Source organism: Pseudoalteromonas sp. APM04, from assembly GCF_022809815.1.
Taxonomy (GTDB): Bacteria; Pseudomonadota; Gammaproteobacteria; order Enterobacterales; family Alteromonadaceae; genus Pseudoalteromonas; species Pseudoalteromonas marina.
The window spans coordinates 3,343,435-3,457,294 of sequence record NZ_CP094441.1; the positions used below are offsets into that span (position 1 = coordinate 3,343,435).

General features: G+C 40.7%; 96 protein-coding genes, 3 rRNA genes and 1 pseudogene (1 of these 100 cut by a window edge). 36 read left to right on the forward strand and 64 right to left on the reverse strand.

Features of this window, described 5'->3' with window-relative positions; genetic code table 11:
- The 3 genes from MTP24_RS15460 to MTP24_RS15470 form a co-directional block, all read left to right on the forward strand.
- Positions 1-556, forward strand: the 3' portion of a protein-coding gene (locus MTP24_RS15460; RefSeq protein ID WP_243532053.1) for a pseudouridine synthase. The gene continues 137 nt to the left of window position 1, outside the view; 556 of the gene's 693 nt are visible here — the last part of the coding sequence; its start codon lies beyond the left edge, outside the window; the stop codon is at positions 554-556.
- A 102-nt stretch (positions 557-658) separates the two neighbouring features.
- Positions 659-1,033 (forward strand): BlaI/MecI/CopY family transcriptional regulator, encoded by a 375-nt coding sequence (locus tag MTP24_RS15465; protein ID WP_004588989.1) that lies wholly within the window; start codon positions 659-661, stop codon positions 1,031-1,033.
- 9 nt (positions 1,034-1,042) lie between these two features.
- Positions 1,043-2,254, forward strand: coding sequence for a M56 family metallopeptidase (locus tag MTP24_RS15470; protein WP_243532056.1), 1,212 nt, complete (start codon positions 1,043-1,045; stop codon positions 2,252-2,254).
- 72 nt (positions 2,255-2,326) lie between these two features.
- Here MTP24_RS15470 and MTP24_RS15475 read toward each other — a convergent pair whose 3' ends face one another.
- Complete coding sequence (locus MTP24_RS15475) at positions 2,327-2,710, reverse strand: MAPEG family protein (protein ID WP_243532058.1); 384 nt, start codon at positions 2,708-2,710, stop codon at positions 2,327-2,329.
- A gap of 255 nt (positions 2,711-2,965) precedes the next feature.
- Here MTP24_RS15475 and MTP24_RS15480 point away from each other — a divergent pair, with 255 nt between their 5' ends.
- Positions 2,966-3,844 carry a DMT family transporter gene (locus MTP24_RS15480; RefSeq protein ID WP_243532060.1) on the forward strand — a complete coding sequence of 293 codons (879 nt, stop codon included), beginning with the start codon at positions 2,966-2,968 and terminating at the stop codon, positions 3,842-3,844.
- Between the two features lie 69 nt (positions 3,845-3,913).
- Here the strand turns inward: MTP24_RS15480 and MTP24_RS15485 are convergent, their stop codons facing one another.
- The 4 genes from MTP24_RS15485 to MTP24_RS15500 form a co-directional block, all read right to left on the reverse strand.
- Positions 3,914-4,231, reverse strand: a complete 318-nt coding sequence (locus MTP24_RS15485; RefSeq protein ID WP_243532062.1) for a multidrug efflux SMR transporter — start codon at positions 4,229-4,231, stop codon at positions 3,914-3,916.
- Positions 4,231-5,763, reverse strand: a complete 1,533-nt coding sequence (locus MTP24_RS15490; RefSeq protein WP_243532064.1) for a bifunctional GNAT family N-acetyltransferase/carbon-nitrogen hydrolase family protein — start codon at positions 5,761-5,763, stop codon at positions 4,231-4,233. The genes MTP24_RS15485 and MTP24_RS15490 overlap by 1 nt, the downstream gene beginning before the upstream one ends.
- 88 nt (positions 5,764-5,851) lie before the next feature.
- Complete coding sequence (locus tag MTP24_RS15495; protein ID WP_006792482.1) at positions 5,852-6,700, reverse strand: MBL fold metallo-hydrolase; 849 nt, start codon at positions 6,698-6,700, stop codon at positions 5,852-5,854.
- A 57-nt stretch (positions 6,701-6,757) separates the two neighbouring features.
- Positions 6,758-9,040 carry a penicillin acylase family protein gene (locus tag MTP24_RS15500; RefSeq protein ID WP_243532066.1) on the reverse strand — a complete coding sequence of 761 codons (2,283 nt, stop codon included), beginning with the start codon at positions 9,038-9,040 and terminating at the stop codon, positions 6,758-6,760.
- Between the two features lie 147 nt (positions 9,041-9,187).
- Here MTP24_RS15500 and ycaO point away from each other — a divergent pair, with 147 nt between their 5' ends.
- From ycaO to folX, 7 genes are all read left to right on the forward strand, one after another.
- A complete protein-coding gene (ycaO, locus tag MTP24_RS15505; RefSeq protein WP_243532068.1) occupies positions 9,188-10,948 on the forward strand; it encodes a 30S ribosomal protein S12 methylthiotransferase accessory factor YcaO in 1,761 nt (586 codons plus the stop codon).
- 112 nt (positions 10,949-11,060) lie between these two features.
- Entirely contained in the window at positions 11,061-14,417 is a 3,357-nt protein-coding gene (locus MTP24_RS15510) for an ATP-binding protein (protein WP_243532070.1), read from the forward strand.
- A 51-nt stretch (positions 14,418-14,468) separates the two neighbouring features.
- Positions 14,469-15,098: a YceH family protein gene (locus MTP24_RS15515; RefSeq protein ID WP_138740659.1), complete on the forward strand. Its 630-nt coding sequence runs from the start codon at positions 14,469-14,471 to the stop codon at positions 15,096-15,098.
- A gap of 68 nt (positions 15,099-15,166) precedes the next feature.
- Positions 15,167-15,997, forward strand: coding sequence for an ammonia-dependent NAD(+) synthetase (gene nadE / locus MTP24_RS15520; RefSeq protein WP_138740660.1), 831 nt, complete (start codon positions 15,167-15,169; stop codon positions 15,995-15,997).
- Between the two features lie 135 nt (positions 15,998-16,132).
- On the forward strand, positions 16,133-16,852 hold the full coding sequence (folM, locus tag MTP24_RS15525) for a dihydromonapterin reductase (RefSeq protein ID WP_058430067.1): 720 nt from the start codon (positions 16,133-16,135) through the stop codon (positions 16,850-16,852).
- Positions 16,853-16,869: 17 nt separating this feature from the next.
- Positions 16,870-17,424 carry a GTP cyclohydrolase I FolE gene (gene folE, locus MTP24_RS15530; RefSeq protein WP_010557916.1) on the forward strand — a complete coding sequence of 185 codons (555 nt, stop codon included), beginning with the start codon at positions 16,870-16,872 and terminating at the stop codon, positions 17,422-17,424.
- A 3-nt stretch (positions 17,425-17,427) separates the two neighbouring features.
- Positions 17,428-17,784 (forward strand): dihydroneopterin triphosphate 2'-epimerase, encoded by a 357-nt coding sequence (gene folX, locus MTP24_RS15535; protein ID WP_008129424.1) that lies wholly within the window; start codon positions 17,428-17,430, stop codon positions 17,782-17,784.
- Positions 17,785-17,796: 12 nt separating this feature from the next.
- On the opposite strand, the gene MTP24_RS15540 is transcribed toward folX, so the two are convergent.
- Together MTP24_RS15540 and MTP24_RS15545 are read right to left on the reverse strand one after the other, a co-directional pair.
- Positions 17,797-18,231, reverse strand: a complete 435-nt coding sequence (locus MTP24_RS15540; protein ID WP_138740661.1) for a YqaA family protein — start codon at positions 18,229-18,231, stop codon at positions 17,797-17,799.
- Positions 18,232-18,300: 69 nt separating this feature from the next.
- Positions 18,301-18,666 carry a DUF4870 domain-containing protein gene (locus MTP24_RS15545; protein WP_039038192.1) on the reverse strand — a complete coding sequence of 122 codons (366 nt, stop codon included), beginning with the start codon at positions 18,664-18,666 and terminating at the stop codon, positions 18,301-18,303.
- 182 nt (positions 18,667-18,848) lie between these two features.
- On the opposite strand from MTP24_RS15545, the gene MTP24_RS15550 reads away from it, so the two are divergent.
- The 4 genes from MTP24_RS15550 to MTP24_RS15565 all read left to right on the forward strand — a co-directional run bounded on the left by MTP24_RS15550 (position 18,849) and on the right by MTP24_RS15565 (position 22,590).
- Entirely contained in the window at positions 18,849-19,550 is a 702-nt protein-coding gene (locus MTP24_RS15550) for a spondin domain-containing protein (RefSeq protein ID WP_006792493.1), read from the forward strand.
- Between the two features lie 10 nt (positions 19,551-19,560).
- Positions 19,561-20,283, forward strand: a complete 723-nt coding sequence (locus tag MTP24_RS15555; protein ID WP_138740662.1) for a spondin domain-containing protein — start codon at positions 19,561-19,563, stop codon at positions 20,281-20,283.
- 89 nt (positions 20,284-20,372) lie between these two features.
- Complete coding sequence (locus tag MTP24_RS15560; protein ID WP_243532073.1) at positions 20,373-21,098, forward strand: response regulator transcription factor; 726 nt, start codon at positions 20,373-20,375, stop codon at positions 21,096-21,098.
- 10 nt (positions 21,099-21,108) lie between these two features.
- Positions 21,109-22,590 (forward strand): HAMP domain-containing sensor histidine kinase, encoded by a 1,482-nt coding sequence (locus MTP24_RS15565; protein WP_243532075.1) that lies wholly within the window; start codon positions 21,109-21,111, stop codon positions 22,588-22,590.
- A gap of 85 nt (positions 22,591-22,675) precedes the next feature.
- Here MTP24_RS15565 and MTP24_RS15570 read toward each other — a convergent pair whose 3' ends face one another.
- The gene (locus MTP24_RS15570) at positions 22,676-24,850 is read right to left on the reverse strand and encodes a S9 family peptidase (protein WP_243532077.1); all 2,175 of its coding nucleotides are present in this window, start codon (positions 24,848-24,850) and stop codon (positions 22,676-22,678) included.
- A gap of 172 nt (positions 24,851-25,022) precedes the next feature.
- Between MTP24_RS15570 and MTP24_RS15575 the strand changes: the two genes are divergently transcribed.
- Entirely contained in the window at positions 25,023-25,493 is a 471-nt protein-coding gene (locus tag MTP24_RS15575; protein ID WP_006792500.1) for a DUF2721 domain-containing protein, read from the forward strand.
- 58 nt (positions 25,494-25,551) lie between these two features.
- Here MTP24_RS15575 and MTP24_RS15580 read toward each other — a convergent pair whose 3' ends face one another.
- Positions 25,552-26,085: a hypothetical protein gene (locus MTP24_RS15580; protein ID WP_203985450.1), complete on the reverse strand. Its 534-nt coding sequence runs from the start codon at positions 26,083-26,085 to the stop codon at positions 25,552-25,554.
- Positions 26,086-26,096: 11 nt separating this feature from the next.
- Entirely contained in the window at positions 26,097-28,427 is a 2,331-nt protein-coding gene (locus MTP24_RS15585; protein WP_243532079.1) for a S8 family serine peptidase, read from the reverse strand.
- 225 nt (positions 28,428-28,652) lie between these two features.
- Between MTP24_RS15585 and MTP24_RS15590 the strand changes: the two genes are divergently transcribed.
- Positions 28,653-29,105, forward strand: a complete 453-nt coding sequence (locus tag MTP24_RS15590) for a cytochrome c (RefSeq protein WP_203985464.1) — start codon at positions 28,653-28,655, stop codon at positions 29,103-29,105.
- 70 nt (positions 29,106-29,175) lie between these two features.
- Here the strand turns inward: MTP24_RS15590 and MTP24_RS15595 are convergent, their stop codons facing one another.
- Entirely contained in the window at positions 29,176-32,319 is a 3,144-nt protein-coding gene (locus MTP24_RS15595) for an efflux RND transporter permease subunit (RefSeq protein ID WP_243532081.1), read from the reverse strand.
- Between the two features lie 12 nt (positions 32,320-32,331).
- Positions 32,332-33,510, reverse strand: coding sequence for an efflux RND transporter periplasmic adaptor subunit (locus MTP24_RS15600; RefSeq protein WP_243532083.1), 1,179 nt, complete (start codon positions 33,508-33,510; stop codon positions 32,332-32,334).
- A 288-nt stretch (positions 33,511-33,798) separates the two neighbouring features.
- Between MTP24_RS15600 and MTP24_RS15605 the strand changes: the two genes are divergently transcribed.
- The gene (locus tag MTP24_RS15605) at positions 33,799-36,306 is read left to right on the forward strand and encodes a zinc-dependent metalloprotease (RefSeq protein WP_243532085.1); all 2,508 of its coding nucleotides are present in this window, start codon (positions 33,799-33,801) and stop codon (positions 36,304-36,306) included.
- Positions 36,307-36,371: 65 nt separating this feature from the next.
- Here MTP24_RS15605 and MTP24_RS15610 read toward each other — a convergent pair whose 3' ends face one another.
- The 4 genes from MTP24_RS15610 to MTP24_RS15625 all read right to left on the reverse strand — a co-directional run bounded on the left by MTP24_RS15610 (position 36,372) and on the right by MTP24_RS15625 (position 39,147).
- Positions 36,372-37,160, reverse strand: coding sequence for a PhzF family phenazine biosynthesis protein (locus MTP24_RS15610; protein WP_243532087.1), 789 nt, complete (start codon positions 37,158-37,160; stop codon positions 36,372-36,374).
- A gap of 16 nt (positions 37,161-37,176) precedes the next feature.
- Positions 37,177-37,650: a pilin gene (locus MTP24_RS15615; RefSeq protein ID WP_006792506.1), complete on the reverse strand. Its 474-nt coding sequence runs from the start codon at positions 37,648-37,650 to the stop codon at positions 37,177-37,179.
- A complete protein-coding gene (locus tag MTP24_RS15620; RefSeq protein ID WP_010557906.1) occupies positions 37,647-38,468 on the reverse strand; it encodes a hypothetical protein in 822 nt (273 codons plus the stop codon). Before MTP24_RS15620 ends, MTP24_RS15615 begins: the two co-directional genes overlap by 4 nt.
- Before the next feature lie 64 nt (positions 38,469-38,532).
- The gene (locus MTP24_RS15625) at positions 38,533-39,147 is read right to left on the reverse strand and encodes a SemiSWEET family transporter (protein WP_006792508.1); all 615 of its coding nucleotides are present in this window, start codon (positions 39,145-39,147) and stop codon (positions 38,533-38,535) included.
- A 284-nt stretch (positions 39,148-39,431) separates the two neighbouring features.
- Here MTP24_RS15625 and MTP24_RS15630 point away from each other — a divergent pair, with 284 nt between their 5' ends.
- Together MTP24_RS15630 and MTP24_RS15635 are read left to right on the forward strand one after the other, a co-directional pair.
- Positions 39,432-40,565, forward strand: coding sequence for a PepSY-associated TM helix domain-containing protein (locus MTP24_RS15630; protein WP_243532088.1), 1,134 nt, complete (start codon positions 39,432-39,434; stop codon positions 40,563-40,565).
- 48 nt (positions 40,566-40,613) lie between these two features.
- Positions 40,614-41,768, forward strand: a complete 1,155-nt coding sequence (locus MTP24_RS15635) for a hypothetical protein (RefSeq protein WP_243532090.1) — start codon at positions 40,614-40,616, stop codon at positions 41,766-41,768.
- A gap of 63 nt (positions 41,769-41,831) precedes the next feature.
- On the opposite strand, the gene MTP24_RS15640 is transcribed toward MTP24_RS15635, so the two are convergent.
- From MTP24_RS15640 to MTP24_RS15655, 4 genes are all read right to left on the reverse strand, one after another.
- Entirely contained in the window at positions 41,832-44,657 is a 2,826-nt protein-coding gene (locus tag MTP24_RS15640) for a hypothetical protein (RefSeq protein WP_243532092.1), read from the reverse strand.
- Between the two features lie 126 nt (positions 44,658-44,783).
- Positions 44,784-46,343, reverse strand: a complete 1,560-nt coding sequence (locus tag MTP24_RS15645) for a PH domain-containing protein (RefSeq protein ID WP_243532094.1) — start codon at positions 46,341-46,343, stop codon at positions 44,784-44,786.
- On the reverse strand, positions 46,336-46,869 hold the full coding sequence (locus MTP24_RS15650; protein WP_243532096.1) for a PH domain-containing protein: 534 nt from the start codon (positions 46,867-46,869) through the stop codon (positions 46,336-46,338). Before MTP24_RS15650 ends, MTP24_RS15645 begins: the two co-directional genes overlap by 8 nt.
- A 62-nt stretch (positions 46,870-46,931) precedes the next feature.
- Complete coding sequence (locus MTP24_RS15655; protein ID WP_243532098.1) at positions 46,932-47,783, reverse strand: D-hexose-6-phosphate mutarotase; 852 nt, start codon at positions 47,781-47,783, stop codon at positions 46,932-46,934.
- Positions 47,784-48,211: 428 nt separating this feature from the next.
- Here MTP24_RS15655 and MTP24_RS15660 point away from each other — a divergent pair, with 428 nt between their 5' ends.
- The 8 genes from MTP24_RS15660 (at position 48,212) to MTP24_RS15695 (ending at position 56,733) form a co-directional block, all read left to right on the forward strand.
- Positions 48,212-48,694, forward strand: coding sequence for a MarR family transcriptional regulator (locus MTP24_RS15660; protein ID WP_008131907.1), 483 nt, complete (start codon positions 48,212-48,214; stop codon positions 48,692-48,694).
- 106 nt (positions 48,695-48,800) lie between these two features.
- Complete coding sequence (locus MTP24_RS15665; protein WP_010557898.1) at positions 48,801-50,114, forward strand: porin; 1,314 nt, start codon at positions 48,801-48,803, stop codon at positions 50,112-50,114.
- Between the two features lie 132 nt (positions 50,115-50,246).
- On the forward strand, positions 50,247-50,642 hold the full coding sequence (locus MTP24_RS15670; RefSeq protein WP_243532100.1) for a YbaN family protein: 396 nt from the start codon (positions 50,247-50,249) through the stop codon (positions 50,640-50,642).
- A 146-nt stretch (positions 50,643-50,788) separates the two neighbouring features.
- Positions 50,789-51,421, forward strand: coding sequence for a PepSY-associated TM helix domain-containing protein (locus MTP24_RS15675; protein ID WP_243532103.1), 633 nt, complete (start codon positions 50,789-50,791; stop codon positions 51,419-51,421).
- Complete coding sequence (locus MTP24_RS15680) at positions 51,421-51,930, forward strand: DUF2271 domain-containing protein (protein ID WP_006792520.1); 510 nt, start codon at positions 51,421-51,423, stop codon at positions 51,928-51,930. The genes MTP24_RS15675 and MTP24_RS15680 overlap by 1 nt, the downstream gene beginning before the upstream one ends.
- 35 nt (positions 51,931-51,965) lie before the next feature.
- Positions 51,966-52,811, forward strand: coding sequence for a DUF4198 domain-containing protein (locus tag MTP24_RS15685; protein WP_243532105.1), 846 nt, complete (start codon positions 51,966-51,968; stop codon positions 52,809-52,811).
- Positions 52,812-53,102: 291 nt separating this feature from the next.
- Positions 53,103-55,634 carry a TonB-dependent receptor gene (locus MTP24_RS15690; protein WP_243532107.1) on the forward strand — a complete coding sequence of 844 codons (2,532 nt, stop codon included), beginning with the start codon at positions 53,103-53,105 and terminating at the stop codon, positions 55,632-55,634.
- A gap of 205 nt (positions 55,635-55,839) precedes the next feature.
- The gene (locus MTP24_RS15695) at positions 55,840-56,733 is read left to right on the forward strand and encodes a DUF4097 domain-containing protein (RefSeq protein ID WP_243532109.1); all 894 of its coding nucleotides are present in this window, start codon (positions 55,840-55,842) and stop codon (positions 56,731-56,733) included.
- 82 nt (positions 56,734-56,815) lie between these two features.
- On the opposite strand, the gene MTP24_RS15700 is transcribed toward MTP24_RS15695, so the two are convergent.
- From MTP24_RS15700 to MTP24_RS15710, 3 genes are read right to left on the reverse strand one after another with little or no spacing between them, the layout of a single operon-like run.
- Positions 56,816-57,925, reverse strand: a complete 1,110-nt coding sequence (locus MTP24_RS15700) for a lipocalin-like domain-containing protein (RefSeq protein ID WP_243532111.1) — start codon at positions 57,923-57,925, stop codon at positions 56,816-56,818.
- A 7-nt stretch (positions 57,926-57,932) separates the two neighbouring features.
- Positions 57,933-60,368: an FtsX-like permease family protein gene (locus MTP24_RS15705; protein WP_243532113.1), complete on the reverse strand. Its 2,436-nt coding sequence runs from the start codon at positions 60,366-60,368 to the stop codon at positions 57,933-57,935.
- Positions 60,361-61,017: an ABC transporter ATP-binding protein gene (locus MTP24_RS15710; RefSeq protein ID WP_243532114.1), complete on the reverse strand. Its 657-nt coding sequence runs from the start codon at positions 61,015-61,017 to the stop codon at positions 60,361-60,363. Before MTP24_RS15710 ends, MTP24_RS15705 begins: the two co-directional genes overlap by 8 nt.
- A gap of 200 nt (positions 61,018-61,217) precedes the next feature.
- Between MTP24_RS15710 and MTP24_RS15715 the strand changes: the two genes are divergently transcribed.
- Positions 61,218-63,107: a monovalent cation:proton antiporter-2 (CPA2) family protein gene (locus tag MTP24_RS15715; RefSeq protein ID WP_243532116.1), complete on the forward strand. Its 1,890-nt coding sequence runs from the start codon at positions 61,218-61,220 to the stop codon at positions 63,105-63,107.
- A 97-nt stretch (positions 63,108-63,204) separates the two neighbouring features.
- Here MTP24_RS15715 and MTP24_RS15720 read toward each other — a convergent pair whose 3' ends face one another.
- The 9 genes and pseudogenes from MTP24_RS15720 to MTP24_RS15760 all read right to left on the reverse strand — a co-directional run bounded on the left by MTP24_RS15720 (position 63,205) and on the right by MTP24_RS15760 (position 71,595).
- A complete protein-coding gene (locus MTP24_RS15720; protein ID WP_243532118.1) occupies positions 63,205-63,576 on the reverse strand; it encodes a hypothetical protein in 372 nt (123 codons plus the stop codon).
- Between the two features lie 14 nt (positions 63,577-63,590).
- Positions 63,591-64,112, reverse strand: a complete 522-nt coding sequence (locus MTP24_RS15725) for a YcxB family protein (protein ID WP_203985528.1) — start codon at positions 64,110-64,112, stop codon at positions 63,591-63,593.
- A 64-nt stretch (positions 64,113-64,176) separates the two neighbouring features.
- The gene (locus MTP24_RS15730; protein ID WP_243532120.1) at positions 64,177-64,917 is read right to left on the reverse strand and encodes a hypothetical protein; all 741 of its coding nucleotides are present in this window, start codon (positions 64,915-64,917) and stop codon (positions 64,177-64,179) included.
- Positions 64,902-65,252: a hypothetical protein gene (locus MTP24_RS15735; protein ID WP_243532122.1), complete on the reverse strand. Its 351-nt coding sequence runs from the start codon at positions 65,250-65,252 to the stop codon at positions 64,902-64,904. The genes MTP24_RS15730 and MTP24_RS15735 overlap by 16 nt, the downstream gene beginning before the upstream one ends.
- A gap of 112 nt (positions 65,253-65,364) precedes the next feature.
- Complete coding sequence (locus tag MTP24_RS15740; RefSeq protein WP_243532124.1) at positions 65,365-65,796, reverse strand: hypothetical protein; 432 nt, start codon at positions 65,794-65,796, stop codon at positions 65,365-65,367.
- A gap of 293 nt (positions 65,797-66,089) precedes the next feature.
- On the reverse strand, positions 66,090-66,818 hold the full coding sequence (locus MTP24_RS15745) for a hypothetical protein (protein WP_243532126.1): 729 nt from the start codon (positions 66,816-66,818) through the stop codon (positions 66,090-66,092).
- A gap of 112 nt (positions 66,819-66,930) precedes the next feature.
- Positions 66,931-68,721: an alkaline phosphatase gene (locus tag MTP24_RS15750; RefSeq protein WP_243532129.1), complete on the reverse strand. Its 1,791-nt coding sequence runs from the start codon at positions 68,719-68,721 to the stop codon at positions 66,931-66,933.
- Positions 68,722-68,732: 11 nt separating this feature from the next.
- Positions 68,733-70,316, reverse strand: coding sequence for an alkaline phosphatase (locus MTP24_RS15755; protein WP_058430036.1), 1,584 nt, complete (start codon positions 70,314-70,316; stop codon positions 68,733-68,735).
- Between the two features lie 521 nt (positions 70,317-70,837).
- Positions 70,838-71,595: pseudogene (locus tag MTP24_RS15760) on the reverse strand (TSUP family transporter).
- A 170-nt stretch (positions 71,596-71,765) separates the two neighbouring features.
- Here MTP24_RS15760 and MTP24_RS15765 point away from each other — a divergent pair.
- The 5 genes from MTP24_RS15765 (at position 71,766) to MTP24_RS15785 (ending at position 75,002) form a co-directional block, all read left to right on the forward strand.
- Positions 71,766-72,515: a GntR family transcriptional regulator gene (locus MTP24_RS15765; protein ID WP_008131874.1), complete on the forward strand. Its 750-nt coding sequence runs from the start codon at positions 71,766-71,768 to the stop codon at positions 72,513-72,515.
- 404 nt (positions 72,516-72,919) lie between these two features.
- Positions 72,920-73,129: a cold-shock protein gene (locus tag MTP24_RS15770; protein ID WP_006792548.1), complete on the forward strand. Its 210-nt coding sequence runs from the start codon at positions 72,920-72,922 to the stop codon at positions 73,127-73,129.
- 187 nt (positions 73,130-73,316) lie between these two features.
- Positions 73,317-73,526 carry a cold-shock protein gene (locus MTP24_RS15775; protein ID WP_006792549.1) on the forward strand — a complete coding sequence of 70 codons (210 nt, stop codon included), beginning with the start codon at positions 73,317-73,319 and terminating at the stop codon, positions 73,524-73,526.
- A gap of 161 nt (positions 73,527-73,687) precedes the next feature.
- Complete coding sequence (locus MTP24_RS15780; protein ID WP_006792550.1) at positions 73,688-73,933, forward strand: DUF3297 family protein; 246 nt, start codon at positions 73,688-73,690, stop codon at positions 73,931-73,933.
- Between the two features lie 166 nt (positions 73,934-74,099).
- Positions 74,100-75,002, forward strand: coding sequence for a homocysteine S-methyltransferase family protein (locus MTP24_RS15785; RefSeq protein ID WP_243532131.1), 903 nt, complete (start codon positions 74,100-74,102; stop codon positions 75,000-75,002).
- Positions 75,003-75,170: 168 nt separating this feature from the next.
- Here the strand turns inward: MTP24_RS15785 and MTP24_RS15790 are convergent, their stop codons facing one another.
- The 7 genes from MTP24_RS15790 to MTP24_RS15820 all read right to left on the reverse strand — a co-directional run bounded on the left by MTP24_RS15790 (position 75,171) and on the right by MTP24_RS15820 (position 83,528).
- Positions 75,171-76,028 (reverse strand): alpha/beta hydrolase-fold protein, encoded by an 858-nt coding sequence (locus tag MTP24_RS15790; protein ID WP_243532133.1) that lies wholly within the window; start codon positions 76,026-76,028, stop codon positions 75,171-75,173.
- Positions 76,018-76,926 carry an acyl-CoA desaturase gene (locus MTP24_RS15795; RefSeq protein WP_243532135.1) on the reverse strand — a complete coding sequence of 303 codons (909 nt, stop codon included), beginning with the start codon at positions 76,924-76,926 and terminating at the stop codon, positions 76,018-76,020. The genes MTP24_RS15790 and MTP24_RS15795 overlap by 11 nt, the downstream gene beginning before the upstream one ends.
- 7 nt (positions 76,927-76,933) lie before the next feature.
- Positions 76,934-77,782: a hypothetical protein gene (locus MTP24_RS15800; protein WP_243532137.1), complete on the reverse strand. Its 849-nt coding sequence runs from the start codon at positions 77,780-77,782 to the stop codon at positions 76,934-76,936.
- 344 nt (positions 77,783-78,126) lie between these two features.
- Positions 78,127-79,434 carry a DEAD/DEAH box helicase gene (locus MTP24_RS15805; RefSeq protein WP_243532139.1) on the reverse strand — a complete coding sequence of 436 codons (1,308 nt, stop codon included), beginning with the start codon at positions 79,432-79,434 and terminating at the stop codon, positions 78,127-78,129.
- A 159-nt stretch (positions 79,435-79,593) separates the two neighbouring features.
- Positions 79,594-80,784 carry an alpha/beta hydrolase-fold protein gene (locus tag MTP24_RS15810; protein ID WP_243532141.1) on the reverse strand — a complete coding sequence of 397 codons (1,191 nt, stop codon included), beginning with the start codon at positions 80,782-80,784 and terminating at the stop codon, positions 79,594-79,596.
- A 112-nt stretch (positions 80,785-80,896) separates the two neighbouring features.
- Positions 80,897-82,717: a glutamine--fructose-6-phosphate transaminase (isomerizing) gene (gene glmS / locus MTP24_RS15815; protein ID WP_243532143.1), complete on the reverse strand. Its 1,821-nt coding sequence runs from the start codon at positions 82,715-82,717 to the stop codon at positions 80,897-80,899.
- A gap of 46 nt (positions 82,718-82,763) precedes the next feature.
- Positions 82,764-83,528 carry a DeoR family transcriptional regulator gene (locus tag MTP24_RS15820; RefSeq protein WP_243532145.1) on the reverse strand — a complete coding sequence of 255 codons (765 nt, stop codon included), beginning with the start codon at positions 83,526-83,528 and terminating at the stop codon, positions 82,764-82,766.
- A gap of 154 nt (positions 83,529-83,682) precedes the next feature.
- On the opposite strand from MTP24_RS15820, the gene MTP24_RS15825 reads away from it, so the two are divergent.
- Positions 83,683-84,210 carry a sugar O-acetyltransferase gene (locus MTP24_RS15825; protein ID WP_243532147.1) on the forward strand — a complete coding sequence of 176 codons (528 nt, stop codon included), beginning with the start codon at positions 83,683-83,685 and terminating at the stop codon, positions 84,208-84,210.
- A 481-nt stretch (positions 84,211-84,691) separates the two neighbouring features.
- Here the strand turns inward: MTP24_RS15825 and rrf are convergent.
- From rrf to MTP24_RS15850, 5 genes are all read right to left on the reverse strand, one after another.
- A 5S ribosomal RNA gene (gene rrf / locus MTP24_RS15830) occupies positions 84,692-84,806 on the reverse strand.
- Between the two features lie 145 nt (positions 84,807-84,951).
- A 23S ribosomal RNA gene (locus tag MTP24_RS15835) occupies positions 84,952-87,838 on the reverse strand.
- 294 nt (positions 87,839-88,132) lie between these two features.
- Positions 88,133-89,668: ribosomal RNA gene (locus MTP24_RS15840) — 16S ribosomal RNA — on the reverse strand.
- The 16S, 23S and 5S rRNA genes sit together here, the layout of an rRNA operon.
- Before the next feature lie 610 nt (positions 89,669-90,278).
- Positions 90,279-92,072, reverse strand: coding sequence for a choice-of-anchor I family protein (locus tag MTP24_RS15845; RefSeq protein WP_243532149.1), 1,794 nt, complete (start codon positions 92,070-92,072; stop codon positions 90,279-90,281).
- Between the two features lie 85 nt (positions 92,073-92,157).
- The gene (locus MTP24_RS15850) at positions 92,158-93,387 is read right to left on the reverse strand and encodes an acyltransferase family protein (RefSeq protein ID WP_243532151.1); all 1,230 of its coding nucleotides are present in this window, start codon (positions 93,385-93,387) and stop codon (positions 92,158-92,160) included.
- Between the two features lie 142 nt (positions 93,388-93,529).
- Between MTP24_RS15850 and MTP24_RS15855 the strand changes: the two genes are divergently transcribed.
- Positions 93,530-94,372, forward strand: coding sequence for a LytTR family DNA-binding domain-containing protein (locus MTP24_RS15855; RefSeq protein ID WP_243532153.1), 843 nt, complete (start codon positions 93,530-93,532; stop codon positions 94,370-94,372).
- 28 nt (positions 94,373-94,400) lie between these two features.
- Here the strand turns inward: MTP24_RS15855 and glmU are convergent, their stop codons facing one another.
- The 20 genes from glmU to rpmH all read right to left on the reverse strand — a co-directional run bounded on the left by glmU (position 94,401) and on the right by rpmH (position 113,384).
- Positions 94,401-95,759, reverse strand: coding sequence for a bifunctional UDP-N-acetylglucosamine diphosphorylase/glucosamine-1-phosphate N-acetyltransferase GlmU (glmU, locus tag MTP24_RS15860; protein ID WP_243532155.1), 1,359 nt, complete (start codon positions 95,757-95,759; stop codon positions 94,401-94,403).
- A 291-nt stretch (positions 95,760-96,050) separates the two neighbouring features.
- Positions 96,051-96,473 (reverse strand): F0F1 ATP synthase subunit epsilon, encoded by a 423-nt coding sequence (locus tag MTP24_RS15865; protein ID WP_006793948.1) that lies wholly within the window; start codon positions 96,471-96,473, stop codon positions 96,051-96,053.
- A gap of 13 nt (positions 96,474-96,486) precedes the next feature.
- Entirely contained in the window at positions 96,487-97,872 is a 1,386-nt protein-coding gene (gene atpD / locus MTP24_RS15870; RefSeq protein WP_006793949.1) for a F0F1 ATP synthase subunit beta, read from the reverse strand.
- A gap of 33 nt (positions 97,873-97,905) precedes the next feature.
- Entirely contained in the window at positions 97,906-98,766 is an 861-nt protein-coding gene (gene atpG / locus MTP24_RS15875) for a F0F1 ATP synthase subunit gamma (RefSeq protein WP_010558110.1), read from the reverse strand.
- A gap of 60 nt (positions 98,767-98,826) precedes the next feature.
- Positions 98,827-100,368, reverse strand: coding sequence for a F0F1 ATP synthase subunit alpha (gene atpA / locus MTP24_RS15880; protein WP_006793951.1), 1,542 nt, complete (start codon positions 100,366-100,368; stop codon positions 98,827-98,829).
- A gap of 14 nt (positions 100,369-100,382) precedes the next feature.
- Complete coding sequence (gene atpH / locus MTP24_RS15885; RefSeq protein WP_006793952.1) at positions 100,383-100,916, reverse strand: F0F1 ATP synthase subunit delta; 534 nt, start codon at positions 100,914-100,916, stop codon at positions 100,383-100,385.
- A gap of 16 nt (positions 100,917-100,932) precedes the next feature.
- Positions 100,933-101,403, reverse strand: coding sequence for a F0F1 ATP synthase subunit B (gene atpF / locus MTP24_RS15890; RefSeq protein WP_006793953.1), 471 nt, complete (start codon positions 101,401-101,403; stop codon positions 100,933-100,935).
- 41 nt (positions 101,404-101,444) lie between these two features.
- The gene (gene atpE / locus MTP24_RS15895) at positions 101,445-101,687 is read right to left on the reverse strand and encodes a F0F1 ATP synthase subunit C (RefSeq protein ID WP_008112128.1); all 243 of its coding nucleotides are present in this window, start codon (positions 101,685-101,687) and stop codon (positions 101,445-101,447) included.
- A 58-nt stretch (positions 101,688-101,745) separates the two neighbouring features.
- Positions 101,746-102,603, reverse strand: a complete 858-nt coding sequence (gene atpB / locus MTP24_RS15900; RefSeq protein ID WP_006793955.1) for a F0F1 ATP synthase subunit A — start codon at positions 102,601-102,603, stop codon at positions 101,746-101,748.
- A gap of 15 nt (positions 102,604-102,618) precedes the next feature.
- Positions 102,619-102,999: an ATP synthase subunit I gene (locus tag MTP24_RS15905; protein ID WP_006793956.1), complete on the reverse strand. Its 381-nt coding sequence runs from the start codon at positions 102,997-102,999 to the stop codon at positions 102,619-102,621.
- A 142-nt stretch (positions 103,000-103,141) separates the two neighbouring features.
- The gene (locus tag MTP24_RS15910) at positions 103,142-104,068 is read right to left on the reverse strand and encodes a ParB/RepB/Spo0J family partition protein (protein WP_243532157.1); all 927 of its coding nucleotides are present in this window, start codon (positions 104,066-104,068) and stop codon (positions 103,142-103,144) included.
- A gap of 19 nt (positions 104,069-104,087) precedes the next feature.
- Positions 104,088-104,873 carry a ParA family protein gene (locus MTP24_RS15915; RefSeq protein ID WP_006793958.1) on the reverse strand — a complete coding sequence of 262 codons (786 nt, stop codon included), beginning with the start codon at positions 104,871-104,873 and terminating at the stop codon, positions 104,088-104,090.
- Positions 104,874-104,887: 14 nt separating this feature from the next.
- Entirely contained in the window at positions 104,888-105,508 is a 621-nt protein-coding gene (gene rsmG / locus MTP24_RS15920; protein WP_010558112.1) for a 16S rRNA (guanine(527)-N(7))-methyltransferase RsmG, read from the reverse strand.
- 15 nt (positions 105,509-105,523) lie between these two features.
- Positions 105,524-107,413, reverse strand: a complete 1,890-nt coding sequence (gene mnmG / locus MTP24_RS15925) for a tRNA uridine-5-carboxymethylaminomethyl(34) synthesis enzyme MnmG (protein WP_243532159.1) — start codon at positions 107,411-107,413, stop codon at positions 105,524-105,526.
- A gap of 426 nt (positions 107,414-107,839) precedes the next feature.
- Complete coding sequence (gene mioC, locus MTP24_RS15930; RefSeq protein ID WP_006793961.1) at positions 107,840-108,289, reverse strand: FMN-binding protein MioC; 450 nt, start codon at positions 108,287-108,289, stop codon at positions 107,840-107,842.
- A 941-nt stretch (positions 108,290-109,230) separates the two neighbouring features.
- The gene (mnmE, locus tag MTP24_RS15935) at positions 109,231-110,595 is read right to left on the reverse strand and encodes a tRNA uridine-5-carboxymethylaminomethyl(34) synthesis GTPase MnmE (RefSeq protein ID WP_010558113.1); all 1,365 of its coding nucleotides are present in this window, start codon (positions 110,593-110,595) and stop codon (positions 109,231-109,233) included.
- Between the two features lie 134 nt (positions 110,596-110,729).
- Positions 110,730-112,406, reverse strand: coding sequence for a membrane protein insertase YidC (gene yidC / locus MTP24_RS15940; protein WP_010558114.1), 1,677 nt, complete (start codon positions 112,404-112,406; stop codon positions 110,730-110,732).
- Between the two features lie 8 nt (positions 112,407-112,414).
- A complete protein-coding gene (gene yidD / locus MTP24_RS15945; RefSeq protein WP_006793977.1) occupies positions 112,415-112,690 on the reverse strand; it encodes a membrane protein insertion efficiency factor YidD in 276 nt (91 codons plus the stop codon).
- A 126-nt stretch (positions 112,691-112,816) separates the two neighbouring features.
- On the reverse strand, positions 112,817-113,242 hold the full coding sequence (rnpA, locus tag MTP24_RS15950; protein ID WP_006793978.1) for a ribonuclease P protein component: 426 nt from the start codon (positions 113,240-113,242) through the stop codon (positions 112,817-112,819).
- Between the two features lie 7 nt (positions 113,243-113,249).
- The gene (gene rpmH, locus MTP24_RS15955) at positions 113,250-113,384 is read right to left on the reverse strand and encodes a 50S ribosomal protein L34 (RefSeq protein ID WP_004335215.1); all 135 of its coding nucleotides are present in this window, start codon (positions 113,382-113,384) and stop codon (positions 113,250-113,252) included.
- Positions 113,385-113,860: the final 476 nt, after the last annotated feature.

A 113,860-nucleotide genomic window follows, 5' to 3' on the forward strand; every position in this document is an offset into this window, starting at 1 on the left:
GCAAGACGACATAATAGTTAATGGCCAAGTAGTTAAAGGGGCAGCCGATTTAGTTTATTTTGCGTACCACAAGCCTGTAGGTATTGACTGCAAATTAAATGAAAATGACCCAGCCAGCCTTATTCACCATTTACCTACCCTCACCCGGGTTTACCCCATTGGCCGATTAGATAAAGACTCTCGCGGCTTGCTTATTTTGACCAACGACGGTGACTTTTGTAATCAACTTATTCACCCTGACTTCCACCAGCCTAAACGTTATTTAGTCACGGTAGATAAACCTATTAATAACGCGTTTTGTGAAAAAATGGCAGCAGGTATCCCCGTTGATAAACAAATTACTTTACCGTGTGAAGTAACTAAAATAGCTGACAATCAATTTAGTATTATTTTAAAACAAGGGCTTAACAGGCAAATACGTAAAATGGCGCATTACTGCGGCTTTAAAGTAATTGATTTATTTAGAGTGCAATTTAGCGAACTCGCCCTCTCAAACCTAAACCTACCTGAAAACCACTCTATACAAATTAATAAAGCTGATATTTCGAAAATCTAATACCAAATCGCTTAATTACACCGCAAAAAGTTAAAAAATAACCTTGCAAAAATAGATTACAGGTGTAGTCTAAACTTAAAGATTACATTTGTAGGCAATAAAATGATTGAGTTATCAAAAGCAGAGTTCGACGTGCTTGATGCGCTTTGGATTAATTACCCTGCCACCGCGAGCCAAATTATTGAGCGCTTAAGCGATGATAAGCAATGGCACGAAAAAACCATTAAAACCCTACTGGGTCGATTAGTTAAAAAAGGTGCACTGACCTTTGAAAAAGACGGCCGCCAATATATTTATACTCCCTGTATGGAGCGCGCCGACTACACATTAAAAGAGAGCAAAAACTTTATTGAGCGCTTTTTTAGTGGTCGTATAGCGCCACTGGTAAGCGGGTTTGCTAAATCAGAGCAGCTTTCGCAGCAAGATATAAATGAGCTTAAAAAAGTCATTGATGACTGGGAAAAAAACCAAAAGTAAGGATTAGCTATGGATATTCAAACTGGGTTTAATTGGTTAATAGAGCAACAACTACTATTGAGTATTTTGTTTTGTGGATTTATTTTACTCGAGCGATTTGGTTTAAAACCCCTTGGCGCGCGGTTTGTATACAAGTTAGCGTGGTTAATGCCTGCGGCAATAGTTATCGCTAATTTACCCAATACGATTAAACCACTGCAAAATAGCAATATTAGCCATTACTTAATTACCCCTAACCAGCCTTTTACACATGAAATGGGTATTAGCTGGGCACTTATGTATGTACTTATTACTGCGGGGTTATTAATAGCTAGTTTTATTACACATACTCGTTTTGTTAAAAGCCTGCAGTTAACTGAGCTAACACACTTTAACCATACACTTACCACAAGTGCTAAAACTTATATCAGCCAACATGTAGCCACACCAATGGTGGTGGGTATTTTTCAAAGCAAGCTAGTACTGCCCAGTGATTATAATACCCATTTTGATAAAGCAACATTGGCGCTTATTTTAGAGCACGAAAACGTACACATTCAACGCAAAGACAACCTAACAAACGCATTCATGCTGTTACCCACTATTTTACTTTGGTTTAACCCACTCGCTTGGTTTTGTTACGCAAGCATGCGCCGTCTACAAGAGCTGACTTGTGATGAACGGGTACTTGCCAATAAAACCACACACCAACACATTTTATACAGCAAAGCCTTAGTGAACTGCGCGGCAGCAGCGCCCGCAGGCCTAATGGCTTATTCACACTACGGAGATAAAAAAACCATGTTACAACGACTTACTAATATCAAACATAACGGCGCACATTCGCGCCTAGCAAAAGGAAGTGCGTTACTTATAGCAGCAAGCTTGCTCAGTGGCTTAGCAGTAGCAAAGCAACCTGAAGCATCAGCTAAAAAAGAAACATCTATCGCTCCCGTAATGCGAATCGAACCGCTTTACCCAAAACAAGCGGCGGAACAAGGCATTAGCGGTTCAGTGGTATTAAAATACGACATAACCCCAGCAGGCAAAACAGCTAACATTACTGTTGTAAAAGCTGAACCAGAAGCAGTCTTTAACAAAGAAGCAAAAAGAGCACTGATGCAATGGCAATATACACCTTCATCAATGGGACAACAAAACGTACTAATACAACTTGATTTTGCACTCAACAGTACAGTTACAAAAAGTGATTTAATAGAGCGAGTTAACATATCGCATTAATGGGAATAAGTGTTTAAGACTATAAAGCAAGCGCCCTTTTAGGCCGCTTGCTTTGTGGTTTTAACAATAAAGTTAAATACTCACTACAATCATGGCAATGGCAGTACCTAAGCCAATAAACCATACAAGCGAACGTATAATATCTAAGTTCAACCAATAAAAAATACAATACAAAATGCGCGAGACTATATGAGTAACCGCCAAGGTTTCGGTTACTGCGTTTACCGAGTTAGTACCAAATACCACTGCAATAGCAACAGCAAAAACAGCGAGTGATTCAAAACAATTTTGATGAGCAGCGAGCGCCCGAGCACCAAAGCCAGTTAGTTTTGCTTGTTGGGAACGTGGGTGTTTATTGTCGTATTGGCCAAGCTTTGCCATCGCAATAGCCACAGGTACTTTTGCAAAATAAGGCATTAATAAGGCCAACAATGCGCATACAACTAATGTCGTCATAATTTATTCTCTTATTATAAAATCTGATAATTTGAGCAATACATATAACATACACACACAAAAAAAGCCGCCAATACGTTTTATGACAAACGCTGGCGGCTAAACAATAACATCACACTTACTATAGCTAAGTTTACTCTTAAAGCAGTGCGGCATAATGTCGCAGGTGATGAATATTCACTATCACCCTTAATGCATCGCATTAATCACTGAAGATTGTTAACTTATAGATCTTATTTTTTATCGACGAATACCATGACCTGGATCTTTTTCACTTTTTTAGCCGCTTTTATGCAAGCATGGCGAAATGCCCTACAAAGTAAATTAAGCGCACATGCAAGTGTGGCTGGCGTAACGCTTTCGCGCTTTATCTTAGCCGGCCCCATTGCTGCAGTGTATTTGTACGGCTTGTATCAATATCAAGATACCGCCATGCCTACCTTTAATAATGCCTTTTGGGGGTTTGTTATTGGCGCAAGTGTTATGCAAATACTTGCCACGGGTTTAATGGTAAAGCTATTTAAAATGAATAATTACGCCGTAGGTGCAGGGCTTGCTAAAAGTGAGGCGTTAGTAGCGGCTATTTTAGGGGTATTGTTTTTTGGCTCTGCGCTTAGCCTACTTGGTTGGCTGGGTGTATTTTTAGGCGCTATTGCGGTGCTTTTACTTAGCGGTATAACCAGCGTAAAACACTTTGATGCTAAAACAGCGTTACTGGGCCTTGCCTGTGGTACCAGCTTTGCCCTTACATCGCTGTGGGTACGTGAAGCGAGCTTAAACTCAGGGTTATTATTTCCGCACTCGGCTGCATGGGTTTTACTGTTTGTAATAAGCCTACAAACGCTTATATTACTTGGCTATTTATTACTAAAAGAGCCACACACTGTTGGCAAACTTTGGCAATATAAAGGCACTACTGCCGCAATTAGTATTTTTAGCTGTGTAGGCTCTATTGGCTGGTTTAGCGCAATGAGTTTACAGCATGTGGCGTATGTTAAAACGCTTGGGCAGGTTGAAGTATTTTTTACCATGTTAATTGCCGTACTTTGGTTAAAACAGCCACTTAAAAAACAAGACACCGCGGGCTTAATACTTATAGCCATTGCCGCTATTTTGGTAATGTTGCCAAATTGATAGCATAAAAAAGCGCAGGCTTTTAAACCTGCGCGACTATAAAGCTGCACATAACGTTTAAAGCGAATTTTAAGCGCTGATTTTTAGCGTTATCACACCGCAAATGATCATAAGCACACCCGCAATACGCCCAAACGTGGCTGCATCACCGTAAAGTAATATACCCACTAAAAACGTACCCGCAGCACCAATTCCGGTCCATACGGCGTAGGAAGTCCCCATTGATATTTGCTTTTGTGCAAGCCACAACATAAAACCACTGGCTGTTAAAAATGCAATGGCCATTGCTATTCCCTGCCAGCGTGTGTCGGGATTTTGTGAAATTTTTAAACCAATTGGCCAGCCTATTTCAAGCAAGCCGGCAATGACTAAATAAACCCACGCCATTAAACATCTCTGTTTTTCAAAATTACGTCGTATAAATCTTCGCGGCGATCTTTTAAATTACGCACAGTCCCTTCGCTATGAAGAATTTTTAGCTTATCCATATCAAGGTCGCTAAATAATAACATTTCGGTATTAGGTGTTGCTTCGTTAAGTGTTGCATCGTGCGGGAATGAAAAGTCAGATGGCGTCAGTACTGCCGATTGCGAGTACTGTACGTCTAGGCTTTCTACTTGCGGTAAGTTACCCACTGAACCTGCAATAACCACATAACATTCGTTTTCGATTGCCCGTGCTTGTGCACAATGGCGAACCCGTAAATAACTATTTTTAGTATCGGTCCAAAACGGCACAAACAGTATATCAAGCCCTTGCTTAGCTAATATGCGTGAAAGCTCTGGGAACTCTACATCGTAACAAATTTGAATACCAACGCGCCCAGCATCAGTATCGAATACGGCAATTTTGTCGCCGCCTTGAATAACCCAATCATTTTGTTCATGCGGGGTTATGTGTATTTTACGCTGCTCGTCTATTTTACCGCTACGGTGGCATAAATAACTTACGTTATAAATTTTGTCGTCTTCGGCAAGTGGCATAGAACCAGTAATAATGTTGGCGTTATATTCTATTGCCATACGCGACATGGCGTTTTTAAACGTTTCGGTGTATTCGGCTAAATAGCGGATTGCTTCAGTTTGATTGCTTTGCTCAGTTAACCCCATCAGCGGCGCGTTAAAAAATTCAGGAAATAAAATAAAGTCACTTTTGTAGTCAGATACCGTATCTACAAAGTACTCTACCTGCTTGAGCATTTCTTCAACCGACTCAACACAACGCATTTGCCACTGCACTGCCCCTACTCGCACTATCGATTTAGTCGATTCGAGTACGGTGTCGGTTGGCTCGTACATTATGTTATTCCACTCAAGTAAGGTGGCGTAACCTACAGACTCTTGATCCTCTGGTAGGTACTTTTTTAGTAATCGCTTTACCTGAAAGTCGTTAGAAAGCTGAAAGCTTAAAATTGGGTCATAAAGCTCTTTTTGGTCAACCTTTTCAATGTATTCCATTGGCGTCATTTCACTGCTGTGATTGTAATAACGCGGAATACTGCCACCCGCTAAAATAGCGCGTAAGTTATATTGGCGGCACAATTCTTTACGGGCATCATAAAGGCGACGCCCTAAGCGCATACCTCGGTGAGTTTCGCTAATAGCAACATCCAAACCGTATAGCGCATCGCCATCGGTATCGCTGAATACACGGTCATGGCCGTCGGCAATGTCTTCGTAGGTGTGCGGATTTGAAAAGCGGGCGTAGTCTACTTGCACGCTTAGTGCTAAACCTACCAGCACGCCGTCATCTACTATGCCTATTTGCCCTTCTGGAAACTGATCGATTAACCTAAAAATGGTATGGCTTGGCCATGCGCCACCTAAGTCTGGGTAAGCTTGATCCATTAGCGTTTTTATTTGTGGGTACTGCTCTTTGGTCAAGTTACAAATTTCTAGGTGGGTTTTTTCTGCCGACATACACAACTCCTTGGGGCATGGGAACAAAAAAGCTGAACAAATGCTCAGCTTAATAAACTATATTATGCGTGCTAGCTCACTTTGCAAGTTACTTTAAGCTACGATAAAACAATGTGGTTACTCGCTCTTTTGGTAGCCATTTTGCGTATTTAAGACCCAGCTCTGATAGTGGGTCGGCGTCAAGTACTTGCTGCAAACTTGCATCGTTTTGCATTGCCTTAAGCATAACATCTTTGGCTTTTTGCACCAGCTTACGATACGTTATAAGCCCTGAACGGTCACTTACTGGACCATGCCCCGGAATAACTTGAGTATTATCGTCAATTTGGTTAATAACATCGTCAACCGCAGCTAATACTCCATCAACACTGCCGCCACTATCTACATCAACAAACGGTAAGCTACCAAAATTAAAATAAATATCACCCATGTGAACTATGTTGTCGTTACTAAAAAAGATAACTGAGTCGCCGTCGGTATGGGCATGTTTGTAATGCACAACATGTGCGTGTTCGTTATTAAAATGAAGTTTTAAATCGTGACCAAAACTAATACGAGGTAAAAATTTAGAACCCTCACCATGCTTTTCTTTCAAACGCTTATGAACATTGTCGTGCGCAATGACATGTGCACCTGCTTTAGCAAAATTTTCATTGCCGCCGGTATGGTCGCCATGGTGATGGGTATTAATTACAAATTCGGCGCTACCAGGCTTTAAGTCGCTGATGGTTTTTTTAATATCGTCTGAGAGCTTAGCAAACTGATCGTCAATAATATAAATACCGTCATCACCCACACTTGCAGCAATGTTGCCACCTTGCCCAAATAGTACATAGACACTTTCACTTAATTTTTCTGCGGTAACGGGGTTATCGTCTGCATGAGCCGATGCGCTCAGTAGTAAACCTGTTATTAACGCGGGTAGTAATTTTTTCATTTTAGTTCTCCATTGTTAGAGTTATATAGAACGTGATTACTTACATTTTGGCTCACACTACTTTGGTGAGATAACGATTTGATGCATTAACGTTTGTGGTAATAGCGCAGTTTGCTTCCCTTCAATATAGTCGCTAAAACCAGCTCTATAAAACTCTGATAGCGGGTGACCCGACTGGCCACCTGGCACGCTTAAAATAGCCTGTTCTAAATGCCCTGGTTGAGCAATAAAACGTTGTGATGCACCAAAACTCCGCCCCTGCACTGCAGGCATATAGGAGTCACCAAATCCTGCAGCGGTTGGCATATTAAGTAACTTTGCCAATAAAGGGATTTGTTTTGCAAAAGGATGCTCGATTACCAGCTCATTTACTTTACCCCACTGCCACTGTTTTATATTAGTGCCAAATTGCTCACTCAATTTATTTACAGTGTGATCAAAAGCGCCCGCTAATTGTTCGTCCCAACTATTAAATTGAGGGTTAATCCAAGATGCAGGCTTATTATTAATAAGTTGCCACAGCGCAGGCTCTAGCCCACGTTTGATAGGCTTAAGTGTGCCCTCATACTCATTAAGAGTGACTTCAATATGGTTAAACACAAGGTTTATAACTTCGTCGCGATAGCGTTTAACCAGGGTATAGCCTACCGAAGAAGCACATGCGCATTGCTGCCAGTTTTCAAGCTCTGTGATGTACTTCGCATTTTTAACCTCATTGGTTTTTAACTGCTTGAGTAACAACTCATGCCATGGCATTAAAAAGCGGGCTTGGTTATCAAGCTGTAGTGCGTAAAAGTCGCTCTCGGAAAAGGTTTGTTTTTCAAATAAACGGTCACGAATTTGGCTTGAACGTGCACCTAATGCGTAGCCGCCATTACCAAAACGTGCGTTGTCGCTGGCAGATACAACCCGAGAGTTTCCTGTCCATAATCGCCCGCTGGGTGGGTTTTTAACAAATGGGCGATTAATTTCGTTTTGCTCAAAAAGTGCAGAGTAGTGCTGTGCATTTACACTTAACTCACTGACATTTGTACGCGCCGGAATACCGCCTATATTTTTCCATGCCGCATTACCTAGGCCATCAACAACCATTAAATTCTGTACAGGTATACCCACATTACTTGCAAGGGCGAGCGCATCGTCCACAGTATCTGCTTGCTCAAGCTTTAATAGCTGCATGTTAACCGCATAAGGTTGATGCGCTGCCCAACTAAGTGCATAAGGCTTTTCGTTAATGTATTTTACTGGGCCGTATTCGCTCATTATTAGCGAGTAAGTTTCAACGCCTCCTTCAGGTAATAAAATAGGCTCATCAACAAGCCATGTTTTGCTATCGCTATTTAGCGCAATCCAATCGGCAGTATCTAAATAACCGTTAGTGAAACCCCATGCAATTTTATTATTGGTTCCCACTACAATGGCAGGAGTGCCAGGAAGTGATACGCCTGTTATTTGAGATTGTTTACCATTTTGTGTGTAATTAAGCTGCGCTCTGTACCAAATAACCGGCACCGCCATTGATAAGTGCATATCGTCAGACACCATACCTGCAGCTGTTTTTGTAAGCTCTCCGGTAACGGCCCAATTATTACTACCAAGCTCTTGAGGGGCTTCAATGTGGCTTGCAACATGAGTCGTTTGCGATGCAAGAATGGGTAATTCACCTGCAAATGGGGCTAATTTACTACCATCAAGCGCAGCTTGGTATTGGCTAGGTTGCGTTAAAAAATCAACCATATTTTTACTGTATATTTGCTCTAATTGAATCAAAGTTTGATCGCGATTAAATGTCATGCTTTGTAAATCTAAGTACATGCTAAAAATCACTAATAAGCTGTCTTCGCTTTGCCACGGTTTTTGAGTTGCGCCGGTAAGTATATATTCAAAGCTTGCATACCCTACTTGGGCTAAACCTTCGTTTACGCCTTGAGCATAACTTTTTAACAGCTGTTTATCGCGCTCTGGTAAGGTATTTAAAATAGCGAGGCTACGTTTTCGTAGTTGATGAAAACGCATTTTTTTATCAAGCTCAACAGTGGCTTTACCAAATAATTCACTTAGCTCTCCTGCAGCATTACGCCTAAGTAGGTCCATTTGAAAAAATCGGTCCTGTCCGTGCGCATACCCTAAGCCATAAGCGGCATCGTTACGGCTTTTAGCGTTGATAACAGCTTGGCCCAATCTATCACGGGAAATTTTAACGGGGTCATTCACTGCCATACTGCGCCCGTTGCCATCAAGTACAGGTAAACTTAAGCTAAGTACCCCATACACAACAGCGGTGCCACTCAGCCCTAAAATTACAATTAATAACAACAAGCGTTTGATTAGTTTATACATTGAGTTGCCCTTCCACCCTTTGCGTTGCTTATATAATAACCACAGATTTATTAAATAATCATGATCTTGCTCGCAAAGGATGAAATAAACATCAAAATCCACGATAATGTCACTTCCACACATCGTGCAGAACTAGTTGAGATCAATATGACTGAAAAAACGTTTATCAAAGGTAAAGACCGCGATTTAGAATCGTCAATCTCTACCATGCAAAACAAGCTTAAAGCCTTAAACATTAATGTTGAAGAGGCGCTTTGGCTTAACCCTGTAGCTAACTGTTATTCGGTTCATATAAAAGATAGCGACTGCGGTGTTATGTTTACTAATGGTAAAGGTGCAACTGATAAAGCATCTATTGCTTCTGCACTTGGTGAATATTTTGAGCGTTTAAGCTGTAACTACTTTTTTGCTGACTTTTACTTAGGTGAAGAATTTGCCAACGGCGAGTTTACTCATTACCCAAACGAAAAATGGTTTAAAGTTGAAGGTGAAGAAGTACCTGAGGGCATAATGGACGAAAGCCTGTGGGATTACTTTGATCCGGAGCGCGAACTTAATGCATCACACCTTTTTGATTTTAACTCTGGTAATAACGAGCGCGGCATTTGTACATTGCCATACACGCGCCAACGCGATAACCAAGACGTGTACATTCCAGTAAACGTGATTGGTAATATTTTTGTATCTAACGGTATGAGCGCAGGTAACACCAAGTTTGAAGCGCGAGTTCAGGGCTTGTCTGAAGTATTTGAACGCGCAATAAAAAACCGTATTATTGCTGAAGGCATTTGTTTACCAATCGTGCCTGAAGAGGTTGTTAAGCAGTACCCACAAATTCACGAAGCATGTGAAGAACTGCGTAGCCATGGTTTTCATTTACGTATTGCCGATGCATCACTAGGCGGTAAATACCCAGTAATGAGCGTAACGCTGATTAACCCAACAGATGGCTCTGTATTTGCCTCGTTTGGTGCTCACCCTTCATTTGAAGTAGCCCTTGAGCGCACGGTTACAGAACTTTTACAAGGTCGTCGCCTTGATCAGCTTGATGTGTTCCAACCAGCCACGTTTGATAACGACGAAGTGGCAACGCCTGAAAACATTGAACTGCACTTTATTGACTCTAGCGGTTTAATATCGCATGACTTTTTCCGTGCAACTCCCGATTTTGACTTTGTTCATTGGGACTTTAGCGGTACCACAGAGCAAGAATATAACTTCTGTACAGATTTAATTCATAGCATGAACCACAACATTTATATTATGGATTACACGCACTTAAACGTGTATGCATGTCGTATTTTAGTACCGGGCATGTCAGACATTTACCCAGTAGATGAGCTTATTTGGCGTAACAACAACGAAGGCGCTAAATTCCGTGAAGCATTCCTATCGCTTGATCAGTACGATGCTGAGCAATGGATGGACATTTACGACAGTCTAGAGGAAGCCGGCCACAGCGATATTATTCGCGCTGCAGAGTTTATTGGCCTTGCAACCGATGCTGATACACCTTGGCACACACTGCGTATTGGTGAGCTTAAAGCGCACTTATGTTTAGCCGCAGGCAGCGAAGAAGCAATCGATTGGGTTGACTGGATACTGCATACAGGCCAAGTAAACGAAGAAGCAATGCGCCATTTCCGCTGCTTAAAAGCCATTCTTGAAATTAAATACGATGACGAGCGTGAATACGCCGACTACCAAGACGCACTGGGTTTAATGTTTGGTAGCGACAACGTAACGCTTGCAATTGAAATTGCTGAAGGCCGTACATTATTTAACGGTTTAACCTTCCCGGGTTTATCGCTAGAAGGCTTTAACAAACACGCAGCACTGCTTGATGGCTACCGTAAGTTACATGTAGCTAAGCAAAATCATTGGGCACGTGATGTTAGCGATTCTTGATATTTAGATCGTTAATTATAAAAATAAAATGGCGCTTATGCATAAGCGTCATTTTAATTTGTACAATAAATAGCTATAGTGGAATAGCCTAAATTCAAGCCAATAGTAGCTAATGCCACCAACTAACAATAAAAAAGCAAGTGCGCACAACTATAACCGAACTTTTTGGTTATCGATGACACTACTACTGCTTATTAGTGTTGTACTAGAGCGCATTAATTACACTCGCGTGAAAGACGCTCATCGCCTTCAAATCCTCTCCGATGTAAGCACCTATAGAGCACAACTAGAAGCCATTTTAATTTCTAACATTCAGTTAGTACGCGGCTTAGGCGTGGCTGTTTCTGCAGAGCCTAACTTAAATCAAGAACGCTTTGCACAAATTGCAGCCCCCCTTTTTAATACATCAAAAGAGCTTAGAAATATTGGCGGTGCACCCAATATGATTATTAAAATGACTTACCCGCTTGAAGGAAATGAAGCGGCTCTGGGCCTCAACTTGCTGGCGAATAAAAATCAACGCGCTGACGCTATTAAAGCGCGAGACACCAACACAATTATAATGGCTGGCCCGTTAACGCTAGTGCAAGGAGGTGAGGCACTCATAGCGCGTGTGCCAGTCTATACCCCGCCTGATAAAAATTTTTGGGGATTACTTTCTGTTGTTCTAGATATTAATAAAATTTATAAAAACGCCGGAATTTTAGATCTTAAAGAAAAATATAACGCTGCACTCCAAGGCAGAAGTGGGCTGGGCGATAAAGGCGAGTTTTTTTTTGGTGACGCCGCAATATTAAATCAAGATCCCCTCGCATTTTCGTTAAACTTTCAAGGCGGAAGCTGGCAGTTATACGTTGCACCCAAGCAGGGCTGGAGCCCACCCAACTCAGCAGTTTGGCCATTACGTTTAGCAATAATTATTATTTGTGCGTTACTTACATGGGCATTTTTGTTCTTTTTAAAAATGCTTGACCGCCAGCAAAAAAACGAAAGAATGCTAGAAACCATGAGCGATTTGGCGCAAATAGGTGCGTGGTCGTTTAATTTAGAAACTAAGCAAGTTTATTGGTCAGATATGACTAAAAAACTGTTTAAATACCCACTCAATACCCAGCCACAATGGCCTGAAGATTTAAGCTATTTTAAAGAGGGCGAAAGCAGAGAAACGATCAAACCTCTACTCGAACGTGCTATTAAATATGGCCATAGTTATGAAGTTGAACTAGAGTTAATAAACGGTGAAGGGGAAGCGGTATGGGTACTTGTTAACGCAGAAGCTGAACATAAAAATGGTCGATGTGTGCGTATTTTTGGTTCGCTACAAAATATTGATACCCGTAAAAAAATTGAATTAGAAAACAGCTTTACAGCACTACACAATGAAACGTTAGCCTCATTAACGGTTAATAAGCTCATTTTAAACGGTAAACTTAGCCAATCAAAAGACATACTCACTGAGGCTATTTGCCATGCTTTAAAAATTGAGCGTGCCAGCATTCGTTTTTATAACGAAGACCAAACACAGTTAATACCGTTTGCACTGCATAATAAATTAACACAAGCCGAGAGCGTTGAACTAACCTGGCTTAGAAAACACCTTCCTGACTTTTTTAATATGCTTGATCACCAAGCTGTATTTAATATTCCTGACGTTATTCATAATTCAGCGCTATCTCCTTTGTCGCCATATTACTTATTGCCATTGGGAATAAAATCGATGCTGTGCGTAACAATCCCTGCCGGCAACGGGGTATTAGGAATAATATGTGCTGAGCAATGCAAAACCACACGCTTGTGGACAAAAAACGAAGAAAGTTTTTTAATCACAGTGGCTACACTTATAGGCAGTTTACATTCAAGCCAGCAACGCATAGAAGCAGAACAAGAATTAGTAGAAGCTAAGGAATTAGCCGAGCAAGCGGTGGCAGCAAAAAGTGAATTTTTAGCAACTATGAGCCACGAAATTCGCACTCCTATGAATGGAGTGCTAGGCATGCTAAATATAATTAAGCAAACAAAGTTAGATCAACAACAAGCACATCATATAGAGCTTGCGCAATCATCTGCCGAATCATTGCTTAATATTATTAATGACATATTAGACTTCTCTAAAATGGAAGCGGGTAAACTTAATATTGATAGTATTCAATTTAATCTCCCAAAATTATTAGGTGAAGTGGTTGAATCGTTTGCACTAAAAGTAGAGCAAAACAATACAAAACTAATTTTAGACGCAACCCAAATTACAGTAAGTGAAATAATTAGTGATCCGAATAGGCTTAGACAAATTCTTAATAACCTGATTGGCAATGCTGTTAAATTTACTAAAAACGGTGACGTTATTATTATAGCCAGAGTGGACGACTCCACCGATGGAGCCTTTTTAGAGTGCTCAGTAATTGACACTGGTATTGGTATTAATAAAAACCAGCAAACATCATTATTTAATTCATTTACACAGGCCGACACTTCAACTACGCGCCAATTTGGCGGTACAGGCCTTGGGCTAACGATAGTAAAACAACTATGTGAATTAATGGACGGAAGCGTCAGTGTCAACAGTGTTGAAGGCGAAGGCAGTACGTTTTCATTTAGTGTAAAAATACAGCCTAGATTAAGTAAAGAGCAAGATTTACCAAGCCATCTAATAAACAACAAACGTATTTTAATTATTGATGAGTGCCACTTAAATACCAGTATAGCCACTAAACAGCTGAAAATTTGGGGGGCCCATGTGGAGTTTATTAATGACTATAATGAGGTGCTGATACACTTAGAAGAGATGGCTCGTTCATACGATGCAATTTTAGTTGATTATCACTTTTTTTCTGTTGCTGCAAAAACGCAAACAACCGCCTTACAAAACTTTATTAAAAAGTTTAAATGTAAATCAGTAATTATGGCGCCAATGAGTTATTCACAAAAAGAATCAATGCTTAAAATGAATGTCGACTGCATGATTTTTAAACCTCTTACGCCATCAGATCTGTTTGATTCACTCACTAATGAAAAATTTTTAGAGCAGCAATTAAATCAGGCGCAACTCACTAATACACTTACAAAAGCACCTATTAAAGATTCATCAGAGCCCGTTTTATTGTTAGTAGAAGACAATAAGATAAATCAAGTTGTGGCCTCTGCATTGTTAAAAGAGGCCGGGGTGATCTTTGATATTGCTGAAAATGGTGAGCAAGCAATTAGCAAACTAAACGCCAAACAAAATAACCCGTATAAACTTATTTTAATGGATTGCCAAATGCCAATAATGGATGGTTATCAAGCCACGCAGGCAATCAGACAAGGCGGAGCAGGTGAAAAATATAATGCTGTATCAATTATTGCTTTAACGGCTAATGCCATGCAAGGCGATAGAGAAAAATGTATTGCTGCGGGCATGGACGATTACTTAACTAAGCCGCTTGATATGGCCGCCTTAAAACCCAAGTTGCAGCACTGGCTTGGCAGTTAAATAAGGCTTACCACTAATTAGCATTAACAATTAATATTTTTAAGGGTACTTATGCAGTTATCACCACACCAACAACGTGTTATTGGTTGTCTCCTAGAAAAACAAAGCACTACACCAGAGCATTATCCTTTGTCACTGAATGGGTTAACCAATGCATGTAATCAAAAATCGAATCGCGATCCTGTTCTTAATTTAACCGAAAGTGATGTGCAAGTTGTGCTAGATGAACTTAGTGACATGCGCCTAGTTACTGTTGATGAAGCACTTTCGGGGCGAGTAAATAAATACGACCACCGCTTTTGTAATACCGAATTTAGTAGCTTACAGTTTTCAGCACAACAACGTGCCATTATTTGCCTATTGCTGTTACGCGGCGCCCAAACACCCGGTGAATTAAGAACACGCAGCGCTCGTCTCGCTGATTTTAATAATGTAGATGAAGTTGAAAATGCGCTAAATAAATTAATTGAAAATGAGCAAGTTGCCAAGTTACCGCGCGAAGCAGGTAAACGTGAAAGCCGATATATTCATTTATTTGGTGAGCAACCAATTACGCCTGATAGCGATACCATTAATTTACCCAGCGAAGCCATTAAAGATAAAGAGCTAAACGATTTATTACGCGAAGTAGAAGAGTTAAAAGCAGAACTTAACCAGATAAAAGCACATTTAGGGCTTTAAATAAGTAAAACTAAATCACATAATAAGTTTATTGCGTATCACATTTAAAATCTTACAAGGAGCCGGCAATGCGCGCCGAAATAATGGCTGAAATGAAAGTTCAGCCAACCATTGATGTAAACGCTGAGATCTCTCGTCGAGTTAACTTTATAAAAGCACGTTTAGTTGCGGCCCACTCACGCTCGCTTGTGCTTGGTATTAGTGGCGGGGTTGATTCTTCAACTTGCGGCCGTTTATGCCAATTAGCTGTTAACGAATTAAATGAAGAACACAGCACCAACAAATATCAATTTATTGCTGTGCGCCTACCTTACGGCGTGCAAGCTGATGAAGACGAAGCACAAATGGCGGTAGATTTTATTCAGCCAAGCAAGCGTATGACCGTTAATATTCAGCCTGCTGCTGATGCTTTACATGAGCAAGTGTTAATCGCAATAACTAGCAGCGGTGACGCATTACCAGAGCAAGCTCAAATAGATTTTATTAAAGGTAACGTTAAAGCACGCCAACGTATGGTTTCTCAATACGAAATTGCTGGTTTTAGCCAAGGCTTGGTTGTAGGTACCGATCATAGCGCAGAAAACATTACAGGCTTTTACACTAAATTTGGCGATGGTGCATGTGATTTAGCGCCTCTTTTTGGTTTATCTAAGCGCCAAGTTCGCGCACTAGCGACTGCCCTAGGTGCGCCAGCAGTGCTTGTTGAAAAAGCCCCTACAGCCGATTTAGAAAGCGACCGACCGGGCCTCACCGACGAAGAAGCGCTCGGTTTAAGTTACAATCAAATTGATGATTTTTTAGAGGGCAAACCTGTCTCTGAAGAGGTGGAGCAAAAGTTAATCGGTATATATCTGCGCACGCAACATAAACGCCAGCCAATACCAACAATTTACGATTGATATAAGTGATATAAAAAGCAATTAACAGCATCTAGTTTAATTGCTTTTTTGATCGCCCTATTCAAATATTACGTACACATTGCACTTAACGTACTAATATTTATTAAAAACTTGCCAAAGAGAACACTGCATTATATGACATCACCTATTTTAATTACTGGCGCAGGCCAACGAATCGGCCTAGCCCTTGCTCAGCATTACTTAACCCAAGGGCAAAAAGTGATTATTACTTATCGTACTCGCCATGATGCCGTAGAAAAACTAGCGCAGCAGGGAGTGACTTGTATCCATGCCGATTTCAGTACTGATGCGGGAATTAATGAGTTTATTAATACATTGAAAGCCCATACCCAATCCTTAAAGGCTGTTATACACAATGCATCTAGCTGGGACTGTGAAGCAAATAATCCAGACCACGCTAAGCTTTTTGATAACATGATGCGCATTCATGCCAAAACACCCTACTTAATTAATATGCAGTGCGCTGACTTACTTTTAGCGTACCAGCAAGCTAGCGGTGCTGCGGCTGATATTGTGCACCTTACTGACTATGTGGTTGAAACAGGAAGCCCTAAGCATTTGGCGTATGCGGCAAGCAAAGGCGCACTTGATAATCTAACAAAATCGTTTAGTGCTAAATACGCACCAAATATAAAAGTAAATGCGGTTGCGCCTTCGCTTATTATTTTTAACGAGCACGACGACGAACAATACCGCGCTAAAACACTCAAAAAATCATTGATGGGCATCGAACCTGGGTGCCAAGAAATTATAAACAGCATTGATTTACTATTACAAAGTCAGTACATAACAGGACGCTCTATCCCTGTTGATGGCGGACGTCATTTAAAGTAAAAAACACTGAGACACCTATGCATAACGAATTAAAAGACAGCTACCAAAAAATTATAACCGCCGTAGGCGAAGACGCTGAACGCGAAGGTTTATTAGACACACCAAAACGTGCTGCAAAAGCAATGGAATACCTAACACAAGGGTATCGCCAAACGCTTGATGAAATTACTAATAATGCCGTATTTACCTCTGATGCAGACGACATGGTACTTGTGCAAGATATAGAACTTTACTCTATGTGTGAGCATCACTTGCTACCATTTATTGGGCGCTGCCATATTGCTTATATTCCAAACGGCAAGGTGCTGGGGTTATCTAAATTTGCGCGTATTGTTGATATGTTTTCGCGTCGCTTTCAAATACAAGAACAGTTAACACATCAAATTGCCAAAGCCGTTGAAGAAGTGACTGGTGCAAAAGGTGTAGGCGTTATTGTTGAAGCTAAGCACATGTGCATGATGATGCGCGGTGTAGAAAAGCAAAACTCAAGCATGCGTACATCAGTAATGCTGGGTAACTTTAGAAGCGACCCTAAAACACGCAACGAATTTTTGCAGCTTATTAAAGGGTAATCTATGGCCAACGCAATTATTAATGTTACTAACTTACGCTTACGTACATTTATTGGTTTTAATCCTGAAGAGCGTGAAAAAAAGCAAGACGTAGTGATCAACCTTGAGATTCACTACCCTGCCGACAACGCATGTAAAACCGATGAAGTAGACCAAGCACTTAACTATAAAGTGATCACCAAAGAGGTGATTAGTTTAGTTGAGCAAGGACACTTTTTATTACTAGAAAAGCTAGTCGCTGAAATTCTTGCTGTTTGTCATTCACACCCGAGTGTGAATTATGCCAAAGCCCGTGTAGATAAACCGCATGCGCTTCGCTTTGCTGACTCTGTATCGTTAACACTTGATTGGACAAAGTAGTGTGCGTATAGCTTAAATAAGAGCCTCTACTCCCACGGCAAGGGCAATAACCGCTAAATAGCGTGCGCCTTTGCCAAGTGTTACTAAAAGTAAAAACACGCTAAACCTCACTTTAAAAATACCGCCAATAACTGTTAATGGGTCGCCAACAACAGGCAGCCATGCAAACAATAGGCTATATACGCCATATTTATTAAACTGATTTTGTGCCTTTTCAAGCCCTTGTTCTGATACTGGAAACCACGTTTTATGTTTAAAACGTAAAACTTGCGTGCCTAACCAATAGTTAACACAGCTTCCCAATACATTACCTAGTGTTGCTACCAACCATAAAAGCCAAAGGTTAACTTGGCTTTGTGTGATCATTCCCACCATGATCACCTCTGAAGAACTCGGCAATAGCGTAGCTGAAATAAATGCGCTTAAAAACAGCGTTAGATAAAGCATAATAACCTTGCGGGAAAAGGTAAAACCCCAGCCTAAGGCTAGGGTCGGTTTATACAAATAATTGAGCGCTTATTTTATCAAATTTAAACTCAGTGGATAATTAAACTCTTTACCTTCATTGGCTTTAATACTCGCTAAAACCACCATAATAAAAGAAAAGATAGCCACAATAGGTAATAAAATTACACCGATCACAACAAACATCAATGCAAAACAAATAATATAGGCAATTGCCATCGTTATCTGAAAATTAAGCGCTTTTTTACCGTGCTCATTGACCATTTGCATTTCATCTTTTTTAATTAACCAAATAATTAATGGTCCTATGATTGAACCAAACGGCACAATAAATCCAGCAAACGCGCTTAAATGGCACAACATTGCCCATGTGCGCTCATCTTTATTTACTACTTTAACCTGTTGATTTTCTTCCATAACACAATCCTTTAATTTTTATAATGCGGTTTAATTATACACAGGTCTATAAGTTTTCTGGCGTATTTATTTACAAAAATCACAACCTACATTCCTGTGATAAAAAAGTGATAAGTTTGTGAGAGTTTCTGGAGACGATTGTTCAATACTTATCTCGAATCATCACTTACAGGAAATAAAAAATGAAAGCTTCAACTTTTACACTTGCAACTCTTTTAGCGGTAGCTAGCCAGTCAACCATGGCTGCAGAGTTAGACTTAACAATAACCAACCTAACCCAAGGCATTCACTTCACTCCGCTACTCGTTACAGCACACAACAGTGAAGATAAGCTTTTTGAAGTTGCAACTGAAGCTTCTACCGCATTACAAACAATGGCTGAAGGCGGCAACATTGCTGAGCTAATGGCACAAGCCACTGCAGCAGGTAGCGATATGGCTGCAAACCCAGCAGAAGGTCTATTAGCACCATCGTCATCAACCATGACAACACTAATGACGACAGACGGTAACGATTACTTATCAGTGACCGCTATGTTACTACCTACAAACGATGGCTTTGTTGGCCTTGATAGCTGGAAAATACCAACCGAAGCCGGTACCTACACAGTTTATTTAAATGCATACGATGCGGGCACTGAGCAAAATAATGAGCTAGTGGTTGAAGGTTCTGGAGCACCTGGTACGCCAGGTATTCCTGCAGCACCAGGTGGTGATGCGGGTACAGGTGGCGCAGGCTTAACAAGCACCGATAGCAACATTAATGTGCATATTCACCCTGGTACACTAGGTGACGACGACTTAACCGCTGGTAATAGTGATTTAAGCAACACGGTTCACAGATGGTTAAACCCTGTAGCTAAACTAACCGTTACGGTTAAGTAGGAGCGTAATCATGGCATCTTTAAATAACTTTAAAAAAAGCATCGTGGTTGTTGCACTTGCAGCTTCACTTGCAGCCTGTGGCGACAACGACAGTAACGATCCTGTTCAAGTTGTCACACCGCCGACTCCTGAGCCTGTAAGCTATACATTTGATGTAACCGTCAGTAATTTAACCGCAGGGCAGCCACTATCGCCTATTGCCATTATTGCACATACAGAAGGCACACTTTGGCAAATAGGTAGTCCTGCATCGGTTGCATTAGAAACAATGGCTGAAGGAGGCGACAACAGCCAACTACTTGCATTAGAAAACGCCATTGCAAATGCATCAAGCGAAGGCCCTGTTGGACCTGGCGTAAATACCACGATTACATTAACGACAGACTCACTTGAAGCACTCAAGCTTTCACTTGCCACTATGATGGTGAACACAAATGATGGATTTACCGGTCTTAGTGCTTTAGACGTATCTTCATTAGCCGTGGGTGACTCTTTAATTCGCACCACTGTTGCTTATGATGCAGGTACTGAAGCAAATACAGAAGCAGCTGGTACGATACCCGGTCCTGCTGATGGCGGAGAAGGTTTTAATGAAGCCCGTGATGATGTTAATTTTGTAGCAAGACACCCAGGTGTAGTTACAAATGAAGATGGCTTATCTAGTTCAGTACTTAGCCCTGAACATAAGTTTGATAACCCATTAGCAAAAGTGGTTATTACCCGCACTCAGTAATTCGTTTATCAGTATTGACCTTGATATACCAGCTTGTAATGGGGAAGTAGGGGCGCACGGAAGCCCCCTTTTTTTTACGAGGATAAACAATGCGTCATGAAAAATTACTCATAGTTGAAGACGACAGAGAAATTGGTAAATTAATTACCACACAGCTTACATCGCTAAATTTACATGTGGATCATGTTATAAGTGATGAGCTGGCTCTAAAAAAAATTGCCAAGCACCCCTACGGGCTTATTTTACTGGATATAAACCTACCGCAAATGGATGGATTAAGTTTATGTCGTAAAATAAAAGAGCACTATCCAACGACCTCCGTTATTTTACTCACCGCACTAAGTAGTGACATGGATAGGGTTATTGGCCTAGAAATGGGCGCAGACGACTATATTTGTAAACCCTTTTTTGCACGTGAACTACAAGCCAGAGTAAAAACCCAACTTCGACACAGAGCACAGTTACTCGCCAGCCAAAATACCGATGAACCCTCTGTTGCAAGTGAACAAACCCTTAAAGTTGGCTCATTAAACATTGAGTTTGACTCTCATCAAGTGTATTTAGCCGAACAGGCAATTAACCTAACTGCTACCGAGTTTGATTTGCTGGTGTATTTTGCACGCCACCCTAACCATGTATTTAGTCGCCAGCAACTACTTGATAAAGTCTGGGGCTACCAACATAGCGGTTACGAACATACTGTTAATTCACATATTAATCGGTTGCGCGCAAAGCTTGAATTGCACCAATCGACACCTATTATAGAAACCGTTTGGGGTGTGGGATACAAACTCAATCCAAGCCAACTTAATTAAGATTTTTATTATGAGACTTTCTTTGTACCAAAAATTAGCAGTGTCGTTAGCCGTTATTTTTTGTTTTATTTGCGCGCTGGTTTATAGCTGGAGTAAACAACTAGAACTCAACTCTAAACACCATGGAGAACAAAATTTACATTTAGCGCTAGCTGAGCATTTAGTACAAGATAACCCATTGATAAAAGAAGGCGTATACGATTACGAAGCCCTTGAAAACCTATTTCATACCTTAATGTTACTCGGCCCCGCCTTTGAATTTTACTTTGTAGACGAAAACGGAAAAATATTAACTTACTCCGCAGAACCCGGAAAAGTGAAGCGTACACATATTAATTTAACGCCATTAAAGCACCTTATAGCTAACCCAAGTGCTACACCAGTTTATGGCGACAACCCAAGAAACCCTGATCAACAAAAAATATTTTCTGTGGCGCCTGTTTTTAATAACAACACATTGCAAGGGTATTTATATGTGATTATTGGTGGTGAGGCATACGACACCTCTCTTAATCATATAAAAAGTAACGACTCGTTATTATTGGCTGCCATATGGTTAGGCTCAGCACTCGTTTTTTTATTTATTGCGATGCTTATTTTACTGCGATTTTTTACAAATCCTATTCAACGCCTTGCAAAAGATGTAAGCAAAATTGAGGCTGCAAACTACAGCCTAAACGACACAAAATTGAGTATTTATTCAACTCAAAAAAGTAATGAAGTCCATAGCTTAAGCCGAACTATTCAAGCAATGCTCACACGTATAAACGAGCAATTTAAAGCACTAGAGCAAGGCGATAAACAACGCAAAGAGCTACTTACTCACTTATCTCATGACTTACGTACGCCACTGGCTTCGTTACAAGGTTTTTTAGAGGTGTTAAATCAGTCAGGTGACAAACTAAGTGCGCAAGAGCAGCAAGAGTACTTGCAAGTATCACTGAATAACTGTGGTCAACTTAAGCAACTAATAGAGCAAATTTTTGAACTCGCACACCTCGAAAATGGCGAAATAAGTATTAACAAAGAAACATTTAACCTAGGTGAACTTATTTACGATTGTATTGCTAAGTTTAGTTTGGCCGTAGAGAAAAAAGGCATTAATTTATCGGTTGAGCCAGAAATTTGTGACTTTCCTGTCATTGCCGACATAGCCAAACTTGAGCGTGTTTTAAGTAACTTAATCGATAACGCCATTAGGCATACCCCGCGTGACGGCAGTATTGCTGTGCGTGTAAAACGCGGTGATGACAATCAATTATTTGTGCAGGTTTCTGATACCGGCGTGGGTATTAAACACGAAGAGTTAAATGCCATTTTTGATCCTCATTACCAAGCTAGTAATTCTAACAAAGCCGGCCGACAACAAGGTGGTTTGGGCCTTGCTATTTGCCGCGGGCTATTAAAGCTCATGGACAGTGAAATAAATGTACAAAGTGAACTAGGCAAAGGCACCATGTTTAGCTTTAATTTGCCACAAAAAAAGGCGTAACTTAACGTTACGCCTTAGCTCATTACTTAGTTGAATTGTGGGACCGCTGACCTTTGCAAGTTAAATCAACAGTCCCTAGGGTTTGTTATTTTTTTATACCCGCTAAATCAAGCATAAATGCATAATTTAACGCGGCATCTTCTAAGCGTTTAAAACGGCCAGAAGCACCGCCGTGCCCGGCTTCCATATCTATTTTAAATAATAGTTTATTATCATCTGTTTTGTAGTCACGCAGCTTAGCAACCCATTTTGCTGGCTCAAAATATTGAACTTGTGAATCGTGTAAGCCTGTAGTAACTAACATATTAGGGTAGTCTTGCTTACTGACCTGATCGTACGGTGAATACGACAACATATAATCGTAATATTCTTTCTCGTTAGGGTTACCCCACTCGCCATACTCGTTAGTTGTAAGCGGAATCGTTTCATCTAGCATAGTGGTAACCACATCAACAAACGCAACCTGTGCAACCATGCCTTTATAAAGCTCAGGGGCTTGGTTTGCCACTGCACCCATTAATAGTCCACCCGCACTGCCGCCTTGTGCAAATATGCTGTCTTTTGCACCATACTTTTGCTCAACTAATGACTTAGTTACATCTACAAAGTCGTTAAACGTGTTCTTTTTGGTAAGTAGCTTACCTGCTTCGTACCACGGGCGACCTAACATTTGCGAACCACGTACATGGGCAATTGCAAATACAAAACCGCGGTCAAGCAACGTTAATCGTGCAGAAGAAAAGCTCGGATCCATTGTTGCGCCATACGAACCATAACCGTATTGCAATAATGGGTTAGTGCCATCTTTTTTAAATAATTCTTTTCGATACACCAAACTCACCGGTACTTCTACGCCATCGCGTGCTGTTACAAAAATACGCTCTGAGGCATAGTTGTCTGCGTTAAAGTCACCTAATACTGTTTGTTGTTTTAATAATGTTTTTTCGCCAGTGGCCAAATTAACATCATAAGATGAACCCGGCGTCGTCATACTGGTGTAGTAAACACGCAGCGTATCGCTGTCTAATTCATTATTACCGTACGCATTAATTGTATATGCACTGTCGTTAAAGCTAAGTGGTAACTCTTTGCCCGATGTTAAATTACGCGCAATCAGTGTTGATTGGCCCATTTCGCGTTGTTGGTATACTAAGTAGTCATCAAACAACTCAACACCTTCGAGTTTAATTCCCTCGCGCGCAGGGATCACGCTTTGCCAATTTGCTTTATCACCGGCTTTATCAATATCTACTTTCATAAGCTGAAAGTTAACGGCATTTAAATTAGTGACAATGTAATAAGTATTGCCTAATTTGGAAATGCTGTATTCAAGGTTGGCTTCACGTTCAATTAAGCGCTTAGGCTTAGCGTTTACATCATTTGCACTAAGTACTGACAAACCCGATGCATCAGTACTGCTATGCCAAATATAAATTTCTGAGCCGTCTTTGCTCTTGCTCATACCTGTGTAATAGCTTGTGTCTGTTTCTTCGTAAACAAGTTCGTCATCGCTTTGTGGTGTACCAAGCGTATGACGATAAACCTGATACCCGAGTAAGGTTTGCGCGTCTTTTTTGATGTAATAGACTGTTTTATTGTCGTTCGCCCACACAACATAACCACTGGTGCCTTCAAGCGTGTCTTCTAATAATTTACCAGTACTTAAATCCTTAATTTTTATGTTGTAAACACGGCGACTTACCGTATCTTCACCATACGCCATTAAGTTGTCATTTGGGCTGACATTTAGGCCACTCACCGCAAAATAGTCATGACCTTTAGCCAATTCATTTACGTCTAAAATAACTTCCTGATCGGTGCCTGTAAAATCACTACTGCGCAAGTAAGTAGTGTACTCATTATCGCCGCGAGTTTGCGACGAGTAATAGTACTGGCCGTCTTTTACCGGAACAGAGTCATCATCTTTTTGGATTCGCCCTTTAAGCTCTTCAAATAAACTACTTTGTAATTTTTTAGTATGCGCAAGCATAGCGTCAGAATACGCATTTTCGGCTTCTAAATAGTTAATGATCTCAGGTGCTTTTCGCTCGTCATCTCTGAGCCAGTAGTAATTATCGATACGTGTATCGCCATGAATGGTCATTTCATGGGGTACTTTTTTAGCAATTGGTGCAACCGCTGTTACAGCTTGAGCTGACTCAACTTGAACCGTATTTTTTTGAGTTTCTTCGGGGGCTTTATTACACCCGCTTAAAATAGCAAGCGAGAGTGCAGCAAGTGCAAAGGGAGTACGTGTCATCAGGCAAAGTCCTTATTATTTTTGTTACCTAAATATACCTAAAATTAATACCTTTTGTGATTTAGTTTGTGAAGCTATGTAAAAACGTTAGTATAAATTTTTACTAAAATAGTGTTCATCAGTTACTCTGTTATTACACAGTTTCCTTGGGCTTTATTAATTAAGGTTTTTAATGAATAACGACGTAATCAATATATTAACGATGGCTAAAGTCATACAAACAGCCGTAGCACCTGTATTTTTAATAACGGGTATTGCTGCAACACTTGGCGTTTTATCAAACCGCTTGGCTCGTATTACAGACCGCGCTCGTCAATTAGAACGAAAATTAAAAGTAAGTACAGATGAAGATTTTAATAAATCGCTTGCAACGGAGCTTCGTGCGTTATTAAAACGCTCCCGTTGTATACACATAGCCTTTAGTTTAAGTGTTTTAAGCGCTTTGCTTGTATGCGCAGTGGTTATGCTGTTATTTTTGTCGCACATTCAATCCATAAATTTAGGGGTTACCATTGCCAGCTGTTTTGTAGCTGCTATGGCATTATTAATATGTGCATTTATGTCATTACTTGGTGAGGTATTCTTAGCGACTCGGAGTATGCGCCGCGGGATGATATTTGCCGATATTGATATGAACGATTAATAAAAAGCCCCGCGTAACTTTAATCACGCGGGGCTTTAAATAATTTATTTAAAATAAATTATTGCGCAGTGTAGATAGTTTCTAACACTTCAATTCTAGCTTCTTTTGAAAAACCAGATGCTTTAAGTTGCTCTGAAGCCACTAAAATATCTTGTCCATCATTTACAGCCATAACCGCAATCTTAGTGCCTGGGAAAACAGATACTACTTTTAAGCCCGTTGCTGATGCAATATCACTTGCAGTTTTACCGTCTTTTAACAGAACAGTAATGTTTCCTGATAGTGTACTTAAGTTATTAGTCAGAATATTGCGAACTAAAGAGCCTTTAGTAACTAATTCTGATTCAGTAGCAACATTAACAACTGACATTTCACCTTTCTTCATTACTACATGTTCTTCTGCAGCAACACTTGATGGCACTAAGCGTAAGCTTTTCTCTACTTTATAAGAACCAAAGTCAGCTTTATCAAATTTTAAGCTGGCAACCTGCTTTTTAGGTAATTCAAGCTCTTTATCAAAGCTAGTGTTTGCTGTTGCGCTTAATGAGATACACGCGGCAGCACTTAATACGATTAATTTATTAACTTTCATTTTTATAATCCTTACTCTTGACCTGCGTGACCGAATGCACGAAGAGATACACCTTCAAGAACACTCGCTGAGCTATTATTGCTTATACCAATTGCACCTAAACCGTTATCGCCACCGTCACTCAATGCAAAGCTATCTGCACTTGTATCTAGTAAGCGGATTTTCCAAGTACCTTTAGTAGACTCGCCGTAGAAAGCATTTGAAAGCATAACTGCGTCTTTCAATACATAGCCTACGCTCCAGCCATTAGTAAAGCTATATGCCGGGTAAAACAGTGCTTGTTTAGATGACAATAACACACTACGCGTACCCGCTGGTGATGTAACTTCAATTGCTAAATCGTTACCAGCAGATGTTTGTGTACCATCGCTAAAACCAAAGCCCATTTCAGGGTTGCTTACATCAAACTTAAACTGCATTGCTTCAATATTAAGCTCTTCAGTTACTTCAATTTCTTGTGTTAAACCCGTTGCATTGTTATCTGGGATCTCAAGTGTAAGTGCATCTTCAGCAACTACTGAGCCTACGCCATTCCACTCGGTGATTACTTGCTCACCTAAGTTAGCATCGTATGCTTTTGCCATTGCAACTGCAGCACCTGCATCAGCACGACCAAAACCGTACAAGTTATTGAAGTTGTAACCAGCAGCATTTTCTACCCAACCGTCATGAGCAACAAACTCACCTTCACCTACAGTTAAATTAACAGCTTCGTTATCTGCATCAATTAAAGTACTGGTTGATGCTAAAACGTGACGCACATCACGCCAAGTGAGTGCAGGGTTAGCAGAAAGAATTAACGATACTACACCTGATGCATTTGGCGCAGCAGACGATGTACCATTAAATGTCGATGTGTAGTTACAACTTGCATTGTCTTCATGACCTGGGTAGTTAAATGGATATTGGCTTGCAGCAAACTCTTCGCCATAGGCAGCGGCCCAAGCAGTGATAGAACCGCCATTAAAGCCTGAATAACCATTAATACAAGTCATTTGGTCAGTTGTAACCATCGCTGGTGCCCAACGACCATATTCACCCGCTGGCGCTGAAACCATTAAGTTAGCACCTGCGGTTGAGTAGCTAGTATGCTTACCATTTGCATTTACAGCTGCAATACTTAGGTAATAAGGATGGCCTTGGCTTGGCTCAAACGCACCGTTATAACAAGTTAATCCTAATTCGTTAGCGCCGTTATCTTCACATAATGAACCTTCGTTACCACCGTCAACAAAAGAGTTACCACTCGATTTCATGTTTAGTGCACCTTTACCATCACGAAGGTAAAGATTTGGGTAAGACTCTATTGTTTCATCAAGCTCTGAGTAGGCAATAAATGTCGGGAATGTAATACCGTAACTACGGTTAAACGCCGAAATGCTCTCAGACGTGCTAATACCACTGCCAGGGAAACCGTGTGCAAGTAAATCAGTTTGCGCTACTTTTTCACCACCAAGGTAGTTCATACCAATTAGGCCAGTATCTGGTGCAACACCACGGCCGCCTTTACCATTCCAACCTTTTGCAGCAATTAAGCCTGCAACACTAGTCCCATGGTCACCACTGTTAGATGTGCTTGTAGGATCAGTACGGTCTAACGTTTCTGCGTCTAGGTTTAAAGAACGGTTAGGTAATACGTTATCGATTAAGTCTTCGTGGCGAATTTCCATACCCGAGTCAACAACAACAGCAGTTACGCCGGCACCTGTAACACCTTGCGCATAAGCAGCTGCTACATTCATATCTTCGCCAACAACTAGCTCTTCAGCTTCAGCTACAGCAAAGTCTTCATCAAAACGTGCTTGTGCATCTTCTTCAGTAAAACCAAGTTGGTTAACATATAAATCAATAAGGCCTTGCTTCATCTCATCGCTTAATGCGTAAGCTTTTTGGCCTGTATTGTTCAAGTGCCATTGTTGGTTTGCTAGTGGGTCACCAATAGTGCCTGAAACCATAATTTGTGCAGACGCTGTTTTACCATTTGCAGTCACTGTGTAATCGATTACTGCGTCTTCAGTTGTGGCTGGCACATAAGTAAATGACGTACCATCAACTGTTAATGCACCATGACTAAACATGAACACACCGTCTTCAGCTACTACTGCTTCACCGTTTTCAGTGAAGCTGAATGATAATGTATCACCATCAAGGTCACTTGCATTAAATTCAGCTGTCACAGGGATCCATTGTTTTTGATCGCTAACAGCAACATCGCTCGCTTTAGGTGCTACATCCAATACTTGTGGTACTGAGTTTTTATTATCGCTATCACTGCCACATCCAGCTAGTGATACCACTATTGCAGCAGATAATGCTGACATTTTGAAAATATTGTTTTTCATAAATTCTCTTCGTTAGTTGTTTTTATGATGTAAGCAAAATACACAACAGAGCAGCAAATAACAACGCACCATTTACACTCGTTAACAATAAAAAAGATAAATGTAACAAGTTGGTAATTAGCATTTGCTTAGCTTGCTTAAAAATTAACGACTTTATATTAACTTTACTAGTTATAAGCGCTAGTATGTAAACTGGATAGATATTAAGTTAACAGGGGCAATAATATGAAATTTAAAAAGATTCTAGCGGGTGTGTTACTAACAACATGCGCGCTAAGTGTATCTGCAAACTCTGCGTTTAAAGAGCCAAGCGACGCTATTGAATACCGTCAAAGTGCATTTTCTATGCTATCAGTTCAAATTGGCGATATGGGCGCAATGCTTAAGGGCAAGGTTCCATTTGATGCAGAACAATTCAAAATGCGTGCAAATAACGCAGCAGCGCTTTCAAAAATGCCTTGGGAAGCTTTCTACGCAGGAACAGACAAAGGCGATACATCGGCACTAGCTGCTGTTTGGTCTGAAAATACGGTATTTGTTGAAAAAGCCAATGCGTTTGCCGCAAACGCAGACAAACTTGCTCTAGCTGCCCAATCTGGCGACAAAGCGGTTATTGGTAAAGCCTTTGGTGCTTGGGCGAAAGGTTGTAAAGATTGCCACAAGCAATTTAAAGACTAATTAAAAACATAATAAAAACAAAAAAGGACTGAGTGTTAACACTCAGTCCTTTTTTATTGTTTAGCAAAAATTAGCTATCAACAGACACTTCTACACTTCTTCGTTTAAAAATACGTCGGTAAGTGTTTTTAAATAATGCCCCAATATCACCTAATATAATGTACAAACAAGGTACAAGAATAAGCGTAATTAAGGTTGCAAACATAACTGCAAATCCCAGCGCAACTGCCATAGGTATTACAAACTTAGCCTGTAGGCTGGTTTCAAACATAATAGGCAACACACCAGCAAACGTAGTGATTGAGGTGAGTAATATTGCTCTGAAACGCGCACAGCCGGCTTCAATTACAGCATTTTTAACGCTAACGCCTTGCTTACGTACCTGGTTTACATAGTCGGTCATAACCAAGGAGTCATTAATTACAACGCCCGCTGCAGCAATAAGACCAAAGCCAGACATTAAGCTCATATCCAAATCAAACCAGTAGTGCCCCCAAATAGCCCCCGTTAAGCTAAACGGAATAACCGACATTACAATAAGCGGTTGTGAATAGCTTTTTAGTGGTACAGCAAGCAGTATGTAAACTAGTATCATGCCTCCAATAAAAAACAACATTTGCTCATTGGCTTGCGCCTGTTGCTCCTCAATAGCACCACCAAGTTCTGATTTAACGCTTGGGTATTCTTCTTTAAGCTGTGGTAATAGGTTTTCTTTTACCTGTTTAACCACTTCGCCCGGCTCAATTTGCTCTTCATCAATACTGCCGTACACATAAACAGTTCTATAGCCACCTTCACGGCGAATGTAGCTAATACCGGGAGTTTCGGTTAGCTCAACCACATCACCCAATAACACTTCGCGCCCTGTTGGTGTAGTCACCACTGTATGTTTAAGTGATGAAAATGCTTCGCGTGTAAGTTTAGGGTAACGAACCATTACACGGACTTCTTCACCATTTCTAATTACGCGTTGTGCTTCGCCACCATAAAAACTGGCACCTACTTGATTAGCAATACTGGCTAAGTCTAACCCCAAATCAAAGGCAACGGGTTTTAAACTCATTTGCACTTCTTTACTTGCTGGATCTATGGTTGAACTTATATCAAACAAGCCTTCTTGCTGCTGAAGTAATTGAATAAAACGGCGCCCAGCTTCGTTTAATGTATCGATATCAGACCCAAATAGAAGGTAACCAAATTCGCCACCACCGTTGCCGCCACCGCCGCCTACGTCGTCTTGAATAGTTAACGATTTAACACCTGCAATATTAGGCATGGCTTCACGCCAACGGCGCGATAATTCAAACGCATCGTAAGGACGTAAGTCTTCATCAACTAATGGGGCTAATAATTGCGCCTCTGTGCGGCCTTGGTTAAACACGAGCACGTCACGGATAATTTTTTGACCTGTTTGACGCTCTGTTTCTTTATCTACCTCAAGCACCATAGCTTCTATTTCACGAATAGCATTAATAGTTTGAATGTCGGATACGTTGTCATTCATTTCAATATTAATTTGTGGGAAATCATGCGGTACTTTAGGTGAAGGAATAGTGCGCACCTGATTTGAAGCAATTAATGCAAAAGTCACGACTAATAAAGCAATAAAACTAAATAAAACAGTCCAACGCCATTCAACACACTTAGAAACAAAACGTTTATATGGGCCGTTTACAAAACCAAAAAAGCGGGTATTAAATCTATCTCGCCAGCCACCTTTTTTAATAGGAGTAAAATGTGTATGTGCAATATGCGCAGGTAGTATGAGCTTCGATTCAATTAAGCTAAATACCAAACATAGCATTACAACAACAGCAATACCGTAAAAAAAGGCACTTTCAGGGCCGCTCGAAAGCGTAAACGGCGCAAATACAGCAATGGTAGTAAGTACACCAAATGTCGCGGGGGTCGCTACACGCTTTGCACCTCGCACAACGTTATCGACACCGCCGCCACTTTTTTCAACCTCACTGTATGCGGCTTCGCCTATAACTATGGCGTCATCCACCACAATCCCTAGCACCATGATAAACGCAAATAACGAAACGATATTTATGCTAATACCAAATAGTGGCATCACCATCATCGCGCCTAAAAAGCACACTGGTAAACCTATCATTACCCACAATGCCAACTTAAAGCGTAAGAATAACGACAACATAATTGCGACTAAAATCGCACCTTGAAGAAGGTTTAATTTCATCATATCTAAGCGAGCATTTAGGTAGTACGTCATATCCATTAAAGGCTCTATACGCACACCCGGTGGGAGCTCTTTATTCTTTTTATCAATATACGCTTTAACCGATTCAGCTACCGGAATAATATTTTGTGATTGCGTTGCTTTTACTGATAAATAAACGGCATTTTCACCATTAAACTTAAAATAACGTTCACCTTCAGTAAATTGATCTTTAATTGTGGCAATATCTTGCAGTAAAACTTTGGCACCATACTCGCCAATTTTTACCGGAATTTGTCTAAATTCTTCGCCTGAATAAAATTGGTTTTCAACACGAACTGATATAACGCCCGCATCAGTTTTTAACTGACCTGCCGAAAAGTTAGCAGAGTAACGACGCACAGCATTCATAACATCTGAAATTGTTAAGTTGTACTGGCGTAATGTATCTGGGTCGATTTCAATCGCTATTTCATCAAGCGGTACATCATTGACCACAAGCGATACATTAGATAATTGCAGCAATTCATCTTCAATATTATTTGCTATCGGCTTAAGCTCAAATAAAGGCAAGTCTGCAACCAGTGTCATGCCTATTACATCTTGTCTAAATTCAATCTGACTTATGGTGACCGGTTCCATACCGGCTGGAAAAGTAGCAATACCGTCAACACGCAGTTTTACTTTATCAAGCACATCGGTGAGTTCTGCGTCTGTATGAATTTCAAGACTTGCAGAGCCGCCGTTTCTAAATGCGCGATACACGCCTTTTTTTATTTCGGTAATATCTTTAAGTGATTCTTCAATTTTTATAAGAATACTTTCTTCAATTTCCTGAGGAGAGGCGCCTGGGTAATTAGCGTTTACGTTAATATAGTTAATTTCTATATTAGGAAACATTTGTCGCTGAATCGTTTTGTAGCTTAAAAAACCCATTACGATAATAAACAACATCATTAAGTTTGCAGCAACCGAGTTATTGGCAAAATAAGCTATTAACCCTGTTTGTTTTGTTTGTGTTGATTCACTCATTGTTATTACACCTTAAAGCTGTTGCGTATTTGAGGTGCTCACATCAGAGCTTTCAGGTGCCGGTTGGGCACCTGCTATTTTAACTTCCATTCCCTTTTGAGGGTATTCTGGTAACGTAACCACCAGCTTATCATCAGCTTTTAGGCCACTACTAATATAGAAGTACTCGCCTTCTTCTCGTATTACCGTTACCTTTCTTGGTTCAAGGGTTTGGTTTTCACCAACCACCCAAACGGTTTGGTTGTTAACAAGCGCTTGAGGTAAACGGTAGATATTATTTAATGTTGTACCAGCAAAATTAACCTGTACGTAACTGCCAAATTTAATTGCTGGTTGTTTATTTTTAAGGCCATACGGGTCTTCAATTCGCACCACTAAACTGCTCATACGTGTTGCGTTATCTACAATACCTAAATCGCGGTCAATAACGCCTTCACGAGTAAAGCTATTAAGGCCTTTTTGAATAACTGTTGCGGTAATCCCTTTAATACGCTCAGGCAAAAACACACTATCAAAGCCTGCAATAGGAATAATTACTTCAGCAGTTTCTATATTGTTTAGCTCAGCGACTTGCGAGCCCATTGTCACGTATTGGCCCACACCTACATTACGGCTCACAATAAGTGCATCGTAAGGTGCTTTAACATCACAGTTTTCTAAATCTCGCTGCGCACGTTTTAATGCTGCTTGCGCTGATTTAACATTTGCTTGCGCACTAAGTACTTGAGGCTTGCGTAAAAATAAATCAGTACGCGCTTTACTTGGAAAGCGTTTTGCTTCGTCTTCAGCTACTTTTGCTTGCGCTTGTTCTTCAATTAAACCCGCTTGGGCACGAGCAAGTTCAGCTTCAGCCACGAGCACTGCAGCTTCGTAGTTATCTTTTTCAATCGAAAATAAGGTTTCACCACGTGCTACAACCCCACCGGCAACAAAGCTCGGATGCCAACTCAGTACCTCTCCCGATACCTGTGCAGACAGTTGTGTATTTTCCAGCGGCTTTACTTCGCCATAGCTGTTAATTACAACCTGATGGTCGTTAGCCGAAACCGACTCAACTTGAACAGTAGGTCGCGTATCAACTAACGCTTTTTTTTCTTGTTCATTTGCAAGAGCGTTTATTGCTTTAAAACCAACAACTCCTATAGCAAGCGCAACAAATGGAAAAACCCATCTAAGTGAATTTGTTTGCATATCCTAATTACCCCAAATTTCTATTAACGCCATAATAACAGAGCTTAATTAAACAATTACGTGACATTTGTAAGCAACTGTTACAAATGTGCATTAATTATACTTCTCGTAATTAATTACTTAATTATAAATTAGATTATATAGCCATAAAATTATATTTTGTTACAAACTTTTACTATTTAAAATCAATACATTAAATAAAAAAGGTATTATTTCATCGATTTGTTGTACGAAACAAATTGAAATTACGTACAGTAAAAATAAATTAACAAACGAAAAGATGACATTATGAAACTAACCACCCTAACTCTTGCGCTCAGTATTGCTCTAAGCGGCCATGCTTTTGCCAATGACAAAAAAGACGAAAAAAAACCAAAAACATTAAGTGAAATGATCAAAGGTCAAACCGAATTTGCCGGTATATTTAACCTTTATCAGGACGAAAAAACGGGTAAGCACTTAATGGTCATTAACGAATCGCAGCTAGATACTCCTTTCGTTTATTTTGCTCATACAGTTGATGGGGTGACTGATGCTGGACACTTTCGTGGATCTTACCGTGAAACCAAACTCATTGAGTTTAGAAAGTACTTCGACCGTATCGATATTATAAGTAAAACACCTCGTTATAAATTTGACGAAAACAGTGCCATTTCAAAAGCCAGCAATGCAAACATTAGTGAAGCTGTGCTTGCGAGTATTAAAATAGAAAAAGAAGAAGACGGTAAAATTGCCTTTAACGTCAATAAGTTATTTTTAAGTGAAGCACTTCATAAAGTATCTCCTACTATAAATCCCGCAGATAAAAATGCGAAAAAACGTTTTAAAGTAGGCAAGCTAGACAGCAAAAAATCGCGCATTATTAAACAGCGTCCTTACCCTAATAATTTAGACGTTGTCGTAGATTACGTATTTACCAATGCAAGTCCAACCGTTCGTGGCTCTGGCGCAGTAAGTGACCCGCGTAGTGTTTCTGTGAAGGTTCAGCATTCATTTGTAGCACTCCCACAAAACAACTACCAGCCTCGTTTAGACGATGCGCGCATTGGTTATTTCACAAACCAGTTTGATCAAATGACGTCAACTGATTGGACGCCTTACGAAGATGTTATTAAGCGCTGGGATTTACAAAAGAAAGACCCAAGCGCTGCACTTTCAGAGCCTGTAAAACCAATTACATGGTGGATAGAAAACACCACACCAATAGAGTGGCGCGACACAATTAAAGACGCTGTACTTGCATGGAACAGCTCTTTTGAAAAAGCAGGCTTTAAAAATGCCTTAGAAGTAAAAATACAACCTGATGATGCCGACTGGGATGCAGGCGACATTAATTACAATGTACTGCGTTGGACCTCATCGCCAAAACCACCATTTGGTGGCTACGGGCCTGCACTTGCCAACCCGCTAACAGGCGAAATACTGGGCTCAGACATTATGCTTGAGTTTGTATTTATGAAAAATCGCTGGATTTACGACACCCTTTATACACAAGGCGCTATGAGCCACAGCAATAGTACACATACTGGTGAATTAAACTGCTCATTAGGTCATGAAATTCAACAAAACCTTATGCTTGCAAAAGGCTTAGCTGCTGGCGATAGCATTGAAGAAAACGAAATGATACGCCAAGGGTTAACACAGCTTATTCTGCATGAAGTAGGTCATACATTGGGCCTTAACCACAACATGAAATCATCTATTTTGTGGGATGAGAAAGAAGTGCACGATAAGAGTAAAACCCAAGGTATCGTAACAGGCTCAGTAATGGACTATGCACCGGCCAATATTGCACCAATTGGCATGCAGCAAGGGGATATTTTTCAAACTAAACCAGGCCCATACGACGACTGGGCTATTAACTACGGATACAGTGTAGCGCTGGCTGACGCATCTGCCGAGCAAGCTCGTCTTAGTAAAATTCTTGCGCGTTCTAGTGAGCATGCTTTAGCGTTTGGTAACGATGCAGACGATATGCGCGCGCCGGGCCGTCATATCGATCCCCGCGTAATGATTGGCGATTTGTCATCAAACCCAGCAGCCTATGGTGCAGACCGCATGGCACTTATTAATAAACTGTTTACTGAGCTTAAAGATAAAGCCACTGTTGAAGGCGACTCTTACCAGCAACTTGTTACCTCAGCTAATAGCTTATTTGGTCAGTACAGATCGCAGGCGGGTATTGTATCTCGCCAAATTGGTGGGGTTTATGTAGAGCGCGCCGTTGTAGGTGATACAAACGCCGACAAGCCTTTCACCCCGGTGCCGCTTGAAAAACAAACTCAAGCCATGGAAATTCTAGCCGAGTACGTGTTTGCACCTGATGTGTTACAAAGCATGCAACCGCTTTATAACTTCATGCAGCAACAGCGCCGCGGGTTTAATCACTATGGTAAAAATGAAGACCCTAAACCTCACAAAATGATTTTAGGCATGCAAAAGTCTGTGCTTGCACAGCTGCTGCACCCAGCGGTTTTACTGCGTATTTCAGATACCGCTTTATACGGAAACGAATATAGCTTAAATCAATTTATGGGGGATTTAACGGCGAGTATTTTTGTAAAAGACGCAGAGGCCAGCTCAATCAGTCACAATTTACAAATTGAATATGTAAACCAACTGATCGCTATTGCGGGTTTAGGCAAACCAAGCAAGTTCGATAACCTCGCTAAAACAGCCGCGCTTTATCAGTTAACCGAAATAGCGGATACAAGCCTGTCATGGGGCGCAGATACTGCAGCCAAAGCCCATAAAAAGTATATTGATCGCTTAATTGCAAAAGCACTCGAAGCGTAAATAGTTGTAACAAAAAAAGGCCACATTGATTGTGGCCTTTTTTATAAACTTAATTCCTATCACCATTAAAGGTAAATTCTGCCTTTTAAATACCTAACAGCATGGCCTGTTAAAGTTACCGTTGACTCCCCAACATCGCACTGTATATGACCACCTCGGCTAGATGCCTGATAGGCAGTTAACTGTGTTTTACCTAACAACTGTGCCCAATATGGAGCAAGCCCTGTATGAATAGAGCCCGTGACATAATCTTCATCGCCACCGCTGGCAGGCCAAAAATAACGAGAAACAAAATCGTATTCATCACTAGACGCAGTGGCAACTACATCGTGTGGCGCTAGCGTTTTTAAGAGTGCCGAGTCGGTATTTAAGCTCTTTACTTGCTTAGCCGATTCATAAACAGCAAAGTAAGCTTGACGATTTTTAAGTACCTTAATAGGTTGTATAGACAAGCCATTTAACAGTGCCTGTGGCGGGTTTTTAACCTCTACAGGTGCTTGTTTAGGGAACGTCATAGCAAAGCTGCCATCATTGTTTTTATTAACTATCAGCTCACCCACTGCATCAGCGATAAAACGAATTTGCGATACATTATGTTCTTCACATAATACATACGCAGCAGCCAAAGTAGCATGGCCACAAAAGTCTATTTCCATTAAAGGTGAAAACCAACGAATAGCAAAACAGCCATCGGTTTGCCTACAGGTAAACGCAGTTTCAGATACGTTGTTTTCAGCGCCTATGTTTAGCATTAGGTCATCATCCAACCACGACTCAAGTGGGATAACAGCTGCATAATTGCCTTTAAATAAAGCGTGTGTAAACGCATCAATTTGGTGAATAGTTAATTGCATTAGCTTCCCTAGTATTTTAAATACACGCCGAGGGTAATAAATCTTTTGGCACTGAGGTTTTATTTTCACCAATCGCTTTCATTCCTGTGACTGGCTGATCAAAGCCGCACAACCAAGAAATTGGGCTAGAGGGGCTGCCCTCAACAACTGCTGGTCTAAACGTTAACGTGGTATTTTGTAAAGGCCGAGATGCTTTGTTGCCTAAAGCAATATGTATGGCACCGTTTTTAATAGTAATTCCCGTTACCCTATTCCCTATTAAGTATTGACTAGCAGGGACACCCGCTTCTTCATTATTATTAGGAAAACGTTTATTCTCGAGGTAAAACACAGTTACGTCTTCTCGTATTGCAGCCGCCATAGCAAGTGGATCAACAAGCTCTGCCTTTTGCATGTATTTACTGTATTGAGGCAATGCTACAGCAGCCAAAATACCAATAATTGATACAACCACCATTAACTCTATGAGCGTAAATCCTTTTGCTTTCATAATACTTCTCCATACATAAATAGTGGTTTATAGGCCGCTGATACAAACAAATAAATAGAGACAACAATCACTGCACCATAAACGATTATAAGTTTATTAATAAAGTATTTTGCGCGCTGATTAAACTGTTTTAACTGCTGCTGTAACAGTACTTCAAACTCATTTTGAGCATTTAACCCCAGTGCTTCACACTCATATAAATGCTTTGTTTCTGTGGTTGTAACACCTGAATTTACTGAGCTTAATGGAAAGAATAAAATAGCAGTTAGTGTTTCGTAGTTTTTGACTAGTTTTCGTGGGAAAAACACTTTAAACAAGCCTGAAAACGGCTTTAACTCACTCAATATACTGGCGTTTTTGAGCTTTAAAATTACGCTGAGTATAAAACTAAGCAGCAAAAATAATAATATGATCGGAACATACCAATAGCGAAAATAGCTATCAAAGACATTGTGATCATGTTGTTGATTCATGCTGTACATGTCTACAAATGCAGGGACAACAAAAAGTTGGTAAAGAAGAGAAGATAAACAAAAAAACGCAAAAACAAACGTCAAATAAACAAGCCAGCCTTTATGCTCAAATTTAAAATCGTTGATTAATTTGGGTAAGCACTGGTAATAAGTTGCACTTTTTTGTGCGGCTATTTCGTCTTGCGACACAACACCTGCAACTAGCGCTTTTGCAAGTTCACTATCGTCGTTATCGCCTTGGTATATGCTTAGTCTCGCCTTTTCACTTAACCTTAGCTTATCGCTTTTGCTTAACTGTGCTGAACTATTTATTCGGCATAAATAGCCAAATTGCTCCCAATTCATACTCTATCCTTTGAATAACGATAAAGTAACATGCCATATATTTACCTAAATATAAATGAAAACATTAAGCCATTATCGGTCGCATTTTATAATATTGCATACAACCAAATTGCACGGCATTAGTCAGCAACAACATGATAAACATAAGTAAGTGTGAAGTACTTGGTGTGGTATTTGTTAACTCAACAACTAAGCCACAAATGCCCGCTATGAACTGCAAACTAAAATAACGAGCACTTAAATTACTTACATCACCTGTGCGCAGCGTTTTGTAGGTTTGTGGCATTACGCGCACTGAGCTCATCACCAATCCTACATAGGTAAGTGCGTTGAGCACCCATGCGGTATCAAAGTTTGGACTTAATAACAGCGAAAACGGCATAAGCGAAAAGCCAAGCATAAGCACTAACTGAAGCCGTTCTTGCTTTGCGGCGTTGTAACGGGCAAAAAAGTACAAGATCAAGCCGCTTAATACGCCTGTTACAAAAAAAGGTAAAGCAATAAAGTATCGCTCAAAATAAATGTTATACGTTATGAAATAGAGACTCTGTGCGACTCCAAATGTCATCATCAGCAAAGATAAACCAGAAACACTTCTGTTTTTTCTAATTTTATTTAGCAATGGTAAAAAGCTAAAAAGTAAAATAAATGAAGACAAAATAGGCAAATAGTGCGCCAAAACAACCTCGCTGTTACATAACGGTTACTTTAATTACTTAATAAAAACATTTATTAAACATATGTTTTAAAAGGCTTTTACTGTGAGCGCGGCATTGTAGAGTGAAGTTAATTTAACTCAACTAAACAACAAAAACCCTTTTTTGTAACTGGAAACTTATATTTACAAAATATGTTATGTAATGTGCACAGTTTATTAATTTCCCGAATACTTACTCAACCACTATTAAATACAAATAACAATTGATATCATTTGCATATAAGTAATTTAGAAAACAATAACCCATGAGAAAAACACTTTTCAAAATTCATAGCTGGATTGCTCTCATTGCAATTATTCCATTAATTGTAATAAGTATTACTGGCAGTGTGCTTGTATTTAAAAGCGAGATAGATGGCTTACTTATGCCCGAAAGTCATTTTGTGATTAGCACTCAACCTGAACGCTTGAATATGGATGAGTTAATTTCCATCACTCAGAACGCTTACCCTGAGTATGTTATCGGTAGCTGGGAAATTTTTAACGACGATACTGCTGATCGGGTTTACTTAATCGAGCGCGAGTCGCAAGTTTGGTATAAATTTCATTTAAATCAATATACTGGTGATATTTTGTCAACTCCCGTGGGAACGAGCCATTATTTTACAGATTGGTTTTTAGAACTCCATTACACCTTTTTACTCAATGATTTAAAAAGCTTACCAGGCCAAACAGGCACCGTTTTGGGGTTCTTTTTTGCTTTATTTTTATTGGTGCTTGGAATAACCGGCCTCATTATTTACCGAAAGTTTTGGCAACGCCTATTTACCGTGCGTTGGCGCGCAACATTACAAATCGTATTAAGTGATATTCATAAAATGACTGGTGTTATTGGCTCACCTATTTTAATTGTTTTAGCTATAACCGGTGGTTATTTTAATGGTGCCGTTTGGTATCACGAAGTACTTGAACACGCTGAAGAAGAACATCATGCCCTAACCAAAAACCTGTATAGCAAAAATGTTTCCTTCCAAGATATTTTAGATGACAGCAAGCGACAAATAGCCACGTTCAACAGCACTTACTTGGTTATGCCATTAGAACCTGACGACAACATTACTGTATTTGGTGAAGTAAATTCTAATAACCCACTGGCAAGTGAATACGCTAATACCGTTTCGTATAACAAAATCACTGGTGAGCACATTGCCAATTGGGATATACGCCAAGTAGGTCTTGGCTGGAAAGTGCTAGACAGCTTTCGTAAGCTTCATTTTGGTTATTTTGCTGGCCTAATAAGTAAAATACTGTGGAGTTTTATAGGGCTAAGTCCACTATGGCTAAGTGCTACTGGCTTTTACTTATGGTTAACACGCCGCAAACGTAAAAAACAATCGCAAAAAAATCGTCATAATAAACAACGAACAATAACCGCTTGATTAAAAAGTCACCTCAATGTAATGTTAAAAATCACATTGAGGTGGCTTATGAAATCTATAGTATTAGTTACATTATTTTTGGTATTTTTAAGTGCATGTAAAAGCACTCCAACAACGCCTACAGTTGAGCAACCCCAGCTTACTGCGCTTATTAATCACACCCGCTTTAAACAAATAGACACTCCCAGCGAGTTGAATATTTTTGAATTGCCAAACGCCGAAAAAAAACGCTTTTTAGCTTATGCCAACCAGCAGCAACTAAATGGTGTTAGAACCGATCGTATTATTTACAACTATTTAGAAAACCAACTTAGCGATTTTAGTTACCATGGTGACACATTAACTTCTTCGCAAACTCTTACTCGCGCACACGGCAACTGTATTAGTTTAGCGGTTCTTACACAAAGTTATGCAAATGCGCTGGGGCTAGAAACCAGCTTTCAAGAAGTTACTAGTGAACCTGTGTACGCAAAAGAAAGTGGAATGGTCTATGTAGCTAATCATTTCAGAACCATGGTATATGCACCAAAAGTTGAGAAAAAAGAGAACGTTATTCAAGTTTTTCGCCCAGGTACCCTGATTGATTATTTTCCTACACGCGGTAGTTTTTATTCCGGCAGTGCCAGCTACAACGATTTGGTTGCGAAGTTTTATAGTAATTTAGCGGCTAAAGCACTAGCTAAAGAAAAACTAAACACCGCTTATTCTTTTATTTTACAAGCTAACAACTTTACTCCGAATGATGCTGAGCTTTTTAATATGGCAGGTATTTTACATCGCCGTGCGGGCGATTTAAAAACAGCAGAAGTAATTTACGAAACCGCTATAAACAATAATCTATCGAATATAAATTTAATTAATAACTATCAATTATTAGCTAAACAACTTGGTAAAAGTGAACTTGCTGAGCAACTAACTAGTCAATTAGTTAATAAAGAGAAAGGCCCTTATGAACTGCTTGTTCTAGCAAAAAACGATTTACAAACCGGTTTTATTAATCGAGCAAAAGACCACTTAGAACTCGCCATCGTTAAAGCTCCCTATATTTCTGAGCTATACCTAGAGCTTGCTAAAATTCGCTACCAGCAAGGTAAAAAACAGCACACAAAGCGGCTAATTAAAAAAGCAATTGAGTATGAGCGAGACGATAAAAAGTTAAACGTATATCAAGCCAAATTGTTGTCGCTGCAATATAAAGATTAGGGTGAATTGAACTGTGGTTAATCGATTTACTACCCACAGTTCAACTAAGCTCATTAAATTTATTTAAAGCGAATAGTAAAAGCTCAGCCATGCACGCATTTCATCGTCAAAGCTACTGCCCTCAACACGCGACACCCCCACATTAAATGTTAAATCGTTAACACCCGCAGGCCCCATGCCAAAGCTAAAGTCACCTTGATATTTTAAACCGTAACTTTGTGCATAAACGCTGTCATCTAATTGATGCTGAGTGTAATAAAGCCATGGCATACCTTCTTTATAAGTAACTCCGCCGCCATATCCTTGGTAACGCTCGGCAGTTGCACTATAAAAAGGCAGTTCAGCTGCTAGCACAAATTCACTACTGTAGTGTTGATTAATAAGGTTTGAACTAAACCCGCCTAGCGCAAGGCGTGCATCGTCTCGCTGCTTTTGTGTGAAATTAATGTACAAAGGAGCGTTATACACCTTACCAAATATGCTCGCATCGAGGTCATACCCTTGCCAATTGTTTTCACTTTTACCTTCGTACCAACGGGCATTAATACGCTGCCCTATAGCAAAAGCTTGGCGGTCATATTGCCAACGTTGAGCAAAACCGACACGCGTCCAACGAGTATGGCTTTGTTTGTAATCAGTATAGTTATAAGCAAGCTCAGGGGTTAAGCTTAATTGGCCAAACTTAAGTGGATAGCTCATTGCTACAAACCCACCAAGAGCATCTATTTCGTTATTTAAATTGCTTGGGCTTAAAGCTTGATATTGGCGAGAGGTATCTAAGTTGTAGTCATACAAAGCGAGTTTAAACTTAACATCAAGCGCATTGTATTTGGCATTTACAAAGCCACCATGTAATGCATCATCGTTTAAGTCAATGCTATAACCAGCTTGCAGGTCTAGCTGCTTTAATAAATCACTGCTTTTAATACCCATAGTTAATAAGCTGGTCGATGCAGAATAATACTGAGAGCCCAACGCAAAGGTTGCGTGCTGATCGAGTATTGCATAATCGCGCTGTTCGCCAACCTCTTGCGTGTATACTTTAGCCTTTGGCAACGTGTGCTCATTAACCATTAATAGCGGGGCTTTGCTATTAACAGCTAAATCGGTCACCGTCGTTTTAATACTGGTATTCGCTAGGCTTTTTACATCAGGGCCGTCGGCATTAATCGATAAATAAAGCAGCGTTTCATCTTGCATTTCAATGGGGTGAGCAACCGCTTCTTGCCCATGTGTTAAACGCTTTAGGGTATTACTGGCTATATGGTAATTATAAATATCAGTCGTTTTATTTAATCCCGCAACAAAATAGATTGATTCGCCATTGTCACTAAAGCTAGGTTGGGTTAAATATTGATATTCGTTTGGCATAGGTACAGGCTGGCTAACACCACCATCAACATCTTGTATATACATCTGCCAGTTTTCGTTTAAAGAAGCTGATAAATAAACTAATTTTTTATTATCGGGGCTAAGCGTGGGGTAATCGTATGCAGTATTTAAGCTTTTTTTGAACAACGGCGTTATGGTGCCGGTATTAATATCTACTTTTACTAATTCAGAATAGCCATCACGTATTTGCTCTGCATACAAAGTGTCACCGTCGCTTGTTGCACTAAAGCGTCTTAGCCCTGCAAACTCGGTTAGCTTTTCTACGTTGCCGGTTTCAATGTTATAGCTAAATATATCAGACACCCGATTATAAATGCCGGACTCTTCAGTACTATAAGCATTAAAATACAGTGTTGTGCTATTTACCCATTGAGGGTTGGCTATACCTGCCCGATTTATTTGATTAAGCACTTGCTTTTGTTCACGCTTAAACACGCTCGGTGGCGAATCTGGTATATCGAGTGGGTCTTGCTTAATTAACTCATTTTGTGCCTTTTCAAAGCTCTCCATCGCTTTGGTGTTATCTTCGGTGCTATAAATAACGAGCTTAGTATTACGCTTGGCATCACGCTCAACTATTGCAAGCTTGCTGCCATCATGTGAAAGTGTTGGATTGCTTGCGTATAAATCAAGCTCTAGCCATAGCTCACTATCAAGTGGTTGCTCTCCTTGCTCTTGCTGCATGGCATTATACGTATATTCAGCAATAAAACGGCGATATAGCTTCGCTGCGCTTTGGCCAAACACACCTTCAAATGCTTCATCAAAATCACGCGACTTAACTGCCTGCATTCGGGTCCATACACTATCAAGTATTTGCTCAGAAAATGTTTGCTCTAGCCAATATAAAAACCGACTGCCCATCAAATAGGCCATAGAGCCACCCATAAAACCATTATCACTATTCAATTGCCCATAGGTTGGTAGCGCACCTTGTTGAGCAAATTCACGTAATATCGACTCAGAGTAATTATCAAATAAGCGCCCTCGTCCGGTCATTTTAGATTCAATTAACGTTGCATACCCTTCAGCAACCCAGCGCGGCGTATCACTGTAGGTTAAATCGTAAATATCCCACAAACCGCGCACTTTTTGCTGCCAGTGGTTGCGTGTAGGCTGGGCCAAATGCACTAAATGAATGTATTCGTGCAACACCAGTAACTGCTGCCAACCAGAACTGTTTGAAATCACCGTATCAGACTGCGGTGGGGTAGTAAAAAGTGCCATTACTGGGTTGCTTGATGTAGGCAAGGCAAACCCGTTCGCCGCATTTAAGGGGTCAAACACGACAACATCGACTATTTCATCGAGTGCACGATTTTGTTGTTCAAGCACTTTCGTGCGAACAATTTCAAGTTCAACCGCGGTCGATTTAGCAAAATCAATATGCTCAATGCTGTAGTGCACATTAAAATGCTCGGTATGAATGGTTTGCCAATCCGCAGCGAACGCGGGGGCAGCGAGCAACAAAGCTGAGGCAATGAGTGACTTTTTCACAATAATCCCTTAAGTAGCATTTTCAATAATGCTTAGAGTATTATTAAACTCACTGAGTTTGCAGTAAAAAAGTGTAATAAAGCATGTGCAAATGTGTTTTCGCACATACTTTATTGTTTGCAGAAATTACATCCAACTACGAGTGTCTGACTCAGCCTGTTTAAGCGTAAAATCAATCACAAAATCAGCGTCTTGCTCTTTTATGTATGGCATAAACGCAAAGCCATGAGCAAGTTGTATATACAGGCTTTTCAATCCTGATCTTCGCATTAAATAGGTACTTTCGCTGCTAGCACTTTGTACTTTATAAAGTTCAAACACACGATAATGTACGCCAATCATGCCTTTACGTACAACCATGTAAAATCGGCCATCATCTTCATGTAAATAGTAACCATAACGTTGATACGACAAGGTAACCAAGCCTGCAAATACAGCAAGCACACCCACGCTGATAAAGTAATTAAGCTCATTAAAATAACAAAACACAGCAACAAGTAGACTAGGTAACAATGCATACAAGACTAAGTTTTTATACCAAAGTGCTCGCTCTGCCTGCTTAAATGCCAGTGCGCTGTTGTTAAACCACGGGTAAATCCACTGGCATACGCTGTTTACTTGCTCGTTATTTAATACAGGTAAGACTAAGGTTTGTTTATTTTTTTTAGCGGCCATACCCGCCATTGCACCACCGCTACTCGCTTGCAAAAATTCAACGGTAAAGCGCTTAAGTAACCGGGCAATAATATTTTGCTTAATGACAATCGACTGCACTTTGTCTAAGCTCATCGATAACTGGTGGCGCTCTAATAAACCGGCAATGCGTTTAAACTTTTTACCTTTAAAATAAAGCTGATAATTATAAAACCGAATCAGCGACATTCCCACCGAAAGCAAAACAGCAATAAGTACCACAAGTACAAACATTGTGAATATAGCAAATAACGCTGCACTGGCTACAAGTCCAAGTTCTTGCTCGTAAAAGCCTTCTACTTTTGTGATTAATTGCTTTTCAAGCACATCGGCTACCACATTTATGAGTGGTGCAATGGCGGCTAGCGCTAAAATAGCCATGTTTGACATTAAACCAAACTTGGCTATTTCTTTGTTTGAAATAAACAAACTACTTTGCTCAGTAGCCTCGTCTGTTTCTACTTCACTGTCTGGCTCAAGTTGCTGTTGGGCCTTGTAAGCAAATATTTGCTTTCGCATTTGCTCTGCGTAACCTTGGGTTACGCCCGGCAATACAGCTTCTTGAGCCGCGCTACCTGCCGCATCAAAAATACAATTAACCAGCGTTACTGGTTTAAAGTAAAAAGGCTCAGCAATATTTACATTTTGTACTCGCTCAAATTTAAGCGTTAAACGTTCTTTTTTAAAAACGCCTTTATTAAGGAGTATTTCGTTATCGCTTGAAATACAAAACCTAAAGTTTCTGTAATATAAAACCGAGTATAAAAGCAAAGCACTTACAGCCACTGCTGCTGCAATTTGCCCCCAGAAGAGTTTGTTTTCTACTTGTGTAACAAATACAAAACCAAGCGGTAATAGGTTAAATATACCGTCGCGCACAAAACGCACACCAAAATGGACAACAAAATACAAAAGTGCCCAAGGCGATACTTTTTGCCACAATTGCACCTGGCCAGCATCCGTTTGTGTGGTATGAGGTGTAAAATCACTCATCGGCTGGTACAGCCTGAGTAGACGTTTGTTCTTGGCGGTAATTTTGAACAAACTGGCGCATATTTTTACAATCCGTGTGTGTAAGCCCGCTTACTTGCAAATCGGCACTCATGCCACCGGCGCTATACAGCTTTAAACTGGCTAAACCCAGCTTTCGCTCAATGGGGCCACGGTGTATTTCAATGTGCTGCACGCGCGCTAGCGGTAAAATAGTCACCCGCTGCCAAATAATTCCTTTTTTAAACGCAATGTCGTGCTGACGCATAGCCACACCTTGCAATTTAATACTCGCAACGCTGTAAAGCATAGAAGCGAGAATTAAAATAGGCATACCAATTAATAAATACGTTTGCGCGTTATTCGCAAAATTTTCGTTGAAGTAACAAATTGCGGCTAATATTGCGCTAAAAGGAATATAAAACACTAACCAGTTAAGCTGTGCATGCAGCAATGCTTTATCGGCAAGCGCTTTAAATTCAATGTTTTTATGCTGTGGTAAATCCGTTATTTGCTGATTGTTAAACACACTATTTCCTATACTGTTTTTATTATTTTATTCGCACACAAAGCCTAATTAGGCATATCTTATTATGCCCATTCTATAGATGTTACCAACGTATGGCTTTGCTGTGGTGCAAGGGTAACCGCATCATCTAATACATTGGCGGCTTCAAGGCATAACATGGTTTTGTATTCATCGTCAGCAAAATTAGACAAGCGCTTTGATTTTTCAATCCACGGATTCCAAAGCACACACGAACTAGAGTTTGCTCGCCCAACTTTAATAACGCCTTCGGGCGTATTTATGTATTGAATAGGTGTGGCTTGGGTGTAAACCATATCGGTTTCACGTTCAAATCCAACAACCGCTTGTTGCGTAAAAGGTCCTTCAGCAAATTCAATATATTGCGCACCTTGTAAGCCGTCAACGTGTGTATTAGTAATATCTGACGTTGGAAAATATGTATGCAACGCTTGTGTATAGCTAAACGCCGTATCGCCTAAGTTTGTTGTGGTTAATCTCACCTCAAGCGAATCACTTAAAACAAATTCCACCTTCAATGCCGACTGATGCGGCCAATATTCAGTGTTCACCAACTTCATGGGTAGCTTTAAACTCACCGTAATACATTCCTCAGTTTCATTAACCTCATCAGCTTGCCACAAGCTGGTTCGGGCAAAACCGTGTGCGGGCCAACCACCGTTAGCATGTGTCCCAAACCAAGGCCAACAAATAGGAATACCACCGCGAATACTCATGCCTTCTGAGAAAGTTTCATTACCCGACACCCAAATAAGAGGTTGCTTGCCCTTAGGTGTAAATTGCGTAATTTGGCCACCTTGCAAAAATATTTTTGCATTGCACAAATCACTTTCAATATTAATAAATTCAAGACCGGTTTCGGTGTGTTCAATGCTCACTGATGGCGATAATTTCATGCCTTTCCCTTTAATATTAATAATCACAACGTTCAATACTCTTACATATAACGTAAAGTATAAACCAAGCAAATAAGTTTTTGCTTATTCAGACAATCATTGTGAGCATATTGATAGTTGTATATCATGCACTTACTTAATTTACACTTTAATTAATTACACACTAAACGCATAAAATGAATTGTAAAAAAAGCAATTTGAGCCGTGTATTTAATAGTGCAAACGTAGCTAAAATGCTTAACGAAGCACTCCCACCTATAAAAAACCTTAACTAAAGGGGTATTGCTTTAAGGTAAATTAGTTTCTACTCTAATTAATAAAAACGAGTAACAGCAGTAAAAAATTAAATTTTTAATTTGAATTCAATTTATTTGATGTGTAACATTTCGCGATTATGGCAAAGCATCGCTTTTCGACGAGATAAACACATGCAAAAATATGACGAGTTATTGGTATCTTTACGTAAAGTGATCCGAGCGATTGATTTACACTCAAAGCAACTTAATAAAACAGCCGGCTTAACTGGCCCACAACTGCTTATAATGCACGAAGTGTCTCAAACTGATGGCATCACTGCTAGCCGCATTGCACAAAATGTAAATTTAAGCCCAGCGACCGTAACTAATATTCTCGACAGAATTGAAAGCAGAGATCTGGTCACACGCGTTCGAAGCCAAATGGATAAACGTCGAGTGAGCTTACACCTCACCGAAAAAGGGAAAGAATTACTACTTAAAGCCCCTCAACCATTACAAGAACACTTCATAGAAAAGTTTTCTGGTCTGGCTGAATGGGAGCAGTCTTTATTACTTTCATCTATGCAGCGTATTGCAGCCATGATGGATGCAGATAAATTAGATGCATCTCCCTTACTTGAAGTGGGCGCACTTACACAAGCGCCTAAAGAATAAAAAACGAACAATAAAAAATATAATGGTTTTGTACTAAGCTCTTAACCCAAGGTGTTATTAATATCTTGGGTTTTTATTTTTAACCAAACGAAAAGAAGCAGCTAATATGACCAAACTCTCAAAATTATCGCTCGCATTTATTTTAGGTAGTGTTTCGAGTACTTCTTACGCCACCGATATCGACACGCTTCAAAGTCAATTAAAACAACTACAGCAGCAAATGAAGCTGCTTGAACAAAAACTAGTTGAAGAAAAATCTAAACAGCAAAAAATTAACGAAAAACACCAAGAGCAAGTTGCACTTATCGAGAAAAAAGCTGACCAAAACGTTGTGGTGGCAGAAGCGCCGAAAGAAAAAAGCAGCGGCATAAAGGTCGGCGGTGCTATTCGTACAAACTTTAGTTATGCATCGTATGATGACGATAACGAAGACCGCGGCGGCGACTTCGATTTTGACGTTTTTAGACTTAATTTTTCTGGTGATGTAGGCGACGTTATTCTTAACGCAGAAATTCGCTTTTTTGATTACATGACCGCAGTAAAATATGCTTATGCAGCGTACGATTTTGCAGACGATTGGCAAGTACAAGCAGGTATCACCAAAGTACCCTTTGGTAACTGGCCTTATAATTCTCACAACTGGTTTTTTAACACCACCTATTACATCGGTTTAGAAGATGATCACGATTTAGGCATCATGTTTAAACGTAAAATTGCAGATAACTGGCAATTAGATCTTGGCTTTTTCAAAAACGATGAGCTTGGTGGCGTAGATGGCTACGTTGACAACCGCAGCGATCGCTATTCATACGATGTAGTTGGCGTAAGAGCCCCAGAAGACGGCATTTACGCAGAACCTGTAACCCAAATAGGCGAATACAATACGTTTTCGGGCCGTTACGGTTACCATTTTGAACATGACGGCGGCACAACCGAGTTAGGTTTTTCTGCGTTATCTGGCGGGTTACATGACGGTAATGACCGCGCGGGCGACTATTATGCATGGGCTATGCACCTAAATAGCAATATTGATGCATGGAACTTTCAGCTTCAACATGGTGAATACAACTACGACATAGATAATATTGATCGTATGGCCGTAGGTGCTTACTCGTTTTACGACAGTATTGCCGCAGAAGCAACCATGACCAATGCAAACATCGCTTACAGCATGCCAGTTGAGTGGGGCCCAGTGACAGGCCTACAATTTTATAACGATTACGGGATTATCTACGATAAATCTGACAACAGCGCAGATACGTGGATGAACGTGACGGGTGTTTCTGTAGCCGCTGGCGGCTTGTTTACCTACTTTGATTTTGTACATGCTAATAACCAACCTTTCGTTGGTGGATCGATTGCAGGTGACAGCAGCGAAACAGAAAAACGCTTTAATATAAACATTGGTTATTATTTTTAATAACTAGTGTTTAGTCTACAAAAAAGGGCATACTGGGTATGTCCTTTTTTATTGGAATAGCGTTTTAGCTTTATAATAAATGTAAAATTGGCCTACACTTTAAATTAGTCGCCACTCACTATAGCGCCGTCAATGAATATAAAATCGTCACTTATCTGTTATAAAAATGTAGGGTTAAAAATGCTAGGCTTAACCTTAGTGGCGCTAGGCATTGTAGGCATTATGCTTCCGGTCATGCCCACGACTATATTTTTTATTTTGGCGCTCACTTGTTTTACTCGCTCATCTCCTGCACTTGCAAATTGGTTACTTAATCACCCTCGCTATGGTGTTACCTTGCAGCAATGGCAAGCTCACAAAGTGGTACCAACTAAAGCTAAGTACTTTGCCGCTATTGGTATGCTTACTGGCTTTATACTTTTACTTAACTCAACAGCACCTAATTGGGTTGTATACCTTGTAGCAGCAATAGAAATTGCGGTTATGATTTACCTTATTTTAAGACCCTCACAACCCCCTCAGCACTAAACCTCGTTTAAACGCACTAACTAGCTTAAAAATTATTTAGCCAGAATTCAGGGGTTTTAAAATATTAATGTAAAGTTACGTAAGTAAATTTGTAATAAGTAATGCAAATCATTATCATGTAATAAATTTATTACATTAAATTATTTATGTCGTTTATTAATAAGCGAGCTTTGTACAGTACAAGCCGTGCCCTACATATTTACATTTCTACCGCTTTGTTTTTTTTACTCATTCTATTTTGTGTTAGTGGTATTGTACTTAACCATGTTGACTGGCTTAAAAACGATAAAAGTAACGGGCACGTCACTGCAACTATTCCAGCTGAGCTTGTAACCAAAGCCAACGCACAGCTAAATACACTGCCTTCGCTTTACCCAGAAATAGAAGCCTATCTAGCTACACAATACTCACTCACCAAGGTAAAAAGTATTGAATGGGAAAAAGAAGACGCACTTGTCATGCTCGACTACCCCCTTCCGGCCGGTTTTGCTTACGCTGAGCTTGACTTTACAACTGGCGAGCTAAACCTCGATTACCAAACAGGCGGCTTTTTAAGCCTTATTGGCGATTTACATAAAGGTCGCTACACCGGTGAAGTATGGAGCTGGGTAATTGATATTTCAGCGGTATTAATGATTATTTTTGCCATTACCGGCATGATTATTTTGTTTCAAAACAGAAAAAAACGCTTAGCAGGTATATGGATAACCGTTTTAGGCATCGCAACGCCATTGGTTATTTATTTATGCTGGGTACCACAAATTAAAGGAGTGTCTTAATGTTAAAAGTTAGTACTGTATTTAGCGCAGCATTATTAATGGTTGCCGCACTATTTCAAACAACGGTTCAGGCACAAACGCCGCAGCTAGAGATTGAACTCACCCTACCCGACCTTGATGTACAACCTTATCATCGACCGTACGTTGCTGTGTGGCTAGAAACACCAGAGCGCAAACACGTAACAACGCTTGCACTTTGGGTTCAAAAAGCCGAGTGGTTTAAAGACTTACGCCAATGGTGGCGTAAAGCAGGTAAAACCAATATTAACTTTGACGGTATAAGTGGCGCCACTAAGCGCGCTGGTACTTATACAATTGATTGGCAAGGTAAAGATTTAGACGGCAACGCCGTAGCACCTGGTAAATACCTTTTAAATATTGAAGTTGTTCGTGAAGAAGGAGGCCGTGATTACAAACGCCTCGAACTCGATTTAACAAAGCCAGGTAAAATTACCATCGATGGTAAAAAAGAGTTTTCAACCAGTTTTGTTACCGTAAACGCTAAGTAGTAGCTATTTATAATTCGAATTTAAAGGACAGAAAAATGAAAATTAATTTATTAAAAACAGCATTAATTGGCGCACTTAGCTTATCAGCGCTGGTATCTACATCAGCCAGCGCACATGGCCGTTGGTTATTACCATCACACACCTCACTTTCTGGCGATAAAGCGCATTATGTAATGATTGATGCGAGTATTTCTAACGAAATGTTTGCCCCCGATAAAGCCTTTAAGCCAAAAGAAAAAGACGCTCAATGGGACGACACATTACTCATGGCGCTTATGCCAAACGGCGAGCCGGTTAGCGACACTATTCGTGCTTATTACTTAAAACGCAAAAGCTCAGCCGCAGTTAGTTTAACTGAACAGGGCACCTACCACATTGCAATGACACAAAAGCCAATGTACATGACCTTTTATAAAGATGAAGAAGGTAAACGCAAACGTGTATTTGGCAAAAAAACAGACGCTAAATTACCTAGCAACGCTCAAGGCGTACGCACCACTAAAGTGATTTCAACGGTAGACACGTTTGTAAGCCGTAACGGTACATCTAAGCCTGCATTATTAGGTTTAGGCCTTGAACTAAGTGGCCCAACCCATCCGAACGATTTATTTGTAGGCGAGCAAGCGCGTTTTCAATTACTACAAGACGGCAAGCCTGCAGGCGAAGGTATTGAAGTAAATATTTTAAGAGGCGACACTCGCTACCGTAACGAACGCGGCGAAGTAAAAGTAACCACCGATAAAAACGGCTTCTTTACAACAACATGGAACGCACCGGGTATCTATTTAATTGAAACCGCCACCGAAGTTGATGTAAAGGAAGAAGGCGTAGATTCAGGTCGTTATGCTTTATTTACAACGCTTGAAGTAGCGCCTGAGTAATTATTTTGGCATTTATTTAAACGTATTTTTTAAGCCAAGTTTTTAACTTGGCTTTTTTATGCCTATCACTTTTTTTCAATCTCCCTTTTACTTTTATTGATTTCTCAACCATTCGCCACAAGATTACAACAGTAACGATCTAACCGTCTATAACGTACGTAAACAGTGGCCTTACTTATTAAAAACGTGAATAACATAGATGGTTTTTATCTTTGCACGTAGTTGAGCGCTTCTATATGATTCGCTCCTTTTTCAAACTCACCAAAACAACGACGTTCTTAAGGAACATAAATGACTTTTAAGCGTTTATCAGCCAATAAATTAGCACTTAGCCTGGCCGTAACCTCTGCACTTGGCGGCTCTTTTGTTACAGCTAATGCAGCAGAGCAAGATACTCAGGCACAAGAGAATATCGAAGTAATCTCAGTAACAGGTACTCGCCGTAGTTTGCGAAGTATTGCTGAAAGCTCAGTGCCAGTAGATATTATTACTAGCAGCGACATGGCAAGCACAGGCCAACTTGAGATTAGCCAAGTTCTTGCCAACCAAGTGCCTAGCTTTAACTTTCCAAGTGCCACTTTAGGTGATGGAACAGACCACGCAAAACCTGCTGTACTGCGCGGCTTAGCGCCCGATCACACTTTAGTGCTTATCAATGGTAAACGCCGTCACTCTGGCGCGCTTTTAAACTTAGCGGGTGTTGTAGGTAGAGGATCTACTGCGGTAGATTTAAACATGATCCCTACATCAGCCATTAAGCGCGTAGAAGTACTTCGCGATGGCGCTGCAGCGCAATACGGCTCTGATGCCATTGCTGGGGTGATTAATATTGTTTTAAAAGATGCCTCTGAAGGCGGTAGTGTAAGCGTAACCTATGGTGAATACGATACACAAATGGCGGGCGCACCGAACTTAGAAAGCACCTACGCAGATGCAAACGGTGACCTTGCATTTAACCTAGGTGATGACCGCGAAATTAGCGATGGCGCCACACGCACAATTAGCGCTAACTCTGGATTTGCATTATCAGACAGCGGCTTTGTAAACGTATCGATTGAATACCGCGATAACAGCCCAACACAACGCTCTGGTTTTGACCCTCGCGAGCAATATAGCCGCCTTGACGATGGCAGCCTAGACCCGCGCGAATTTACTATTGACCGTTACAACCATCGTTTTGGTAAAGCTGACCTTGAAGATTACGCTTTATTTTACAATATGGGTTACGAGCTAGATAACAGCCTAAACCTGTATTCATTTGGTAGCTACTCAAAACGAGAAGGTAACTCAGGTGGCTTTTACCGCCGTGCGCAAGACAGCCGTAACGTATTAGCACTTTACCCAGATGGCTTTTTACCGCAAATTGAAACCGATGTTGAAGACTACTCATTTGCCCTAGGTCTAGAAGGTGAAACGGGCGACTGGACATGGGATGTAAGTACCAACTATGGCCGTAACGACTTTGCATTGGGCGTTGTAAATAGCTTAAATACGTCTTTGGGTGCCACCAGCCCCACCGAATTTGATAACGGCGCACTAGTTTATGACCAATTTATAATCAATGGTGATGCCAGCACAACCCTTGATTTAGGATTACCTGACGACGTATTTTTTACTCTAGGTGCTGAATACCGCCACGAAAGCTATAAAATAGAACAGGGTGAAGAAGCCTCTTACATTACTGCACTTGATAGCAATGGCAACCCAATTGCTGCCGGTGGCGCACAGGTACTTTCGGGTTTTGGTCCAGAAAGCGTAACAGATGAAAGCCGCCATAACGTTGCACTATTTGTTGAGTTTGACACCTACCTAACCGACAACTGGAACATGGTTTTAGCAAGCCGCTACGAAGATTACAGCGACTTTGGCAACACCTTTACCTCAAAGCTTGCAACACGTTACAGCGTAAACGAAAACTTATCGCTACGTGGGGCAATTAGCACAGGTTTCCGTGCACCATCGCTTGCACAAAGCTCGTATCGCCAAATTTCAACCGTACTTGAAAACAACCAAGCGTTTGAAGTAGGTCTATTCCCAACAGATGCACCCGCAGCGCAAGCCCTTGGCGCAAAACAGTTAGACGCTGAAGACTCAGTTAACTTAACTGCTGGCTTTGTTTACACCCAAGGTAACTTTAGCTTAACGGTTGATGCCTACCGTATTGATATTGATGACCGTATTGTACTCTCGGAAAACTTAAGCGGTGCCGCAGTACAGCAAATTTTAGCGGATGCTGGTGAGTTAAATACCGAAAGCGTACGCTACTTTACTAACGCAATTGACTCACGCACGCAAGGCGTAGACATTGTTGCAACTTACCTACTTCAGTTAGATAACTTTGGCGATGTGCGCTTAAACGCAGCGGCTAACTTTAACGACACCGAAGTGACACACGTTGACGATAATCCTGAACAACTAAACTCTTTAGGTGACGACTACGTTGTATTTGCACGCCGTGAAGTAGGTCGTTTTGAAGAAGGTACACCAGACAACAAACTGAATCTGTCGGCCGTGTGGAACTTTAACGAATGGCAAACAACGTTACGTGCAACACGTTACGGTGAAGTTGCTGATATTTCCACAACAAGCGATCGCGATGAATACCTAGACGCCAAATGGATAACCGATTTAGAAGTGGCATATCGTCCTAATGACGAATGGAAATTTGCACTGGGTGCCAATAACTTATTTGACCAATACCCGCAAGCTACGGTCGATAACATTGGTTACTCTACCTTTAGCCAAATATTCCCGTACACACCCTATACACCGTACAGTTTAGATGGTCGCTTTTTATACGGTAACATTACTTACAGCTTTTAATTTGTATAATTAAAACCAGTCGTTAAAACAAAAAGGATGCGCTATGCATCCTTTTTATTAATAGTTAGTAATTTTAACCACTAATTAGTCTTTTAATTTTTAGCAAAAAACCAAATTCATTATAAAACAAACACTTAAATTTAGGCCCCATTATTGCTCTAGTCTTGTTATATTAACAAATAACGTCACATTAAAAGGACTAACCATGAGCTCATCAACTGTATCTACCATTGCTAAACCACTTTCGCTAATTAGCGGTATTTTATTATTAAGTGGCTGCGTGTTTCATATTTCGCCAAGCGTTGCATCGGTAAAACAAACACAGCAACTTACATTACCTAGCAATAACCTTGAATACCTAGACGTATTAAGCGGCGCAGGTTCACTTAAAATAATGGGCTCATCAACAGCAACCAGTATTAATGTTGACGCCACTATTTACACAGCCGATATTGACGATGAATACGAACTCACACTCGTTCAGAGTGGAACCAAAGCAAAGCTTGTTGCCCAAAATACAAGTAATAATGGAATTAGCTTTTACAGCGGTCAATCGCCAAGCATTAATTTAGTGGTCACAGTCCCTAACAACCTTAAGCTAGATATTGATGATGGCTCGGGCGATATAACTATTAACGCCATGACAAATAATATTGATGTAAAAGATGGCTCTGGCAGCTTATCAATCAATGGCGCTAAAAATCTAAACATAGACGACGGCTCGGGTGATATTTCGCTTCAAAGCATTGCCGGCAACCTAGAGCTTAACGATGGCTCAGGTAGCATTACTATTAATAACGTGAATGGCAATGCAAATATTGATGATGGCTCAGGCGATATGAGTGTAAGCAATGTACGTGGTACATTAACTGTTGAAGACGGGTCAGGAAGCATAGCAATACAACATATTAATGGCGCTGTAGACGTTGAAGATAACTCGGGCGACTTAACCATTGAGCATGTTGATGCAAACGTTACCATCGAAGATGGTTCGGGCAGTATTCGTGTTAATCATGCAAAATCATTGACTATTACTGAAGCAGGTTCTGGCGATGTAAGCATTGATAATGTGAACGGCCCTGTAAAATACAACCAATAAGATCAGCTGTATCAAGCTTTAAATAATAAAATGCACTTAGCATGCGCTTAAGTGCATTTCTTTTTAAAAACTTTATAATCCACTAATAGCCAACTAACTCTGCATAACCTTTACCTTTAAAACCACCTTGGGTTTTAATTCGCCCCTCCCAGTAGGGAATACTCAATTGATTACGTGAATCGGGGTTACGCGCTTCAATGGTTATAGGCTCAAACCCCTCAACATTAAGCTGCCATTTAATAGGGTAGGATTTATTACTTGGCGTTGTTTGCGCCGTTTGGGTTGTAAGCTCAGATGTTTTTAATACCTGTAAGGTCACGTCATTATTTGCAATAGCGCGCACTTGTCCATCGGAAGTAATGTGCGATGCACTGCAGTAATCATAACTTTGTTGGCCATTACGAATACAAAATGCCATCAAGCCACCCTGCTTTTTATCATCAGCCTGAATGCTAAACCAGTCCCACCCATTTTGGCTCGGATCAATTAACGCCGAAGACCACTCTCTGTCTAACCAAGCATCTCCGGTTACTTGATACGTTTCACCCGCAAATGTAATGTTGCCTTTGGCTTGTAAAAACGGATAACTGTAATAATAAGAGGCATGCCCCTGATGCGTTTTTTGGCTGTAACCTTGCTCGCCATGCTTTACAAGTGGGCTATTAGCCAGCACCAAATTAGCGCTGTAATTTTCCTGCTGCGCCTTTAAGTTAAGCGGTAAAAATGCTGCCTCTTTACTTGCTAACTGCCAATCATCTAAGCGAGCCTCAAATGGCTGCGCAGTAATATTAACTTGCCCCGAGCGACCATACTTTTCAAACGCATGGTGCTGGGTATCTGATTGCATTGCAAAGTGAGCAAAATAAAGCTGCCCGTTCCACCATGGCGACGTTTCAGTTGCAGTGTTTTTATCATCAACAGAGAGCCTAAATAAAGTCCATTGCACACCAAAGGTGTCGCCATTATCTGCCTTTAAATTAGCAGTAACATACCACCATTCAATACCTTGCTGATGATGCGCCCCATGGTCGCGTGGAAAGCTCAGCCCTTGGTGTTTATTTACAGGTTCACCAAATTGCTGTGCAAATCCGCTATGCATTGGTTTATTTTTACTTATTTGCTCTACTTCTGGCTGGCACGCGCTTAATGTGCCAATAAAAACAAAGATAACGGCTGCTTTTAGTCTATTCATGTAAGTCCTATAACTTGGCGACATTATCGGCAACGGCGCTTCGCGTTAATTTTATTAGCGGTAACGCACTCACAAATAAGGCTAAAATAAATATAAGCACAGTAAAACCACCTAATTGCAGCCAATTAACGGTCATGGCCATGGTCCAACCAAAGGCAATGGGCATTACGTAAGTTAATAATACCCACCCAAGGCAAAGCCCCAAAGGTATAGCCAATAACAAGGTGGCTAAAATAATAAGTGCGGCTTGCAATATTTTTGCACCCAATAATTGCAGTTGAGTCACACCCAACGTTTGTAATACTGCCATAGGCTGCAATTGCCCCCGCCCCAGGGTTAAAAAGCTCACCCACATACCAAATAATGCAATCAGCATAATAAATATATTAAGCGCCTGAGTAACATAAAAAGTTTTACCAAATAACTGCTTAGCAAAGCGCTTAAACTGCTGATTAGCAATGACTTGTTGGCTATCTAATTGGTGCTGTTTTTGAATATATTCGGCTATGGCGTCAACGTCACTATTGGGCTTTAGCCAAAGCGATAAACCATACTCGGTGTAACTTAAGCTGCTATTTAATAGTGCTGTTGTAGTGACTATCACATTTAAACCTTGCTCGCCGTAATCATAATAGGCAGCGCGTACTTGGCACGTTAGTGTATTAATATGCTGCCTTAGGGTTATTACGTCACCAACTGTAAGCGAGTACTGCAGCAAGGCGGGTTCATTCACTAAGCAACCCACAATTCCATTTTTGTTTTTTTCAAATACTGCAGATGTAGGTGCTTTATTGTTTAACAAAGTAAGGTGTTGGTTGTAGCTGGCCGTTGCACCAAATGCCATAACATCAACAGCAATTCTATTTTTAGGTGTTTTAAGCTCACTGTTAGCTGACCAATATACGCCTACTTTTTCAACTTCTGGAAGTTCAGCCAGCTTGGTTCCTAATGCTTGAATGTTTTGATCGTGCCTTACGTACAAATCGGCGCTTAGGCGTTTTTCAAGGTGTGTATCTAAGGTGTCGCTAAAACTGCCAACCATAATTTGCATGCCTACAGCGGCACCCATCGCCATTAAAATAGCGAGTACTGAGCTCAACAATGCAGGTAATTGCACTATGCTGTCGGCTTTTAACCACTGAATAATCGGGTTTTGTGTGGGCCATGGCAGCTTAAATACAGCTTTAACTATCGGTGGCGTAACCACAAAAAAGAGCAGTAGCACACAAACACACAGCAACAAGGCGCCCATTTTGGTATTTGCCGTTAGCGCTAAATAACTGGTTGCTGCAATGGCGAGCATTAACATTGGCCATTTAACACGCGCTAAAACAGTACTTAATCGAGCCGACTGGCTGGCTAAAAATCCTAACAAAACAAAAATATTAAGTGTAAAGCCACTGGCAACCATGCTGCTATCAAGGCTGACTACAAAGCTTCTATCTAGTTGGTAAAGCCCTCGAAGAGTGGCCGATACATCCATAACCAAGGCGTTTGCTAGTGCCGCGCCTAATATCGCACCTAACACAGCCGCAAACAAACTAAGCAACGTTAATTCAATAGCCAGCGCCTTAATTAACGCCGACCGTTGACACCCCAACACCCACATTTGCTGCTGTAAGTGAGCGCGCGCATTGTATGCCAGTTTAATTGCGTTAAAGCTTAAAAACGCACCTACCACATAACCCAACAATGCCAGCGCTTGTAAATTAAAGAAAAACGCCTCCGATAGCGCATCAAAAGCTTGCTCTTGCGCAGCTTCAAGGCGTGCTTGATCGCCTAGCAATGCGTTTAATTTAGCTGCTTGTTTACTATTTAAACCACTTACTTCAAAGTAACTGATCACCCCATTTGCGCGCAGTAACTTGTCAGCAAGGCTAATGTCCACCAGCATGGTCATGCCTAAACCTTGTAATTCGCTTACAGCTAAAGTGCGGGTGGCATCGCCCATGTTTATATTAATACGGCTGTTTTTTAAATTTAGCCGCTGCATTAATTTAGGATCGATATAAACAGTATTTAGTAGCTGTTCAAAACCGGAGTAACTATTGTTTGCTGTTGATGCTGATGCTGAGCTGTCGGTATTTTGTGTAAGCCACTGCAATAAATTGACACCTCTAAGTGCGAGCTTTTGCTGCTTATCGGTTTCAATTACACCTTCTAAAACGGGTTGAACCTGCGTAAAACCAGCGGCCCTAATGCGCGACCACATACTGTTGGGCAACCTGTTTTCACCTAATACAGGGCGTATAAAATGCGTCACAGGGTTTGCAATCAACGCTGTAGTTTGTTGGTAGCGCTTACCGGCCTCCAGGTTTAAACCTTGTATTGCAGTCAGTAATGCCGCACCTAAACTAAAACCAATAAAAAACAGTAATAACAGCCCTACATGGCGGCGATAAAACTGCATATACGTTATTAATATAAGTTTAAGTTCAGCCATTAATTTGGCCATCTTTTAAAAATAGTTGCGTAGTAAATTGATTAGCCAATTGCTGACTATGAGTGACCATAATTAGTATTATTTGCTCTTCTTCACACAAGCTTTTTAATAGCGTAACGATATCGAGTGAGCGAGCCGCATCAAGGTTGCCGGTCGGTTCATCAGCCAATAGTAGCTTGGGCTTATTTAATAGCGCACGGCCTATTCCTACTCGTTGCTGCTCACCACCCGATAGCTGTTCAGGCATCGCTGTTAGCTTATTTTCTAAGCCTAGCTTTTTAGCCATTGTATTTACTTCATCGTCGCTCGGCGATAACCCATTAAGCCTTGCTTGAAAGCACATGTTGTCTTTTACATTTAACGGGCTGAGTAATTGGTAATGCTGAAAAATAATCCCTATTTTACGCCTATAAAGCGCAAGCTCACTGGCACTCAATTCACTAATTTTTTGCTCATTAACCGTAATAGTTCCTGCATCAGGAGACAGTAAACCGGCTAATAAATTTAATAATGTTGTTTTGCCCGAGCCACTATCACCCAGTAAAGCAATGTGTGCAGCGGGTAAAATAGTTAACGATAAATCATTAATTATTTGTCGTTTTGTGCCACCATCTTGCCGTGTAAAAAACACATTATTTAGCGAAATCATAAAATGTAGCTCGTCCTAGGGGCAAAATTTTTAGTTTTGTTTAAACGTTACAATAACAGCAATTCGGTCATTTAAGTGCTTTATTTATGCCCATTACAATAAATTTTATCATTCAGTTAAAGCAATTTTACTAAGTAACTCATTGTATTTTAAACGCACCTAAGCCATGCTAATTATCTAAACTTTAATAAGGTAAGCATGTGTTAGAAATAGCGTTAATATACTTAGCTGCGGCTATTGTGGCGGTGCCTATCGCCAAGCGAGTGGGCCTTGGCTCGGTATTGGGTTACTTAATTGCCGGCATACTCATTGGCCCCTATGCATTAGGGGTAGTGGGCGATCAAACAGATGTAATGCATTTCGCCGAATTTGGCGTAGTGATGATGCTATTTTTAGTTGGCCTTGAACTGCAACCTTCCCGCTTATGGAAGCTTCGCCACTCAATTTTAGGACTCGGTGGCTTGCAAGTAGTGCTAACCGCCGCCGTTATTTTTGCGTTTTGCTTTTGGTTTTTTACCATGCCTTGGCAAACCGCACTCGCTATTGGTTTAATGCTCGCGTTATCGTCAACCGCTATTGTACTGCAAAGCCTTGAAGAAAAAGGCTGGCTAAAGCGCGAAGCCGGCCAAAATGCATTCTCAGTTTTATTATTTCAAGACATTGCCATTATTCCTATTTTGGCGCTGCTGCCATTACTTGCCTTTGCTCCACCAAGTAGCTCTAAAGAAGTCAGCCATTCTATTATTGCCAACTGGCCAGTATGGCAACAAGTTGCTGTATCGGTAGGTGTGATCGCAGCCATTATTGCCGGTGGTAAATACGTATCAGCCCCATTATTTAGATACATAGCTAAAACTCACATGCGTGAAATATTCACTATTTTTGCGCTATTTTTAGTGGTGGCTATTGCTCTTGTTATGCAAAGTATTGGGCTTTCACCAGCATTAGGAACGTTTTTAGCAGGGGTAGTCCTTGCCGAAAGTGAATTTAGGCACGAGCTCGAAGCCGATATAGAGCCCTTTAAAGGCCTACTTCTCGGGTTATTTTTTATAACCGTAGGTGCCTCTATTAACTTTGAGTTATTGGCTAGTGAGTTTTCAACTGTTATCGCACTTGTTGCATTACTTATTGTGGTAAAAGCCTGTATTTTATATGCCCTTGCCATTACCTTTAACATCAGTAAAAAACAGCGCTTACTATTTGCATTAGCCCTTGCACAAGGCGGCGAATTTGCCTTTGTATTATTAAGCGTAACCACAACACTGGCCATTTTAACACCAGAACAAACAAGCTTAGTAACCCTGGTCGTCGCCGTATCCATGTTAGTAGCGCCGCTGTTGTTAATGATGTACGAACAACTCGAAAAGCGCAGCCATACCAGTGCGCCAGAGTTCGACAAGCCTGAACAAATTAGCACAGCTAAACACGTTATTATTGCGGGCTACGGACGGTTTGGACAAATTATGGGCCGTTTATTACACGCCCAAGGCTACGAAATAACAGTACTCGATCACAGCCCCAGCCAAATAGAATTACTACGCCGCTTTGGTAATACCGTATTTTATGGTGACGCCGCACGCCAAGAACTCCTTGAAGCCGCAGGCGCTCATACCGCACAAATGCTGGTTGTTGCCATTGATGACCCAGACAAAACCATTGAAATAATTGAGCTTGCCCACAAAAACTACCCACAATTAAAAATTGTTGCCCGCGCAATAGACCGTCGCCACGCTTACAAATTGCTTAATTTAAAAGTAGATGCCTTTAACCGAGAAACCGTCGACTCAGCTATTAATTTAGCCGTAGAAGCACTCGAGCTACTTGGAAACAACAAGCAAGACGCCGAGCGCGCCGGTAAGCTGTTTAGAGAACACGATCGCGCTGCGGTTGTACAACTTGCCGAACTATGGGGCGACGATGCCAGCTACGGCGTAGCCGTTCGCCAACGTATGGAAGATTTAAAGCAAGTATTACAACAAGACAGGCAAGCACAAAGCGATTTAAATACCTGCGATAGCGGCGACTGTGAAGACGGCCTAACAGAGCTTGCTGATAAACCTAAAAAGCCTGATGATGCTCATTTGGAGTAGTGTCTAAAAATTGATATGTGCTATTGCCATGGGTTAATAGCACTTTTAATAAATACCGCCCTCAAATAAGTTACCTAAAAACATAGCCGTACTTTAGCTAGTGTTCAAAGCGCTTATATGTTCCTCGCCAATCTGCGTGTTCTGGATATTTAATCTTATAAGCATTTATTTCAGCTTTAGAAGCGTACTTAAAATAAGTAAAAACATAGTCACTTATGTAGCTTTCGCCTTCCCCCATTCTCCAAAAAATTTCGCTTGGGTGATAATCTGGAAATTTAATCCAAGGCGGTATTGGTGGGTTGTGCTTTAACTCTTTGTCATAGCGCTCTTTTAGCATTTTCTCCCAAGCAGCTCTATGCTCAAGATACTTATCTTGTTGTTCATCGGTAGTGTTAGCTTGTTTTTCACTTCCCATTGATGAAATAGGTATAAGCATTAAAATAAGCGCTAAAGCTTTGTAAATATTCATAAAGTAATACATTACTAGATATAGGCTTTAATTAAAGCTTTTAGTTCTTCTTTTTCGGCTTCGCTTGTAAAAGCACTAGCCGGAATTATTAAAGCCAATAGCTTGTCTACAAATATATATAAGTCGCCTTTATTTTCTTCTATTGCTTCAACGGCTTGCCATTTATAAAAGTAACGTCCTAGATGATTAGTTTCGCAAATACCATCAGCTTGAAACTCAATTGTTTTATTGCCAATCATTACGCCATTTTCATTGGGGATTGATTGCTTTTTTATCTTATGATTATTGTATAAAAATACAACAATCAATATTAAAAATGGCACTGCTACAATTAACCCACTTGGCCAATGAAAGTCAGAAAGGCGAACAGACTCAACCCGAAAAAAAGTCATAAAAACAACAGTTAGCACGAACCATGCAATCACATTTTTTATAAACCCTAGACCTTTATTATCTTTAGGCGCACACAACTTTTTTATTATAAAATCAGCGTAGTCGGTATAATTCTTTTTAGTAACAGTAATAGATTTGAGCATTGTCATGTCCGTATAAAACGCCTTTCAGCGCACAATTAGGTTTTGTGTTTAAGTTAATTACTAACTACAAGCGTGTATCAAGCTTAACTAACTCACCTGATAGTACATCAAAAATATAATAAAGTGTTTCACTCTCCGGCTTGGTATAAATTAAGATCATATTATTACTAATTAACTGATAGCCCTCAATATTATCCATAATGGATTTCAAGCCTGAGCCATCGTATTCAGAAACTAATAACTCTTTTTGGTCATCACTATTTAAAAAGCCATTTTTATTCGTGTCATTTCGTACAACTGAGTAGATGTTTTTACTTAGAACGCTTTGGTAACTGGTTTCTTTTAATTGAACAGGAGAAAAGCCTACAATTAATACGTTATTTTTGAATAACACTTTGTTTTTCTCGCCAGCTTTAGTAAACATTAAATTTACTGCATTACGACTCAAACTCAGTGCTGAGGAAACAATAATCTTAGCATTAGCGCTGTAAGGTTTTTGATTTACTATTTTGTCAGATGTGATTTCTAAAATGTGAACATCTTTGATTTGACCAATATAATTTTTTTGTAACTTTGGTTCTTCATCAAGGGCCGCGCTATGTTCAATCACCTGAACCTTAGGCGCAGAATAGCCACTTTTAAAAAGATCACTAATAAGGCTCTTACCAATAGCAAAAATTACAACTATTGCAGCAATAAATAGTAATACCTTATTAGCTTTTTCAATAAAATTCATAATACGCATGTTCGATGCAAACTCCTTATAAACAACTGTTACAGCCTTGGTAATTAGTTTTTTACCCATTTAATATTGGTTTCTTTAATACCTAAACCTTGCTTGAATCTCTCAGGAAACTCTAATGAGGGCTTACCAGCCCATCCTCTCTCAAGGTATAAATTGTAGCCGTCATCATTTTTTTCATATTTAACAGCGGACAACCAAATACCATCCCAATCACCTAAAAAATCCAGTTCGGCTAAAGTGTTTGGATATACGCCATTGCGAGTTTTATGTAATTCAATGAGAGAAATAGCAGATACAAAGTTTTGCGTACCAAACCTTTCATCGGCTCCAGGTACTTCAAAATCACACCCGGCTAGTAATAAAACAAATAAAAGACTAAATACGTACTTTCTCATTAAAAGTAACTCCTAACTTTGTTTAAACATTGCGAACAATTAAAGCGCCGTAAAAAACTCAACCAAGCTACTTCAAACTTTCTGAGCGACGTTGTAAAAAAGAACATAATTTTTATTTTAACGGCGGTGGTATTGCTATGATCGCTTCTGGCCGATTTGCTCTGAGCAACTCTTTTAAATTTAACTGTATTCTTTCACCACACATCACAATTCCTTTTTTGTCCTGTGTTGTTGAGTAACCGAGTACTATATTTAGTAAATCTAATTTTTCAGGATTAACTTGAAAAAAAGCTTTGTAATAACCTTTATAACTATTAGCTTCAGTAAAGTTTAAGTCTCCTAAAAAAATATCTTTTATCACTAGAGTAAATGACGTTAAATAATAATTATTAAACATTTCAGGTACATATACATTATAGCCTGTAACGTTACCTACGCTATAGTCTTCATTTATTGCAAAAGATGCGAGTTGACCTAGTTCATCATCACCGCAGGCGAATAATGAGTTAGTCCAGAAAAAACATATAACTAAAAGTGCTCGCATCTAAGTCCAATATAACAGCTTTGTTAAGAGGCATTTTTGCAAACGTCCCTATTGTGTGGACTTCTATTAGTATCAAATAGCGCAAGTTATTGCCAATTAAAAATATTTGGCTGTAAGTGACTGCTTATTTATAAGAAGAGCCGATTATTCGAGGTCTTATTTGGGCAGGGGTATTTTAAATGCACTTTATTTTACAGGGTGATTGGTAGCTCACCACAGCTTGCTGATTGAAGTATAAATTTACCCCCAACACAGCAAGCTCGTTTTACACCATATTAAAACTCATCTAAATCCTAGTGGTGGTGCCCACCTTGAATAGCTTCACCTTGCTGGTTGTAAAACCCTGTTGCACCATGCTCTATAAAACCTAGGTTTATCATTTTTGCTAAAAACGGGTCGTTTTCGTTATCGCCAATGTCGGCGTAGTCGGTGGTTTGAAAGCGGTCCCACTGTGCAAATTGCGAAGTAATTTGCTGCTTGTTGTAGCTTACGTTATTTAAGCTTAGTAACGTGATTGTTTGGTTTTTTGTGTTATTTACACTAAAAGATTTAACAAGCTGGGTTTGGCTATAATAAGCAAGTGTGTAGGTATTTTCACCCTCTTGGTAAGTGTAGTTTTTTACCTCATCACAGCCTGTGCCTTGCGTTTTTGTAAGGGTCATTTTTTTAATTAAGTGATTATCCACCAGCTGATTTTTAGCACTCCAATTTTGTACGCCGCGCACTTCCGATGGCTGATACTCAATACCGCGTTGTTGGGCATTAAAATAACGTATTGGACGAATTTGTTTATTAGCTAAATGTTGCCACAGCTCAGTAGTAACATCGTTTTGATGTGCGACTTGCTGGTTATTACGCCAAAGTGTAAATACCTGGCTATTTTGCTTATTTTTATGAGTGTTGGTAATTGTGTAGTCGGCTTTTAAATACTGGCTATTTAGGTTGCACTGAGTGGCAACTGCGCTGGCGCTTGTTAGTGTGGCAACCAACATGGTTGCGAGTAATGATAATGCTGTTTTCATGGTGCTCTCTATATTTAACGTCACTGTTATTGCCATAACATAACCACTAACAATGGCATTTTTATGACATAAAAAAGCCCGCAAAATAATGCGGGCTTTTAATAGGCTCTATTTACTGACCCACTGTTTCATCGGCTGTTTTAACTAGGTCTGCGGCAAAGTCCATTACATGGAATAAAAAGCTTTGCTCGTTTGTGCCTGTTACTAAATGTGCACCTGGGCCCATTGCGTAAACACCTACATCTTCACCTGCGTGGGTTTCTGAACTAAGTGGTACTAACGACTCTTGGTGAAAGCCCGGTGTGGTTGTATCAACATTTGTTAAATCAACACGCCCTGTAACCGGTGCAGCTAAGTAAGAAGCGTCGGCATTGGTTTCATCGCCTAAGTCTCTGTAGCCTAAACCATTGGTGTAACCTACTGTAGTATATGGCATGTCGTCGGCTGCAAGGCTTGGCTCGGTTTGGCCAACTGCAACCACTTTACCTAATATTGGGTTACCACGTTTTGGGTAGCCTGCAATAGTAAATACATGGCTGTGATCGGCAGTCACCACAATCAGCGTTTCTTCTGGGTTAGTGCTGTCCATAGCGGCTTTAACGGCTTTAGCAAATTCAATGGTGTCGTTAAGCGCGTTGTATGCATTACCTGCGTGGTGTGCGTGATCTATTCGCCCAGCCTCTACCGATAAGAAAAAGCCGTTTTCGTTGTTGTTAAGCACGTTGATTGCTTTTTCGGTCATTTGTGAAAGCGAAGGCTCGCCCGCTACATCGTTTGCACGGTCAGCTTCGTATTGCATGTGAGATTCGTTAAATAAACCAAACACCTTTGTAGCATCGTCGCTAATTGCATCAAACCCTGTTTGGTCCATTACGTAGTTGCCATTAGGGTAAGTAGCTTGCCACTCGGTTACTAAGTTACGGCCATCGGTACGATCCCCTTCAACTGCGCTGATTGCATCGCTTGAATTAGCCGTGGCATCTTTTGGTAAAAAGTGACGACGACCGCCACCCATTACTACGTCAATACCATCTACATCAATGCCTGCAAAGCGTGCTTCTAGGTTAGCTTCAAAGTTAACAAGTTGCGATGCAATGTCTTCACATGCGTCTGAACCTGCTGGCATATCAGAGTTATCTTCCCAGTTACGATCAGCCGACTTCGCATACGTTGCCGCGGGTGTTGCGTGAGTAATTCGTGCCGTTGAAATAAGGCCTGTTGCTTTACCTGCTATTTCAGCAAGCTCAAGCGAGGTGACCAGCTCATTACCTGCAACAGTTGAACAAACACCGCGCTCAATGTCTTCGTCTACACCGATTACGCCAACATCAGTTTTAACGCCTGACACCATCGCCGTCATTGTGCCTGCTGAATCAGGTGTTTGTGCATCAACGTTGTACGTTTTAACAAAGCCTGAGTAAGGCATGGTTTCAAAACTAAGTTGGTAGTCTTCACCCATACCGCCTTCAAGCTGGCCCGCTAAAATACGTGCAGCCGTAACAGTAGAAATACCCATACCGTCGCCTACAAATAAAATTACATTTTTCGCCTTGCCCGACTCTGTAACCGCCTCGTTATTAGCTTGCTGCGTTGCTGATAACTTTGTTTGTGCGTCGCTATACCAGGCATTACCTGTAAGGTTAGCTAATTGCTCAGTAGTTAGCGACGTTGCCGGCGCATTACACACTAGGTTAGATGAGTTAACTTCGTCGCTATCGAGTTCGCCATTTTCGTTTGTATCTACGCCCACTTGGGTTTCTACACCGCCATTAATACATTGCGCTGAGCCCACGGCTATGGCGTTGTCTACTGCGATAATGTTGTTATCACTTTTATCGTCATCACTTGAACAACCCGCTAGCGCGACCATTACTGCTAAAGAAAGTACTGTTAATTTTTTCATGTTCGCCGCCATTATTGCTGAGTTAATTCAAGAGCTTGGTTAATTAGATGAAATACAACGTTTTGCTCAATAACGCCTTGAGCAAGTTGTGCACCTGGGCCTTTAGCATGCAGTGAAATATCTTCACCGGCATGTGTTTCAGAACCGAGTGGCACGGTTGTTTCTTGGTGAAAACCTGGGGTTGTTGTATCAACACCATTTAACTCAACGCGCCCAGCTACTGGGCCGCTTAAGTAGGTTGCATCAGCGTTTGTTTCATCACCTAGGTCTCTAAAACCTAAACCATTTGCATAACCTACTGTAGTGTATGGCATGTCATCGGCAGCAAGGCTTGGCGCTGTTTGGCCTACGGCCACTACTTGGCCTAAAATTGGGTTACCGCGCTTAGGGTAACCAGCAATAGTAAATACGTGGCTGTGATCGGCAGTCACTAAAATAAGGGTTTCTTCTGGGTTGGTATTATCGATTGCTGCTTGAACTGCATTGGCAAATTCAATGGTGTCGTTAAGTGCGTTGTAAGCATTGCCTGCGTGGTGCGCATGGTCAATACGGCCCGACTCAACCGTTAAGAAAAAGCCATTGTCGTTTTTACCCAGCACGTCGATTGCTTTTGTGGTCATTTCACTAAGTGACGGCTCGCCTGCTACGTCGTTTGCTCGGTCAGCTTCGTATTGCATGTGCGATTCGTTAAATAAACCAAATACTTTCGTAGCGTCATCGGCAATAGCATCAAACCCTGCTTGGTCCATGACGTACGTTGCATTTGGATATTGTGTTTGCCACTCAGTGACAAGGTTACGCTCATCGGTACGATCGCCTTCAACGGCGCTTGTTGCATCGCTTGAATTAGCCGCAGCATCTTTTGGTAAAAAATGACGACGACCGCCGCCCATTACAAAATCAAGGCCGTCTACGTCGGTACCTAAAAAGCGCGCTTCGAGGTTTTTTTCAAAGTTAACCAGTTGAGATGCAATATCTTCACAGGCTTCTGACCCTTCTGGCATATCTGAAATATCTTCCCAGTTACGGTCTGCCGATTTAGCATACGTGGCCGCTGGCGTTGCATGGGTAATACGCGCTGTAGAAATAACCCCTGTTGCAAGGCCTTTAATTTCAGCTAGTTCTGTTGCAGTTAAAAGCTCGTTACCCGATACAGTTGAACACACACCGCGCTCAATGTCTTCGTCTACACCAATTACGCCTACATCGGTTTTAACACCTGAGATCATTGCGGTCATTGTGCCTGCAGAATCCGGCGTTTGCGCATCTACGTTATACGTTTTAACTTGCGCAGAATACGGGAACTCTTCAAAGCTTAAATAGCCTTCTTCACCTGGGTTGCCTGCTCGTTGGCCTTTTAAAATACGTGCTGCCGTTAGGGTAGAAATACCCATGCCGTCACCCACAAATAAAATTACGTTTTTTGCTTTTGTAACTTGTGCACTTTGTGCCTGAGTATTTTTAGTAGCTAACGTAGTTTGTGCGTTTGTATACCAGTTATTGTCTGTTTGGCTTTGTGGTAATACATTGGCATGACTTGCAGCGCTTAACATAAATGTTAGCCCAACCGCCGCAGCGACCTTTTTAATTTTCATCCTTTATTATTCCCATTATGTAGTGGTTATTTTTGCTTGAAGCTAAAACCTCAAATAAGTAACCGCTGCACTATAGAAAATACATATGACTAATAAAGGACGTTTTAATGAAGAAAAAGTGACCAAAGATTTACAAAAATAAGACACAAAAAAGCGCAGCGGTTTAACGCTACGCTTGTTGTTATACAAGGGAAAATTTTTTAACTATTAAAAGCGCGCCTTAAACGACACACCAAAGTAGCGCTCTGCATCACGCGGTATTTGGTAACGGAAATTATCGCCACTGTAGGTTGTTGCATAGCTTTCGTCTGTTAGGTTTTTAGCAATAAGCGATACTCTAAAGGCATCGTCTTGTTGCTGATTGATGTACTAACAAGCCGTTGCTTCAAAGTCTGGCTCACGTAATTCAAATGCATTTAAGGGGCTTCTTAACCAAACACTAACTGTTCATAAGACACTAGTTAAACTACTGTAATTCCCATATCAACGTAAATAAACTTAAGTTAAGTTACCCACTAAATTTACAATATACTCGCTGCTGATGTGGCCACCAGCGATACACCACTTAAGCCGAGCAATGTAATTGCTATTATATAAACCCATTTTGCATCAACGTAATCGGTTAATTTACGGGCAAAATGTGTAACTAAAAGCACAAGAGGTATTGCCGCTGCAATTAAAAACATAATGTCGGGTTCAGGTAAGGTGCCAAATGTTGCAATACCTACACGCACTAAGCCGCTAATGGTAAATACAGCAAGCAATGTGCTGCGTATGGCCTCAATAGACCAACTTTGTTTATAGCACTGAAAAACCAGCGGTGGTCCCGAGGTTGAAAACAGCCCGCCCAACAAACCACTTAAGCCGCCTGCGATTAAAAATGAGCTACGCCCGCTCTTCTTATTAACTTTTTCACGGCCAACTAGCATTAAGCCACAACACAGCAAAATACTAATTCCTAAAATAAAGTTTAAAAGCTGCGTTAAATGCGCCGACATATATTCAAGCAAAACAAACCCTAGCAAGATTAGCGGAATACCCGTATGCAGCATCAGTTTTAGTTCGGGGATTTTTACCGCATTGCGGTTTTTAATCACCACAATGGTTGAGTTAACAAGCCCTAACAGACTTACTAAAAACGTGGTTGCCGTTAATGGTAATACATCTAAGAGCGTAAAACTGGCAACCCAAAACCAAACCCACTAAGCGTTTGCATTATTGTGGCAATGCCAAGACAAAGCGCCATAAGCAATATGAGTTCTAACGAGATACTGAGCATCTTAAATTTCCTAGATATGCGCTATTGTAGCGTAACAAATTGTTTTTAATAACAATGTAAATGTAAGCTGTATTGCAATAGCTCATAATTAATTGGGCTTACGCAAAGATGCGCAAAAAGTACCACCTATGTTATAACTACAGGTGGATTGAATTTAACGGTAAATAACAATGAGTAACTCTATGTTTGATCACAAATTAAGTGGCCCAAGCTTGGCTTTTCAACCACTTTACTTACAAGTGGCTGATTATATTAAACAGCTCGTTGTTGAAAGACGCTGGGTACCTGGCGAATCATTACCTAGCGAGTTTCGCCTTGCTGAAGAATTTAATGTAAGCCAAGGCACTGTTCGTAAAGCCCTTAACTTACTAACCGACGATAAAATAGTCACCCGCCGTCAAGGTGTTGGTACCTTTGTATCTGAGCATACTGCGCAAGACGCACTGTTTAGATTTTTCCCGCTTCAGGCCGATGGTAAAGGTGCAGACTTACCCAAGGCAGAGCTTCTATCGGTTGAGCTATGCCCCGCAACACACGATGTTATCGATGCCTTACAACTTAATAAAAAAGACAAAGTAACCAAGCTTGTGCGTAGGCGTATTCTTGATAACGAATTTTGTATGAGCGAGACTATATACCTTCCACAAAGCTACTTTCCTGATATACATCAAATTAGCGATATTCCGCATACATTGTACCACTACTACCAAACCAAATTTAATCAAACCGTACATAAAACCCAAGACAGTATTAAAGCGGTATTAGCCGACGAAACTGATGCAAAAATGCTCGCAATTAAAACTGGCGAACCACTGTTATTAGTGTCACGCATTACCGAATCAATTGAAGGTAAACGCATAGAATACCGCCAAAGCAAGTGCCGTAGCGATCATTACCATTACCAAATCCAACTTGATTAATAAACCGCGCTTTAACTGCTAATAACTAGGGTGTGTTGATCTTTGTGGATTGAAGTTTGTTGAATATAATGGCGATTTAATCGCGGCGTGAGGTTTGTAACCTAGTAAGCGCGATAACTGCTTCTTCATTAATCTACTGACTCGTACCTACGTAATAATAAGTAAAAACGGCGCAACAAAGAGTAAACTACCCTAGGCTAAAAAATAAAATGACAATAAAGCTTGGTGTATTATCAAACATGCTGTTATCCTGCTCGGCATCGGGTTGATGAAAACCCAATTTATTTGTAAGTACCTCGTTGATATTAGTAATAATCCTTCGCGTTATCCTCAGTTAAATGCACGTTTTCTTCCTGTTAAATTGCCTATTTAGGGCACACTTTTATTTATTTTTAGGATCTATTATGTCTAATACAACAACTGGTACAGTTAAATTTTTTAATGAAGCAAAAGGTTTTGGTTTTATCGAGCAAGAGTCTGGCCCTGATGTGTTTGCACATTTCAGCGCAATCTCTGGCGACGGTTTTAAAACCCTTGCTGAAGGCCAACGTGTACAGTTTACTGTTACTCAAGGTCAAAAAGGCCCACAGGCTGAGAACATTGTTAGCATCTAATTGCTAAACAATTAAATGGGTTAGCAATAACCCATTTTGAATACTAGTTTGAAAGAAGTTTTGTTTTATTTGTTAGTACCCCGTTGTTTTAGTAATAATCCTGCGCGTTATCCTCAAGTTAACTATTTTTTCCGGCTCAATCGCCTCTTTTCAGGCACACTTATATTAATTTTTTAGGATACATATTATGTCTACTACAACTACTGGTTCAGTAAAATGGTTTAACGAAGCAAAAGGTTTTGGTTTTATCGAGCAAGAGTCTGGCCCTGATGTGTTTGCACATTTTAGCGCAATCTCTGGCGACGGTTTTAAAACACTTGCTGAAGGCCAACGTGTACAGTTTACTGTTACTCAAGGTCAAAAAGGCCCACAAGCTGAAAACATTGTTAGCATTTAACATGTTTTAAATAAATGCGTTTTTTAACGCATTTATTACCCCCTTAATTACCTCTTATAAGTATTAGTAAAACCCCTTCAAACATTTATTTCAGTCTTGCTTGAGCATAACTCCTGTATTGCCTACAATAGCGCACAATATATTCTATGCAGATCCCTATTATGACTGATACAAACAAACCTGAATTACCAGATCAACTTTCTATTAATCCACGCAGCAAATTTTATGTAGAAGAAGTGTTTGAACATGAAATTGGTATTACACTAAATGGCAAAGAACGTTTTGACGTTGAAGAATACAGCATTAGCGAAGGTTGGATTAAAGTAGCAGCACCTAAAGCGTTAGATCGCCGCGGTCAGCCATTGCTTATGAAAGTAAAAGGCAAGGTAGAAGCGTTTTACAAATAAGCTAATCCTTATTTAAAAGTAAGCGACTCCTCTAGGCAGTCGCTTTTTTTGTGTCTATTAAAAAGTATTGAGCTATTTTCATGTTAAACCTGATGAAGTTTCACTATATTTTTAAGCAAAACATGCTTGAATGACGTCATATTGTATAGAACAACGGAAGCTTATTATGAAAAAAGTAATTATTTTAGATGGTGGCATGGGCCGCGAACTTAAACGCATTGGCGCTCCGTTTACGCAACCTCTTTGGAGTGCACAGGCACTTATAGAAGCGCCACACTTTGTTACTCAAGCACACTCTGGGTTTATAGATGCTGGCGCTGAAGTAATTACTGTAAATAGTTACGCCTGTGTACCGTTTCATTTAGGCGAACCGCTTTATGATGCACAGGGTGCCGAGCTTGCTAACCAAGCTGCAATCATTGCAAAAAAAGCGGCTCAAAGTGCAAATAAAAATATACTGGTAGCAGGTTCGCTTCCTCCGGTATTTGGCTCTTACCGCCCGGAGCTATTTGAATGTAAGCGTGGTTTTACTATTTTAAATACACTTTATGAAGCACAAAACGAGTATGTAGATTTATGGATTGGCGAAACTATTTCTAGCATTGAAGAAGCACAAGTAATGGCAAGCGTACTTAAAAATTCAAACAAACCATGCTATTACGCATTTACCTTAAATGATGAAGTTAGCGAACTAGCAACCCTGCGCTCAGGCGAATTTGTAACTGACGCCGTAACTGAACTGCTTGATCACAATGTTGAAGGTATTTTATTTAATTGCTCGATCCCCGAAGTAATAGAACAAGCCTTAATAGATACTAATAAGGTATTGTCGAAGCTTAATAAAACCGTGGCTTTGGGCGCCTTTGCAAACGGATTTACGCCTATTGCCCACGACTATCAAGCCAATCAAGGATCGCAAGCGTATCGTGATATTTCACCTTCAGAATATCTAGGCTTTGCAAAGAAATGGCACGCTCTGGGTGCAACTGTTATTGGGGGTTGCTGTGGTATAGGCCCAGAGTTTATTGAAGTGCTGGTAAACTGGAAACAGGAACTTGAAAGCGCTTAAGCTTTTAGTGCCCTTTAGGGCTTATTGGCTGCACCAATCGTGTTAAGTTATTAAGCATTTATAGCGACAGATAAATAGCGTGACAACAAGGTATAAATATCGACATGTAGTTGTTCTAAATGAGAAATTCATAACGCTGTTAGCGCTCTATTTAGCACGCTAGAATGATTAAATATTTGAGTCGATTGGTGTTATTCCCAGCACCCAATCAAGCCCTTGTATTGCAGTAGTAGGAAATGCGGTTGCATGGCTCGCCCCTTCAATAACAACACTTTTTAATTGTATGTTGTTACTGTTAAGTGCATTAATTTTTTGTACCAATAGCTTGGCACCCTCAACCATATTTTGCCCTTCACCAAAAGCTGGGACTTCCTTTGCTCCCACCGATATATAAACCTTTGTAGGCACTTTAGGTTTATTTGCTTGTAGCGCTAAGATTGCGTTGCTATCAAACCAAACAGACGGGCTACCAATAATATAATGGCTAAATAAATCGGGTTCTTTAAATAAAACAGTGGCACCAAATAAGCCGCCTAGCGAGTTACCTATGTAGGTTTTTTGTGTATGACTTGCTCGGTAGTTTTGCTCAATATAAGGGAACACGTTGTTTTTAATAAACTGAATATGGCCTTGCGCATTACCTGTTTGTTTTTTCCAATCCTTTGCAAAGGTAGGTGTGTAGTCTCTTATTCGACTAGCTGATCCAATAGACCCTTTTTCATAACCAATGGCGACAATAATTGCTTGCTGCATTTTGCCGCTATTCATAGGAAACCGTGTAGCCCCTGCCACTATAGGGAAGGTATACGGCGCATCGGTTAAATAAATAACTGGATATGTTTTATCTGGCTTATTTTTATATGACTTAGGGAGCTGAATAAAAACAGGGTAAACACGCTTACTAGAAGGTTCAGTTAGCTGAATAACGCTACTTCTAGGAATTTCATATGGCGTATTTGCACTTAATTTAAAACAAGTTAATACACAAAGTAATAATAACAACTTTAAAAAGGAATTAGTTTTCATATTGGGAATCGATTCTTTTTAATTCGCTTCGCACAGGGAGATTTTCGGGTTGGATTAAGTCCCAAACTAAACCTAGCTTTTCTAGCTTTTTAAGTACTAGCCAACCAACATCTAATTGACCTTTTTCTAATGCAAGATTAGCTGAACCAGGAAATGCATGGTGGTTATTATGATAACTTTCCCCCATTGTTAGCAATGCAGCAAAAGGGACATTATAACCTTGAATACACGCTTGGTTTACATGCCAATGCCTTTGACCAATATTATGTGCCAAGTAACCTATCAGCCAATGGCCTATAATTGAGATGCTTACTCTCACGCATATACCCCAAATAACCCAAGATATACCTCCTAGCAACAATAATAAAAACGCTAAAGGTATCTGTTGTAACATCCATGTTTTATCCATCCACCTATACACTCGACTTTCTATTACCTTAGTTTCTATATTAAATGTAGGTGAATTAGTTAATCTAATATCGTAAAAGAGTTGCCAAAAAAAGTCTTTCCACATAGGTTGCTTATGGCCAAAGTAATCATGACACTCAGCTTGGCGCTGCGCCCAGTCGCGCATATCATGGGTTTTAATCATACCAATTGGCCCAGCTAAACCCACAATGACACCTAAGTTTACAAAAAAGTATTCAAGCCAAAGCGGGCATTGATAACTCTTATGTATAAGCCTGCGATGCATACCCAATGAGTGTCCCAAACACAAAATGATACTTGTCGTTGCAATAAATACCAGCAGCGCACTGAATGAAAATGTATACCACCCACCTAAAACGGCAGTTAATAGCATACCGCCAACCCATAACACCTTTATTGGAGATAAAACTACATCCCCGACGCTAGCATTACTTTGCTCACTAGTTATAACTCTTTCATTAATATACATTGCAGCCCTAAGTTGTTTCAGGAATAAATAATTCACTTAAGAGCATATCTGCGGTTTGCCCAATGGCATATTTTTGTATTGGGCCAAAATACCAAGCAGGATCTAAAAATCGATAATAATAAATAGTCAGCATCACTTTTGTATTTTCATTATCTACTTTTATAAACCGGATTTCAGTCCCTTTTAGCTTTAGATAATTACTTATGTAGCTTGTATCTTCTAAAAAGGTGGTACGAATATAGTCATCTTCAACTTGAGTTAACTCAAGTTTCATATGCCCTTTGTGGGTATTTGTTACAAACCAACGATGATAAGTAAAATCAATATTATGTACATCTCCTGCTGATAATGTACCTGCATCTATATTGTTGGGCATAGGGAATAAACTTAACAGCCAATTACGCTCTATATTTAAATGCATTGGCTCAATAAGCTTATTTTTTATTTCTTCTGGGGTGGCGCTGATAACTATATTTTTAGTTATTGAATATTCTCTTTCAAAGCTAGTACTTGGCACTACACCTTCAAATGCGCTTAAAAAAATAACGACAGGTAAGATATGAGCGTAATATGACCCTTTGTTTCTACTCTTTAAATAGCAGGATAGAAGCTGAAATAAGTACATGAGAAATAATATGCCAAAGTAAATTGGCATAAACATGATCACACATACAAAGCCTTCAAACAAAACAACCGACGTGCCAAGCATAACGATTAGCGACCACAAGACTAAGTGTCCGTAATACCTATTTAAGCTTGGTTTTTCAGGTTTTTTAACTATGTATAGTAAAGCAACGGATACAAAAAAAGGGACGCCAACGTAGAGCAAAGCGGTTCGGTCAAAGTTATAAGACATTAGTGCACGAATTAGCAGCGAACAAACACCTATCAATAGTAGGATTGAAATATTTCTGCGCCGTTTACTTATATGACTAGGAGCTTTATTTTTCTGTGTTTTTACCATTACATACCCTGCATATTTTAATTTGCTATGAATACGTAATAATTGGTTTTATACCAATTAAACATGATCCATATGCCATTTTTATATTTCCAAAAAGCCTCTACTTAATGTGACTTGCAACCTATAAAAACCTAAATACACGGTTAAAGCAAGAAATTAAAGACAATAAAAAAGACGCAAATGCGCCTTTTCAAAAATATAATATGCTGATAATTATAAGCAATTACTATAAAACCTTACTTAGAACGATTTCGCCAACCACTCCATGCATCATCTTCTGGGTTAACTTTGTTTTTCTTCTTTTTCTTACCTGTGCCTTCTGGCTTTGCCATTGGCTTGTCGTTTTTAAGCGCATCAGCTGCATCAAGGTTTGCTTGGTTAACTGCAAAACCGGTTACTTCTTCACGCTCTAAGCGAAGTTTGTTTTTCTTTTCGATTATTCTAAAGTGATGAAAGTCTTCATAATCAATCAACGATAACGCTAAGCCAACTTCGCCAGCACGGCCGCTTCGGCCAATACGGTGCATGTAATCGGCGGGGCTACGCGGTAAGTTAAAGTTAATAACAACTGGCAGTTTGGCAATATCTAAACCACGGGCTGCAATATCGGTAGCAATAAGTACTTCTATTTCGCCCGCTTTAAATTTTTCAATTACGCGAGTACGCTCACTTTGGCCTTTATCACCATGAAATACCTGTGCGTTAATACCACGCTTTTCAAGCTTACCCACTAAGTGCTCACAGTCTTTTTTAGCGTTTACAAAAATAAGCGCTTGGCGCCATTTATGCGCTTTAATTAAATGCGCTAAAACCGTAGTTTTTTCGCCTTTATTAACCGTAAATACGCGCTGTACTAAGGTGCTTTCGTCTTTGCTTTGAACCTGTATTTCAACAGGGTTAGTTAACAGCTCTTGCGTTAATAGAGTGACTTGCTCTGGGAAGGTTGCTGAAAACAACATTGTTTGTTTTTTAGCAGGCATTAACGCTAATAACTCAGCAAGTTCTTCGGTAAAGCCAAGGCTTAGCATGCGGTCGGCTTCATCAAGCACTAAGGTCGTTACTTTATCGAGCTTAATCGCATTGCTTGAGATTAAATCGAGTAAACGGCCAGGTGTTGCCACGATAATATCGGCGCCGCCACGTAGAGCCTGCATTTGTGTATTAACCGATACACCACCAAATACCGCCACCGTTTTAATGGCGCCATTAAAGTTAGCAGAATACGATTTAACGCTATCAGCCACCTGCACTGCCAGCTCACGGGTAGGTACCAAAATAAGCCCAGTGACAAAGTTACCTTTGCTCGCTGTTTTTTTAGCGCCTTGCTCTAAAAATAACTTTTGCAACATAGGCAAAGCAAACGTTGCTGTTTTACCTGAGCCAGTATTTGCACCCGCAATTAAATCGCTACCAGCCAGTACACTTGGAATCGCCTTAGCTTGAATTGGCGTAGGTTGGCTATATTCCAAATCGGTTAAACGAGCTTGTAGCTCTGGAATAAGGCCAAGTTCGTTAAAAGTGCTAGGGCTTGTTGCTGAGGTCATGAATATTACGGGCTCATTGCTAAAAATGTAGCCTGTAATTTTAGCGTATTTAGCGCTTATTAAGTAGGGATTAGTGATTTAAATGTTTTCATAGGTAACAGCTGCGTGTTGTAAAGGTAACTGTAAGCGCAGGCTCCTTCTGCGCTTTATTCTTTTACATTACTGCGTTTTGCTTAGCTGCGTTTGTAATCTAGCTTTTGTTTCTTTTAAGTAATGTATATATGGATATGAGTCATCTGCAATTGCTAAAGCAGACTCCATCTGTGCAAGGGCTTGACGAGTATCACCCTGCATTTCATAGCCATAAGATAGGGCAGAAAGCGCATCAACTGATTTTGGATAGTTTTTTATATTGTACTTAAACACCTCTATAGCGCGGGTAAACTGCTTGCTACCCGTTAAGTTATAACCGAGTGATCTAACAGCGCGATCCGATGGCGCAATCTGCTCCCCCCATTGTTGAGATAAGCTTTGATAATAAGCATCAATAGAGGTTACATCGTCAGTTAAAGCACTTATGGGCATTTGTTTAGGCAAAAATAAGTTGTGATAGGCATTAAATGAACCAGCAACCGAAGTCAGGTTATGCGAGACACCATCAAACGCGTCACTAAAGAAGCGTAAATTTGGCAAGCTATTAGATTGCAAAGCTTGCTGAAGTTCATTGTATCGCTCACGCATTATGCCTGCTTCTTCGCCTATATTAATGTAAACATAGTTATTTAGGTCTTTTGATGTATTAATAAACGCCTTAGTTGCTTTTACCGATGCACCATAGTTCCACCAAACCGCTGGGCTATAGGCAATATGCGCTTGGAAAAGATCTGGGTTAGCTTGCATTGTATAAAGTGCAAACACGCCTGCTGCAGAGGCCCCTGCGATCACATTATAATTATGCGTACGATAACTTTTATTAATTAAGAGCATAAGTTCTTGCTCAATAAATGCTAAAAACTTTGCTGCACCACCGCCTTCACCTACCGGGCCTTGTGGCTCTTTATTAACTGTGGGGTATAAATCCCTTAAGCGATTGGTGTTTTCAATAGCGACAATAATAACCTCGGGCGCACGATTATCATTTTGCAAGCGCTCCATCACAGCACTTATAAGCGGTATGTTACCCGCGCCATCAAGGCGATAAATGACCGGATAAACTTTGTTTGGGTTAGCTTGGTAGTTCTTTGGTAGCTGGACTACAACAGTACGCTCTTCGTTTAAAACAGCCGATTTAATAGAGTGCATGAACTGAGAGTAATCTACACTTTGCTGTTTAGTGCCAGATTGTGCAAAGGCATTTTGTGAACTAAAAGCAAAAAAGCTAACAAAACAAATAACGGCTAATAAACGCATTACTAATCCTTTATAAAATAGTGTGTTATTTAATCTAACAGGCTTTGAGGTACAAAAAAAGGCGCATTGAGCGCCTTTTTAGTTTTAACTAACAAACAATAACTTATTGATTTTACTCAACCGTAACCGATTTAGCTAAGTTACGTGGCTGGTCAACGTCAGTACCTTTAATTACCGCTACGTAGTACGACAATAACTGTAATGGCAGTGTGTAAACAATTGGCGCAATAATGTCGTCAGTGTGGTTTACGTTGATTACACGCATTGTGTCGTCTGACTCAAAGTGTGAATCTTTATCTGCGAATACGTAAATAATGCCGCCACGTGCGCGTACTTCTTCTACGTTTGATTTAAGCTTTTCTAATAGCTCATTGTTTGGTGCTACAACAATAATTGGCATGTCAGCATCAATAAGTGCAAGTGGCCCATGTTTTAGCTCGCCCGCTGCGTAGGCTTCTGCGTGAATGTACGAAATCTCTTTAAGTTTAAGCGCACCTTCCATTGCAATTGGGTATTGCGAGCCACGACCTAAAAACAGTGAGTGATGTTTGTCGGCAAATTCTTCTGCAAGATCTGCAATGCCATCAGCAAGCAGTAATGTTTCTTCAAGCTTAGCAGGAAGTACTTTTATAGCATTTACAATGGCACTTTGATCAAGCTGTTTTTCTTGAGCTATAGACGCAGTAAGCATTAACAAACCAACTAATTGTGTTGTAAATGCTTTAGTAGAAGCTACACCAATTTCAGCGCCGGCTTTAGTCATAAAGGCAAGGTCAGATTCGCGAACAAGCGATGAACCCGGTACGTTACAAATGGTCATTGATGCCATGTAACCTTGCTCTTTAGCTAAGCGTAATGCCGCTAGCGTATCGGCTGTTTCACCCGATTGTGAAATAGTCACAAGTAGGCTGTTTTCGTGTACATACGATTGGCGGTATCTAAACTCAGAGGCAATCTCAACATTACAGCTAACGCCAGCAAATTGCTCAAGCCAGTAACGGGCAACCATACCTGAATGGTATGACGTACCACAGGCAATAATTTGTACGTGTTTTACATCTTTAAATATTTGCTGAGCGCTGTCGCCAAAGGCGTCAATTGCTACGCGGTCGTCGTTTAAACGCCCTTCAAGGGTATTGCGTACCGCAAGTGGTTGCTCGTAAATTTCTTTTAGCATGTAGTGGCGGTAGTCGCCTTTGCCTGACGCATCTTGCGTGATATTTGATTCAATAACTTCACGCTCTACAGCGTCGCCATTTTCATCAAAAATTTCAACAGTGTCACGTGTAATGCGGGCTACGTCGCCTTCTTCTAAAAATATGAAACTACGAGTAACAGGTAGTAGTGCTAACTGATCAGAGGCAATAAAGTTTTCGCCAAGGCCTAAACCAATAACAAGCGGGCTACCTGAGCGCGCTACGATGATTTCGTTGTCGTTTGCTTTATCAAATACAACAGTACCAAACGCACCTTCAAATTGCTTAACCGCTGCTTGAACAGATGCAAGTAACGTAGTGTGTTGCTTACGAAGCTTATGAATTAAGTGCACCATTACTTCGGTATCTGTTTCAGATAGGAACTCGTAGCCTTCTTCTTTAAGCGATGCGCGTAGGCTTGCGTGGTTTTCAATAATACCGTTATGCACGAGTGCTAGCTGGTTGTTTGATACGTGCGGGTGAGCGTTTTCTTCAGTAACGCTACCGTGTGTTGCCCAGCGAGTGTGTGCAATACCTGTATGGCCGCTAACGCCTGCTTTCTCAAGTGCAGCTTCTACGTTAACTACTTTACCGACTGCTTTTACAGTATTAAGTGTGTTGCCATCAAGCAATGCTACGCCTGCTGAGTCGTAACCACGGTATTCAAGACGCTTTAGGCCTTCAACTAAAATTTTGTTTACTGGACGTTCTGCAACTGCCCCAACTATTCCACACATAGTGTCTCCATTAATTTTTTAATTCTAGTAACTCACTTTGTAGTTACTAATCAATAATATCTGCACAAATTAGTTTTACACCACACGCCTCAATCGCTTTGCGTTTATCATCTGCTAAGCCACTATCGGTTATTAAAGTGGTTACTATTTTCCACGGTAATTCTAAATTTGGTATTTTTCGGCCAATCTTATCTGATTCAACCATAACGATTACTTCGCGGGCGGCCTTTGCCATAACTTGGCTTAAGCCAACTAACTCATTAAAGGTAGTCGTGCCGCGCTTTACATCTATGCCATCTGCACCAATAAATAGCTGATCAAAGTCATAAGAGCATAATACGTTTTCGGCAACTTGCCCCTGAAACGACTCAGAATGTGGATCCCATGTACCACCGGTCATTAAAAGTGTTGGCTCGTTTTCAAGTGATAGTAAACGGCTCGCCACTTTAATCGCGTTGGTCATTACAACTAACCCTCGCTTATTTGCAAGCTCTGGGATCATAGCGGCCGTAGTGCGCCCGCTATCAATAATAATGCGGTTATGATCTTTTATGAGTGCTGCCGCAGCCTTAGCTATTGCTACTTTGCGTTTAGAGTCTATTTCGTCGGTAACGATTTCTTTAGGCAGTGCAATAGCTCCACCATAACGGCGCAGTAACAAGCCGCTTTTTTCAAGCGCAGTTAAATCCTTTCGAATGGTTACTTCAGATGTTTGAAACTGCTCAGCGAGCTTTTCAACAGCCACTTCACCTAGCTCATTTACCTGAGTAAGTATTAAATGACGGCGTTGCTGTGTGTTTCGTTTAGTCATAAAGCTCGTAAATTAAGTTTCGTTTCGAAAGATATGTAATTCTAAACGAAACTAGTTAAATGGCAAGTGAACGAGCAAAAATAAAGCAGCTTTCAACAAGGAATAATAAAGGTAAAATAGCGCTAGGATCAGTTAATCAATCAAAGAAGCCTTAATGCAGTCATTTAACAGCTTAGATAAAACGCTATTAGCGCTACGAAAGCAAACTGGCGAAATATGCCGACTCTTTAATAAAAGCCCGAGTAAAGGCAATTTAAAACGCATTAAAGAGCTCTTCGCTCAATCCGGTGAAGGGGTAATTATAGAATCAGGTTTTCATTGCGATTATGGTAATCAAATAACTATTGGTGATCGTAGCTTCATAAACATTAACTGTACGGTATTAGATGCTCCAATTAGTGAGGGGGCAATTACCATCGGTGATGACTGCTTAATAGGCCCCAATGTTCAATTACTAGCGGTATCCCATGCTGTTAACCCTACACTGCGACTCAATAAAGAAAACTTTGCATCCCCCATCACAGTGGGTAATAACGTGTGGATTGGCGCGGGAGTTATTGTATTAGCTGGCGTTACCATTGGCGATAATGCTGTTATTGGTGCGGGATCGGTAGTAACTAAAAATGTAGAGGCGGATACTGTTGTTGCTGGTAACCCTGCTCATGAAATAAGAACACTATAATTATAATCAATGTTTTTTAGTGTCGGGTGTCGCTTTGCTCGCCCGACCTAGGTGTTGAAGGTTCGTTTTTTAAACCCCAGACAGCAAATAAACGTCACATTGCTGCAACGGGTTTTTCTTATTTGAAGTCGGTGCGCTACTAATAACCAAAACGCTGTCCACAAAGAGGCGCTTCGCTCAACAGACGCTACGCTTTATAGAAGATAATATTGAATATCACTTTCCTGCAGACGTAAAAAAGCCCGACTATTGCTAGTCGGGCTTTGTACAATTTGAAGCCTGTTAATGTCGTGGTGCCCAAAGCGGTAGAGAGTCACATAGCAAATGGGATACTATCATTGGTCGGGGTTCGCCTTCGAACTGTTTTGTTTGATGTATAGGAATACAAATACTGAGTTCGGCAGGGCCTCTAGGCTATTTTACTAAACCCCAGATAGCAAAAAACCCGTCACATTGCTGTAACGGGTTTTTCTTATTTGAAGCCTGGTAATGTCCTACTTTCACATAGCAAATGCTACACTATCATCGGCGCTGTTTCGTTTCACTACTGAGTTCGGCATGGAGTCAGGTGGGTCCAAAACGCTATTGTCACCAAGCAAATTTGGGCGTTAATCCGTATTTCTACGCACTAACTGAATTTGGAAAATATCTGATAATATTTTTTAAGTCTTTCTGTCAGTAATATCTACTTTAGTTATTAACTTCTGTCTTAACTGTCACACAAAACGCGTTTGGCGTTGTATGGTTAAGCCTCACGGGTAATTAGTACAAGTTAGCTTAATGGCTCACACCACTTCCACATCTTGCCTATCAACGTTGTAGTCTTCAACGGCCCTTCAGAGACTTTAAAAGTCTAGTGAGAACTCATCTCGAGGCCTGCTTCGCGCTTAGATGCTTTCAGCGCTTATCAGTTCCGAACGTAGCTACCGGGCAATGCCATTGGCATGACAACCCGAACACCAGCGGTTCGTTCACTCCGGTCCTCTCGTACTAGGAGCAACCCCTCTCAATTCTCAAACGCCCACGGCAGATAGGGACCGAACTGTCTCACGACGTTCTAAACCCAGCTCGCGTACCACTTTAAATGGCGAACAGCCATACCCTTGGGACCGACTTCAGCCCCAGGATGTGATGAGCCGACATCGAGGTGCCAAACACCGCCGTCGATATGAACTCTTGGGCGGTATCAGCCTGTTATCCCCGGAGTACCTTTTATCCGTTGAGCGATGGCCCTTCCATTCAGAACCACCGGATCACTATGACCTACTTTCGTACCTGCTCGACGTGTCTGTCTCGCAGTTAAGCTGGCTTCTACCATTACACTAACCGTACGATGTCCGACCGTACTTAGCCAACCTTCGTGCTCCTCCGTTACTCTTTGGGAGGAGACCGCCCCAGTCAAACTACCCACCAGGCACTGTCCGTAACCCCGATTCAGGGGCCAACGTTAGAACATCAAAACTACAAGGGTGGTATTTCAAGGACGACTCCAACAAGACTAGCGTCTCATCTTCAAAGTCTCCCACCTATCCTACACATGTAGGTTCAATGTTCAGTGCCAAGCTGTAGTAAAGGTTCACGGGGTCTTTCCGTCTAGCCGCGGGTACACAGCATCTTCACTGCGATTTCAATTTCACTGAGTCTCGGGTGGAGACAGCGTGGCCATGGTTACACCATTCGTGCAGGTCGGAACTTACCCGACAAGGAATTTCGCTACCTTAGGACCGTTATAGTTACGGCCGCCGTTTACCGGGGCTTCGATCAAGAGCTTCTCCGAAGATAACCCCATCAATTAACCTTCCGGCACCGGGCAGGTGTCACACCGTATACGTCATCTTGCGATTTTGCACAGTGCTGTGTTTTTAATAAACAGTCCCAGCCACCTGGTCACTGCGGCTCCCGTCCGCTTAGAGAGCAAGTCTCATCACAGATAGGAGCGTACCTTCTCCCGAAGTTACGGTACGATTTTGCCTAGTTCCTTCACCCGAGTTCTCTCAAGCGCCTTAGTATTCTCTACCTGACCACCTGTGTCGGTTTGGGGTACGATTCGGTATAATCTGAAGCTTAGAGGCTTTTCCTGGAAGTATGGCATCAGCAACTTCATCACCGTAGTGACTCGTCTCGTGTCTCAGGTTTAATGTTCGTCCGGATTTACCTAAACAAACGCCCTACTCACTTTCACATGGACAACCATCGCCATGCTTGCTTAGCCTTCTCCGTCCCCCCATCGCAATTATACCAAGTACGGAAATATTAATCCGTTTCCCATCGACTACGCCTTTCGGCCTCGCCTTAGGGGTCGACTTACCCTACCCTGATTAACATGGGATAGGAACCCTTGGTCTTCCGGCGTGCGGGTTTTTCACCCGCATTATCGTTACTCATGTCAGCATTCGCACTTCTGATACGTCCAGCATACCTCCCGGTACACCTTCAACCGCTTACAGAACGCTCCCCTACCACTCATACAAAGTATGAATCCGCAGCTTCGGTGCATAGTTTAGCCCCGTTACATCTTCCGCGCAGACCGACTCGACCAGTGAGCTATTACGCTTTCTTTAAAGGATGGCTGCTTCTAAGCCAACCTCCTGGCTGTCTGGGCCTTTCCACATCGTTTCCCACTTAACTATGACTTTGGGACCTTAGCTGGCGGTCTGGGTTGTTTCCCTCTTCACGACGGACGTTAGCACCCGCCGTGTGTCTCCCGGATATTACTTTACGGTATTCGGAGTTTGCAAAGGGTTGGTAAGTCGGGATGACCCCCTAGCCTTAACAGTGCTCTACCCCCGTAAGTATTCGTCCGAGGCTCTACCTAAATAGATTTCGGGGAGAACCAGCTATCTCCCGGTTTGATTAGCCTTTCACTCCTAGCCACAGGTCATCCCCTAACTTTTCAACGTTAGTGGGTTCGGTCCTCCAGTTGATGTTACTCAACCTTCAACCTGCCCATGGCTAGATCACCGGGTTTCGGGTCTATACCTTGCAACTATTCGCCCAGTTAAGACTCGGTTTCCCTACGGCTACCCTAATCGGTTAACCTCGCTACAAAATATAAGTCGCTGACCCATTATACAAAAGGTACGCAGTCACAGAACAAGTCTGCTCCTACTGCTTGTACGTACACGGTTTCAGGTTCTATTTCACTCCCCTCACAGGGGTTCTTTTCGCCTTTCCCTCACGGTACTGGTTCACTATCGGTCAGTTGGGAGTATTTAGCCTTAGATGATGGTCCACCTATATTCAGTCAAAGTTTCACGTGCTCCGACCTACTCGATTTCACTTAAAATGTCTTTTCATGTACGGGACTATCACCCTGTATCGTGGCACTTTCCAGAGCCTTCCATTAACACATAATAAGCTTAAGGGCTGTTCCGATTTCGCTCGCCGCTACTTTCGGAATCTCGGTTGATTTCTTTTCCTACGGGTACTTAGATGTTTCAGTTCTCCGCGTTCGCCTCGTTAACCTATGTATTCAGTTAACGATACCTGCAAGCAGGTGGGTTTCCCCATTCGGAAATCCTAGTCTCAAGTGCTTTTTACTAGCTTGACTAGGCTTATCGCAAGTTAATACGTCCTTCATCGCCTCCAACTGCCAAGGCATCCACCGTGTACGCTTAGTCACTTAACCATACAACCCAAACGGGTCTTTGTTTTGTGACAGTTTAACTTCGCCAGAAGTTAATATTGAATACTAAAGTAGATACCAATCAATCGACTCATAAGAGTGATTAAATGGCACTGAATGATACTGCTATCATTCTTTTTTACTTTTGAAAACTCTGTACAAATACATTGTATTCATACGAATTTTATTATCAGCTTTTCCAAATTTTTAAAGAGCATATTAATTAACTAAGCCAGTGGCTTAACTAATTAACAATCATCTGTGTGGACACTACGAACAAATAAGTTCTAAATCGTATAAGGAGGTGATCCAGCCCCAGGTTCCCCTAGGGCTACCTTGTTACGACTTCACCCCAGTCATGAATCACTCCGTGGTAAACGTCCTCCCGAGGGTTAGACTATCTACTTCTGGAGCAACCCACTCCCATGGTGTGACGGGCGGTGTGTACAAGGCCCGGGAACGTATTCACCGCGTCATTCTGATACGCGATTACTAGCGATTCCGACTTCATGGAGTCGAGTTGCAGACTCCAATCCGGACTACGACGCACTTTAAGTGATTCGCTTACCTTCGCAGGTTCGCAGCACTCTGTATGCGCCATTGTAGCACGTGTGTAGCCCTACACGTAAGGGCCATGATGACTTGACGTCGTCCCCACCTTCCTCCGGTTTATCACCGGCAGTCTCCTTAGAGTTCTCAGCATTACCTGCTAGCAACTAAGGATAGGGGTTGCGCTCGTTGCGGGACTTAACCCAACATCTCACAACACGAGCTGACGACAGCCATGCAGCACCTGTATCAGAGTTCCCGAAGGCACCAATCTATCTCTAGAAAGTTCTCTGTATGTCAAGTGTAGGTAAGGTTCTTCGCGTTGCATCGAATTAAACCACATGCTCCACCGCTTGTGCGGGCCCCCGTCAATTCATTTGAGTTTTAACCTTGCGGCCGTACTCCCCAGGCGGTCTACTTAATGCGTTAGCTTTGAAAAACAGAACCGAGGTTCCGAGCTTCTAGTAGACATCGTTTACGGCGTGGACTACCGGGGTATCTAATCCCGTTTGCTCCCCACGCTTTCGTACATGAGCGTCAGTGTTGACCCAGGTGGCTGCCTTCGCCATCGGTATTCCTTCAGATCTCTACGCATTTCACCGCTACACCTGAAATTCTACCACCCTCTATCACACTCTAGTTTGCCAGTTCGAAATGCAGTTCCCAGGTTGAGCCCGGGGCTTTCACATCTCGCTTAACAAACCGCCTGCGTACGCTTTACGCCCAGTAATTCCGATTAACGCTCGCACCCTCCGTATTACCGCGGCTGCTGGCACGGAGTTAGCCGGTGCTTCTTCTGTCAGTAACGTCACAGATATGAGGTATTAACTCACACCCTTTCCTCCTGACTGAAAGTGCTTTACAACCCGAAGGCCTTCTTCACACACGCGGCATGGCTGCATCAGGCTTTCGCCCATTGTGCAATATTCCCCACTGCTGCCTCCCGTAGGAGTCTGGACCGTGTCTCAGTTCCAGTGTGGCTGATCATCCTCTCAAACCAGCTAGGGATCGTTGCCTTGGTGAGCCATTACCTCACCAACTAGCTAATCCCACTTGGGCCAATCTAAAGGCGAGAGCCGAAGCCCCCTTTGGTCCGTAGACATTATGCGGTATTAGCAGTCGTTTCCAACTGTTGTCCCCCACCTCAAGGCATGTTCCCAAGCATTACTCACCCGTCCGCCGCTCGTCAGCAAAGTAGCAAGCTACTTTCTGTTACCGCTCGACTTGCATGTGTTAGGCCTGCCGCCAGCGTTCAATCTGAGCCATGATCAAACTCTTCAATTAAAAAGTTTTGTGTCTTTCGACAGCTCAATGAATTCTGAATTTATTTAATATCTTTCGATATTGAATTGACTGTGCTGCAATTCTTTCCTTAAGTAAAACCTAAGTAAGTTATTGCTGTTGGTCACTCAGTTTCAATTGAGACTCTAATTTGTTTGCCTCACTACCTTAGTAGCTTGGCTGTTAGAACTCAATCTGTACGAGTGCCCACACAGATGATTGCTTTATATTGTTAAAGAACGTTGCGACGTTGTCGCTAGGGATGCGTATAATACATCCTTTATTTTTCGAGTCAACACTTTGTTTTAAACTTTCTTTCGATGATTTAAAACCAAAGTTTTATTTAACTCTCTGATTAACTCTTGCCTCGCTATGCGTTGGCGCCTGCCGTCTCAGTGGGGTCGCATTATAGGGATATTCGAGTGGGGGTCAACGTTTAATTCATGCTTTTTTGAATAAAAATACTTTTAGTACGAAAGGTATACAAATAAAGGGGTGGAGGGCGCTTTTAGCTTAAAAAACATGCATTTTTAATCTCTACTTAAATGCTAATACTCTATCAATATAAAAAGCGGAAAATAAAGCATGATATTTTCCGCTTTTTACAGAGTGGTTAATTAGCTGAAACTTCCCATACTGCGATAGAACCAGATATCTCATTACCTATGATAAGTAGCGGTTCGCCAGTTGCACTTTGTTCGCGTGGTATGAATGTCATTCCTTCTGGTGCTAGATCACCGGTAATTTCTGCACCAGCTATTAAACCTCGGTTATAAAAGTAGTCTTCAAACTGCACATCATATGGGTTAGTAATATCGTAAATCATGATCCCCCCCATACGCTCGAGTCCAATAAATGCAAAGGTGCGTTCGCCAATTGTACCTATAGTTAGCGCTTCGGGTTCTGCGCCTTTATCGTCTGAGCGTGTATCGCCTTTATTTTCATCTTCATTATTATTAAACGCCTCGCCATGAACTGATGCGGTAATACGGCCTATATCGTCTCCAGAATCAAACACCACCAGCCCATTGCTGTCCCAAATGGTAAACGAACGTGCGCCATAGGCATAAAGCGATTCGTATTGACCATCGTTATTAGTATCACCTTTGACCGTTGTCACTTTTAAACGGCCGATGTCGTTATCGTCGTTATTTAAGTAATCAAAATTAGCAGCAAGCGTTAGGTCTTCGACGCGGCTTTCATCTATGTAAGCAAGACAACCATCGTCTTCATCGAAATCTACGCCGCCTTTAGCTATGCAATCTGCCTCATTGGTTGTATCAAAAAAGTATTCGCGTACATCACCTTCATTAGCCGACACTATAAAGTTTGCACCTTTCCAGCTAAAGCTTGAAATTGTGTCTGGCTGATACATGCCATATAAGCCAGGGTATGATTTAAAATTAACACCGCCGTCTTTATCTGATGCGTCTATTTGCAAGCTAGACCAGTCTTTAAACCCTAACCCTTTTAACTCAAGAGAGTTATCTTCTAAATTAACGATGGCTAGTGCGTTATTTTCTTGAATCGATACGTAGGCATATTTGTTATCTTTAGAAATGCTGACGTACTCTGGTTCTAAGTCCATAGCTACGGTGGTATTGATTAAATTACCATTTATGGTGCGCCCTGCTGGATTAGCAAATACCAGTCCGAGTGCTTCAAGTTCAGATTGCTTATCGTTGTATGCTGTAAAATCAATATTGGTAGCATTGTCGGCAATTACACCATCATTAACATTGATAATGCTGATAGAACCCTGTGGATCAATACTATAGTCGCCGTTAGGTTCCCCTTCGTTGGCAACAACTACTTTTGCTCCATCATGGCTAAATGTAACCATATCGGGTAAAAAACCAGCAGTTACATTTTTTATAAATATTGGTGTATCGCCGCTTATGTCGTAAAAGGCAACTTGACCTGCCTCTCCAACACTTTTAGCAGCCATTGCTACAGCAAGTAACTGGTTATTTTCATCTATTGCTATGCTGTTTGCGTCACCGGAGGTGTTGTCGTTTAAGGTAAGTGTAATTGCCGTACCTAAGTTGGTTGTATTTACAATGCCTTCGTTGTCTTGCACTAGAGCAGCTGTATCGAATGTGTCTGCAGGAATAATATTTACAACCGCAGCATCCCCCGAGCTATTAATAGCGTAAATCCATTTTTTTGATGCTTGATAAGCAACTATTTCGGCAGCACCTTCAGGGCTTTGCGCATTGAGTACTGCTCGTCCTATTAGGTTAATAGTTAAAGCCGAATTTGCATTAGTGCCGTTAATTCCATTTTCACCTGCTGTACCTTGCTCGCCTTGAGCTCCTTGTGCGCCATTTTGACCATCATCGCCATCTAATGAGCAACCAGTCAGCATAGATAAAAGTGAAAGCGCTATTATTGATTTTTTTAACATTGTTCTTTTCCTTAGTGTGGTATTAGGTAAATATCAACACAGAGGTATTACAAAGTTATGGCATTTTTAATACGGCTTTTTTACTTTAAAAAGCCAACTGATAGGCTAACGGTAAGGTAAGCAACATACCCAATACATAACCCGTTTTTTTAAGCGCTGGCGAATAGTTGTTTTTTATTTTAAGACCTAGCAAGGGCCTAATAATATCAATGCGCATTACCACTAATGTAATAGCTGCGCACGCCCCCCAAGTGCACACAATAATTAAAAATAACTCAACCATAAGACCAAGGTTAAAAGGTTGTAGCACAAAGCATAAAATAATTAATACACTTTGATGCAATACATAAAAGGGAAACACCCAGCTATTTAGTGTGTTTAAGTAAGCAGCTTTAAAATTTAAAAAACGCTGCGCTAAGGTAAGCATGGTAAGTACACCAACTACTCTTTGAGTATTGTATATTGCAGTCCACACATAGTTTGGTAAATCCAGTTCATTTTGATACGCCAAAGCAATACACACATACAATAGAGTAAAGCTTGCACACAATAGCCAAAGGTATCGATTTAAACTTTTCCAAAAATAAGTGTTTTTAGCTAACAAGTAGCCTGTAAATAAAAATATAAAGCCGCTTACTTCGCGTATTGCATCACCTTTTAAACAATTATTAGCAAGCAACATGGCTATTACCAATAGGCCTGTAAGCATAGAAAATGATAGGTTTACTTTAATCGTATTTAATAAAGAAGAAAAAATAGAAAGCTTTGCTACTAATGAGTATATAAAAACAATAAGCATAAACTGCCACAAAGAGCGTAAATACCATAAATGATTTACATCAACATGCGGCCATACTCCAGATTGGTAATTAACAAATATGCTATTACTAGTATCTAAAAACGCTAAATAGAACTGCCAATACGTTATATCTATAACGCCTTGTTGATGCATTTCGGCATAAAGCTGTATAGGTACAACTAACCATAACCCCACCAGCAGGGGGAGTAATATGAAAATAGAACGCTTTAAAACAAATAAGGCACATAATTTATAGCCACTTACTTTATCAAGCATAAAACGAAGTGCTACCCCTGATATAAACCAAATTAGCAGCATTCTCCAAGGGGAAAACAGCAACATAAAATACTCTACGTGTTCAGACGTATAATTACTTTTAAAATGAAACCCCCAATTTTGGCTATACAACATACCTATGTGATAAAAAATGAGAGTTGCAAATGCAATTACTCTTAGCCAATCAATAAAGTAATGGCGAGAGTGTGTAGATTGTATTGCGTTTAATTGAGTACTCATACGTTAACCATGTGTTTGTGATACCGGTAGTTAACTTAAAATTACTCGCAAAAACTATACATAAGTGCTTATATTACAAGCAATAGTGATAAAAGGTGGTATACAGGGATAACTGTCGCCTACAAATATAAAAGCATACATAATGAACCTTCAACACTTTCAACGTTTTCAAACTTTTTATGCCGCGTTACTTTTGTTTAGCTACGTTGTAATAAATAATACGGTTAATGCGACAACTCAAATAATGGAGGCGCAAAGAGACGGCGCACTTCCTTTTTTAATATGGGAGCCGTTTGTATGGGAATATTCCAGTGCGTTTAGCACGTTACTTATATTTCCGGCTGTAGTATGGCTATTAAAAAAAGTACCTTTTAATTGGCATAATATTGCGCTTTCGCTGTGTACTTACTTTGTAGCGTCTATTATTTTCAGCGTACTCCATATTAGTGTAATGGTTGGAGGGCGTAAGCTCGTTTATTGGTTGAACGAACTTCACTACAACTTTGGCCTCAGCTGGTTTGAATTTTTATATGAATACCAAAAAGATGCGATAAGCTTTTTATTCTTTATCACCCTTATTAAAGTTTATCAGTATATTGTTAAACAGTTGTTGGGAGAGGCCTCGTCTATTGATGAAGGTGCGCAACACATTACTGACACTATAAATCGCTTATTAGTTAAAAAGCGGGGTAAAGAGTTTATTATAAAAATTGACGACGTGGATTGGCTAGAATCTTCAGGTAATTATGTAAACTTACACATTGGCACGTCCATTTACCCTTTAAGAGTGACGCTCACTGAATTAAGTAAACAACTAGAAGTACAGGGCTTTTGTAGGATTCACCGAAGTCATGGCGTAAAACTCGATAAAGTAGAATGTATTACACCACTCCCCAGCGGCGACAGCGAAATAAAACTAACTACAGGTAAAGTGCTTAACCTTTCTAGGCGTTATAAAGAGCAATTTAAACTTAAGCTGCAATAAAAAAGGCTACCTAAGTAGCCTTTAATTATTATTTTTTAACTGGTCGTTTCCAACCGGTTAAGTTGCGTTGCTTTGAACGTGCTATTGCCAGTTGCTCGTCTTCAACAGTGCTAGTGATCACAGAGCCTGCTCCCACAGTTGCAGTAGAACCAATATTTACAGGAGCAACAAGTGATGAGTTAGAGCCTATAAAAGCGTTATCACCAATAATGGTTTTTGCTTTATTAACACCATCGTAGTTACAAGTAATAGTGCCTGCGCCAATATTCACCTTTTCGCCAATTTCAGCATCACCTAAGTAACTTAAGTGATTAGCTTTAGAGCCTTTACCTAAACGCGTTTTTTTCATCTCAACAAAGTTACCAATGTGAGAGTCTTCTTCCATTACCGCACCTGGCCGAAGGCGAGCGTATGGGCCAAGGGTACATTTAGCCGCTACGCTTGCATCTTCAATAAGGGTATTCGCTTTTATTACAACGTTATCGCCTATGGTACAGTTTTTAAGTACACAGTTAGGACCTATTTGTACGTTATTACCAAGGGTTACATTACCCTCAAAAATAACGTTTATATCAATTAATACATCTTCGCCTGTTTTAACATTGCCACGTACATCAATACGGGCAGGGTCGGCGAGGGTAGCACCATTTAACATTAACTCTTCTGCTTGCCATGCTTGGTAAGCGCGCTCTAACCCTGCTAGTTGTACGCGGTTGTTTGCACCTTCAACTTCCATTGCATGATCTGGTTGAGCCGATGTAATTTCTACACCTTCATTGTGCGCCATTGCCACTATATCAGTTAGGTAGTATTCGCCTTGCGCATTATTGTTAGATAAGTTGCCTAACCAGGTTTTTAACAGTTTGCCATTAACCGCCATAATACCGGTGTTTACTTCGTTAATTAATAACTGCTCAGCGCTTGCATCTTTTTGCTCAATAATACCGACAAGTTTGCCATCTTCTCGTAGCATACGACCGTAGCCATTTGGATTAACCAAGTTAACGGTTAATACCGCTAGCCCATTTTTAGGAGTTGCAGCTAATAAGCGCTCAAGCGTTGATTGCTTAGTTAAAGGAACATCGCCGTATAAAACCAATACAGTATCGTCATCGTTAATATGAGGGTTTGCTTGTGCTACTGCATGGCCAGTACCAAGTTGCTCTGCTTGCAGTACCCAATTAACATCGTTATCGGCAAGTTGTTGTTGTAATAGTTCGCCGCCGTGTCCGTAAACTAAATTAGTGGTTGTTGCACCCAGTACCTTTGCGTTATCAATAACATGCTGCACCATAGGTTTACCTGCCACTTTATGCAGTACTTTTGGTAGAGCAGAGCGCATACGAGTACCTTTACCCGCAGCAAGAATTACAGTAGTTAGAGCCATTAAAACAATTTCCTTTTTCCGTTGTTTTAGTTAACAAGTCTGTTTATGCAGAAGATTACGTAAGTCACGCCCTGTGCAAATACTCAGTAAACTAATTTGCTAGTACTGAATCTTGACTGAAAAATAGACTTAATTGAATAGCGTTATTGTAGCGGGGTTTGTTAAAGGATATAAGTGAAAAGCTCAGTTAATAACTTCGACGACTAAAAAAAGCTTAAATTTAAACACGGACCTTAGCAACAAGCACAAAAAAGCCCACTTTAAAGTGGGCTTTTTATAAACCAGATAGGCTTACTTTTTACGTAATTGCTGAATAACACGTAGTTGTGCTACCGCTTCAGCTAGTTGCATTGCCGCTTGATTATAATCAAGCTCTGACGATGCACCTTTTGCCATTTGCGCTTCAGCGTCACGTTTAGCTTGCTCTGCAGCTTGTTCGTCTAGGTCTTCACCACGAACGGCTGTGTCTGCAAGTACGGTCACTATGTTCGGTTGAACTTCTAGTGTACCACCAGCAATATAGATGAGTTCTTCTTCACCAAATTGCTTAACTAAACGCACCATACCAGGTTTAAGGGCAGTTAGTAGTGGCGCGTGACCGGCATTAACACCAAGCTCACCTTCACTACCAGATACTTGAATCGATTCAACCAAACCAGAAAACAAGTTCTGCTCTGCGCTTACTACGTCAAGATGTACAGTCATAGCTGCCATACTACCCTCCTAATTACATGCTTTTGGCTTTTTCTTGAGCTTCTTCGATAGAGCCAACCATGTAGAACGCTTGCTCTGGAAGGTCATCAAACTCACCGTTTAAAATGCCTTTGAAGCCAGCAATTGTGTCTTTAAGTGAAACGTATTTACCTGACGCACCTGTAAATACCTCTGCCACGAAGAACGGCTGAGATAGGAAACGTTGGATTTTACGTGCACGAGATACAAGTTGCTTATCTTCGTCAGAAAGCTCGTCCATACCTAGGATTGCGATGATGTCTTTAAGTTCTTTGTAACGCTGAAGAACTGTTTGAACGCCACGCGCTGTATCGTAGTGCTCTTGACCAATTACTAGTGGGTCAAGTTGACGTGAAGATGAATCAAGTGGATCTACCGCTGGGTAAATACCAAGTGATGCGATATCACGTGAAAGTACTACTGTTGCATCTAAGTGAGCAAACGTTGTTGCTGGAGATGGATCCGTTAAATCATCCGCAGGTACGTATACCGCTTGGATTGATGTGATTGAACCCGTCTTAGTAGATGCAATACGCTCTTGAAGTACACCCATTTCTTCAGCTAGTGTAGGCTGGTAACCTACTGCTGATGGCATACGACCAAGTAGTGCAGATACTTCTGTACCCGCAAGTGTGTAACGGTAGATGTTATCTACGAAGAAAAGTACATCGCGACCTTCGTCACGGAACTTTTCAGCCATAGTAAGACCTGTTAACGCTACGCGTAAACGGTTACCTGGAGGCTCGTTCATCTGACCGTATACAAGCGATACTTTATCAAGTACGTTTGAATCGTTCATTTCATGGTAGAAATCGTTACCCTCACGAGTACGCTCACCAACACCTGCGAATACTGAGTAGCCGCTGTGCTCGATTGCGATGTTACGGATAAGTTCCATCATGTTTACGGTTTTACCAACACCGGCACCACCGAATAAACCAACTTTACCACCTTTAGCAAACGGACATACAAGGTCGATTACCTTGATACCTGTTTCTAAAAGTTCTACTGAACTTGATTGCTCTTCGTATGAAGGCGCTGCACGGTGAATAGACATACGGTCTTCTTCGCCGATTGGGCCAGCTTCATCGATTGGCTCACCAAGTACGTTCATGATACGACCAAGTGTTGCTTTACCAACTGGAACTTGAATCGCTTCACCTGTGTTTGATACTGCTGCACCACGACGTAAACCGTCTGTAGTACCTAGTGCGATAGTACGTACCACACCGCCACCTAGCTGCTGTTGAACTTCTAGAGTCAAACCAGCTAAATCGCCATCTGTTACTTTTAGCGCGTCATATACGGCTGGCACGTTGTCTTGTGAAAATTCAATATCCACAACGGCACCGATAATTTGGACGACCTTACCTAAACTCATGTCTATTCCTCTCGTTAATCTTTGCCTGAAGCATTAAACTGCGGCTGAACCAGAAACAATCTCACTAATTTCTTGTGTGATTGCCGCTTGGCGGGCCTTGTTGTAAACAAGCTGTAACTCATCCATAAGGTCGCCAGCGTTATCAGTTGCGGCTTTCATCGCAACCATACGGGCAGCCTGTTCAGAGGCAGCGTTCTCAACCACACCTTGGTATACCTGAGATTCTACAAAGCGAACTAACAAAGACTCTAAAATAGCGTCTGGGTTAGGTTCGTATAAGTAGTCCCATGTGTGGGCAGATACTTCTTCTTCAGCTTTTGGCAAAGGGAGTAACTGATCTATTGTTGGCTCTTGCTTCATGGTATTAACGAAGTTGTTATATACCAGGAATAAACGGTCAATTTTACCTTCAGAGAATGCATCAAGCATTACTTTTACAGGACCAATAACGTCTTGTACTGAAGGTTTATCTCCTAGGCCTGCTTTTTTAGCAAGCACTTGACCACCAAAGCGTTGAAAGAAACCAGCAGCTTTGCTGCCTAAAGTTGCAAACTCTGCGTCTACACCTTTTTCTTTCCATGCTTTTATGTCTAATGCAACTTTCTTAAACTCGTTTGAGTTTAGGCCGCCACATAGACCACGGTCAGTAGAGATAACAATATAACCAACTCGTTTTACTTCACGTTCTTCTAAGAACGGGTGAGTAAAATCAAGATTTGCTTGAGCAACACGACCAATCACTTTGCGTAATTTGTCAGCGTATGGACGGCTTGAAGCCACTCGTTCTTGCGCCTTTTTCATTTTAGACGCAGCAACCATTTCCATTGCGCTAGTGATCTTTTGAGTATTTTTAATACTCCCGATCTTGCTTTTAATCTCTTTTCCGCTGGCCATGACTCTCTCTCCGAATCAAGGTGTGCTTTAGTAAACTAAAGCGCACCATTAATAACTAAATTACCAAGTTTGCGTAGACTTGAACTTCTCTAGAAGTTCTTTAAGTTGCGCTTCGATCTCGGCGTTGTAGTTACCAGTTTCATTGATTTGAGCCACAAGCTCTGCGTATGTGCTACTTGCGTAAGAAAGTAAAGCTGCTTCGAAATCCATGATTTTAGCGATCTCGATATCTTTAAGATAACCTTTCTCAGCTGCAAATAACGACAAAGACATTTCAGCAACAGACATTGGCGCGTACTGTTTCTGCTTCATTAGCTCTGTTACACGCTCACCATGCTCAAGTTGAGCACGTGTAGCATCGTCAAGGTCAGACGCGAACTGCGAGAACGCAGCTAATTCACGGTACTGAGCTAGGGCTAGACGGATACCGCCACCTAGTTTCTTAACGATTTTAGTTTGTGCAGCACCACCAACACGCGATACCGAGATACCAGCATTTACTGCCGGACGGATACCTGAGTTGAATAAGTCAGTTTCTAAGAAGATCTGACCATCGGTGATAGAGATAACGTTAGTCGGTACAAACGCAGAAACGTCGCCGCCTTGAGTTTCAATGATTGGCAATGCCGTCAATGAACCAGTTTGTCCTTTCACTTCACCGTTAGTGAACTTTTCAACGTAATCAGCGTTTACACGCGATGCACGCTCTAAAAGACGCGAGTGAAGGTAGAATACGTCACCTGGGTATGCTTCACGACCTGGTGGACGCTTAAGTAGTAATGAGATTTGACGGTAAGCAACAGCTTGCTTAGATAAATCATCATATACGATTAATGCGTTTTCACCACGGTCACGGAAGTATTCACCCATAGTACAGCCCGAGAACGGTGCTAAGTACTGAAGTGCCGCAGACTCAGAAGCAGATGCTACAACTACGATAGTATTTGCAAGTGCACCGTGCTCTTCTAATTTACGTACCACGTTAGCAATAGTAGATGCTTTTTGACCAACCGCTACGTACACACACTTAACGCCTGTGTCTTTTTGGTTGATGATCGCATCGATTGCTAGTGCAGTTTTACCTGTTTGGCGGTCACCGATTACAAGCTCACGCTGACCACGACCAACTGGAATCATCGCATCAATAGATTTGTAACCAGTTTGTACTGGCTCATCTACAGATTGACGTTCGATTACACCTGGTGCAATTTTTTCTACAGGTTCAAACCCGTCGTTGTCTAAAGCGCCTTTACCATCGATAGGAGCACCTAGTGTGTTTACAACACGACCAAGTAAGCCAGCACCAACAGGAACTTCTAAGATACGACCAGTTGTGTATACTTTTACGCCTTCAGTAAGGTCAGCGTATGGACCCATTACTACTGCACCAATTGAGTCGCGCTCAAGGTTTAGTGCGATAGCATAACGGTTGCCAGGAAGCTCAATCATCTCACCTTGCATACAGTCAGCTAGACCGTGGATGCGGATGATACCGTCAGTAACAGATACAATTGTACCTTCGTTACGAGCTTCACTTACAACTTCGAACTTCTCAATACGTTGTTTGATTAGTTCTGAAATTTCAGTGGAATTAAGTTGCATGCTCTTTTTCCCAATTACGATTGTAGTGTTGTGGCTAAGCGGTTTAATTTTCCGCGTACAGAGCCGTCGATTACAGTGTCGCCTGCCTTAATAATAAGGCCGCCAACTACTGACGCGTCTTCACTACAATTCAGCTTAACTTTGCGTGCGAAACGTTTTTCAAGTGTCGCTACCAATGACTCTTGCTGCGCTGCAGTAAGAGGGGTTGCCGAAATCACGTCTACATCGATTTCTTTGTCATACTCTGCTTTAAACGCAGCGAATAACTGTGCAACCTCAGGCAGTGCAATCAAACGTCCATTTTCAGCCATCACCTTCACTAGGTTCTGACCTTGTTCGTTGAGTTGCTCTGCGCATAAGTTAATAAATAACTCAGCTTGTGCAGAAGCAGTAGGCAATCCAGCTAAAATGGCTGATGCTTGCTCGTCGCTGGCAACGTGGCCAGCGAAAAACAACATGTCATTCCAGCTTTCAATAGCGCCTTTTTCAACGGCAAGTTCAAAAGCCGCTTTAGCGTATGGGCGAGCGATAGTAGTCAATTCAGACATGCTCATACCCTCCTAATTACAGCTCAGCGACAAGTTTTTCAACGATGTCACTATGTGCGGCTTGATTGATTTCACGCTCTAAAATTCTCTCTGCGCCAACCACAGCCAGTGTTGCTACTTGCTTACGTAGCTCTTCTGTCACACGGTTACGCTCTGATTCAATTTCAGAGTGCCCTTGAGCAATAATTTTTTCACGCTCTTCTTGTCCACGAACTGTTTCTTCGTCAACAATTAGCACGGCACGCTTTTTAGCTTGATCAATGATATCAGCCGCTTGAGCTTTTGCATCTTTAAGCTGTTCTGCAGCTTTTTGTTGCGCAAGTTCTAAGTCTTTTTCGGCTCTATCAGAGGCAGCTAAACCATCTTCGATTTTCTTCTGGCGAGCTTCAATTGCACCGTTTAGTGGTGGCCATACGAACTTCATACAAAAAAGTACGAACACCGTAAACGCAATTAATTCACCGATAAGAGTGGCGTTTAAGTTCACAACCGCTCCTCCTTAAATAGTAAGCTGTTCAAAAAATAAAATTAAAGTACGAACAACAATACCATCGCGATACCAACACCAATCATTGCTACAGCATCGATTAGACCAGCAAGGATAAACATTTTAACTTGTAGCGATGGTGCAAGCTCAGGTTGACGCGCACATGCTTCAAGGAATTTACCGCCCATGTTACCAAAACCAATCGCTGTACCGATTGCACCAAAACCAATTAGTAGTGCAACTGCAATGTATTTTAAGCCGTTTAAAAGTTCTAAAGCTTCCATTTATTTCTCCAAAGTTTCAATTGTATTAAAAGTTAAAGTAAAATTGTAAATCTAGTAATTAGTGATTATCTGAACTTGCCATGCTTAGGTATACGATTGTTAGCATCATGAATACGAATGCTTGCAATACGATTACTAAGATATGGAATACAGCCCAAACAAAGTGCAACGGTAGTTGCATTAAGCCAATCGCACCTATAAGGATGAAGATTAGTTCACCTGCATATAAGTTACCGAACAAACGCAGCGCCAGTGAAAACGGCTTAGAAACCAATGCGATAAGCTCTAGTAATAGATTGAATGGGATTAAAAGAATCTGCATAGCTGTATTGTTTGAACTAAACGGGTGAAGTGTTAGCTCTTTAATAAAACCGCCGATACCTTTAATTTTAATTGAGTAACCAATCATTAATATAAACACACCTAGCGCCAGCGCTGCAGTTAAGTTTATATCTGTTGTTGGTACAATTTTCATGTATACGTCGTGTGAGTCCATGCCAAAGGCTTGCTCACCTACTAAACCAGCAAATGCAGGTAAGAAGTCAACTGGGATTAAATCCATTAAGTTCATTAAGAATATCCAAACGAATATCGTTAATGCTAATGGTGCAATCAGCTTGCTTTTACCATGGAAAGTATCACGTACGTTGTCGCCAACGAACTCAACTATCATTTCAATGAAACACTGAAATTTACCTGGTACGCCCAATGTTGATTTTTTAGCGGCACTACGGAAGATCCATAAAAAGATAAGACCTAGTCCGATTGACCATGCGAGGGTATCTACATGCCATGTCCAAAAACCACTGTCCGTACATGCTTTATTGAAGGCTAGACCGGCGTCGGTCGAGCACATCTTAGCATTGGTTAAGTGGTGCTGGATATGGCTAGATAGAGTAACTTCTTCTGCAGCCATGTTATATCCCAAAAGTTAATGTTTAAAAAAAACGGGTGCAAACAATCCAGTGAATAAAGCCAGTACATAGATACTAAAAAAGGGCAGTAGAACTACCGGAAAATGCTTTAGTACTAGCGCAAACAATATGATTGTCAGCATAAACTTTAGTGCGTTACCGCGTTTTAACGCGTTATACGCTTGTTCTGCACGACTCGCCCCCATAAATCGGAATGCGTAAAGTGCAAAAACACAGTGAGGAAGTATCGCAACTGCACCACCAGCTAACGCTGACAGACTGGCTTCAACTCCCAAACCAATAAAAATAATTACGGCAGCAAATAATGCTACAACACCCTGAAGACAAATTAGTTTAAATGCGGCAAGCCTATACGGACTTGCTAACTTATTATTCACTTTTTGTTAACCTTAATGGCGTTCAAATCGTTAGGGTGTGAAAACTGGCGAAATTATACTGTATCCTGCCAGTTTTGCAACTTGAGTAGAGTGTTTGTAACACAAATTTGCTACAAATGTCTCTTTTTAGACATGTAATAGATCAATGGTGGGTATTGTCGTGATTAATACGATTCAAAATGCCGTCAAGCTCGTCTAAATTAGTATATGAAATAACCAATTTACCTTTGCCTTTTTTGTTGTAGTTTATCTCTACTTTAGCACCTAGGTTTTCAGCTAATTGTTGTTCTAACTGTTTAACATCTGGGTCTTTTTGGTGTTCTTGCTTGGCGGGTGCTGGCTCTAAAATTGCTCGCACTAGCTTTTCAGTTTCTCTCACTGTTAGTGCCTTTGCAACGGCGGTTCGTGCTGCGTCAGACTGCGCTTCGCCTTCAAGTGCTAGTAAACAACGCGCATGGCCCATTTCAATGTCACCATGTTCTAACAGAATTTTTACATCACTATTTAAATTATTTAAACGTAATAAGTTTGTTACGGTGGTTCTTGATTTACCAACTGCATCAGCCACTTGCTGATGTGTTAATTCAAACTCATTTAATAAACGATTAAGCGCAACCGCTTCTTCCATTGCATTTAAATCTTCACGCTGAATATTTTCAATCAGTGCTATAGCAACGGCGGCTTCATCGGGTACATCTTTAATAATACACGGAACTGCGTCTAGTTTTGCAATTTGCGCTGCGCGCCAACGACGTTCACCGGCAATAATTTCATAGCTATTGTGGGCAATAGGGCGCACAACGATAGGTTGAATAATTCCTTGTGAGCGAATAGAGCCGGCAAGTTCTTCGAGTGCCTCTTCAGACATGTCTTTACGAGGTTGGTACTTGCCTGAATGCAAAAACTCAATAGGCAATGTTTGTAACGGGTTATCTGTAGCACTAACGGTGCTTTTGACAACCTCTGTTACGTTTTGTGTGTCTTGTTCCTTGCTGGCGCTCGGTGCAGGCTTAGACGAACTTAAAAGTGCATCGAGTCCTCGGCCTAAACCTCGTTTTTTAGCAGACATGTTATTTTTTACCTCAAAGTTAGGCGACAACGGACGCTGTTTTTTCTTTTCTGCGCAGCATTTCACCGGCAAGTGCCAAATACGCTTTTGCGCCACTTGATGCTCTGTCGTAATACATAGCAGGTGCACCAAAACTTGGCGCCTCAGCTAGACGAACATTTCGTGGGATCACAGTGCGATACACTTTATCACCAAAATGTTGTTTTAATTGTTCTGAAACGTCGTTTGCTAGGCGGTTACGCGGATCGTACATAGTGCGTAATATGCCTTCAATTTTTAATTCAGGATTTACTAATTTAGCCAATTGCGTAATGGTATCCATTAATGCTGTTAGTCCTTCCAGTGCATAATATTCACATTGCATTGGTACTAAAATAGAATCTGCAGCGGCCATAGCATTAACAGTTAACATGTTTAATGAAGGCGGGCAGTCTATAAATATAAACTCGTATTGGTCCTGAATTTTTTCAAGTGCATTACGAAGACGCACTTCACGGGCAAATAATTCCATTAGTTTAACTTCGGCAGCGGTTACGTCTCCGTTTGCTGCAATCATATGGTATTCGCCAGATGTTTCTTTAATGATCACGTCTTCAATGGGCTTATCTTCAATAAGTAGGTCGTAAATAGTGGGCACGTCGCCATATTTATCTACACCACTGCCCATAGTGGCATTACCTTGCGGGTCGAGATCAATTAACAGCACTTTACGCTTCGTTGCGGCCATAGACGCAGCGAGATTAACAGCGGTCGTAGTTTTACCTACACCCCCTTTTTGATTTGCTAATGCGATGACTTTTGCCACAGTGTCTCTGATCCCTAGTCTTTAGAAAGAATAATTAAATGTCGTTGTGCATCTAACTCAGGTACTTCTAATGCAATTTTTTTCTCGAACTTTACGCCAGCGGGTAATGACTCTAACTCTTCGCTAGGGTATACGCCTTTAAGCGCAATAAAATGGCCAGATTGATCAATTAGGTGTGAACACCAGTCAACCATATCTTGTAATGATGCAAATGCACGACTGAGTACGCCATCTAATTTAACACTTGGCTGATATTCTTCAACTCTTGACTGTACCGGGGTAACATTATCAAGCCCAAGTTCATGCTTCACGTGCATTAAAAAGCGTACACGCTTACCTAAGCTGTCGAGTAATACAAATTGAGTATTAGGAAGTGCAATAGCTAAAACAATACCAGGAAGCCCTGGGCCTGTACCAACATCAATATAATGATGACCGGGTAAATGAGGTGCAACAACAAGGCTATCCATAATATGCTTTACCATCATTTCTTGAGGTAAACGTACTGAGGTTAAGTTATACGCTTTGTTCCACTTATCCAATAGTTCAACGTAACGAACAAGCTGTTGCTGTTGTTTTTCTGTTAGCGCAATATCAGTTTGCGCTAACAATGTAGTTAATTGTTGTTGTAACACTAGGTGCCCTTACCGTTACGCAGATTTGCGTAATAAGCCTTGCTTCTTCAGATACACTAATAATAACGAAATAGCTGCTGGTGTGATACCAGAAATACGCGAAGCCTGACCAATAGTGTCTGGACGAGACTCTTCTAGTTTTGCCACTACCTCGTTTGATAAACCTGATACGGTTTTATAATCAAACTCTTTTGGTAAGATTGTTTCTTCATGGCGAAGCTGTTTATTGATCTCATCCTGCTGACGCGCAATGTAACCTGCGTATTTTGTATGGATCTCAACCTGCTCTAAAGCCGCTTTATTTGTAAACTCAGATCCTAAGCCTTCAATAGCCATTAGATCATCATAACGGATCTCTGGGCGGCGTAGTAATTCTTCTAAACTTGCTTCACGCGTTAATGGAGCTTTTAATAAAGCGTTTACTTGATCAATAACTGTATGATCTTTGTGAATCCACGTGTCTTTTATACGTTGTTTTTCTTTTTCAATAATTTCCATTTTTTCGTTAAATGCCTGCCAGCGCTCATCGTTAACTAAACCTAGCTCACGGCCTTTTTCAGTTAGACGAATATCGGCATTATCTTCACGCAACAATAAACGGTATTCAGCACGGCTGGTAAACATACGGTAAGGTTCTTTTGTACCAAGCGTTGCTAAGTCGTCAATTAATACACCAACGTATGCTTCGTCACGACGTGGCGTCCACGAATCTTTACCTTGCACTTTAAGTGCCGCGTTCATACCAGCAATTAAGCCCTGGGCTCCTGCTTCTTCGTAACCAGTAGTTCCGTTTATTTGGCCTGCAAAGAATAAGCCTTCAATAAATTTAGTTTCTAGTGATTGTTTTAAATCACGTGGATCAAAGTAATCGTATTCAATAGCATAACCTGGTCGACAAATATGTGCATTTTCAAAACCGGTGATCGATTGCACTATTTCTAATTGCACATCAAACGGTAGACTTGTCGAAATACCATTAGGGTAAAGCTCGTAAGATGTTAAACCCTCTGGCTCTACAAATATTTGGTGTTTGTCTTTATCTGCAAAGCGAACAATTTTATCTTCAATAGATGGGCAGTAACGTGGACCAATGCCTTCAATAACACCTGAGTACATAGGTGAACGATGCAAGTTTTTGCGTATAACATCATGTGTTTTTTCATTTGTGTAAGTGATGTAACACGGTATTTGTTGCGGGTGGTCACTTTGTTTACCTAAAAATGAAAATACAGGTGTAGGTGCATCGCCTGGTTGCTCCTGCATTTTGCTAAAATCAACCGTACGCGCATCAATACGTGGTGGAGTACCTGTTTTTAAACGATCTACTCTAAAAGGCTGTTCACGTAATCGTTGTGCTAAAGCTATTGATGGTGGATCGCCTGCACGTCCGCCTTTGTAATTTTCTAAACCAATATGTATTTGGCCACCTAAAAATGTACCTACGGTAAGTACTACACTAGGTGCACTAAAACGTAACCCCATTTGAGTTACTACGCCGGTTACTCGATCGTTTTCAACAATAAGATCATCACACGATTGCTGAAATATTTTTAAGTTTTCTTGATTTTGTAATGTGGTTTGAATAGCCGCTTTATACAAAGCGCGATCAGCTTGTGCACGGGTTGCACGAACCGCAGGTCCCTTTGAAGAATTTAAAGTACGAAATTGGATCCCGCCTTTATCAATAGCTTGTGCCATTGCACCGCCAAGCGCGTCAATTTCTTTTACCAAATGACCTTTGCCTATCCCACCAATTGCTGGGTTACAAGACATTTGACCAAGGGTATCCATATTGTGAGTTAGTAGCAGGGTATTCATCCCCATACGGGCAGCTGCCAATGCGGCTTCAGTGCCTGCATGTCCACCACCTACTACGATAACGTCAAAATTTTCATGAAAAATCATTAATGGGATCCTACTTAAATCAAACCGGTAAACTTCAAAAGGGAGCGTATTCTACCTAGAAATGAGCAGAAGATAAATGATTAAACTGTGCTCAGATCTAAGTAAGTGATCTCTAATAATATAAAGGATCTTTTAAAGAGATCTTTTAATACTATTACTACTACTGATCGGGTTTTCTGTTGATAAGCTTTAGATCTTGTTTAAAAACATTAAATTAGATCAGATCTAAAGGTGTTAATATGATCGGATCATCCCACAAATAAGCACTGATCAAAAAGCCACTTTATGCACAGGGGGCGATTAGTTAGATCTTATCCCATGGATAAGCATGCTTTAAAATGCAGTTTATTCAAACTTTATCCACATTATTAATTAAATTATTAGTAAATTGTGAGTAACTTTTATATGAGATTTTACTTGATCTCTTTATTTTAAACCTGTTTGGGTAACCCAAGTGTCTAACCAAGCGAGGGCTGTGTCTTCAGGGAGTGACTCGTCTAATATATTTAATTCTAAGCGTTCAGCCACTTTTATAGCGCCTTTTTTGCTTAGTAGTGCTTCTATATTGCGCCCTGCTAAGTTATATGTGTCGTAGCTGGTATCACCTAATGCAATAACCGAAAACTTTAAATGCTTTAAATCAGTTGATTGCGCTACTTGTTCTACAAAGCTTAAAAGGTTATCGGGATAATCACCTGCGCCATAAGTAGATGTACATATTAACCAGAGCGTATTGTGTTGATCTATTTCATTAAATTTTGGCTGATCATGGAGTTGGGTTGTAATACCTTGGTTATTTAGCTCATCGCTTAATTGCTCCGCAACATACTCGGCCGATCCCATTTGGCTGCCCACAATAATATTTACTGAACTCATGATTAGTTATGATCGCATTAGTTTTAATTGCTGCCTATGATAGCCGAGTACAAACTGCAGTAAAGGGAAGAGTGTGGGTTTGGATAACTATTTTTAGGCTAATTTTTAGATCATTGTTTAAAGTTTTTTTAAGTTGTTGATTTATATAGATGTAAAATAATACCTTCAAATGTAACCTTCTGATCAAACTGTTAATAAGATTGGGGGAAGTTCTGTTTAACTTTATACTCTATGTAACTAAAATTTTGTAAGTTATTGATTTTAAGCTTTTGTAAGTCCAATTATGATGAATGTTTAATATAGAAGTAATGTTGATCATTGTGTGGATATAAAGGGTGTTGATAACCGATTATTTAGATCGAAAATAATTTTAAATAACGATCAATTAAATATGATCTTATTAAATAAATATCAAAATAGTTTTTATAACGGCCGCTTTTTACTAAAAATAGAGCTAATAACGTGTATTTCAGCTAAAAAATTTTGGATTTTTGTCCAAAAAATGGAAATTGTGGATAACTGTTCTGACTAAATTTAAAGTTTTTGTGATATTCGATCATGCATTTACATGTTTGAGCTGGTGGATAGCGCGATCAATACACACTTGTGATCGCCTTATTTTTTGATATATAGCCAATTAAGGCTGCAATTTTAGCTAATAAAATATTAAAAACAGTGATTTCAGCTTGTTTTAAGGTTAATTATAGTGGCTTAACTTATTCGTATGTGTGAGATATATCACCTTAAATAGGCGGTTATATCTTGTAAAGTAGGTCATTAATAAGCTTTTAAAGATACTAATTTAGTGAAAATGAGAGCCTAAAATAGCACTCAGCTTATCTAAAAAATATCCATATGTTGATATAGGAAGGCTTAATTAAGGCAGTAAAAAAAGGGCGTTTTTACGCCCTTAATTTTTAATTATTTAATTGTTAGGTCTTTTATTTACCAATACAGAACGAGCTAAATATTTTTCCAAGTAGATCGTCTGAAGTAAACTCACCGGTTATTTCGTTTAAAAATTGCTGCGTTAGGCGCAGCTCTTCGGCCAAAATTTCACCTGCAACATGCATTTCAAGCTGCGTTTTACCCGTATCTAAATGATAAGCTGCGCTCTCTAAAGCGTCTAAATGACGGCGACGAGCCATAAAGCCACCTTCTGTTGCGCCGTCAAAACCTATACAGGCCTTCAAATGTTCACGAACGAGCTCTATACCTTCAGCGTTTTTAGCACTTAAACTTATGACCGGGTATTGTTGGTTTTCATCCAAGCCTACAACATCACCCGACAAATCGGCTTTGTTTCTGATCACTGTAACACCCATACCTTTTGGTAATTTTGCCATAAACTCTGGCCAAATTTTATGTGGGTCGGTGTCTACAGTATCGGTGCCATCAAGCATAAATAAAACGCGGTCGGCTTGGTTTATTTCATCCCATGCGCGCTCAATACCTATTTGCTCTACGCGGTCAGGGCTCTCACGAAGACCTGCGGTATCGATAATATGCAGTGGCATGCCATCAATATGGATGTGTTCGCGCAGTACGTCGCGGGTGGTACCTGCTATTTCGGTTACGATTGCTGCCTCTCGGCCTGCTAGGGCATTTAGTAAGCTTGATTTACCCGCGTTAGGACGACCTGCAATCACAACACGCATACCTTCGCGCATTATGCTTCCCTGTTTAGCTTGGTCAGTTACGGTGTTTAATTGGTTTATAATTGCGTTTAGATCGCCCGATACTTTGCCATCTGACAAAAAGTCTATTTCTTCATCTGGAAAGTCGATTGCTGCTTCTACGTACATACGAAGATGAATTACTTTTTCAACCAGTGTTTCAATGTGTTTAGAAAACTCACCTTGAAGTGATTGTAAGGCGCTTTTAGCTGCTTGTTCACTGGTGGCATTAATTAGGTCACTAATTGCTTCTGCTTGGGTTAAATCAAGCTTGTCGTTCATAAATGCACGCTCTGAAAACTCACCTGGTTTTGCTAAACGTACACCTTCTATTTTGCTAATTTCTTTAAGTAGCATATCAAGCACAACTGGACCACCATGACCTTGCAACTCAAGTACATCTTCACCAGTAAATGAGTTAGGTCCGGCAAAATAAATGGCAATACCTTGGTCAAGCTGATCGCCATTTAAGTTTTTAAATGGTACATAATCGGCGTATCTCACTTTTGGTATTTTACCAATAACTTTTTCAGCAACGCTTTTGGCAAGGCTGCCAGAAACCCGAATAATACCAACACCACCACGCCCAGGTGCGGTTGCTTGTGCTGCAATTGTGTCTTGATTGATCATGCTATTTAATTTACCAACAATGTCTACGTTATGGCGCTATTGTAACCTATGAAATTACCACTCGCGAATGCTCTGATAAAAAATGGGCAATAAAAAAGGCGACCTAAGTCGCCTTTATAATAAGTAGGGCTAAGTTAGCCTCTTACTTTTATTCCTTTCTTTTCCATACCGCGATAAATATAAAGCATTTGCGCGATTGAAATAAGGTTAGATACTAACCAGTAAAGTACTAAGCCTGATGGGAACCATAAGAAGAATACAGAGAAGATAACCGGCATAAAGGTCATCATTTTTTGCTGCATTGGATCGGTAACCGTCATAGGTTGAAGCTTTTGAGTTATAAACATACTTGCACCAAATAAAATTGGTAATACGTAGTATGGGTCTTGTGCTGATAAATCAGTTAACCAAAGCATAAACTCAGCATGGCGAAGTTCTGTTGATTCTAAAAATACATAAAACAACGCTAAGAAAATAGGCATTTGTAGCAAAATAGGGAAACAACCACCCATTGGGTTTACTTTCTCTTTTTTGTACATTTCCATAGTAGCTTGACCGAATTTTTGACGGTCATCACCATATTTTTCTTTAAGAGCTGCCATTTTTGGTTGAAGGGCACGCATTTTAGCCATTGACGTATATTGCGCTTTAGTTAGCGGGTACATCAATGATTTAACAATAATAGTGATAGCAATGATTGCTAAACCCCAGTTACCTAAACCGCCAACATTTATATCAAACAAGCCAAAGAATGAACCTTCGCCAGAGTATAAAAACTTCAGTAGTTCAAATAGTGGCTGTGAAATAAACCATAACCAGCCGTAGTCTACAGTTAGGTCTAAGTCAGGGTGAAGCGCTTCTAATACATCAGACTCTTTAGGGCCCATGTAGTAAATAGAAGTAATGGTTTGCTCTGAACCGGCTTGAACATTAACAGGTTCTGCTTTTGTACCAATGATAGCGGCGTTACTGCTTGTAATTAAGCTATAAAGGGTGTTGGTTTGGTCTTGCTTTGGTACCCACGCACTTACAAAGTAATGTTGAATAAATGCAATGTAACCACCTTGCGTGCTTTCATTTAGGTTTTTGTCGGCCATGTCAGAAAAGCTATACTTTTCGTACGGTTCTTCGTCTGTACCGTAAGCTGCACCTAAATAGTTTTGATCAACTAAGCTGCCTTTTTCTTGTACTGTGCGCTTAACTTGTGTGTAAAGCTGCACTTGAATAGGGGCACTGGTTGTATTGTTTACTGTGTATTCTAAGCCAACATCATACTGACCTTTTTTAAATACATACGTTTTAGTAAAGCTAACACCGTTGCTATCAGTAAACTGTAACGGTACGCGTAACTCATCACCTGTTAAGGTATAAGACGTTTGTTCGCTGTGGTAAGTAGGGCGACCGTTTGCAGATGCGTCTGGGCCATTTAAACCAATTAAACCACTTTGTGAAAAGTATTGATTACCATCAAATTCACCCAGCAGCATGAAAGGTGTTTCTTCGCCTTTCACTTCTTCGTATTGAAGTAAGTCCGATTCAACAATATCACCACCTTTGGTGTCGATTTTAACTTTAAACACATCTGTTGTTATTTCTATAACAGAACGTTTAGCTAATGTTGTTGAAGCCGGTAAGCCAGAGTCTGACGATGAAGGTATAAAATCATCCGATTCAGTTGAATTTGCTTGTTGCGTTTGTGTTGTGGCACTTGGATCGACTTTTGGCTGGTTATAATCATTATTCCATTCTTGGAACAATAAAAACGACACTAGCATTAGGCCAATGAATAAAAACGTGCGTTGCGATTCCATAACAGCTCTTATTTCTCGTGTTGGTGGTTAATATGGGTTATTTTTTCAGGTACTGGGTCATCACCACCTGAATGTAAAGGATGGCATTTTAATATGCGTTTTAATGCTAACCAACTTCCTTTTATCAATCCATGCAATTTAATTGCTTGAATTGCGTAATGTGAGCAGCTTGGATTAAAACGACAATGCGGACCTAATAGCGGGCTAATCCACTTTTGATAACCGCGGATCAATAACACTAAACATAATGTCGGTAAAGCAACAAGTGGTTTGAGTAACCTCATGATGTTTATGCCCCTAGTTAAATTTAGTGAGATAGATATCATGTATTTAAAGGCTCTATTGGAAATTTTAAATGCATGATTAAAAGGTGAGCTAAAGATACATTAATTAACCCTGTAATTCTATTGCTATTGGGTTTGTTTATTAGATTTAGCTGATTTGTTTGGGCGTTTCTTAAAGGGTGGAGGCTTAGGTGCACCTGGTTTACAGCGTTCGTTGATTTTTCGCCATAACTTGGTCAGTTGCTTGGTTAATTCTTCATTAGACTGCTCGTCAATGCCATTTTTAACCATAAGCACAATATCAATGTTATCGATGTTGTGTTGATTTAAACGAAAACTTTCGCGAGCAAGACGTTTAATACGGTTTCGTTGGCATGCCTTTTTTACACGTTTTTTAGCAACAGTAAGTCCTAACCTAGGTTTTTCTTGGTCATTGGGTTTAGCTAATAGAGTAAAGTAAGGAGTTGCAGCCCGAGCGGGTTCGTTAAATATACGAGAGTAATGCGAGGGAGTTAACAGACGTAACTCCCTGCCAAAGCTAAAGTCTTCCACTTATAAATTAAGCAGAAAGAACTTTGCGGCCTTTAGCGCGGCGACGTGCTAATACTTTACGGCCATTTACAGTTGCCATGCGAGCACGGAAACCGTGTGCACGTTTGCGTTTTAAAACGCTAGGTTGAAAAGTTCTTTTCATAACAATCTCATCCGATCGGTTAAAGTTAAAACATCCTATGCAGGTCGCGATCCTGGCACAGGTGCCATTGCGAGCGCGAGATATTATAGATGAAACGACCTAAAGTCAATCATAATTACGCGTTAAGCACCGTGTTTATTAAGCAGGCAGTTAGTGATCGTAAAGCGCGATCTAGTAGGATCATCATAAATAAGAAGTTTTCCACAGCCCTTGTATAAAAAGTGAATAAAAGCGGGGGAAAAGTAAATTGGATCGTAAAATTGGTTCGCGATCTTGGTGTTATTTTGTTATGATCTGTTATCAGGCTAATAATTAAAAATTTAATTAAATCAGGTTGTTAGCTTTTTTTCATGTCGTTATACATAATTTTATAAAAATCAGCCTTTTACTTGTGGATAAAGTGCCTTCATAATACTTGGTCTTGGGCCGCTTATTTGGCTATTTAAACGCAATAAATGCATGGTTTTTAACCATTT

Excerpts from the sequence above, each read along its gene's own strand:
- MTP24_RS15575 (WP_006792500.1), top strand. The coding sequence starts at position 25,023 with ATGAATAACGACGTAATCAATATATTAACGATGGCTAAAGTCATACAA.
- MTP24_RS15690 (WP_243532107.1), top strand. The coding sequence starts at position 53,103 with ATGACTTTTAAGCGTTTATCAGCCAATAAATTAGCACTTAGCCTGGCC.
- MTP24_RS15655 (WP_243532098.1), bottom strand. The coding sequence starts at position 47,783 with ATGAAATTATCGCCATCAGTGAGCATTGAACACACCGAAACCGGTCTT.
- folX (WP_008129424.1), top strand. The coding sequence starts at position 17,428 with ATGGCCAACGCAATTATTAATGTTACTAACTTACGCTTACGTACATTT.
- MTP24_RS15475 (WP_243532058.1), bottom strand. The coding sequence starts at position 2,710 with ATGACGACATTAGTTGTATGCGCATTGTTGGCCTTATTAATGCCTTAT.
- glmU (WP_243532155.1), bottom strand. The coding sequence starts at position 95,759 with ATGGCTCTAACTACTGTAATTCTTGCTGCGGGTAAAGGTACTCGTATG.
- MTP24_RS15630 (WP_243532088.1), top strand. The coding sequence starts at position 39,432 with ATGAGAAAAACACTTTTCAAAATTCATAGCTGGATTGCTCTCATTGCA.
- MTP24_RS15755 (WP_058430036.1), bottom strand. The coding sequence starts at position 70,316 with ATGAAAATTAAAAAGGTCGCTGCGGCGGTTGGGCTAACATTTATGTTA.
- MTP24_RS15660 (WP_008131907.1), top strand. The coding sequence starts at position 48,212 with ATGCAAAAATATGACGAGTTATTGGTATCTTTACGTAAAGTGATCCGA.
- atpH (WP_006793952.1), bottom strand. The coding sequence starts at position 100,916 with ATGTCTGAATTGACTACTATCGCTCGCCCATACGCTAAAGCGGCTTTT.
- MTP24_RS15605 (WP_243532085.1), top strand. The coding sequence starts at position 33,799 with ATGAAACTAACCACCCTAACTCTTGCGCTCAGTATTGCTCTAAGCGGC.
- MTP24_RS15510 (WP_243532070.1), top strand. The coding sequence starts at position 11,061 with ATGCCACCAACTAACAATAAAAAAGCAAGTGCGCACAACTATAACCGA.
- folM (WP_058430067.1), top strand. The coding sequence starts at position 16,133 with ATGACATCACCTATTTTAATTACTGGCGCAGGCCAACGAATCGGCCTA.
- MTP24_RS15810 (WP_243532141.1), bottom strand. The coding sequence starts at position 80,784 with ATGCGTTTATTAGCCGTTATTTGTTTTGTTAGCTTTTTTGCTTTTAGT.
- MTP24_RS15515 (WP_138740659.1), top strand. The coding sequence starts at position 14,469 with ATGCAGTTATCACCACACCAACAACGTGTTATTGGTTGTCTCCTAGAA.
- MTP24_RS15750 (WP_243532129.1), bottom strand. The coding sequence starts at position 68,721 with ATGAAAAAATTAACAGTACTTTCTTTAGCAGTAATGGTCGCGCTAGCG.
- MTP24_RS15560 (WP_243532073.1), top strand. The coding sequence starts at position 20,373 with ATGCGTCATGAAAAATTACTCATAGTTGAAGACGACAGAGAAATTGGT.
- MTP24_RS15590 (WP_203985464.1), top strand. The coding sequence starts at position 28,653 with ATGAAATTTAAAAAGATTCTAGCGGGTGTGTTACTAACAACATGCGCG.
- MTP24_RS15705 (WP_243532113.1), bottom strand. The coding sequence starts at position 60,368 with ATGGCTGAACTTAAACTTATATTAATAACGTATATGCAGTTTTATCGC.
- MTP24_RS15825 (WP_243532147.1), top strand. The coding sequence starts at position 83,683 with ATGCAGTCATTTAACAGCTTAGATAAAACGCTATTAGCGCTACGAAAG.
- mioC (WP_006793961.1), bottom strand. The coding sequence starts at position 108,289 with ATGAGTTCAGTAAATATTATTGTGGGCAGCCAAATGGGATCGGCCGAG.
- MTP24_RS15675 (WP_243532103.1), top strand. The coding sequence starts at position 50,789 with ATGTCGTTTATTAATAAGCGAGCTTTGTACAGTACAAGCCGTGCCCTA.
- MTP24_RS15545 (WP_039038192.1), bottom strand. The coding sequence starts at position 18,666 with ATGGAAGAAAATCAACAGGTTAAAGTAGTAAATAAAGATGAGCGCACA.
- MTP24_RS15845 (WP_243532149.1), bottom strand. The coding sequence starts at position 92,072 with ATGTTAAAAAAATCAATAATAGCGCTTTCACTTTTATCTATGCTGACT.
- atpA (WP_006793951.1), bottom strand. The coding sequence starts at position 100,368 with ATGCAACTTAATTCCACTGAAATTTCAGAACTAATCAAACAACGTATT.
- MTP24_RS15480 (WP_243532060.1), top strand. The coding sequence starts at position 2,966 with ATGACCTGGATCTTTTTCACTTTTTTAGCCGCTTTTATGCAAGCATGG.
- MTP24_RS15550 (WP_006792493.1), top strand. The coding sequence starts at position 18,849 with ATGAAAGCTTCAACTTTTACACTTGCAACTCTTTTAGCGGTAGCTAGC.
- MTP24_RS15610 (WP_243532087.1), bottom strand. The coding sequence starts at position 37,160 with ATGCAATTAACTATTCACCAAATTGATGCGTTTACACACGCTTTATTT.
- MTP24_RS15565 (WP_243532075.1), top strand. The coding sequence starts at position 21,109 with ATGAGACTTTCTTTGTACCAAAAATTAGCAGTGTCGTTAGCCGTTATT.
- glmS (WP_243532143.1), bottom strand. The coding sequence starts at position 82,717 with ATGTGTGGAATAGTTGGGGCAGTTGCAGAACGTCCAGTAAACAAAATT.
- mnmG (WP_243532159.1), bottom strand. The coding sequence starts at position 107,413 with ATGATTTTTCATGAAAATTTTGACGTTATCGTAGTAGGTGGTGGACAT.
- ycaO (WP_243532068.1), top strand. The coding sequence starts at position 9,188 with ATGACTGAAAAAACGTTTATCAAAGGTAAAGACCGCGATTTAGAATCG.
- MTP24_RS15580 (WP_203985450.1), bottom strand. The coding sequence starts at position 26,085 with ATGAAAGTTAATAAATTAATCGTATTAAGTGCTGCCGCGTGTATCTCA.
- MTP24_RS15570 (WP_243532077.1), bottom strand. The coding sequence starts at position 24,850 with ATGACACGTACTCCCTTTGCACTTGCTGCACTCTCGCTTGCTATTTTA.
- MTP24_RS15720 (WP_243532118.1), bottom strand. The coding sequence starts at position 63,576 with ATGAATATTTACAAAGCTTTAGCGCTTATTTTAATGCTTATACCTATT.
- MTP24_RS15465 (WP_004588989.1), top strand. The coding sequence starts at position 659 with ATGATTGAGTTATCAAAAGCAGAGTTCGACGTGCTTGATGCGCTTTGG.
- folE (WP_010557916.1), top strand. The coding sequence starts at position 16,870 with ATGCATAACGAATTAAAAGACAGCTACCAAAAAATTATAACCGCCGTA.
- yidD (WP_006793977.1), bottom strand. The coding sequence starts at position 112,690 with ATGAGGTTACTCAAACCACTTGTTGCTTTACCGACATTATGTTTAGTG.
- MTP24_RS15855 (WP_243532153.1), top strand. The coding sequence starts at position 93,530 with ATGAACCTTCAACACTTTCAACGTTTTCAAACTTTTTATGCCGCGTTA.
- MTP24_RS15685 (WP_243532105.1), top strand. The coding sequence starts at position 51,966 with ATGAAAATTAATTTATTAAAAACAGCATTAATTGGCGCACTTAGCTTA.
- MTP24_RS15795 (WP_243532135.1), bottom strand. The coding sequence starts at position 76,926 with ATGTATATTAATGAAAGAGTTATAACTAGTGAGCAAAGTAATGCTAGC.
- MTP24_RS15665 (WP_010557898.1), top strand. The coding sequence starts at position 48,801 with ATGACCAAACTCTCAAAATTATCGCTCGCATTTATTTTAGGTAGTGTT.
- MTP24_RS15730 (WP_243532120.1), bottom strand. The coding sequence starts at position 64,917 with ATGGGTAAAAAACTAATTACCAAGGCTGTAACAGTTGTTTATAAGGAG.
- MTP24_RS15740 (WP_243532124.1), bottom strand. The coding sequence starts at position 65,796 with ATGCGAGCACTTTTAGTTATATGTTTTTTCTGGACTAACTCATTATTC.
- MTP24_RS15735 (WP_243532122.1), bottom strand. The coding sequence starts at position 65,252 with ATGAGAAAGTACGTATTTAGTCTTTTATTTGTTTTATTACTAGCCGGG.
- MTP24_RS15800 (WP_243532137.1), bottom strand. The coding sequence starts at position 77,782 with ATGTCTTATAACTTTGACCGAACCGCTTTGCTCTACGTTGGCGTCCCT.
- MTP24_RS15745 (WP_243532126.1), bottom strand. The coding sequence starts at position 66,818 with ATGAAAACAGCATTATCATTACTCGCAACCATGTTGGTTGCCACACTA.
- MTP24_RS15595 (WP_243532081.1), bottom strand. The coding sequence starts at position 32,319 with ATGAGTGAATCAACACAAACAAAACAAACAGGGTTAATAGCTTATTTT.
- MTP24_RS15725 (WP_203985528.1), bottom strand. The coding sequence starts at position 64,112 with ATGCTCAAATCTATTACTGTTACTAAAAAGAATTATACCGACTACGCT.
- MTP24_RS15620 (WP_010557906.1), bottom strand. The coding sequence starts at position 38,468 with ATGAATTGGGAGCAATTTGGCTATTTATGCCGAATAAATAGTTCAGCA.
- atpB (WP_006793955.1), bottom strand. The coding sequence starts at position 102,603 with ATGGCTGCAGAAGAAGTTACTCTATCTAGCCATATCCAGCACCACTTA.
- MTP24_RS15540 (WP_138740661.1), bottom strand. The coding sequence starts at position 18,231 with ATGCTTTATCTAACGCTGTTTTTAAGCGCATTTATTTCAGCTACGCTA.
- MTP24_RS15700 (WP_243532111.1), bottom strand. The coding sequence starts at position 57,925 with ATGAATAGACTAAAAGCAGCCGTTATCTTTGTTTTTATTGGCACATTA.
- MTP24_RS15680 (WP_006792520.1), top strand. The coding sequence starts at position 51,421 with ATGTTAAAAGTTAGTACTGTATTTAGCGCAGCATTATTAATGGTTGCC.
- MTP24_RS15500 (WP_243532066.1), bottom strand. The coding sequence starts at position 9,040 with ATGTATAAACTAATCAAACGCTTGTTGTTATTAATTGTAATTTTAGGG.
- atpD (WP_006793949.1), bottom strand. The coding sequence starts at position 97,872 with ATGAGTTTAGGTAAGGTCGTCCAAATTATCGGTGCCGTTGTGGATATT.
- MTP24_RS15695 (WP_243532109.1), top strand. The coding sequence starts at position 55,840 with ATGAGCTCATCAACTGTATCTACCATTGCTAAACCACTTTCGCTAATT.
- MTP24_RS15790 (WP_243532133.1), bottom strand. The coding sequence starts at position 76,028 with ATGAAAACTAATTCCTTTTTAAAGTTGTTATTATTACTTTGTGTATTA.
- MTP24_RS15490 (WP_243532064.1), bottom strand. The coding sequence starts at position 5,763 with ATGTCGGCAGAAAAAACCCACCTAGAAATTTGTAACTTGACCAAAGAG.
- MTP24_RS15585 (WP_243532079.1), bottom strand. The coding sequence starts at position 28,427 with ATGAAAAACAATATTTTCAAAATGTCAGCATTATCTGCTGCAATAGTG.
- MTP24_RS15470 (WP_243532056.1), top strand. The coding sequence starts at position 1,043 with ATGGATATTCAAACTGGGTTTAATTGGTTAATAGAGCAACAACTACTA.
- MTP24_RS15805 (WP_243532139.1), bottom strand. The coding sequence starts at position 79,434 with ATGACCTCAGCAACAAGCCCTAGCACTTTTAACGAACTTGGCCTTATT.
- MTP24_RS15670 (WP_243532100.1), top strand. The coding sequence starts at position 50,247 with ATGAATATAAAATCGTCACTTATCTGTTATAAAAATGTAGGGTTAAAA.
- MTP24_RS15495 (WP_006792482.1), bottom strand. The coding sequence starts at position 6,700 with ATGAAAAAATTACTACCCGCGTTAATAACAGGTTTACTACTGAGCGCA.
- MTP24_RS15775 (WP_006792549.1), top strand. The coding sequence starts at position 73,317 with ATGTCTACTACAACTACTGGTTCAGTAAAATGGTTTAACGAAGCAAAA.
- yidC (WP_010558114.1), bottom strand. The coding sequence starts at position 112,406 with ATGGAATCGCAACGCACGTTTTTATTCATTGGCCTAATGCTAGTGTCG.
- MTP24_RS15865 (WP_006793948.1), bottom strand. The coding sequence starts at position 96,473 with ATGGCAGCTATGACTGTACATCTTGACGTAGTAAGCGCAGAGCAGAAC.
- MTP24_RS15770 (WP_006792548.1), top strand. The coding sequence starts at position 72,920 with ATGTCTAATACAACAACTGGTACAGTTAAATTTTTTAATGAAGCAAAA.
- MTP24_RS15910 (WP_243532157.1), bottom strand. The coding sequence starts at position 104,068 with ATGTCTGCTAAAAAACGAGGTTTAGGCCGAGGACTCGATGCACTTTTA.
- MTP24_RS15645 (WP_243532094.1), bottom strand. The coding sequence starts at position 46,343 with ATGAGTGATTTTACACCTCATACCACACAAACGGATGCTGGCCAGGTG.
- atpG (WP_010558110.1), bottom strand. The coding sequence starts at position 98,766 with ATGGCCAGCGGAAAAGAGATTAAAAGCAAGATCGGGAGTATTAAAAAT.
- MTP24_RS15765 (WP_008131874.1), top strand. The coding sequence starts at position 71,766 with ATGAGTAACTCTATGTTTGATCACAAATTAAGTGGCCCAAGCTTGGCT.
- MTP24_RS15780 (WP_006792550.1), top strand. The coding sequence starts at position 73,688 with ATGACTGATACAAACAAACCTGAATTACCAGATCAACTTTCTATTAAT.
- MTP24_RS15615 (WP_006792506.1), bottom strand. The coding sequence starts at position 37,650 with ATGAAAGCAAAAGGATTTACGCTCATAGAGTTAATGGTGGTTGTATCA.
- atpE (WP_008112128.1), bottom strand. The coding sequence starts at position 101,687 with ATGGAAGCTTTAGAACTTTTAAACGGCTTAAAATACATTGCAGTTGCA.
- MTP24_RS15485 (WP_243532062.1), bottom strand. The coding sequence starts at position 4,231 with ATGGCGTGGGTTTATTTAGTCATTGCCGGCTTGCTTGAAATAGGCTGG.
- mnmE (WP_010558113.1), bottom strand. The coding sequence starts at position 110,595 with ATGATCAATCAAGACACAATTGCAGCACAAGCAACCGCACCTGGGCGT.
- MTP24_RS15600 (WP_243532083.1), bottom strand. The coding sequence starts at position 33,510 with ATGCAAACAAATTCACTTAGATGGGTTTTTCCATTTGTTGCGCTTGCT.
- MTP24_RS15555 (WP_138740662.1), top strand. The coding sequence starts at position 19,561 with ATGGCATCTTTAAATAACTTTAAAAAAAGCATCGTGGTTGTTGCACTT.
- MTP24_RS15785 (WP_243532131.1), top strand. The coding sequence starts at position 74,100 with ATGAAAAAAGTAATTATTTTAGATGGTGGCATGGGCCGCGAACTTAAA.
- MTP24_RS15850 (WP_243532151.1), bottom strand. The coding sequence starts at position 93,387 with ATGAGTACTCAATTAAACGCAATACAATCTACACACTCTCGCCATTAC.
- rpmH (WP_004335215.1), bottom strand. The coding sequence starts at position 113,384 with ATGAAAAGAACTTTTCAACCTAGCGTTTTAAAACGCAAACGTGCACAC.
- MTP24_RS15820 (WP_243532145.1), bottom strand. The coding sequence starts at position 83,528 with ATGACTAAACGAAACACACAGCAACGCCGTCATTTAATACTTACTCAG.
- nadE (WP_138740660.1), top strand. The coding sequence starts at position 15,167 with ATGCGCGCCGAAATAATGGCTGAAATGAAAGTTCAGCCAACCATTGAT.
- MTP24_RS15635 (WP_243532090.1), top strand. The coding sequence starts at position 40,614 with ATGAAATCTATAGTATTAGTTACATTATTTTTGGTATTTTTAAGTGCA.
- MTP24_RS15710 (WP_243532114.1), bottom strand. The coding sequence starts at position 61,017 with ATGATTTCGCTAAATAATGTGTTTTTTACACGGCAAGATGGTGGCACA.